Source organism: Streptomyces sp. NPDC029152 (assembly GCF_055564355.1).
The window spans coordinates 224,809-329,887 of record NZ_JBVHWR010000001.1; the positions used below are offsets into that span (position 1 = coordinate 224,809).

Here is a 105,079-nt window from a genome sequence, read left to right on the forward strand (position 1 = left end):
CAGCGCGTACGCGGCGCGCAGCGGAGCCGCCGCGCGCCGGTAGAGGCCGTCGGCGCCGTGCCGGTCGTCGAGCACCCGGATCCGGCGGACGGCCTCTTCGAGGGCTCCCGCGTCGCTCGTCCCGGCCCGGCGCGCGGCGCGCGGCGTCGCCTCGGCATCGGCGGCGAACCCCAGGGGGCCCAGCGAGACGGCGGCCACGGTGACGCCGCTCGTCATGAATGCGCGACGCAGCACGTCGCTCTCCTTGTTGTTGTCGTGCGTGTCGTACGGGCTGTGCGTGTCATACGGTTCGCCCGCCTCACCTGACTCACTCGTGGCGCTCGGTGACCGGCCGAGGTGCGCCGGGGGCGCGTCCTCGTCCGTGCGCGCCCGGCGCCCGCGTACGGACGAGCGGGGCGCGAACCCCAGATCGGTGAGCGCGCGGCCGGGGAACATGTGCAGGAACACCCGCTCGTACGCGTAGTTGGGGCAGCGGATCTCGCCCGCCTCCACGCGGCCGATGTAGCGCGCGTCACAGCTGACCCGCTCGCCGATCTCGCGCGCGGCACGGCGTACCGCCGCGGCGAACTCGGCCGGCGAGCGCTGTCCGCGCAGGCGCCGGAAGGCGAGGTTCGGCCGCGGCGGCCGATCGGGCTGGGCGGAGGTCACCGTTGACGACGCCATGGCCGGGTCCTCTCGTGCGAACCGTCGAACCACGCCGGAAGAGGTGCGTGTTGTCGGGATTCTCCCCGTTGTCACCCCGTTTCCGGCGAGCAAGAACGTACCTGCTGTGACGGAGTCACCACGCGCTGTTCACCCACAAACCGGATATCTCACCCGGGATCTGCCATGAAGTGCCATCCTTTGCGGCGGACTTGTGCCGTAGCCGTTGCCGGCCTGCCGCGTTGGACCCTGTGGTCCGGGAGGCCCCCGACCCCCGGCCGACTCGTCCAAGGAGGAGTTCCGTGGTGGAGGCCGGGATGGAGACCAGCCGGAGCAGCGACCTCGCAGGCGTCCGCGGCGCGGGCGACGACGGTGGCTGCGACGTCGTCACCGTGCCGACGCGGCAGGGCCTGGAGGCCGTCGACATTCTCAGGCGGGGAGCCGGCGAGGCGGTGGGCCGTGTGCTCCACGACCACGGCTGCGACACCCTCGGCTTCCTGGTGCCCCCGGGCACGGCGGCCGCCTGGGACGTGCCGGGCAGCACCTGCACGGAGACGGCCGGCCGGGGGGCGAGGCTCGCCCCGGCCCCCGAGCCCCCGGTGGAGGGCGTCGACTGGCTGCTGCCGCCCGGCGACGCGGACCTCGCGACCGACCCCGCCGTCCTGCGGGCCGCGCTGGGAGAGGCGGCCCGGCTGATCGAGGCCGCGGACAGCTGCCGCTGAGCGCCGGGTGCCGCACGCACCCCGGTGCCCGGGCCGGCGTCCCGCCCGCCCGGCCGGACGCGTCGGCGGCGGGAGCGTTCGATAATGGCCCGATGGGAAAGTCCAGGAGCGCCCGCCGCGGGCGCGCTGCCGTGGAAGCCGTCGTCGAGGACGTCGACGGCGGGGTCGCCGAGCTGGTACCCGACCGCGAACGGGCGCGGGCCTGGACGCTGCTGATCGACGGCGCCCCGCAGTCGCACGTCGACCTGGACGACCCGGCGTACCTGTCGTTCGAGTACCAGCGCCGCATCGGGCACGTCGTCGACCTGGCCGCCCCGCCCAGGAAACCCGTCCACGCCGTGCACCTCGGCGGCGGCGCCCTCACCCTCGCCCGCTACGTCGCCGCCACCCGCCCCCGCTCCACCCAGCAGGTCGTCGAGCGGGACGCGGCCCTGGTCCGGCTCGTCCGGCGCGAACTGCCCCTGGACCCCGGCGCCCGGATCCGGGTCCGGACCGCCGACGCCCGCGCCGGACTCGCCAAGGTGCCCGACGGCTGGGCCGACCTGGTCATCGCGGACGTGTTCGGCGGGGCCCGCACCCCGGCACACCTGACGTCCACCGAGTTCCTCGACGAGGTGCGGCGCGCGCTCGCACCCGGCGGGGTCTACGTGGCCAACCTCGCCGACGGCCCGCCGCTCGCCCACCTGCGCGGCCAGATCGCCACCGCCGCCGACCGCTTCCCCGAACTCGCCCTGATCGCCGACCCCGCCGTGCTGCGCGGCAGACGCTTCGGCAACGCCGTCCTCGCCGCCGGTGACCGCCCGCTGCCGATCGCCGAGCTCACCCGCCGCGCCGCCTCCGACCCGCACTCCGCGCGCGTGGAGCACGGCAAGGCCCTGACCGACTTCACCGGAGGCGCCCAGCCCGTGACGGACGCGGCGGCGGTCGCCTCGCCGGCACCGCCGGCCTCGGTCTTCCGGTGATCCGGCAGCCGGCTCAGTAACTGCCGGTCTCCACCCGCGGCGGGCCGTCGTGCCAGGTGCAGAACACCGACACCCGGTCCGCGCCGGAGGTGAACTCCACCCGGATCCACGTCTGCGTCTTCCACACCTGCATGGACCAGCCCGCACCCGGGGTCGCCGACACCAGCGACGCGGACGACGGCCCGAGGTCGAACACCGCGCGTCCCCCTTCGGTCTCGTAGCTCCGGACCCGGCCGGAGGCGGTGGGGGAGGGGGCCGAGGGGGCGGGGGCGGTGGCCGGCGCGGTCCGCGAGGGCGCCGGACCCGGCTCGCGGGGCGTCCGGCTCGGCGTCGCCGACGGGCCGCCGGACCGGTTCGCCGACGGAGTGCCCGACGGTGAGGGGCGCCTGGTGGACGATGCCGGCGGTCCAAAGCCGCGTGCGTCCCGCACGGCCGCGTCGGCCGCCGTGACGGGCAGGGCGCGGGGCGCGTCGTAGGCCGTGCCCGCCATCACCGTGTGCACGCCCCACCACGTCAGCGTGACCGCCGCGCCGGTGGCGAGCAGCCAGGCCAGTACGTGTACGAGTCCTCTGCGCATCGCGGCCATCCTGCCTCACGCGTCACACGCGTGTCGCCCGGACGGGACGGCCCCAGGGGTCGTCCACCACCGCGCCCGGAGCCCGGCCGGAGTTGTCCACAGGCCCGCACCGGGCTCGTCCGCATGGCGTACGGTGCCGTCCATGGCACGTGTGCTCGTGGTCGAGGACGACCAGTTCGTACGCTCGGCGCTCATCCGGCACCTGACCGACGCCTCGCACCTCGTGCGCAGCGTCGGTACGGCGCTGGAGGCGCTGCGCGAGGTCGCCCATTTCCGTTTCGACGTGGTGATCCTCGACCTCGGCCTGCCCGACCTCGACGGCTCCGAGGCGCTGAAGATGCTGCGCGGCATCACCGACGTGCCCGTCATCGTCGCCACCGCCCGGGACGACGAGGCGGAGATCGTCCGCCTGCTGAACGCGGGCGCGGACGACTACCTCACCAAGCCCTTCTCGGTCGAGCACCTGTCGGCCCGCATGGCGGCCGTCCTGCGCCGCGCCCGCACCGGCGGCGGGGAGGTGCCGCCGTCCACCGTCCTGCGCGTCGGCGGCCTGTCCGTCGACCCCCTGCGCCGCCAGGCCGAACTGGACGGCGTACGGCTGGACCTGACACGGCGTGAGTTCGACCTGCTCGCCTTCCTCGCCGGCCGCCCCGGAGTGGTCGTCCCCCGCAAGGAGCTGCTCGCAGAGGTCTGGCAGCAGTCCTACGGCGACGACCAGACCATCGACGTCCACCTGTCCTGGCTGCGCCGGAAGCTGGGCGAGACCGCGGCCCGGCCCCGCTACCTGCACACCCTGCGCGGTGTCGGCGTGAAGCTGGAGCCGCCGGTCGCGGAGCCCTCCGCGGCGGAGCCGCCGCGGTGAGGTGGGCCCTGGTCAAGGTGGCGCTGGCGGTCACCGCCATGGTCGTGGTCGCCTTCGCCGTCCCCCTCGGACTCGTCGTCCGGGAGATGGCCCGGGACCGCGCCTTCTCGAACGCCGAGCGGCAGGCGGCCGCCGTCGCCCCCGCGCTGTCCATCACCACCGACCGGGACCAGCTGGAGCGCGTCGTGGCCTCCGCGGGCTCGGACGCCGGGATGTCCGTGCACGTACCGGCGTCCGCCGGCAAGGACGGCGGCGACACCCGCATCGGCCGGCAGCGCGCCGCCGACGCGGACGTCGCCGCCGTCCGCGCGATGGGGCGCGCCTCCACCGCGGAGGTGCCCGGCGGCTCGGCGCTGCTCCAGCCGGTCGCGCTCAGCTCCGGCGAGATCGCCGTCGTCGAGGTGTACGTCCCCGAGTCCGAGGTCACCAACGGCGTCGGCACGGCCTGGGCGGTGCTCGCCGGGGTCGGCGCCGCGCTGGTCGTCGGCTCGGTCGCGGTCGCCGACCGCCTCGGCGTGCGCATGGTGGGGCCCGCGCGGAAGCTGGTGGAGGGGGCGCACGAGCTGGGGGAGGGCAGGCTGGGCGTCCGCGTGCCCGAGGAGGGGCCGACCGAACTGCGGCTCGCGGCGGTCGCGTTCAATTCCATGGCCGACCAGGTCGTCCAACTCCTCGCCAACGAACGCGAACTGGCCGCCGACCTGTCCCACCGGCTGCGCACCCCGCTGACCGTGCTGCGGCTCAACGCGGCCTCGCTCGGCGACGGACCGGCCGCCGAGCAGACCCGGGCCGCGGTCGAGCAGCTGGAGCGCGAGGTCGACACCATCATCCGCACCGCCCGCGACGCCAAGCCGCAGACCGCCGCGGCCGGCCCCGGCGCCGGGTGCGACGCGGCCGAGGTGGTCCGCGAGCGGATGGGCTTCTGGTCCGCGCTCGCCGAGGACGAGGGACGCAGGTGGCGGGTGGCCGGCGCCGACCGGCCGGTGCGCGCACCCGTGGCCCGCGCCGACCTGGCCGCGGCCCTCGACGCACTGCTCGGCAACGTCTTCCGGCACACCGCCGAGGGCACCGCCTTCGCGGTCGACCTGCACGACGGCGAGGACGCGGTGATCGTGCTCGTGTCGGACGCGGGCCCCGGCATACCCGACCCCGAGGCGGCGATGGCCCGCGGCCGGGGCTCGGGCGCCGACGGGTCGACCGGGCTCGGCCTGGACATCGTGCGCCGGCTCGCCGAGTCGACGGGCGGGGACGTCCGGATCGGCTCGTCCGTGCTCGGCGGGACCGAGGTGCGGATCTGGATCCAGCTCGACGGGCGCACGGCACCGGTGCGGCGCGGACACCGGGGGGCCGTGCGGCGCCGCAGGCCCCGGCCGGCCCGCACCTCCGATCGCTCCCGGTCCCTTCCCTGAACGGCCCCTGAGATCGCCGGCCCCCGTCCGGCTCGGGCGCTTCGCCCGGTTCCCGCCCGCCGGCGGGCCGACGCCACGTACGGCCCGGTCCTCCAGAGGCGCCGGCCTTCCCGGAGGCCTTCGCCGCCCACGGGTGACCGCGCCGCCCGCACCGCAGCGGGGCGCGGCATCCCCCCGCAGGAATGCCGCGCCCCGTCACCGCTTCCCCCGGAGGAAGGTCTACTCGGCCGGATCCACCGGCGGGAGGGCCCCCGTGCGGGCCGCCCGTCCGTACCACAGGGCGCTCGACTTGGGCGTGCGCTCCAGGGAGGCGTAGTCGACGTGGACCGCGCCGAACCGCTTCTCGTAGCCGTAGGCCCACTCGAAGTTGTCCATCAGGGACCACAGGTAGTAGCCGCGCACGTCCGCGCCGTCGACGATGGCCCGGCGGACCGCCCTGAGGTGGCCGTCCAGGTAGGCGACCCGCTCCGGGTCGTGGACCGTGCCGTCCGCGCCGGGCTTGTCGTCGTAGGCGGCGCCGTTCTCGCTGATGTACAGCGGCAGACCGGAAGTCTCCCGGTGGTAACGCATGATCAGCTCGTGCAGGCCGGTCGGGTCGACGCTCCAGCCCATCGCCGTGCGCTCGCCCGGCGGCTGGTGGAACGCCACGTCGTCCGCGGCCGGCCACGGCGAGTGGTCGCTCTCGCCGTGACCGTCGGCACGCGGGGCGCGCGAGTCCGCGTCGGCCGCCGACACCACGGTGGGCGTGTAGTAGTTGAGGCAGATCGCGTCCAGCGGCTGGCGGATCAGGCCCAGGTCGCCGTCCTGGACGTGCGACCAGTCGGTGACCGGAGCCGTCGCCTCCAGGAGCGTCCCCGGGTAGGCGCCGTGCAGGATCGGCCCGTGGAAGATCCCGCCGGACAGGTCGTCGATCTTCCGTGCCGCCGCCAGGTCCTCCGGCCGCTGCGACAGCGGCCGGACGACCGAGGTGTTGAGGCTGATCGCCACCGAGTTGCCGGCCGGCATCACCGAACGCAGCGCCACCGTACCCAGGCCGTGCGCCAGGTTCAGGTGGTGGGCGGCGCGCAGCGCGGCCGCCGGGTCGGTACGGCCGGGCGCGTGCACCCCGGAGGCGTACCCCAGGAAGGCCGCGCACCACGGCTCGTTGAGCGTGATCCACTGCTCCACGCGGTCGCCGAGCGCCTCGCCGACGATCTGCGCGTACTCGGAGAACCGGTACGCCGTGTCCCGCGCCGGCCAGCCGCCCGCGTCCTCCAGCTCCTGCGGCAGGTCCCAGTGGTAGAGCGTGACGGCCGGCTTGATGCCGGCGGCCAGCAGCTCGTCGACCAGGCGGCGGTAGAAGTCCAGACCGCGCTGGACGGCGGGGCCGCGGCCGGTCGGCTGCACCCGGGACCAGGAGACGGAGAAGCGGTAGGCGCTCAGACCGAGGTCCTTCATCAGCGCCACGTCGTCGCGGTAGCGGTGGTAGTGGTCGACGGCGATGTCACCCGTGTCGCCACCGGCCGTCTTCCCCGGCGTGTGGCTGAAGGTGTCCCAGATCGAGGGGGTGCGGCCGTCCTCCCGCACCGCGCCCTCGATCTGGTACGCCGAGGTCGCGGCGCCCCAGAGGAAGGCGGGAGGAAAGGAGACGGATGTCGCTTCTGGCATGGATTCGCTCCCACGGTGTCGGGGCCCTCATTATGCATGGGAGCGCTCCCACCGCAAAAGCCCCGGCCCCGGGCCGCTTCGGCCGGACCCGTTGCGGCCCCTCCGGTCCGCCCTCGGCGTCCTGGCCGCGCCCCCGGCCGCGACCGGCCCCGGCACGGGCCGCGTCCGGGCCGCGCTCAGGCCGACTCCCGCACCACCAGTCGCGTCGGCAGGACCACTCCGCGGTGTCCGGCGCCGCGGTCGGCGATCTCGTCCAGCAGCAGCCTCGCCATGGTGCGGCCCATCTCCTCCAGCGGCTGCCGGACGCTGGTCAGCGGCGGATCGACGTGCCGGGCCACGATGGAGTCGTCGAAGCCGATGACGGCCACGTCACCGGGCACCCGCCGGCCCGCGGCGCGCAGCTCCAGCACGGCGCCGGAGGCCATCACGTCCGAGGCGGCGAAGACCGCGTCCAGGTCGGGGCGGCGGCGCAGCAGCTCCCGCATGGCCGCGCGCCCGCCCTCCTCGGTGAAGTCCCCGTTGGCGACCAGGTCTTCGGCGACGGCGGCACCGGCGTCCCGCAGCGCCTCCCGGTACCCGTCGAGGCGTTCGCGCGCCGCCTCCATGTCGAGCGGTCCGGTGATGGTGCCGACGGCCCGGCGGCCGTCGGCCAGCAGGTGCCGGACCGCGGCCTCGGCGCCGCCGCGGTTGTCCGCGCGCACGTGCCCCAGTGGCTCCCCGGCGCCGCGCCGGCCGGCCAGCACGGTCGGGATGGCGAGCGCCTCCAGTTGGTCGGGCAGCGTGTCGTCGCTGTGCACCGCCACCATCAGCACCCCGTCCACGCGCTGTCCGGACAGGTACGGGGCGAGCCGCGCGTACTCCTTCTCGTCGTGGACCATGACCAGCAGCATGCGCATCCCGGCGTCCGCGAGACCGGCGGACACGCCCCGGATGATCCCCGAGAAGTACGGCTCGGAGAACAGACGGGTCTGCGCGTCGGGGACCACCAGCGCCACCGAGTCCGTGCGCCGGGTGACCAGGGAGCGGGCGGCCGGGTCGGGGACGTAGCCGAGCTCGGCGATGGCCCGCTCCACGGCCGCGCGGGAACGGTCGCTGACCTTGGGCGAGCCGTTGATGACCCGGGAGACCGTGCCGCGGCCGACACCGGCGCGCGCGGCCACCGCGTTCAGGGTCGGGCGCCGGACGTCCGCGGCGGTGGGCGGCTGTTCGGCAGGGCTCATCGTTCACCTTCCGGCGTTCGGTGGGGGGACCGGCTTCATTCTGGCCCAGAAAGCGCGGCCCCCGTCCGCGCGGATCCCTCCCGCGCCCCGGTCGTCCGCCAACTAGCCGGTGACCTGCGGGAATTCGGAACCGCCGGACCGGTGACCCGGCGGAACGCGGCTCACGGCGCGACACATTCCCGTGACGTGCTGAACACGCTTACGCAACAACGCCGTTTTCAAGTCTTGACACCCGCCCCCGCCACCAACCAGTCTTCGGGGCAAGCCGCGTGGGAGCGGTCCCACGGAGTTCCGGGGCCGTCTTCCGTACGGAACGAAGCACCATCGGCCCTTCCCTCCACCTCGCATGGCACACCGTTGACCAGCATCTTCGCACCGCGCGCCGCGTTGCTCTGGGCTGGCCGCTGCTCGAACCGAGAGGGCAGGTCCGGACCGTCGAACCCGACGGTCTGATTCCTGAGGTCCCCGTTCCCACTGGAACAAGGAGTAGTGGAATGCGCATCACCCGAACCGGCGGCGTCCGTGGCCGCAGAGCAGCGGCCCTGACCACGTCGGTCCTGACGGCCTCGGCCCTGCTGCTGACCGCCTGCAGCAGCGACAGTGACTCGGACGCTTCGGAATCCGACGGGAAGATCGTCCTCAAGGTGGCCGACTTCGGGCAGTTCGGCTACAAGGAGGCCGGCCTGTTCGAGAAGTACCAGCAGCTTCACCCGAACATCGAGGTGAAGGAGGAGACCACCGCCAACGAGCAGGACTACTACCCGAAGCTCCTTCAGCAGCTGAACTCGGGCAGCGGTCTGGGCGACGTCGTCGGCGTCGAGGTCGCACGCATCAAGGAGGTCGTGGACACCCAGGCGGACAAGTTCACCGACCTCAAGGGCAGCATCGACACCAGCCAGTGGGTCGACTGGAAGGCCAAGCAGGCCACCACCAAGGACGGCAAGGTCATCGGCGCCGGCACCGACATCGGCCCGATCTCCCTCTGCTACCGCAGGGACCTGTTCGAGAAGGCGGGCCTGCCGACCGACCGCGAGAAGGTCGCCGAGGCGATAGCGGGCGGCTGGGAGGACTACATCGAGCTCGGTGAGCAGTACAAGGAGAAGGCGCCCAAGGGCACCTACTTCATGGACTCCGCCAGCGCCATGTTCAACGGTGTCGTCAGCTCCTCCGAGAGCCAGTACTACGACGCCGACGGCAAGGCGATCTACAAGGACAGCCCGTCGGTGCAGAAGGGCTGGGACCTCGCCGCCCAGGCCGCGGACAAGAAGCTGAGCCAGGGCGTGCCGCAGTTCCAGGACCCCTGGAAGTCGGCGCTGCGCAACGGCAGCGTGGCCACCGTCGTGTGCCCGGCCTGGATGGCGCTGCAGATCCAGAACTACTCCGGCAACGACTACGCGGGCAAGTGGGACATCTCGCGCGCGCCCGGTTCGACCGCGGCCAACTGGGGCGGCTCCTTCCTGACCGTGCCCAAGAGCGGCAAGCACGTCAAGGAGGCCACCGAGCTCGTCAAGTGGCTGACCGCGCCGGAGCAGCAGGCCGCCGTGTTCAAGGCCGCCGGTCTCTTCCCGTCCAACCAGGGCGCCTATGACCTCCCCGATGTGAAGAACGGCAAGCTCGAGTACTTCAACAACGCCCCCGTCGGCCAGATCTACGCCGAGGAGGCCAAGTCCATCCCGGTGGCCGTGCTCGGCCCGAAGGACGGCGTCATCAAGGACTCGATCTCCACGCAGATCAACAACATGGAGCAGCGGGGGACCAAGCCCGACAAGGCCTGGGACGCGGCGACCGAGGCGATCGACAAGGCCATCGGCTGACCCGCGCACGGTGCGGGCGGTCCAACCAGCCGCCCCGCACCGTCCGTACCGTGCGCACCGGGGACCGTGAAGTCGACGGCCCCCGCCCGCAGCAGACCCGGCCGTCCGCGTCGGGTCTGCTGCGCGGCGTCGGGTCCGCGCCCGCGCCGCGACCGCTCCACCCGGCTCGCGGGGCGGGCGCGCCCCTCCGCCCGAACGGCCTGCGGGTCCTCCCGGGCCGGCCCGGGAGGGCGCGGCGGGCCGCGGTCCGGCCGGACGGGGCCGGGAGCGGAGGAGGACCCGGGACGCCGGTGCCGACCCAGGCGTCCCGACCCGCCTCCCCGCCCCCGACGACCCGCCCCGACCACTCGTCCTGACCACTCGTCCTGACGACCCGCCCCGACCACCCGGCCGCCGTACCCACCGCAGACCGTCGCACGGGCCGCCCGGCAGCGTGCCGCACCGCGCGGGCGGGACCCGGCGGAACGGGCGCCGGCCCGTCCACCCGCCTCCCGCCCCTACCCGGCCCGAACCTCCGGGCCCGACCTGCCAGGCCCGACCTCCCAGGGAAGGATTCCCTCCGTGGCAACGACAACCCCCACACGGGGTGCCAAGTCTCCGCACACCGGCGGCTCCGGCTCCGCGTCCACAGAACGCAGCGCGTGGCGTTCGCGACTGTGGCGCCTCGACGACAAGGTGTCGCCGTACGCGTACATCGCCCCCTTCTTCCTCGTCTTCGGTGCCTTCGGGCTCTACCCGCTGCTCTACACCGGCTGGATCGCCCTGCACCGGGTGGAGATGACGAGCCTCGACCAGTCGGAGTGGGTCGGCTTCGAGAACTTCACCAAGATCCTCCAGGACTCCGAGTTCTGGACGGCCGTCTCCAACACCTTCGTCATCGGCGTCATCTCCACCGTCCCGCAGCTGCTGGTCGCCCTGGGCCTGGCCCACCTGCTCAACTACAAGCTGCGCGCCAGCACCTTCTGGCGCACGATCATCCTCACCCCGTACGCCACCTCCGTCGCGACCGCCGCCCTCGTCTTCGCCCTGGTGTTCCGGGCCGACGGTGGACTCCTCAACTGGGTGCTGGGCTTCTTCGGCGCCGACAACATCGACTGGGGCAACGGCCACTGGACGTCGAAGATCGCCATCTCGATCATCGTGATCTGGCGCTGGACCGGCTACAACGCCCTGATCTACCTGGCGGCCATGCAGGCCGTGCCGACCGACCTGTACGAGGCGGCCTCGATCGACGGCGCCTCGCGCTGGCAGCAGTTCCGCAAGGTGACCATTCCCTCGCTGCGGCCGACGATCCTGTTCACCATCGTCATCTCGACGATCGGCTCCATGCAGCTGTTCGGTGAGCCGCTGCTGCTGCAGGGCGGCACGCTCGGCTCCGTCGGCGGCAGCGAGCACCAGTACGAGACGCTCAGCATCTACCTCTTCAACTACGGATGGAAGCTCCAGCACCTCGGCCCGGCCGCCGCCGTGGCCTGGGCCATGCTCGTCCTGCTGCTGCTCATCGCCCTGATCAACTGGATCGTCAGCCGGTTCGTGCGCAAGAGCGCGGCCTGACGGGAGCGACAACGATGACCACGACAAGTACTCCCTACAAGACCGCCTCGGGCCCGGTCCACGCGGCTCCGTCCCCCGCCTCCGGCGGCAAGGGCCGCCGCCTCAGGATCGGCGCCGGCCAGCAGCTCAAGGGCGGCCCCTTCACCTACCTCGCGCTGATCGTCGTCGGCCTGGGATCCGTCTTCCCGCTGTACTGGACGCTGGTGGCGGCCTCGCACGACCAGCAGAGGGTCCTCGACGACCCGCCGCCGTTCATCCCGGGCGGCAGGCTGTTCAGCAACCTCGAAGCGGCCTGGGAACAGGCCAACCTCGGCAAGGCCATCGTCAACAGCGTCATCGTGGCCGGCTCCATCACCGTGGCCACGCTGTTCTTCTGCACCCTGGCCGGCTACGCCTTCGCCAAGATGCGCTTCCGCGGCCGGAACGTGCTGATGACCGCGGTCATCGCCACGCTCACCATCCCGCCGCAGCTCAGCGTCGTCCCGCTGTTCATGATGATGTCGGACATCGGCTGGGGCGGACAGCTGGAGTCGGTGATCTTCCCGACCCTGGTCGGCGCCTTCGGCGTCTTCTTCATGCGCCAGTACCTCATCGAGGCCCTGCCGTACGAGCTCATCGAGGCGGCCAAGGTGGACGGGGCGAACAACCTCCGCATCGTGTGGAGCGTCGTCCTGCCCGCCGCCCGGCCCGCGATGATGGTGCTCGGCATGCTCACCTTCGTCCAGGCCTGGAACGACTTCTTCTGGCCGTTCCTCGCCCTGAACCAGGAGAACCCCACCATCCAGGTCGCGCTCGGCCAGCTCAGCGCCTCCTACACCCCCGACCAGAGCATCGTCATGGCCGGAGCGCTGATCAGCACCCTGCCGCTGCTCGTGGTCTTCGTCGTCTTCGGCAAGCAGATCGTCGGCGGCATCATGGCGGGCGCCGTCAAGGGCTGACCGGGGCGCCCCGCTCCTGCCCGCCGGCGGGGTCCGGCCCGCACCCGGGCCCCGCCACCCCGCGCCCCACCCCGCCTTCCCGCACCGCCGGGCCCCACCGTCCGGCCCCTCCTCACGCCATTTGGGAGCGTCCTCACCATGACCGCCGTACGACCCGAGACCCCCGCCCGGCCGGCCGCCGGCACCTCCTTCCCGACGGACTTCGTCTGGGGCGCCGCCACCGCCGCCTACCAGGTCGAGGGCGCCGCCGCCGAGGACGGCCGCACGCCCTCCATCTGGGACACCTTCAGCCACACCCCCGGCAAGGTCCGCAACGGCGACACCGGGGACATCGCCGCCGACCACTACCACCGCTACCGCGACGACGTGGCGCTGATGAAGGACCTCGGCCTGAAGGCGTACCGCTTCTCCGTCTCCTGGTCCCGGGTCCAGCCCACCGGCCGCGGCCCCGCCGTCGAACGCGGCCTGGACTTCTACCGCCGCCTCACCGACGAGCTCCTCGAGGCAGGCATCACCCCCGTCGCCACCCTCTACCACTGGGACCTGCCCCAGGAGCTGGAGGACGCCGGCGGCTGGCCGCACCGCGACACCGCCGACCGCTTCGCCGAGTACGCCGCCATCACGGCCCGCGCCCTCGGCGACCGCGTCGGCGTGTGGACCACGCTCAACGAGCCCTGGTGCAGCGCCTTCCTCGGCTACGGCTCCGGCGTGCACGCCCCCGGCCGCACCGACCCGGCCGCGACCCTGCGCGCCGCCCACCACCTCAACCTGGCCCACGGCAAGGCGATCGGCGTCCTGCGCGCGGCCCTGCCGGCCACCGCCCGGACCTCCATCACCCTCAACCTGCACCAGGTGCGCCCCCTCACCGACGCCCCCGGGGACGCCGAGGCGGCCCGCCGCATCGACGCGGTCGGCAACCGGATCTTCACCGGCCCCCTCCTCGACGGCGCCTACCCCGAGGACCTGATCGCCGACACCGCGCACCTCGTCGACTGGGACGACCTGGTGAAGGACGGCGACCTGGCGGAGATCTCCCGCCCGATCGACGTGCTCGGCGTCAACTACTACTCGCCGACCGTGGTCTCCCTGCCCGCCGACGGCACGGCCACCACGAAGAACGACGGCCACGGCGCCAGCGACCACTCGCCGTGGACCGGCTCCGAGGACGTCGCCTTCCACCTCGCCAACGACGACCTCACCGCGATGAACTGGGCCATCGACGCGGACGGCCTGCACACCCTCCTCACGGACCTGTCGAAGTCCCACCCCGGCCTGCCGCTGATGGTCACCGAGAACGGCGCCGCCTTCGACGACTACGTCTCCCCCGAGGGCCGGGTGAACGACCCGCAGCGCATCGCCTACCTCCGGTCCCACCTGGACGCCGTCAGCCGGGCCGTCGCCGACGGCGCGGACGTCCGCGGCTACTTCCTGTGGTCCCTGCTGGACAACTTCGAGTGGTCCTACGGCTACTCGAAGCGCTTCGGCGCCGTCTACGTCGACTACGCCACCCAGCGCCGCATCCCCAAGGCGAGCGCCCACTGGTACGCCGACGTGATCCGGCGCAACGCGCTGCCCGCCGCCGGCTGAGCCGTCACCGCGCGTGCGCCGCGAGGGCGCGACCGGTCGCCGGTCGCGCCCTCGCGGTTCTCCGCGGCGCGGAAGGGGGAATTCCGCCGTCCGCGAGGCACGATGGGGGACGGAGAGGCACGGGCCGGGACTGTTAGATTCCTGGCCGGACAGCTGCGAGGGAAAGGCGACGACCATGGCGGTCAACGGTGGGCGGAGCCGGGGCGTCAGACGCCCGACCCTCGAGGAGGTGGCCGCCCGGGCCGGCGTCGGCCGCGGCACGGTCTCCCGGGTGATCAACGGCTCGCCCCGGGTCAGCGACGCGACCCGGGCGGCCGTCGAGGCGGCCGTCGCGGAACTCGGCTACGTCCCGAACACCGCCGCCCGCGCGCTCGCGGCCAACCGCACCGACGCGATCGCCCTGGTCGTCCCGGAGCCGGAGACCCGGTTCTTCGCCGAGCCCTACTTCTCGGACATGCTGCGCGGCGTGGGCGCGGAGATCACCGACACCGAGATGCAGCTGCTGCTGATCTTCGCGGGCAGCGACCGGGAGCGGCAGCGGCTCGCCCAGTACCTGGCCGCGCACCGGGTGGACGGCGTCCTGCTGGTCTCGGTGCACGCCGACGACCCGCTGCCGGACATGCTGACCCAGCTGGAGATCCCCGCGGTGATCAGTGGCCCGCGCTCCGCGGCGGAGACGCTGGCCTCGGTGGACTCCGACAACTACGGCGGCGCCCGCTCGGCCGTCCGGCACCTGATGTCCCGGGGCCGTGGCCGCATAGCCCACATCACCGGCCACCTCGACGTCTACGGCGCCCAGCGGCGCGTCGACGGCTACCGCGACGCCCTGCGCGACGGGGGGCTCGGCGCCGCCGACGAGCTGATCGAGCCGGGGGACTTCACCGAGGAGGGCGGCCGGCGCGCGATGACGGAGCTGCTGCGCCGCTGCCCGGACCTGGACGCCGTCTTCGCCGCCTCGGACGTCACCGCGGCCGGTGCCCGCCAGGCCCTGCGGGAGGCGGGCCGGCGCATCCCGGACGACGTGGCGCTGGTCGGTTACGACGACTCGGCCATCGCCCGCCACCTGGACCCGCCGCTGACCAGCGTCCGGCAGCCCATCGAGGAGATGGGCCGCGCGATGATCGACCTGCTGCTGACCGAGATCGCGGACCGCCGCCCGGCGGGGACGCGGGGACGGGAGCGGCACCAGGTGGTGCTGGCCACGGAGCTGGTGGAGCGCGCGTCGTCGTGAGCGGGGGCCGGGCGGGCCCGCCGGCGCGTCCCCGCCGCCCCACAACGCGATCAGCCGGTGACCTTCTTCCGAAGGTCACCGGCTGATCACACAGGGTGAGTGACGGGACTTGAACCCGCGGCATCCTGGACCACAACCAGGTGCTCTACCAGCTGAGCTACACCCACCATGGCCGGTAGTCGGAACCTCTTGCGGGGTTCCCCGACCGGCTGAGAAAAAGTGTACAGGGTCCGAAGGGGTGCTCGCGCACGCCTTTCGCGGCGCCCCCGGCGGTGTCCCCGGTGGCGTCCCTACGGGGCGGACACGACGTGCTTCGCGGCGATCGCCTTCGCGGTGTCGGAGTCGGGACCCGGCTGCGGCACGAAGACGGCCTCCCGGTAGTAGCGCAGCTCGGCGATGGACTCGCGGATGTCGGCGAGGGCGCGGTGGTTGCCGTTCTTCTCGGGACTGTTGAAGTACGCCCGCGGGTACCAGCGCCGGGCCAGCTCCTTGATCGAGGAGACGTCCACGATCCGGTAGTGGAGGTAGTCCTCCAGCGTCGGCATGTCCCGCAGCAGGAAGCCCCGGTCCGTGCCGACCGAGTTGCCGCACAGGGGGGCCTTGCCGGGTTCCTTCACGTGCTCCCGCACGTACGCCAGGACCTGCGCCTCGGCGTCCGCCAGCGTCGTGCCGCCGTCGAGCTCGGCGAGCAGGCCGGACGCGGTGTGCATCTGGCGCACCACCTCCGGCATCGTCTCCAGGGCCCGCTCCGGCGGACGGATGACGATGTCGACGCCCTCGCCGAGGATGTTCAGCTCGGAGTCGGTGACGAGGGCGGCCACCTCGATGAGCGCGTCGTCCGACAGCGAGAGGCCGGTCATCTCGCAGTCGATCCACACCATGCGATCGTTCATGTTGGACACCCTACGGCTGTCCCCGGCCCGCCGGACCCCCGGCGTCGGCGCGGGCCTCACGGGGGCCGCCGCCCCGGGCCCCGGCGGGGCGGGAGCGCCGGGCGGGAGGGTTTCCGTCCGGCGCCTCCACGGTCACATCACGGTGCGCTGCGCTGCCCCGGCAGGCCGGCCGCGGCGGCCGGGACCGGGGTGCGGCGGGTCTGGAACGGGACCTGGCCCTCCGTCGGCACGACGGCCGGCTGCTGGCCGCCCTCGTGCGGGACGGGTGGCCGGGACGCTCCCGTCGCACCGCCCTCCGCGTCCACCGGCCGGTCGCCCTGCGGGCGGCGGGCCCGGTAGGCGGCCCGGTAGGCGGCCGGGGACGAGCCGAGCTGGCGGCGGAAGTGGCCGCGCAGCGCCACCGGCGAACGGAAGCCGCAGCGGCCCGCGACCTCGTCCACCGAGTAGTCGGACGTCTCCAGCAGCCGCTGCGCCTGGAGCACCCGCTGGGTGATCAGCCACTGCAGCGGCGCGCTGCCGGTCAGTGAGCGGAAGCGCCGGTCGAAGGTGCGCCGGCTCATGTACGCGCGGGCCGCCAGCGTCTCCACGTCGAACTGCTCGTGGAGGTGCTCCAGCGCCCAGGCGACGACCTCGGCGAGCGGGTCGGCGCCGATCTCCTCCGGTAAAGACCTGTCCAGATAGCGCTCCTGGCCGCCGCTGCGGCGCGGGGGGACCACCAGGCGGCGGGCCAGCGCGCCGGCCGCCTCGCTGCCGTGGTCCGTGCGCACGATGTGCAGGCACAGGTCGATCCCCGCCGCGGTGCCCGCCGACGTCAGGACGTCGCCGTCGTCCACGAACAGCTCGCGCGGGTCGACGTGCACCGACGGGTAGCGCTTGGCCAGCGTCGGCGCGTACATCCAGTGGGTGGTGGCGGGGCGGCCGTCCAGCAGGCCCGCCGCCGCCAGGACGAAGGCGCCGGTGCACAGCCCGACGATGCGGGCGCCCTCCTCGTGGGCCCGGCGCAGGGCGTCGAGCGCCTCCTCCGGGGGCGGAGAGGTGATCGACCGCCAGGCCGGCACGACGACCGTGCCGGCGCGTGAGATCGCCTCCAGGCCGTGCGGCGCGGTGAGTTCGAGGCCGCCCGTGGTGCGCAGCGGGCCGTCCTCGCCGGCGCACACCAGCAGTCGGTAGCGCGGCACGCCGGCGTCCTGGCGGTCGATCCCGAACACCGACAGTGGTATGGAACTCTCGAAGATGGGGCCGCCGCTGAACAGCAGCACCGCGACGATCTCCTTGCGGCGTCGCCCGGAGAGCTTCCGGGCCGCGGCTTCCGGCGCGGCAGTGGAGTCGTGGCTCATCCCGCTAAGCCCCCCTCGGTGGTCGCGGCGCCCTCAACCTTTCGGGTCTGTCGCTCCAACACGTTTCCCCTCGGTCCTGCACGAGTCCCCCGCCGTAGACAGTCAAGATCGAATCTACTGCGTCCTGTCGTACCGAGATGGCTGGTTCGGCACTTGGGACATTGTCGACATGGCAACTTGGCGCGAAGCAGTCGATCACGAAGCGTTGCACTCCGGGGCGCCCCAGGGAAGTGCGCCTTGTGGCAGTGGCCAATCCCCGTAGGGTGCGCGGGACCTCCGAGACCCTGTCCGTGCAGGTGGAACGGGGGTTGGGGGGTGGTTCGGGCCAGGGGGGAACCCCCTGTGGAAGTTGGCTGAAAAGAAGCGGAGTCGTGCGCGGAAACCGGTCAACCGACCGGTGTGTGCTCCCCGGCCCGGTCCCCGCCCCCGCGCCCGCCTCGGCACCCGCTCCGGCGGCGGCCCGTGCCGCGCTCCGGCCGGCGCGGTGGCGGGCGGCGGGCGCCGGCCGGGGCGGCCGGTCCCGCGGCGGTGCCGGAGAGGCAGGTGCCGTACCTGAGGAGCGCGACCGGGACGAGGACGCGGCCGGACGCCGCCCGGCGGACCGGTCCGGCGACACCGTCCCGCGGGGGCGCCGCCGGTCCGGGGGTGCCGGACGGCGTCCGGCGGGACGGTGCGGTGCGGACACGGGCGCTCCCCGGGACCGGCTCGCGGTGGTCAACGCCTGACCCGCCCCTCGGTCACGACGGGCGCGACCGGGGAACGGGCAGTTGAATCCCGTGCAAACCGCCTGTACAGCGCAGCAACCATTGCGTTACGGGCGCCCCCTCGGGCATGCTCCGGGGAACCCGCGGCGGACGTGCGCGGGATCTGGGCGAAGGAGGCGTGCCGCCGTACCCTTGGGGGTATGGGGTTGGGAAGACCATTCCCGGACACAGCACCGCTCCTCCGCACCCTGTTGCCCCCCATAGAGGATACAAACGCCGAGACAGCCATGGCCGGTCACGAATTCTTCGAACCCGCGGACCGCAAGCGGCCCGTCGCCGAACCGACGGCGGCCGAGCCCCTGGCGGCGGAAGAGCCACGCCAGTCGTGCGACCCAGCCTTCAAGCACGGGGTCGTCGTGGGCTTCGACGGCTCCACCTCCAGCGAGCGCGCTCTCGCGTACGCCATCGGCATGGCGCGGCGGCACGGCGCCGGCCTGGTCATCGTGCACGTCGCCAACCGGCTGCCGACCACGGTGTGGGCGGGCTGCGAACCCCCCGTCTTCGTCGACGTGCCGGACCACCGCACCGAGGTGCTGGGCCTGGAGCTGGCGTGTGCGGACTACCTGACCGAGGTGCCCTGGATCCTGGTCGAGCGCGGCGGCGACATCTGCCACGAACTCGAGGAGGTGGGCCGGGAGTACGAGGCGGACGCGATCGTCGTCGGCTCCAGCCACGGCCTCGTGGGCCGGCTCTTCGGCTCCGTCGCGGGACGCCTCGCCAAGCGGGCGCAGCGGCCCGTGGTGGTCATTCCCTAACGGCCCTACGGCCCGGCCGCCCGTGACCGGCCTCCGCCGCCCATGACCGGCCCGGTTGCGCCGGACGGCCCCGCACGCGCGCGTGCGGGGCCGTCCGGCGTTCTGCCGGTGTGCTACTCCACCGTGACCGACTTGGCGAGGTTGCGCGGCTTGTCGATGTCCCGGCCCAGGGCCAGGGCCGTGTGGTAGGCGAGGAGCTGGAGCGGGATGCCCATGAGGATCGGGTCGAGCTCGTCCTCGTTCTTCGGGACGACGATCGTGTGGTCGGCCTTCTCCTGCTCCTGGTGGGCGACGGCGAGGATCTGGCCGCTGCGGGCCTTGATCTCCTCCATGGCCGCGCGGTTCTTCTCCAGCAGGTCGTCGTCCGGCACGATCGCGACCGTCGGCAGCGCCGGTTCGATCAGGGCGAGCGGGCCGTGCTTCAGCTCGGAGGCCGGGTAGGCCTCGGCGTGGATGTAGGAGACCTCCTTGAGCTTCAGGGAGGCCTCGCGGGCGACCGGGTAGCCCCTCACGCGGCCGATGAAGAGCATCGAGCGGGCGTCGGCGTACTGCGCGGCCAGCTTCTTGATGTCCTCCTCCTGCTCCAGCATCTCGGAGATCTGCGCGGGCAGCTTGCGCAGGCCCTCGATGATCCGCTTGCCGTCGCGCACGGACAGGTCGCGGGTGCGGCCCAGGTGCAGGGCGAGCAGTGCGAAGGCGACGCAGGTGTTGGTGAAGCACTTGGTGGAGACGACGCAGACCTCGGGGCCGGCGTGCACGTACATGCCGCCGTCGGCCTCGCGGGCGATCGCCGAGCCGACGACGTTGACGACGCCGAGGACGCGGGCGCCCTTGCGCTTGAGCTCCTGCACGGCGGCCAGCACGTCGTACGTCTCACCGGACTGGGAGACGGCGATGTAGAGGGTGTCGGGGTCCACGACCGCGTTGCGGTAGCGGAACTCGGAGGCCGGCTCGGCGTCCGCGGGGATGCGGGCCAGCTCCTCGATCATCTGGGCGCCGATCTGGCCCGCGTGGTACGAGGTGCCGCAACCGAGGATCTTGACGCGGCGCACGGCGCGCGCGTCGCGGGCGTCCAGGTTGAGGCCGCCGAGGTGCACGGTGGAGAAGCGGTCGTCGATCCGGCCGCGCAGCACACGGTCCACGGCCTCGGCCTGCTCGTGGATCTCCTTGTGCATGTAGGTGTCGTGGCCGCCCATGTCGTAGGAGGCGGCCTCCCACTCCACGGTGGTCGGCTCGGACGTGGTCCGGGTGCCCTCGGTGGTGTAGGTGCGGAAGTCGTCGGCCTTGAGGGTGGCCATCTCGCCGTCGTCGAGGGTGACTATCTGCCGGGTGTGGGTGACCAGCGCGGCGATGTCGGAGGCGACGAACATCTCCTTCTCGCCGATGCCGAGGACGACCGGGGAGCCGTTGCGGGCGACGACGATGCGCTCGGGGAAGTCGGCGTGCATCACGGCGATGCCGTAGGTGCCCTCGATGACGCGGAGGGTCTCGCGGACCTTGTCCTCCAGCTTCTCCGCCTCGGAACGGGCGATGAGGTGGACGAGGACCTCGGTGTCGGTCTCGGAGAGGAACTCGACGCCGTCCGCCTCCAGCTTGCGGCGCAGGTCGGCGGCGTTGTCGATGATGCCGTTGTGCACCACGGCGACCTTGTTGTCGGCCGACATGTGCGGGTGGGCGTTCACGTCGGAGGGGGCGCCGTGGGTGGCCCAGCGGGTGTGGGCGATGCCCGTGGTGCCCTTGAAGCGCGCCGGGACCTTGGCCTCCAGGTCGCGGACCCGGCCCTTGGCCTTGACCATCTTCAGGCCGGCCGTCTTCGGGGACGTGACGACGATGCCCGCCGAGTCGTAGCCGCGGTACTCCAGGCGCTGGAGGCCCTCGAGCAGCAGGGGCGCGACGTCACGCTTGCCGATGTATCCGACGATTCCGCACATATACCGTATTCCTCGCAGGTCTCGTGTCCGACGGCCGGTCAGCCGTAGACGATGCGGCGCAGCTGGCGGAGCGTCAGCTCCGGCGGTGCCACCGCGCGGTACTTCAGTTCCGCCGCGATCCGCTCGAAGATCGTCGCGTTCACCAGGCCCTGGGTCTGGAGCTCGCGGTGGCGGCGACGGACGTACTCCTCGGTCGTCTCGTCGAAGTAGGCGAGCACGTCCTGGACCACGCGCAGCGCCTCGCCCCGGCTGAGGGGGGTGGACCGCGTCAGATGATCAACGAGTTCGTCGTGCACCCGGTAGATCCTGGGGTACGACCGATGGTTTCGCAAGAATCTTGCCCGATTTCGGGCAGGCACCTTACATTCGCCGGAGAACCGCCTGCTTGGCGAGGGTGAACTCCTCGTCCGTCAGCACCCCGGAGCGGTGCAGCTCGCCCAGCTCCCGCAGACGCCGCAGCAGGGCGTCGTGGTCGTCCTCGGGGGCGGGCGCGGGAGCGGGGACCGCGGTGCGCTCGGCCGGGCGCGCGTCCTGCGGGGAGGGCGCTTCGGCCGGGTGCGGCAGCCGGGCCTGGACGGCGGCGGCCACCAGGGCCATCAGCGGGTCCTTCCTGAGCCCCCACAACTCGACCGCGTTCGGGTCGTGCTTGGGCGGCACCTTGGCCGGCGTGCCCCGCACGGTGAAGCGGAGGTGGCCGTTCTCCAGGCCCGCCGACGGCTGCCACTCCACGGCGGTGATGTCCGCCAGCGGGAGGACGCGCGGCCCGCCGGCGGACTTGGAGTCCTCCGCCTGCCACTTCCACTCCAGCCGCACCCGCTCGCCGTCGAAGCTCGCCGTGCCGTCCCCGGCGGACACCGAGAGGGGGACGGAGGGCCCCGCCAGCAGGTAGGAGTCCACCGGGCCGGACGGAACCCGCTCCAGCAGCAGGGCGTTGCGCACCTCGTCCACCAGGTACTCGGCGACGCCGTACCGGTCGGGGTCCACGATCAGCTGGTAGGGGTCGTGCGGCTCGGTCAGCCGGCCGCCGGTCGCGTGCAGCAACGGGTCGGCACCGTCCCGCAGCCGCAGCCTGAGCCGCCCGGCCTTCTTGCCCTGCTCGAACGATATGCCCGCCAACGCGCCCAACGGGACGGTCAGTTCACCCAGCTCCCTGCGGAGCGGACTGACGTTCTTGTCCCGCCCCGGGGTCAGCCGCAGGCAGTCGCCGTCGAAGACCCACGTTCCGTCCTTCTGGATGATTTCCGCCATGCGGGAATTGTTCCATCGCACCGGGCACCCCCGGGGAGCAGGCCCGAAACGCCCGACGGGCACCCCGGAGGACCGTCTCCGAGGTGCCCGCCCGTTTGCGGGGGACCGTCACAGTCCCGCGATGGGGTTCTTCAGGGTCCCGACCAGTTGCAGCGCGCCGGACGGGTCCGCCAGGTCCACCATCTGCCGGTTGTCGCGCAACTGGAGCCGGTTGAGGCAGGACAGCGCGAACTCGGGCGCGAACATGTCGTACCGGGCGAACTTGTCGGCCAGCTCCGGCACCGACTCCTGGTACTCGCGGGTGACCTCCGCGACCGTCCGCCAGAAGCCGTCCTCCTCGAGGATCCCCTCCTCGGCGAGGTTCGCGGAGAGGAAGCGGAAGAAGCAGTCGAAGACGTCCGTGAAGATCGACAGCAGCTTCATGTCCTCGGGGACCTCCACGGCGATGCGCGAGACCTCCGGCGGCAGCACGGCGTCGGGATCCATCACCGCGATCTCCTCGGCGATGTCCTTGTAGACCGCCCGCCGCACCACCCCGTCCTTCAGGACCAGGATCACGTTCTCGCCGTGCGGCATGTAGACCAGGTCGTAGGCGTAGAAGCTGTGCAGCAGCGGGACGAAGTAGGCCCGCAGGTAGTGCCGCAGCCACTCGGTGGGCGGCAGGCCCGACCGCTCGATCAGCGCGCCCGCGAAGGAGGCGCCCTCGTGGTCGACGTGGACGAGGGAGGCCATGGTGGCGAGCGTCTCGCCGTCCCGGAGCGACGGCACCGGGCTCTCCCGCCACAGCGCCGCCAGCATCTTGCGGTACGGCGAGTAGCGGTCGGTGGCCCGCTCGTACTCCAGGTGCCGGTAGCCGACGGCCGCCCGCTCCCGGATGACCGTCAGGCCCGTCGCCTTCAGCACCGGGTCGCTCTCGACGAGCCGCGCCAGCCAGTCGTTGATGGCCGGGGTGGCCTCCATGTACGCCGCCGACAGGCCGCGCATGAAGCCCATGTTGAGGACGGACAGGGCCGTCTTCACGTAGTGCTTCCCGGGGTGGGAGGTGTTGAAGAAGGTGCGGATGGACTGCTGGGCCAGGTACTCGTCGTCGCCCTCGCCCAGGCACACCAGGTGCTGCCGGGCGACCTCGGCGGCGAAGGTGACGGTGAGCTTGTTCCGCCACTGCCAGGGGTGGACCGGGATGAACAGGTAGTCGGCCGGGTCCAGGCCCCGCTCGCGCAGGACGCCGTGGAAGCGCTCGACGGTCGCCTCGCCCAGCTCGTCCCGCACGAACGACTCGTACTCGATGCCCACGCCGGCCGTGAACGCCGCCCGGGAACGGTGGGCGGCCAGCCACACCAGCCGGACCGGGTGCGCGGCCTCGGGCGCGTACGCCAGGTAGTCGTGGATGCCGAAGCCGAGCCGCCCGTTGTTGGCGACGAAGCATGGATGGCCCTCGGTCATGCCGGTCTCGACGGCCTGGAAACCGGCGCGGGCCAGCTCGGCGGAGGTGACCTGCGGCTTGGTGAGCTTGTAGCAGGTGCCGGAGAGCGTGGAGGAGATCTCCTCCAGGTAGACCGGCAGGATGTCGTCGCTCAGCCCCAGGGACTCCTTCAGCTCGATGAGGAGGTCCAGGGCGGCGAGCGGGAGCCGGGCACCCTCGCGGTGGCGGGTGATCGATTCGGCGTCCACCTGCCAGTGGTCCAGGGCGCGGACGGTGGCGGTGAAGCGGTAGCTGGTCAGGCCGTCGTCGCTGCGGACGACGTACTCCTCCCCGTCCCGCTCGGGCGTGAGCAGCCGCTCGTGCGCGAACTCGGCCAGCGCCTTGCGGACCAGGAGGCGGTTGGCCCGCTCCCAGCGTTCGGGGGAGAGGTGGGCCACGGCGTCGGCGAGGCTCATGCGGACACCGCCCTCTCGAACTGCTCGCGGGTGCAGAAGCTCAGCAGCGCCTTCTTCTCCGGCTTCCGGATCTCGCGCTCGGGCACGAACCCGACGGCCGCGTTCAGGGCGTGGACGGCCTTGTTGCCGACGTCCGGCTCGACGACGACGCGGGCGGTGGCCGGGTCGGCGAACAGCTCGGTCATCACGGCGGTGATCACGGCCCGGGTGAAGCCGTGCAGCGGCCGGTCGGTGGGGGCGACCAGGAAGTGCATGCCGACGTCGCCCGGCTCCGGCTCGTACAGGCCGACCAGCTCGCGGTGGGCCGGGTCGTACTTCTCCATCAGGAAGGCGGGGACGCCGTCGTGCAGGCCGAGGTAGGCGTGGTGGTGCTCGTCGGCGGCTATCTCCATGTAGGCGCGCTCGACGTCCACCAGCGTGGCGTCCTGCATCATCCAGAACGCCGACTTCGGGTGGGTGACCCAGCCGTGCAGCAGGACGGCGTCCTTCAGCGGGTCGAGAGGGCGGAGGGTGAGGTCGCCGATCCCGGCGGCGGTGGGGGTGCTCATACGGCGAACTCCTGGAACGCGATGGTCTTCTCGACCGGGTAGTACTCGGTGCCACCGAGCAGTTCTCGGATGATGTAGCTGTTGCGATAGGCACCCATGCCCAGATCGGGGCTGGTGATGCTGTGGGCGTGGACACCCGCGTTCTGCAGGAACACGCCCCGGCCGGTGACGTCGATCGCGTAGTTGCGGCCGAGGTCGAAGTTGCCCCGCGAGTCGTACCGCAGCCGGTCGCGGACGGGCTTGAGGAACTCCGGCTCGGCGTACTTGTAGCCGGTGGCCAGGATCAGGCCGTCCGAGCTGATCTCGAAGTCCTTGCCCTGCTCCTCCTGGCGGAAGCCGAGCGTGTACGTGCCGTCGGCGTACCGGGCGCTGGTCAGCGCCGAGTTGGTGAGCAGGCGGGTGGGGACGGGGCCGCCGAGCCTCTTCTGGTAGAGCAGGTCGAAGATCTCGTTGATCAGGTCGCCGTCGATGCCCTTGAACAGGCCCTTCTGCTCGGCGGTCAGGCGGTAGCGGGTGTCCTCCGGGAGGGCGTGGTAGTAGTCCACGTACTCCGGGGAGGTCATCTCCAGCGTGAGCTTGGTGTATTCGAGGGGGAAGAAGCGCGGGGAGCGGGTCACCCAGTTGAGCTGGTAGCCGTGGACGTCGATCTCGCCGAGCAGGTCGTAGTAGATCTCGGCGGCGGACTGGCCGCTGCCGACCAGCGTGATCGCCTTCTTCTTCTGGAGCTCCGCCTTGTGCTGCACGTAGCGGGAGTTGTGGATGGCGTCGCCGGCCAGGCCGCGGCAGGCGTCCGGGACGTGCGGCGGGGTGCCGGTGCCGAGGACGAGGCGGCGGGCGCGGTAGGTGTCGCCGGAGGTGGTGGCGACGACGTACAGCTCGTTTGCCTCGTCGTACGTGACCTCCGTGACCGTCGTGGAGAAGCGGACGCTGCTCAGCCTGTGCGCGGCCCAGCGGCAGTAGTCGTCGTACTCGACGCGCAGTGGGTAGAAGTTCTCGCGGATGTAGAACGAGTACAGCCGGCCCTTCTCCTTCAGGTAGTTGAGGAAGGAGTACGGGGACGTCGGGTCGGCGAGGGTGACCAGGTCCGACATGAACGGGGTCTGGAGGTGGGCGCCGTCCAGGAACATGCCGGAGTGCCACGTGAAGTCGGGCTTGGCCTCCAGGAACACGCCGTTCAGCTCGGCGATGGGCTCGGTGAGGCAGGCGAGGCCGAGGTTGAAGGGGCCGAGGCCTATCCCCACGAAGTCGTACGGGGCACTGGCTTCAGGAAGCGCGGTCAAGGGACTCTCCCAGGTACTGCTCGGCGTGGCCGGCGATCAGGTCGAGGACGGCGGCGATGTCGGCCGTGGTCGTCTCGGGGTTCAGCAGGGTGAACTTCAGGTAGTGGCGGCCGGACACCTTGGTGCCCGCGACCACCGCGTCGCCGGAGGCGAACAGGGCCTTGCGGGCGTACAGGTTGGCGCGGTCGGTCTCGGCGGGCTCGGTGACGGCGGCCGGGACGTAGCGGAAGACCAGCGTGGACAGGCTCGGTTCGACGACCACGTCGAAGCGCGGGTCGGCGGCGAGCAGCTTCCAGCCCTCGGCGGCGAGGTCGCACACCTCGTCGAAGAGCTCGCCGATGCCGTCGGCGCCCATCACGCGCAGCGTCATCCACAGCTTGAGGGCGTCGAAGCGGCGGGTGGTCTGGAGGGACTTGTCGACCTGGTTGGGGATGCGTTCGCGCACCATGCGGCGCGGGTTGAGGTACTCCGCGTGGTAGGTGGCGTGGCGCAGGGTGGCCGCGTCCCGGACCAGTAGGGCGGACGAACTCACCGGCTGGAAGAAGGACTTGTGGTAGTCGACGGTGACGGAGTCGGCCCGCTCGATGCCGGTCAGCCGGTCCCGGTACTTCAGGGAGGCGAGCAGTCCGCAGCCGTAGGCGGCGTCCACGTGCATCCACGCCCCGTACTGGGCGCAGAGCGCGGCGATCTCCGGCAGCGGGTCGATGGAGCCGAAGTCGGTGGTGCCGGCGGTGGCGACGACGGCCATGGGGACGAGGCCGTCGGCGGCGCAGCGCTCCAGTTCACGGGCGAGGGCGACGGTCTGCAGGCGCTTGTCGTGGTCGACGGGGACCGGGACGACGGCGTCGGGGCCGAGGCCGAGCAGTTTCGCCGACTTCTGGACGCTGAAGTGGCTGGCCTCGGAGGCGAAGACGCGCAGTTTCGCGAGCCCGGCCCCCTCTCCCCACCCGGGCTTGGCCTCCTCGCGGGCCAGCAGCAGCGCCTGGAGGTTGGACTGGGTGCCGCCGGAGGTGAACACGCCGTCCGCGGCGGGGCCGAGGCCGGCGCGGGCGGTGGTCCAGTCGATCAGCTTCCGCTCGATGAGGGTGCCGCCGGCCGACTGGTCCCAGGTGTCGAGGGAGGAGTTGACGGCGGTCAGGACCGCCTCGGCGAGCACGGCGGGGATGACGACCGGGCAGTTGAGGTGGGCGAGGTAGCGGGGGTGGTGGAAGTAGACGGCGTCGCGGAGGTAGACGTCCTCCAGTTCGTCGAGGGCCGCGGCCGTGTCGTGCAGCGGCCTGTCGAGGTCGATCCCGTCGATGCGGGGGGCGAGGGCGTCGACCGTGATGCCGGTGAACGGCCGTTCGGTGGCGGCGAGTTTGGCGGCCACCCGCTCGACTCCTTGGGTCACGGAGCGGCGGTACTGCTCCGCGGTGGTGTCGTTGAGCAGGTGCGAGCGCATGGGGGTCCTCCGGTGGGGACGGTCCGAGAGGGACGGGTGAGGGCGGGGCCCGGGCTTCGAACTTAGGTTAGCCTAACCTAATTTGCGCTGTCCGGGGGTGAGCCTGCCCGTGACGGTCGTCACGCGCGCCGCACCGGCCCGTCACGGACGGTGAGGCGGGGCGTGGTGGGGTGCCGGGCGTCAGCCCTGCTCGCGGAGCTGTTCCTCCGTCAGGCCCTGTCGCCAGTAGCCGACGAAGGTGACGCGGCGCCGGTCGACGCCGCGCTCGTGCACGAAGTGCCGGCGCAGCGCCTTGACGCGGCCGGACTCGCCGGCGATCCAGACGTACGGGTTCCGGGCGGACGGCAGCCGGGCCGCGCGGAGCGCGGTGAGGGCCAGGCCGGCCGGGTCCTCGGCCCCGTCCCGGACCAGCCAGGTGATCTCGGCGTCCGCCGCGGTCGCCGGCTCCCGCACGTCCGCGGCGTGCGGCACCTCCAGCCACACGCGGGCGCGGGTGCCGGCCGGCAGGGACTCCAGGACGGCCGAGACGGCGGGCAGGGCGGTCTCGTCGCCCCAGAGGACCACCAGGTCGGTGTCCTCGGGCGGACGGAAGCGGATCGCCCGGTTGTCGGCGACCGCCGGGCCCAGCAGCAGGACCCGGTCGCCGGCGGCGGCGCCGGCGGCCCAGCGGGAGGCGGGACCCGCCTGGACCGCGGCCTGTGGCCCGACGCCGTGCAGGACGAAGTCGATGTCGATCTCGTCGGTGTTCCCGAAGACGTCCCGGCGCAGGTCCCGCAGCGTGTACGAGCGCATCACCGCCCGTACGTCGTCCGGCAGTTCGCGCCACGCCTGCCACCAGCCTCCCCCACTCTCGGCTTCGCTCGAGCGGGGGGACCCCCATCCGAGCCCGCCGGGCACCGCCGGTTCCGTCTGGCCGGGACGCGGCAGGAACAGCGACAGGGACTGGTCGCGTCCGTCGGAGCGGAAGCCGGCGAGGTCGGGCCCGGTGAAGGTGACCCGGGTCAGAGACGGGCCGAGCCGCCTCGTCCGTGCGACCCGGAGGGAGAAGAAACGGAACGGGGCGGCTACGGCGGTCGTCACGGACGGCTCCTGCGAGTCGGGGCGGACGGGGTCAGCTGACCTTCTTCGCGTTCTCGATGGCCTCGGCGAGGTTGTCGAGCAGCGGCGTGCACTTGTCGTAGGACAGGATCGGCTCGGGGGAGCGGGCGATGACCTGGCCGGCCTTGACGGCGGGGAGCGCCTTCCAGGTGCCCTCGCTGATGTCGGCGGGCTGGATGGTCGAGGCGCGGTCGTCCATGATGATGACGTCGGCCGGGTACTTGTCGACGTTCTCCCAGCTCAGGGTTTCGAACCAGCCGCCGGTCGCCTTCTTGGCCTCCTCCGGGGGCTCCACGATGTTCACGCCGAGGGCCTTGAAGTACTCCAGGTCGATGGAGTAGTTCGAACCGGAGACGTAGAAGACGCTCGGCGCGGCGGAACCGGCCAGCACCTTGATCTCCGGCCGGGCCTTGGCGGCCTTGCGCAGCCGCTCGGCGGCGGTCTCGAACCTCTTCTTCGCCTCGACGACCTTCGCGGCCTTCATGTCGGCGCCCAGCGACCCGGCCAGCTCGGCCATGCGCTGCAGCGGCTTCGGCATCTGGCGGTCGTAGACGGAGATGGCCACGCTCGGGGCGAGCTTGGCGATCTTGTCCTTGGAGGCTTCGGGGACGTACCAGAGGGTGCCGGCGTCGTCGAACGTCGTGCTGATGAGCACCTCGGGCTGGAAGGCCGCGTACTGCTCGACGTTGAAGCTGTCGAACTTGTTGCCGAAGACCGTCAACTTGCTGACGTCCATGTCGCCGGCCTGGACGTCGGCCTTGCCGTCCTTGGTCGTGGTCGGGCCGAAGACGCCCTCGACCTCGACGCCGTAGTCGTGGAGGGCGGCGGCCACACCGGTGAACGCGGCGATCCTCGTGGGGACCTTGTCCAGCTTCACGGTGGTGCCGCGGTCGTCCTGGAACGTCCACGGGCCGGACCCGGCGGCGCCCGTCCGCTCGGCCGAGCCGCCGCTCTTCGCGTCGTCGTCCCCGCAGGCGGCGAGCACGGCACCGAGGCCGAGCACGCCGCCTGCGGCGAGAACGCCGCGTCGGGTGAGGTGGGTGGCTCTGGCATTGGACATGGGTACGCTGCTTTCGAACGGGGCGGACCGACCGCCGGACAACTCGAAGGTAGGTTAGCCTAACCTCAACGGATGTCCAGGCGTGGGCCCCTCGCGAACGAAACCCGTGAACCGCCCGCGCGTCCCACGACGACGCGATGCGGGGCCCGACCCCGTTGCGGGCAACGGACGGTGGGCCCCGCATCGCGCGGTCGCGCTCTCCGGTTCCGGCTAGGCGGCCGCCTTCTGCTTCCGGGCCAGCGCCTTGGCGGCACCGCGACGCTCGCCGGACAGCACGTCCACCGGGCCGCCGGCCCCCTTCCCCGGCTCCTGCTGCCAGCCGCGCAGCCTGCGGACCACCTCGGCCAACAGGGGGCTGTCCGGCTTCACGGCGAGGTAGAACAGCGACTCGTCGGGCTTCTTGTCGTCCCCGCCCCAGCGGACGACTCCTTCGAGTTCGGCGAGGATGTCGCGGATCACGAGCTCCTGCGGGGCGAAGAAGCCGCCCCTGACGCCGCTCGGGTAGTGGCCCGGCCGGATCTGCACCGCGGTCCCGGAGGCCTGGTTGGCCTCCGGCAGCCCGCGGCGCACCGTGCTCGGGCTGCGCCAGCCGACCACGTCTCCCCTGCGCAGTCCGTCCACTTCGTAGTGGAACCGGCGGACGACGTGGACCAGTACGGTCTCCGCGTCGCCGATCCGCACGGCCACCCCCTCGATGGGGGTGCCGGGCACCGGGCGCGTCCACACGGACCCGCCCGCGTCGGCGGCCAGCTCCATCTCCCAGCCGTTGGGGCCAGGCTTTCCGGAGCGGGTGCGCTCGCGGCGGGCCAGGGCGCGGCGGGCCGCTTCCCTGACGTGCTTCGGCTCGGCATACCGGTCCGCCGCGTGGGCGGGGGAGGCGAGGTACTCGGAGAAGGGCAGCGCTGCCGCTGCCGCGGCGCCCGCGATCACTGCGGTCCGGGCGAGGAAGGTACGGCGGGAGGTTGTCATGGACGCCTTGTCTCTCTCTTGAAGTCACGGGTGGCCCGGCGTTCGGATTCCAGCAGGCTGAAGCCGCCCGTCGCGACGGCGGTGAAGGCGAGAGCGCCCGCCGCGGGATTGAGGTAGCCGGGCACGCCCGTCGAATAGGTGGTGCCGCTCCTGACGTGGCAACCGAGACGGAGCGGGATGTAGGTGGGCCGGTAGGAGTCGATCTCCAGGACGTGCGCCGGGCCCACCGCCTCCTTGCACGCGAGGTCCCGCCGCGTCTCGTCCAGCGTCAGCAGGTGCACGGCGCCCCAGGCGTACAGGCAGGCCGCGCCGGCCGCCGCGAGCGCCGCGCACGACCGCAGCAGGACCAGCGGGCCCGCGCGTCCGGCACCGTGGCGGGCCGCCGTCGTGCAGCCGTAGACGGCCAGTACGGCGGCTGCCGCCAGGCCGGCGAGGAGGACCAGAAGGAGGACCAGGGGATCGTGCCCCGCGTACGAATCGGTTTCCACGGTGCTCCTAGTACATGCGGGAGAGCCCGTCGTACTTCTCGAAGAGCTGGTAGAGCGCCATGCGCTTGGTGGCGTGCGCCTCGGCCTCGTCGCCCCAGCCCTGGTAGCGGCGCAGGACCTCGAAGATCTCCTTCTGGGTGTAGTCCAGCCTCATGGTGCGCAGCACGGTCTCGCCGCTGGGCCCATTGTTGCCGCCGGGCTTGCCGCCCGCGTCCCACAGGTGGATGAGGGACACGGTCCTGACCGAGTAGGCGTTGTCCTGGTTGACCTTGTGCCACATCGTCCAGATGTCGGCGTCCTTGGCCGGGTCGAGGACGGTGCCGGTGGCCAGGCCCTTGCCGATGCAGTAGTTCCAGGCCCGGATGCCGACGTCGCCGCTGATCTGCGCGATGCCGGTGGAGGAGTCGCGGACGGGGGATATGCCGCTGCCCCCGACTCCGGTGTGGTAGTAGGTGACGGCGGCGTCCACGCCCAGGTCGACCACGTCGTAGTGGCGCATCTCCCAGTAGGCCGAGGTCTGGATCAGCGCCTTGCGCATATTGTAGGTCTTCGACAGGGACGTGATCAGGTCGTCGTGGGCCATGATCGTCTCGAGGCACTCGGTGTGCGTGAAGATGCGGCTGGAGTCCGAGTCCGGGAAGCCGATCGACTTCATGTACGTGCTGATGTCGGCGTGCATGGCCTGGTAGTAGGACGCGAAGTCGAACGCGACGTCGGGGGCGTCGTCCAGGCGCGAGGGATTGAAGGAGCCCTCGCCGGTGTCACGGCCCGAGGCGATGTTGTGGTCGATGTTGACGGCGCCGTCGCCCGAGCCGACGGTCCGGGTGACGACCTGGTCGTAGGCCCAGTTCGCCGGCAGCGGGTAGCCGTAGTTGCCGGAGAAGCCGCTGGACATGTCGGAGACGAAGCTCGCCGTGGCGTGTCCCGCCTCGGACACCCGGATGCACACGTTGCGCGGCCCGTAGACGCCGACCCGGTAGGGGTTGCCGGACAGCGCCATGGCGTCCTCGACACCCTTGAAGTAGGGCAGGATGCTGTCGGTCACCTCGTAGTCGTAGGCGTCGAAGTCGACCGCGAAGAAGATGCGGGCACCCGTCTTGAAGCCGTGGCGCTGGGCGGCGGCGACGGCGGCGAGGCCGTCCGCGTTCCCGGCGGGGTAGTTGAACCCGTCGGCGTCCCGGCCGTAGGTCTGCCAGATCGGGAAGCAGCGGAGCCCGTTGTCGGCGAGGGTCTGGAGCTCGCCGGGCTGGATCTCCTTCTCCAGGGGGGCGCCGCCCGTGGGGTTGATCAGGTAGCGGCCGACGTACTTGATGCCCTCGGCCCTGAGGGTCGCCGCGCGGGCCGGGGTGATCTTCGTGACGCCGTCGCAGGCCGTGCCCCTGCGGTTCTGGTCACCGTACGACACCAGGAGCGACGCCCAGGTGGGGTAGTCGCCCCTGCCGGTGACCGGGAGCTTCACGAACTCCTGGAACGCGGCGGTCTCGCTCGCGACCGTGCTGGTGAAGACGGAGGTGAACGGGGTCGCCGAACGCTGGTTGAGGATCAGCGCGGCGCTGTACAGCTGTGCCCAGGTGCCGGCGGATCCCTCGGAGAGCGTGTGCTCCGCCAGACCCGTCTTGGTCCCCGGACCGAAATTGCCGTTGGCGACGCCGTCGGCCATGCCGATCTCGTACTGGATGGCGTACAGCATGGACGAGGCCACGGTCCGGGAGTGGTGACCGTCGCACGGCACGATGAAGAAGTCCTGGCGGCCGATGTAACGGCCGTTCAGCCACTGCTGGATCTCGCGGATCTTCGAACTGCCGTTGTTCACCGTGACATAGGGGTCCATGTTGAGCAGCCCCTTGACCACCTTGGGGTAGAGGCTGCCGGAGTCCGGGAACGCCGCCGAGACGCCCATGTCGCTCATCATCCGGCTCACCGACGCGGCGACCCGGTCGTTGTACTTGCCGTCGATCTCGCCGCCGTCGTAACCCTTGCAGTAGAGGGCGGACTGGATGATCCGGGCGAAATTGGCGGACGGTACGGTGCTGTCGTTCAGTACCGGGTATTTCGACTGCAGGGCGCTCAGGGTGGTCGGACCGAAATTGTTGGACAGCGAGCTGATGCCCAGTTCGAGCTGGAGGGCGCGCGTGAGCGCGTACATCACGGTCCAGCTCGTCTGGCCATTCTCCTCCAATGGAGAAATGCCCAGCATGTTGGGGTAGGTCGTATTGATGAACCGCTGGGCACGGAGCACCATCTCGTCGGCCATGGACGGCTCTCTTTCACTGTGAGGAAGGTCGCGGCAAGCGCCGGTCAACAGGGCAACGTTAGAGATTCCGGTGCCGGGATGACAGGCGTCGTTTCCTGGTCAACCGGGCAAAGAGTGTGAATGGTGAGGCGTTATTACGCCACCCTCGCCACCTGCGACGGGACGGTGCGGACGGCATTGGCGCAATGACGCCACAAGCGTTGGAAGCGGCCGGGGCGCATGTCAGCATCGACGGCCGAGTGTGTCCTGCCGCCGCATCCGAGGATTTCGGTGCCGCCCAGTGACGCTGAAAGGAAAAGCCGTGCATACCCTTGCCAGGAGAATGTCGGCCTCGGCCTCGGCCGCGGCGGTCGCCGGACTCCTGCTGTTCGCTGCCGCGCCTTCGGCGGAAGCGAGTGACCAGACCGACTTCGACAACTACTGGTTGTCCTGCCAGTCGTACAACAATTTCAAGTTCCTGCTGTACTACAACTCCAACACCGCAGGCTCGTACGCTGACTTCGGTTACGCGGTCGGAAACTTCGACTCCGTTTACACCGGCCAGGGGTACAAGCCGATGAAGTTCTGCAAGTCCGGGGCCGCCGGATATCTCCAGAACGTCAAGAACAACGCCGCGTCCGCCCACAACCGGCACACGTCGTACGGGGCCTGCGTCTACTACAACAGCTGGTTCAACGGGGCCAAGGACGCCCTCCAGCCGGCGACCCCCACTCCGGTGAGCAGGAACCTGGTCAACACGTACAACCAGAACGCCTCGTTCCAGTGGTGCTGAAAGGAAACTCCATGAACGCGCTTGTCAAGACACTGTCGGCCTCGGTCTCGGCCGTGGCGGCCGCCGGCCTCATGATGGTCACGGCCTCCCCCGCACAGGCGTCGTCCGCCGACGACTCGAACGTGCTCCTGGCCTGCCAGTCCTACGACACCGGTTTCAAGTTCAAGCTGTACTACAACTCCAACACCGCGGGCGCCTACCGCGACTTCGGGTACGCGGTGGGCAACTTCGACTCCGTGCCGCTGGTCGCCTCGGATCCGGTCGCCCTCACGTTCTGCTCCGGCACCGGCGCCGGCGCCGGGCAGCGGGTCAAGAACAACGCCGCGTCCGCCCACAACCGGCACACGTCGTACGGGGCCTGCGTCTACTACAACAGCTGGTTCAACGGGGCCAAGGACGCCCTCCAGCCGGCGACCCCCACTCCGGTGAGCAGGAACCTGGTCAACACGTACAACCAGAACGCCTCGTTCCAGTGGTGCTGAGGAACGACCGGGCGAGGGGCGCGCTCCTGCGGGCGCGCCCCGTCCTGGCCCTCGCCGCGGTGATCGGCCTGACGCTGGCCGCGGCGGGGTGCGGACAGGGAACGCAGACGTCCCCGGCCGGAGCCGGTTCCGGGCAGGGCCGGTCGGCGGATCCGCGGAACCCGGCCACCTGGGTCCTCCCCCTGCAGGCCTACATGCCGGATCCGGAGCAGGAGGACCTGCTCTTCGCGGCGGTCGAGGACGCGAAGGCGGACTGCATGAAGAGGTACGGCTTCACCTACCGGCCGGCCGAACCGCTCCCGGACTTCGGCCCGGACACGCTGACCGACCTCCGCTACGGCATCCACGACCGGAAGGTCGCGGCGACGTACGGCTACAAGCCCGCGGGTGACATGAGCGCCTACCAGAAGGAGACCCGGCGCCTGATGGCCGCGAGCGAGCTGAGCCCGGCCGAGGAAGCCGTCATGACCGGCCGGAAGGACGGTGCAGCCGCCGGCGGGGCACCGGAGGACGGCTGTGCGGGCGAGGCCCACGGCAGGATCTACGGCACCGCCTCACCGGTCTCCACCCTCGCGATGGACCTGGCCAACCAGGCGTACGTGAGGGCTCAGCAGGCCGAGCCCGTGCGCGCCGTGTTCCGCTCCTGGTCACAGTGCATGGCGAAGCGCGGATACGCCTACGACAAGCCCTTGGACGCCCCCGACGATCCGGCCTTCGGCGCGCCGCGGGCCGGGGCGCGGGAGATCGCCACCGCACTGGCGGACCTGGACTGCCGGGCCGAGCACAAGGTGGCCGAGGTGTGGTTCGACGAGGAGTCCGCCCTGCAGCGGCAGGCGGCCGAGGAACACGTCCAGGAACTCAAGGAGGCCGGACGCGTGCTCGACGAAGCCCTGAAGACCGCGGCCCGCACCTCCGGGTCGGGTTCCTGAGGAACGGACGCCGGATGAGTGAGACGAGTGAGACGACCGGCCCGCAGGAGCTGCGGGATGTCGAACTGTCGGCGGGCGGAGGGCCCGCACGGGGCGGCCCGGCCGGACGCAGGGGGTGGCTGGTGGCCATGGCCGCGACGTCGGTGCTGTGCACGGCGGCGGGTCTCGTCGCCGCCCAGTTCATCCGCTCCCCGGCGCAGGTCGCGGCGGAGACCGCACCGCCCGAGGCCGATGTGCTCACCGCCGCGGTGGAGTACCGGGTGCTGAAGGAGTCCGTGGTGCTGCGCGGCACGGTACGGGCCGGCCAGACGATCGACGTGGCGCCGCGGGGCGCGGGCGAGGGGACCGGGGAGCCCGTGATCACCCGCCTGCCGGTCGAGGCGGGGGACCGGGTCGAGGCCGGGAAGGTGGTGCTGGAGGTGTCGGGCCGGCCCGTGTTCGCGCTCCCGGGCAACACCCCCATGTACCGGGACCTCAAGCCCGGTGCCGAGGGCCGGGACGTGGCCCAGCTGCAGGCCGCGCTGCGCGGCCTCGGCCACGGCACCGGCACCGACGCACGGGACGTCTTCGGCGCCGGCACCAAGGCGGCGCTGACCGAGTTCTACGCGTCCATCGGGTACGAGCCCCGGCAGGCCGAGGCCGACGGCGGGGAGCGGCTGAGGAAGGCGAGGGAAGCGGTACGGGCCGCCGAGCGGGCCCTGCAGGACGCCGGCCGGGCCGGCGCCGGTGGGCCGGCCGGCCGGGAGCAGGGCACGGACCCGGGCGTCGCGCGCCGGCGGGCCGGTGAGGACCTCGTCACCGCGAAGGACGAACTCGCCGACGCCGAGGCGGAGTCGGGGCCGATGCTTCCCGCGGACGAGGTGGTCTTCGTGCAGGGTCTGCCCGCCCTGGTGGGATCGGTCACCGGGAGTGTCGGCACGCGGGTCTCCGGCACCGTGCTGCAGCTCTCCGCCGGTGAGCCGGTGGTTCAGGGACACCTGCAGGAGTACCAGCGGCATCTGGTGAGGGTGGGGCAGAAGGTCCGGATCCTCTCCGAGCTGACCGGAAAGGAGACGGCGGCCGAGGTGGCCTCCGTCGCCGACGTCCCCGAGACCGGGAAGCAGGGGGAGGGGGAGGGCGCGGCCCCCGGTGACGGGCCCGTGGCCGGTTCCTACCGACTGGTGGTCGAGCCGGACGGGGGGCTCGGGGCCGGGTCGGCCGGGCAGGACGTCAGGCTGACCGTCGAGTCCGCCTCGACCCAGGGCAAGGCCCTGGTGGTCCCGCTCACGGCGGTGTCCGCGGGCGCCGACAGCAGGACGTCGGTGACGGTGCTGGAGACCGACGGCACCCGACGGCGGGTCGAGGTGCGCACCGGGACCCAGGGGGACGGCTTCGTCGAGGTCGTCCCGGCCGGCGGCCGGACCGGGCTGGAGCGGGGAGACCGGGTCGTCATCGGACTGCGCGGCAGCGGTGCGACCGGGACGGGGAGCAGCGACCCCGGCGGCACCCGGTGAGGCGGCTCGTGCCGCGGACGCGGTCCGCCGCCCGGGAGCGGACCGTCCCGGAGACCGTCCCGGAGACCGTCCCGGAGACCGCGTCGGTACTGGAGTTCCGGGGGGTCGCCCGGACCTACCAGGGCCCGCCGCCCGTGACGGCCCTGCGCCCCGCCGACCTGACGATCCGGCGGGGGGAGTTCGTCACCGTCGCGGGGCCGTCCGGCTCGGGCAAGTCGACGTTCCTCAACATCGCCGGGCTGCTCGACACCGCGACCGAGGGGCGGTACCTGCTCGACGGCGTCGACGTCGGCGGCCTCTCCGACGCGGAGCGGACCGCCGTACGGGGGCGCCGGATCGGCTTCGTCTTCCAGTCCTTCCACCTGATGCCGCACCGGACGGCACAGGAGAACGTGGAACTGGGCATGGTGTACGCGGGCGTGCCGCGCGGGGAACGCACCGAGAGGGCCCGTGCCGCGCTGCACGCCGTCGGTCTCGGCCACCGCCTCACCGCCCTGCCGAGCCGGCTCTCCGGCGGTGAACGGCAGAGGGTGGCGATCGCGCGGGCGCTGGCCGTCCGTCCGGCGCTGCTCCTGTGCGACGAACCGACGGGGAACCTCGACAGCGCGACGGCCGACGCGGTCCTCGCGCTGCTGGGCGATCTGAACGACCAGGGAATGACATTGGTGATCATCACTCACGACGCGGCCGTCGCGGCCCTCGGCTCGCGCCGCATCACCATCCGGGACGGCGTGCTGGACGAGCCGGCGCCCGCCGCGGCCCGGCAGGGGGCCCGATGACCGGGTTCGGGCCGGCGGGGCGCCGCGTCACCGGCGTCGCGCCTTCCACGCTGCGCGTGCGGGACCTGTGCGCCGAGGCGGCGGCGGGCATCCTGCAACGGCCGGCACGGTCCCTGCTGACCGCCGTCGGCACCGTGCTGGGAGTGGGGAGCTTCGTGGCGGTGCTCGGACTGACGGCCACCGCCTCCTCCCAGATCGACAACCGCTTCAACGAACTCAGCGCGACGGAGGTGACCGTCGAGGACAACGCCCGGCAGCAGGACGAGTTCGTGGACGTGGCGTTCCCCGGCGACGCGGACGCCCGTGTCGAGCGGCTCAACGGGGTGAGGCACGCCGGCGTGTACTTCACCGTCCGGTTGCCGGACGGCGTCGCGGTGACGGCCTCCCCGCAGGCGGCGTCCGCGGACTCCGCGTCCCGCGGCAAGGTCGTGGCCGCCTCTCCCGGCGTCCTGGAGGCGGCCGAGCCGACCCTGGTGCAGGGCAGGCTCTACGACGAGTTCGCCGAGCGGACCGCGGCGCCCGTGGCCGTCATCGGCGAGGGGGTGGCGGCACGGCTGGGCATCACCACCCTGGAGACCCTCCCCGCCGTCTTCATCGGCGGAGAGCCCTTCACCGTGGTGGGGATCGTCGGCGACGTGCGGCGCAAGGCGGACCTCCTGCTCTCCGTGGTCGTCCCCCGGACGGCCGCGGAACGCGTCTGGGGGACGGAGTCCGCGTCGGAGCCCAGGATGCTGGTCTCCACCCGGGTCGGCGCGGCCCAGCAGGTCGCGGGGGAGGCGGCCCTGGCGCTGCGCCCCGACCATCCCGAGTACTTCCGCGCGATCGCGCCGCCCGACCCCGAGCAGCTGCGGTCCTCGGTCGGTTCCGACCTCCAGCAGCTGTTCCTGCTGCTCGCCTCCGTCTGCCTGGTCATCGGCGCGGTGGGCATCGCCAACACCACACTGGTGGCCGTGCTGGAGCGCACCGGGGAGATCGGTCTGCGCCGGGCGCTCGGGGCGCGCGGCCGTCATGTCGCCGGGCAGTTCCTCGCCGAGTCGGGCGCGATCGGGACGCTGGGCGGGCTGATGGGGGCCGCGCTCGGCACGGTCACCGTGGTGGTCGTCGCCGTGTTCCGGGAGTGGACTCCCGTCATCCCCCCGGAGACCGTCACGGCGGCACCGCTCGTGGGTCTGGTCACCGGTCTGCTGGCCGGTCTCTACCCGTCGGTCAGGGCGGCGCGGATCGAACCGGTGGAGGCACTGCGACGCTGACGTGATGAAAACGTTCGCCTCCCGTGAGGTTTGGCGTATTCGCGCCAGCTTCGGCGAGGCCGGTGTGACCGCTTTGTGCGATGACGGCTCGTTCCTCCAGATGATCAAGAGCTTAGGGTGCCGTGAAAGCTGCCTAAGAGGTGACTCCGGTTCCGCTTCGTGGGGGGTATTGGTGACCAGAACGCTGACGCTGAGTCAGACGGAACGCGAGATCGTGCACCTGCTGTACCAGGGGCTCGGGGACGCGGCGATAGGCCGCCGGCTGGGGCTCGGCCACCGGACCGTGCAGCGGCGCGTGCAGCAGTTGATGAGACGCTGGGAGGTGCCGGGACGGGTCGCCCTGGGGGCCAGGGCGCAGGAACTGGGACTGTTCGACGTCCCGGGGGGCGGGGAGCGGCGCCTCGGCGCCAGGCCGTCGGTCGCGGCCTGAGCCGCCCGGCCGGATTCCGCCCCCGGCCGCGCCCCGGAGCGGCGGCCCCTCCGTGCGCGGACGTCCCGCACGCCGACCGGCCCCGCGCCGAAGGGCGCGGGGCCGGTGTCCGTGTCCGTCAGGGGCCGGGCGGCCGGTGCCTCAGCTCACGAGGCCCAGCTCCCGGGCGATCAGCATCCGCTGGACCTCGCTCGTGCCCTCGCCGATCTCCAGGATCTTGGAGTCGCGCCACATGCGGGCCACCGGGTACTCGTTCATGAAGCCGTAGCCGCCGTGGATCTGGGTGGCGTCCCGGGCGTTGTCCACCGCGACCGTGGACGAGTACAGCTTCGCCAGCGCCGCCTCCTTCTTGAACGGCTCGCCCGTCACCAGCCGGGAGGCCGCGTCCCGCCAGGCGAGGCGGGCCGTGTGGGCCTTCATCTCCATGTCGGCGATCTTGAACTGGATCGCCTGGTTCGCGCCGATCGGCTTGCCGAAGGCGTGCCGCTCCTTGGCGTACTTCACCGACTCGTCCACGCAGCCCTGCGCCAGCCCGGTGCCCAGCGCGGCGATGGCGATGCGGCCCTCGTCCAGGATGCGCAGGAACTGGGCGTAGCCGCGCCCCGGTTCGCCCAGCAGGTTCCCCGCCGGCACCCGGACGTCGGTGAAGGACAGCTCGCGGGTGTCGGAGGCGTTCCAGCCGACCTTCGAGTACGGGGCGGCCACCGTGAAGCCCGGGGTGCCGGACGGGACGATGATCGCGGAGATGAGCGGGCGGCCGTCGGGCTTGCGGCCCGTGACCGCCGTGACGGTCACCAGGCCCGTGATGTCCGTGCCCGAGTTGGTGATGAAGCACTTGGCGCCGTTGATCACCCACTCGTCCGTGGCCTCGTCCAGCCGCGCCGTCGTCCGCGTCGCGCCCGCGTCCGAGCCGCCGTCGGGTTCGGTCAGGCCGAAGGCGCCGAGGATCTCGCCCGAGCACAGCTTCGGAAGCCACCGGCGCTTCTGCTCCTCGGTGCCGAACAGGTGGATCGGCATCGCGCCCAGCGAGACACCGGCCTCCAGCGTGATGGCCACCGACGAGTCGACCCGGGCCAGTTCCTCCAGGGCGATGCCCAGGGCCAGGTAGTCGCCGCCCATGCCGCCGTACTCCTCCGGGAACGGCAGGCCGAACAGGCCCATGCGGCCCATCTCCCGGACGATCTCGTACGGGAACTCGTGCCGCTCGTAGAAGTCGCCGATCTTGGGCGCCACGACGTCGTGGGCGAACTCCTCGACCGTGCGGCGGAGTTCTTCCAGTTCGGGGGAGAGCTTGTGGTCCATGCTGTCACTGCTCCTGGTGGGAGAGGGCTCGTACGGTGCGGGACGGACTGGGCCGGCCCAGACGGGAGGCCATCCACGTGCTCGTGGCGACGAGACGGCCCAGGTCGACCCCGGTGTCGATGCCGAGGCCGCGCAGCATCCACACGAGGTCTTCGGTGGCGAGGTTGCCGGTGGCGGACTTGGCGTACGGGCAGCCGCCCAGCCCGCCGGCGGAGGCGTCGACGGTGGTGACGCCGAGCCGCAGCGCGGCCAGGGTGTTGGACAGGGCCTGGCCGTAGGTGTCGTGGAAGTGGACGCCGAGCGCCCCGACGGGGACGCCGGCCCCGGTGAGCGCGCGGAGCAGGGCCTCGACGTGACCCGGTGTCGCCACGCCGATCGTGTCGCCCAGGCTCAGCTCGTCGCAGCCCATGTCCAGCAGGGCCCGGCAGACCTTCACCACCTGGGGGACGGGCACGGCGCCCTCCCAGGGGTCGCCGAAGCACATCGACAGGTAGCCCCGGACGTGGACGTCCGCGTCCTTCGCCCGGCCCACCACCGGCTCGAACATTGCCAGCGCCTCGTCCACGGTGCGGTTGAGGTTGGCCTTCGCGAAGGACTCCGTGGCGCTGGCGAAGACCGCGACCCGCCGGGCGCCGAGCGCCAGCGCGCGGTCCAGGCCGCGCTCGTTCGGCACCAGGACCGGCAGGTCGACCGGCAGGCCGGCCACCGCCGGGAACAGCTGCTCGGCGTCGGCCAGCTGGGGCACCCACCTGGGGTGGACGAAACTGGTCGCCTCGATGGTGGTCAGACCCGCGTCGGCCAGGCGGCGGACGAACTCCGCCTTCACCTCCGTCGGGACGGTCCCCCGCTCGTTCTGCAGGCCGTCCCGGGCGCCGACCTCGTGGATCCGGACCCGTGGGGGCAGTCCCTCGGCGGGCACGGTCATGGGCAGGCCGAGTTCCGGGGTGCTCATGCCGTCTCCTCCTCCGCCGGGGCGATGACCGCCAGCACCTGGTCCATGGCGACCGTCGTGCCGGGGGACACGTCCAGCTCGGTGACGGTGCCGGCGTGCGGGGCGGAGACGACGTGCTCCATCTTCATCGCCTCCACCACCAGCAGGCTCTGCCCGGCCGCCACCTCGTCGCCGACGGCGACCTTCACCACCGTCACCGTGCCCGGCATGGGCGCGGTGAGCGAGTCGGCGCCCGCGTGGGCGGCGCGGGACAGCGAGGCGGCGACCGGATCGTGGTCGCGCACCTGCCAGGCGTCGCCGTCGCGGCCCAGCCAGGTGCCGTCCGGCAGCGCGGCGAAGGTGTGGCTGACGCCGTCGAGCCGGAACGCGTACCGGTGCCCGTCGTCCGACCGGGTGACCGCGGACGCGGACAGGGGCTCCTCCGCGCCCTCCGGCAGCAGCTCGGTCCCGCCGTCCGGGGTGGCGCGCACCCGCACGGTGACCGGGTCCCGGCCCGGCACCCGCAGGTGGTGCGCGGTCCAGGCCCGCTCCCCGCCCAGGCGCCAGCCGTCCCCGGCGCCGAACGGGTCCGACCAGCCGGTGGCGTCCGCGGCCGGCGTCAGCGCCGCCCGGCGCAGCAGTGCCGCCGCCGCGTAGACCTCCGCCGGCACCTCGTCCGGGACGAGCGTGTCCGCGTCCCGCTCCACCAGCCCGGTGTCCAGCTCGCCCGCCACCACCGCCGGGTGCGCGAGCAGCCGGCGCAGGAACCCGGCGTTGGTCTGCACGCCGAGCGTCACCGTGTCCGCGAGGGCCGCCCGCAGCCTGCGCAGCGCTGTGGCGCGGTCGGGACCGTACGCGATCACCTTGGACAGCATCGGGTCGTAGAGGCTGCCGACCTCGGTGCCCTCGCTGAGCCCGGAGTCGGTGCGCACGCCGTCGCCCTGCGGTTCGTGCAGCCGCAGCACCGTGCCGCCGGAGGGGAGGAAGCCGCGGGCCGGGTCCTCGGCGCAGAGGCGGGCCTCGACGGCGTGCCCGGTCAGCCGGACGTCCTCCTGCGCGAACCCGAGCCGCTCGCCCGCCGCGACCCGCAGCTGCCACTCCACCAGGTCCAGCCCCGTGACCAGTTCGGTCACCGGGTGCTCCACCTGGAGGCGGGTGTTCATCTCCATGAAGTAGTACTGCGACGGGTCGCCGCCCGGCACGATGAACTCCACCGTGCCCGCGCCCCGGTAGCCGCAGGAACGCGCCGCCTGCACGGCCGCCTCGCCCATCGCGGCCCGCGTGGCCTCGTCGAGCAGGACGCTCGGCGCCTCCTCGATGATCTTCTGGTGCCGGCGCTGGAGCGAGCACTCGCGCTCGCCCAGGTGCACGACGTTCCCGTGGCCGTCGGCCAGGACCTGGATCTCGATGTGCCGGGGCCGGTCGATCCACCGCTCCACCAGCAGGGTGTCGTCGCCGAAGGAGGCGCGGGCCTCGCGCCGGGCGGCGGCGATCTCGTCGGCGAGCAGAGCCTCGTCCCGCACCAGCCGCATGCCCTTGCCGCCACCGCCGGCCGACGGCTTCAGCAGCACCGGCGTCCCGATCCCGCGGGCCGCGTCGGCGAGCTGCGCGTCCGTCAGGCCGCTGCCGCTGGAGCCGGGCACCACCGGCACCCCGGCCGCCTTCACCGTCTCCTTGGCGCGGATCTTGTCGCCCATCAGGGCGATGGCGTCGGCGGACGGACCGATGAAGACCAGCCCCGCCTCCTCGCAGGCCCGCGCGAAGCCGGCGTTCTCCGCGAGGAAGCCGTACCCGGGGTGCACGGCCTGCGCCCCCGTGCGGGCCGCCGCGTCCAGCAGCCGCTCCACCGACAGATAGCTCTCCGCCGCCGGCGCCGGACCGATCCGCACCGCCGTGTCGGCCTCCCGCACGTGCCGGGCGTCCGCGTCGGCGTCGGAGAAGACCGCCACCGAGCGCACGCCCAGCGCGCGCAGCGTCCGGACGACCCGGACGGCGATCTCGCCCCGGTTGGCGACGAGCACGGTGTCGAACATGCGTGGAGCCTCGTGTGCGTTTCCCATGGGTCCCCTCCTCACATCCGGAAGACGCCGAACTGGGGCTCGCCCAGTGGCGCGTTGGCGCACGCGGTCAGGGCCAGACCCAGCACCCGCCGGGTGTCGGCGGGCTCGATGACCCCGTCGTCCCACAGGCGGGCGGTCGCGTAGTAGGCGTTCCCCTGCCGCTCGTACTGCGCGCGGATCGGCGCCTTGAAGGCCTCTTCCTCCTGGGCGGGCCATTCCTCCCCGCGCGCCTCCAGCTGGTCCCGCTTGACCGTGGCCAGCACGGAGGCGGCCTGCTCGCCGCCCATCACGGAGATCTTGGCGTTGGGCCACATCCACAGGAAGCGCGGCGAGTACGCCCGGCCGCACATCGAGTAGTTCCCCGCGCCGTACGACCCGCCGACCACGACCGTCAGCTTCGGCACGCGCGTGCACGCCACCGCCGTCACCATCTTGGCGCCGTGCTTGGCGATGCCGCCCGCCTCGTAGTCCCTGCCGACCATGAAGCCGGAGATGTTCTGCAGGAAGACCAGCGGGATGCCGCGCTGGTCGCACAGCTCGATGAAGTGGGCGCCCTTCTGGGCCGACTCGGCGAACAGGATGCCGTTGTTGGCGACGATCCCCACCGGGTGGCCGTGGATGCGGGCGAAGCCGGTGACGAGGGTCTGCCCGAACTCCGACTTGAACTCGGCGAACCGGGAGCCGTCCACCACGCGCGCGATGACCTCGCGGACGTCGTAGGGCGTGCGGGAGTCGACCGGCACCACGCCGTACAGACCCTGCGGGTCGGCCTTCGGCTCGACGGCGGGCCGCACCTCCCAGGGCGGCGTCCCGCGCGCGGGGAGGGTGGAGACGATGTTCCGCACGATGCGCAGCGCGTGCGCGTCGTCCTCGGCGAGGTGGTCGGTCACGCCCGAGACGCGGGAGTGGACCTCGCCGCCGCCCAGCTCCTCCGCCGTGACCACCTCGCCGGTGGCCGCCTTCACCAGCGGCGGGCCGCCCAGGAAGATCGTGCCCTGGTTGCGGACGATCACCGCCTCGTCGCTCATGGCCGGGACGTACGCCCCGCCCGCCGTGCAGGAGCCGAGCACGGCGGCGATCTGCGGGATGCCGGCGCCCGACATCCGGGCCTGGTTGTAGAAGATCCGCCCGAAGTGCTCGCGGTCGGGGAAGACCTCGTCCTGCATCGGCAGGAAGGCGCCCCCGGAGTCGACGAGGTACAGGCACGGCAGCCGGTTCTCCAGCGCCACCTCCTGCGCCCGCAGGTGCTTCTTCACGGTCATCGGGTAGTACGTGCCGCCCTTGACGGTGGCGTCGTTGGCGACGATCACGCACTCCCGGCCGCTGACCCGTCCGATCCCGGCGATGACGCCGGCCGCGGGGGCCTGGCCGTCGTACAGTCCGTCGGCCGCGAGCGGCGCCAGCTCCAGGAACGGAGAGCCCGCGTCCAGCAGCGTGTCCACGCGCTCGCGCGGCAGCAGCTTGCCGCGCGCGGTGTGCCGGGCCCTGGCCCGCTCCCCGCCGCCGAGCCGGGCCGCCGCCAGCTTGGCGCGCAGCTCCTGAACGAGGGCGCGGTGCGCCTCCTCGTTGGCCCGAAAGGCCTCCGACGCGGGATCGGCCGCGCTCGTCAGCTCCGGTGCCTCGTGCATCCTGCGGTCCCCTCACCCAGTGGTCGACCAGTTAATGAGCGTTAACGCATTTCCCTCAGGTTAACGACCGCTAACCTCCCTGTCTAGAATCGGTTCCATGGCCACCAGAACCGACGCCCCCACCCGCCGCGAGCAGATCCTCAAGGAGGCCGCCCGGCTCTTCGCCGAGCGCGGCTTCCACGGCGTCGGCGTCGACGAGATAGGCGCCGCGGTCGGGATCAGCGGCCCCGGCCTCTACCGGCACTTCCCCGGCAAGGACGCGATGCTCGCCGAGCTGCTGGTCGGGATCAGCGGGCAGCTGCTGACCGGGGCGAAGCGGCGGCTGGCGGAGGCCGAGGGGGTGGCCGGCCCCGGCGCGGGTCCCGAGGCGGTCCTCGACTCGCTCATCGAGGGTCACATCGACTTCGCGCTCGACGACCGCCCGCTCATCACCCTGCACGACCGCGAGCTGGACCGCCTCCGGGACGCCGACCGCAAGATGGTGCGGCAGCTGCAGCGGCAGTACGTGGAGCTGTGGGTCGGGGTGGTCCGCGAGGTGTACCCGGCCGTGGCCGAACCGAGCGCCCGCTCGGCGGTCCACTCGGTCTTCGGCCTCCTGAACTCCACCCCGCACCTGGGCCGGCCCGGATCGCTCCCGGGCCGCGCGGTGACGGCGGACCTCCTGCACCGGATGGCGCGGGGGGCGTTCGCGGCGGTGGGGGAGGCATAGGGGCATAGGGGGAGAGGTCCGCCCGCGCCCCGTCGGCGACGGGGCCGCCGCCCGCGTCGCCGACGGGGCGCCGCCCTGCCGCGGAGTGACGAGGGTTACCCGCGCCCCTCTCTGGACGCCCTCCCTACCCACCGGTACGGTGAAGTCTGAGCAAGCGCTTAGACACGTACCCTGGAGGTGGCGCCGTGCGCCGTACGGTGTTCAACGAGGACCACGAGGCGTTCCGGGAGACCCTCCGCGCCTTCATCGAGGCCGAGGTCGTCCCCGTCTACGACGAGTGGTTCGCCGCGGGCCAGGCGCCGCGCGAGTTCTACTACAAGCTCGGCGAGCTAGGCGTCTTCGGCATCAACGTGCCCGAGGAGTACGGCGGCGCGGGCCTGGACAGCCACAAGTTCGAGGCCGTCCTCTACGAGGAGACCGCCCGCGCGGGCGTCCAGTTCGGCGGCTCCGGCGTGCACGTGCTGCTCGCCCTGCCCTACATCAAGATGCTGGCCACCGACGAGCAGAAGAAGCGCTACCTGCCGAAGTTCGTCACCGGCGAGGAGATGTGGGCCATCGCGATGACCGAGCCGGGCACCGGCTCCGACCTCGCGGGCATGAAGACCACCGCCAAGCTCTCCGAGGACGGCACGCACTACGTCCTCAACGGCGCCAAGACCTTCATCACCGGCGGCGTCCACGCCGACAAGGTGATCGTCTGCGCCCGCACCTCGGCCCCGCGCGAGGACGACCGCCGCTTCGGCATCTCCCTGTTCGCCGTGGACACCAAGTCCGAGGGCTACTCGATCGGCCGCAAGCTCGACAAGCTGGGCCTGCGCACCTCCGACACCGCCGAGCTGGCGTTCGTCGACGTCAAGGTGCCCGTCGAGGACCTGCTCGGCGAGGAGAACAAGGGCTTCTCCTACCTCGGCCACAACCTGGCCTCCGAGCGCTGGGGCATCGCCTTCGGCGCCTACGCCCAGGCCAAGGCCGCCGTCCGCTTCGCCAAGCAGTACGTGCAGGACCGCACCGTCTTCGGCAAGCCGGTCGCCCACTTCCAGAACACCAAGTTCGAGCTGGCCGCCTGCCAGGCCGAGGTGGACGCCGCCGAGGCCGTCGCCGACCGCGCGACCGAGGCCCTGGACGCCGGTGAGCTCACCCCCGCCGAGGCCGCCTCCGCGAAGCTGTTCTGCACCGAGGTCGCCCACCGCGTCATCGACCGCTGCCTCCAGCTGCACGGCGGTTACGGCTACATGAACGAGTACCCGATCGCCCGCCTGTACGCGGACAACCGCGTCAACCGCATCTACGGCGGCACCAGCGAGATCATGAAGTCGATCATCGCGAAGAACATGGGCCTGTAACCACAGGACATGAGCGAAGCACTCCAGTCCCTCCTCGACCTGCTCGACCTCGAGCGGATCGAGGAGGACATCTACCGCGGCCGCTCCCGCTCCGCCGTCGTCCCCCGGGTCTTCGGCGGGCAGGTGGCCGCCCAGGCCCTGGTGGCCGCCGGGCGCACGGTCCCCGAGGACCGGTTCGCGCACTCCCTGCACGCGTACTTCCTGCGTCCCGGCGACCCCGGCGCGCCCATCGTCTACAACGTCGACCGCCTGCGCGATGGCCGCTCCTTCACCACCCGCCGGGTGGTCGCCGTCCAGCACGGCAAGCCGATCTTCGGCCTGTCGGCGTCCTTCCAGACGTACGAGGAGGGGCTGGACCACCAGGCCCCGATGCCGGCCGCCCCGGATCCGGCGGCCCTCCCCACCGGCGAGGAGCGGCTGCGGAGCTACCCGCACCTGCCCGCCGAGACCGTGGAGCGGTTCCTGGAGGCCCGGGCCGCCGTCGACCTGCGGTACGTGGACGACCCGCCGTTCGGGGACTTCGGCGCGCCGCGCGAGCCGCACTCCCAGGTGTGGTTCCGCACCAACGGCAAGCTCGGCGGCGATGTCGACGAACCGCTGCTCCACGTCGTCCTCGCCACCTACGTCTCCGACATGACCCTCCTCGACTCGGTGCTGCTCGCGCACGGCCGGGGCGGCTGGGCCGTCGGGGACGTCGTCGGGGCCTCGCTGGACCACGCCATGTGGTTCCACCGGCCCTTCCGCGCCGACGAATGGCTGCTGTACGACCAGCAGTCGCCGTCCGCGTCCGGCGGCCGGGGCCTCGGCCAGGCCCGCATCTACACGCAGGACGGGCGGCTGGCCGTCTCGGTGGTCCAGGAGGGTCTGGTCCGGGTCCCCTGGTGATTTTGTGCCCCATGGGCTCCTCGATGTGACGTGTGCCATAGGGGCGGCTAGGCTCTAAGAGTGAAAAGCCGCAGACACGGCTTATCCGGCTGATCCGGCTCGTGTGCCTCCGAGCCAGGGCCACGTGCCCGCCCGTGAACCGTTCCGGGCGACTCGGCGGCGTCGGAGGTCGGGTACGTGTCCACCAATGTGCGGTTACACCCCACGACCGTGCCGCGTCTTCCGCGCGGCGGCGGCCATCCGCTCCCGTCGTCGCTTCGCGACATGCGCGGGAGTCGGTGGAACGAAAGGGAAGATCTCATGCGAGCACAGCGCGCAAGGCGTCTCTTCGCGGTGTCGGCCGCCGGGCTGATGATGGCCGGTGGCATCGCGATAGGCACAGCGGGCACCGCGTCGGCGAACGACTCGTCGCACCACGACCGCCATGGCTCCTACAGCCGCTACTGCGACGATCACCACAACCGGTGGTGGAACGACGACTACTGCAACTGGGGCCGTTACGACCGCGGTCACGACCGTTACGACAACGGCCGTTACGACCACGGCCGGTTCGACAACGGTCGCTACGACCACGGCCGCTTCGACAATGGTCGCTTCGACAACGGCCGCGGCCACGACAACGGCCGCTTCGACAACGGCCACGGTGGCCACGACAACGGCCGCGGCGGCCACGACAACGGCCGCGGTGGCCACGACGGCGGGCGCGGCGGTCGCTGACCCGTCGGTGAAGTGAGACACGGTGTGCGGTTCCGTACCGACGGAGCCGCACACCGCGGTCCTCGGCCGCTCCCGGAAAGACCCCTTACGCGGGCCCCGCCTCCAGCCCCGCCTCCGTCAGCAGGTACGCCGTCATCGGGTCGTAGTGGCGCGGACTGACCACGTGGTCGTCCAGCGGCACCGCGACCTGGAGGGTGCCCTCGGACTCGGCGAGGAAGAGGGCGGGGTCGTTGCAGTCGGCGTACCCGACGGAGTCGACGCCGTACTGGCCGGCGGCGCCGGCCCAGCCGTGGTCGGCGACGACCAGGTCGGGCAGCGGGCGGCCCGCGCGCTCCAGGCCGGTCAGGACGGCCTTCATCGGTTCCCCGGAGTGCGTGTGCCACAGCGAGGCACCGTGCTCCAGCACCGCCACGTCCGCGAACTGCTGGACGTAGCCCTCCTCCGTCGTCAGCCCCTCCGGGATCACGACGACCTCGCAGCCGGCGGCGCGCAGCGCGGCGGCCGTGGCGCGGTGCACGTCGAGCAGGCCGCCCGGGTGGCCGGTGGCGAACAGCACCCGCTGCCCGCCGTCCGCGGCCTTGCGCAGCCGTCCGGCCATGCGCTCCAGCGCGGCCACGGTCAGCTCGGGGTCGATGGTGTCCTGGCCGTACCGGTACTCCGGGTCGTCGTTGACGCCGACCCGCTCCGCCATCACCGCGAGCACGTCCTGCTCGTCGGTCCAGCGGTCGCCCAGCTCCAGACCGAGCCAGTAGTTGCGGTCGCCGTTCGCCAGCTTCCGGTAGTGGGAGAGGTTGTTCTCGCGGGGCGTGGCGACGTCGCCCGCGATACGGGTTCTGACGAGGTGTTCGACGAGTTCGGCGCGGCTGGGTGTCCCGGGTATCGGCATGGCTCCATTGTGTAGCAGCCCCCTGTCCGCGTCTGCCGGGTGCCGCCCGCTGGGACGCGGGTCACCCGCCCCGCCGGATCACAGCCTGCGCAGGGCGAACCACAGCTCCATCCGTACGTCCGCGTCGTCGAGGTCGGCGTCCAGCAGGGCCGCGCAGCGGGCGATGCGCTGGCGGACGGTGTTGCGGTGCACGGACAGGGCGACGGCGGTGCGGTCCCAGCTGCCGTGCAGGGAGAGCCAGGCGCGCAGCGTCTCCGTCAGCGCCGGCACGGCCGCGACCGGCGCGAGGAGCGCGCGGGCGTGCGCCTCGGCCTCGGCGTCCGGGACCAGGTCGGCGAGGGCGGGCCGGGGGGCGTGCCGCACCAGCGGCACCCGGGTGGCCCGTGCCCGGGCCAGCGCACGCGCGGCCTGCGCGTCGGCCGTCGCCCACTCGGCCGGGGCGACGGCGGCGCTGACGCCCAGTGTCCAGCCCCGCTGCGGCCCCGGTCCGGCGCCGGCCGCCCCGTCCGGCCCGGCCGCCGGACCCGTGCCGCCCCGCGGCTCCGCCCCCTTCGGCCGGTCCGCCCCGCCCCGGCCCCCCGGGCCCGCCGGCACCAGGACCCGGACGACGTCACCGGCCGGGTCGACCAGCGGGGAGCCGAGGGACGCGCCCAGGGCGGAGGCCGCCACCGGGTCGGGAGGGCCGCAGTCCGGCCGGGCGTGCACGACGTGCCAGCGGGTGTCCCCGTCGCCGTCGAGAAGGGGTGCGACCTCCTCGGGGCGGGCGCCCAGCAGCAGCCGCACCAGGGCGGACGAGCGGGCCGCGCCCGTGCCGCTCTGGTGCTCCCCGGTGAGCAGGGAGAGCAGCACCGCGGCGACCGAGGCGATGGTGTGGTCCCCGGACTCCCGCTGCGGGGCCGCCACCCCGAGGACGAAGCCCCCGCCGGTGCCGAGGGCGTAGGCCGCCAGACGGGTGCCGGCGACCGTGTCGGTGGCGGTCGTGGAGGCCCGGCTGGTGACGAACCGGGCCAGCTTCACCAGGGCCTCGCGCACCTCGCCCGCCGGCTCCCGTCCCGCCGCCGCGATCTCGGCGCCCTCCGGTCCGTACAGCACCGCCCGGCCGTCGAGCCGCGTGGCCAGCCGGCGCAGCACCGACGGCACCGGGTCCGGCCGGGAGGCCGCGGCGGCCAGTTGCCGCTGTGCCTCGGACACCCGCCGCAGCTCGGCCAGCCGCGCCCGCGCCATCAGCTGCCACACGGCGCGGGCCACGGCGGAGAACGTCGTCCGCGGCGGCACCTCCACCAGCGGCAGCCCGTACGCCTCGCAGGCCGCCACCAGGGCCCGCGGCACCGTGTCGTGCACCGGCGCCACCCCGAAACCGAGGGCGGCGCCGCCCGCCGCCACGACCCGGGCGACGTAGGTGTCGAAGTGGCCCTCCGCCTCCGCCCCCGCGGGGACGTGCACGCCGGCCGTCAGCAGCAGCTCGCCGCCCAGCATGTACGGATAGGGGTCGGCCATCTCGGAGGCCTGTGCCCAGTGGACCGCCACCTCCGCCGCCGGGGGCCCGGCGATCTGGCGCAGGGCGAGATCCTCGCGGGACAGCAGGGCCGCGAGGGGCACGGGGGGCGTGGGAGGAGCGACCCTCTCCTGCATCATGGACGTTACCTCCACTCCGGCGGGTCCGAATGGATGGAACGTACACTTCGCAGGTGCTTTTCGGCCACCTAGTGTCAGTCCGGACCGGAATTCCCCCCGGTGTCGCACCGGCTGCCGCGGGTACGGGCGGATGTCCCCGCGAGGCGCCGGCCGGACAGTGTGTCCGGACACCTCCCCATCAGCACGACACGCCACCGACGAGTGCGCGAAGGAGGCCCTCCCATGGCCGTCGACTACACAGTGATCGTCGTCTATCTCGCCGGCATGCTCGCCATGGGCTGGTGGGGCATGCGCCGCGCCAAGTCCAAGAGCGAGTTCCTCGTCGCCGGCCGCCGTCTCGGCCCCGCGATGTACTCCGGCACCATGGCGGCGATCGTCCTCGGCGGCGCGTCCACCATCGGCGGCGTCGGCCTCGGCTACCAGTACGGGCTCTCCGGCGCCTGGATGGTCGTCACCATCGGCCTCGGCATCCTCGCCCTGTCGGTCTTCTTCTCCGCCCGCATCGCCCGCCTGAGGGTCTACACCGTCTCCGAGATGCTGGACCTGCGCTACGGCGGCCGGGCGGGCGTCATCTCCGGCGTCGTCATGTGGGCGTACACGCTGATGCTGGCGGTGACCTCCACCATCGCCTACGCCACGATCTTCGACGTCCTCTTCGACGTGAACCGCACCCTCGCGATCGTCCTGGGCGGCACGATCGTGGTCGCCTACTCCACCCTCGGCGGCATGTGGTCCATCACGCTCACCGACATGGTGCAGTTCGTGGTGAAGACCATCGGCGTGCTGCTCCTGCTGCTGCCCATCGCCGTCATCAGGGCCGGCGGCTTCGGCGAGATGAAGGCCGAGCTGCCGACCTCGTACTTCGACCCGCTGGGCATCGGCGGCGAGACGATCTTCACCTACGTCCTGATCTACACCTTCGGCATGCTCATCGGGCAGGACATCTGGCAGCGCGTCTTCACCGCGGGCAGCGACCGCACCGCCAAGTGGGGCGGCACCGTGGCCGGCACCTACTGCCTGGTCTACGCCGTCGCCGGCGCGGTCATCGGCACGGCCGCCAAGGTCCTCTACCCGAACCTGGCCAGCGCCGACGACGCCTTCGCCACCATCGTCAAGGACGAACTCCCCGTCGGGGTGCGCGGCCTGGTGCTGGCCGCCGCCCTGGCCGCGGTGATGTCCACCTCCTCCGGCGCCCTCATCGCCTGCGCCACCGTCGCCAACAACGACATCTGGTCCCGGCTGCGCGGTGCGACGCGCGGCACGGACGAGGAGCACGACGAGGTCAAGGGCAACCGCGCCTTCATCCTCGTCATGGGCATCGCCGTGATCTGCACCGCGATCGCCCTGAACGACGTCGTCGAGGCGCTCACCGTCGCCTACAACCTCCTCGTCGGCGGCCTCCTCGTGCCCATCCTCGGCGGGCTGCTGTGGAAGCGCGGCACCGCGCAGGGCGCCCTCGCCGCCGTCGCGGTCGGCGGTCTCGCGGTCGTCGGCCTCATGGCCGGCTACGGCATCCTCGCCAACGAGCCCGTCTACTACGGCCTGCTGGCCTCCCTGGCCGCCTACGTCGTCGTCTCCCTGGCGACCCGGCCCACCGACGCGGCCGTCCTGGCCGCCTGGCGCGAACGCCTCGCCGGCCGCGCCCCCGAATCCGCACCCGAACCGGTACCGGCCCACCAGTAGAGTCGTACCGAGCGGTACAGAGCAGTAAATACGCGAAGAAGCGTAAGAAGGAAGGCAATTCATGAGCAGCAACGAGACGCCCCGCGGCCCCGTCGACTCCTCCCGCGTCCCGCGGTACGCCGGGCCCGCGACCTTCGCCCGGCTGCCCCGCCTGGACGAGGTGGGCACCGCCGACGTCGCCGTGGTGGGCGTGCCGTTCGACTCGGGCGTCTCGTACCGCCCCGGCGCCCGGTTCGGCGGCAACGCCATCCGCGAGGCCTCCCGGCTGCTGCGCCCCTACAACCCGGCGCAGGACGCCTCCCCCTTCGCCCTCGCCCAGGTCGCCGACGGCGGCGACATAGCGGTGAACCCGTTCAACATCAACGAGGCCGTCGAGACGATCGAGGCCGCCGCCGACGACCTGCTCGGCACCGGCGCCCGCCTGATGACCCTGGGCGGCGACCACACCATCGCGCTGCCGCTGCTGCGCTCGGTGGCCAAGAAGCACGGCCCGGTCGCCCTGCTCCACTTCGACGCCCACCTGGACACCTGGGACACCTACTTCGGCGCCGAGTACACGCACGGCACGCCCTTCCGGCGCGCGGTCGAGGAGGGCATCCTCGACACGGAGGCGCTCTCCCACGTGGGCACCCGCGGCCCGCTGTACGGCAAGAAGGACCTGACCGACGACGAGAAGATGGGCTTCGGCATCGTCACCTCCGCCGACGTCTACCGCCGCGGCGCCGACGAGATCGCCGACCAGCTCCGGCAGCGCATCGGCGACCGCCCGCTGTACGTCTCCATCGACATCGACTGCCTGGACCCGGCCCACGCCCCCGGCACCGGCACCCCCGAGGCCGGCGGCATGACCTCCCGCGAGCTGCTGGAGATCCTGCGCGGCCTGGCCTCCTGCAACCTGGTGTCGGCCGACGTCGTCGAGGTGGCCCCGGCCTACGACCACGCGGAGATCACGTCGGTGGCCGCGTCCCACACCGCGTACGAACTGACCACGATCATGTCCCGCCAGATCGCCCAGGAGAAGGCGGCGAAGTGACCCACGACCACGACATGGTGCTCCGTCCGACCGCCGCCCAGACGGAGGCCGCGCTGAACCCTCCCCCCGGCCGCATCGGCGGAGACCTGGTCGTGGAGACCCTGGCCTCTCTGGGCGCGACCACCGTCTTCGGCCTGCCCGGCCAGCACGCCCTCGGCATGTTCGACGCGCTGCGCCGCTCGGACCTGCGCTACATCGGCCTGCGGGTGGAGAACAACGCCGGTTTCGCGGCGGACGCCTACGGCCGGATCACCGGTGAGGCCGCCCCGCTGCTGCTGTCGACCGGCCCGGGAGCCCTCACCTCCCTGGCCGCGCTCCAGGAGGCGCGGGCGGCCTCCGCCCCCGTCCTGACGATCGGCAGCCAGGTCCCCACGGCCGGGCTGGGCGGCGGCCGCCACGGCTACCTGCACGAGCTCCCGGACCAGGCGGCCTCGTTCCGGGGCGTGGTGAAGTCCGTCCACACGGTCCGCACCCAGTCCCAGATCCCGTCGGCGATCGCCGAGGCGTGGACGTCGGCGCTCACCGTCCCGCACGGACCGGTGTGGGTGGAGATCCCGCAGGACGTCCTGCTGGCCGGGACGTCGATCCCGCGGGTCACCGGCGGCGACACCTTCCCCGGTGAGCTGCCCCCGCGCCCCGAACTGACGGCGGTCGCCGCCGACCTGCTGACCCGCGCGGAGCGCCCCGCGATCATCGCCGGCGGGGGAGTGGTCCGCGCGGACGCCTCCGGCAAGCTGCGGCAGCTCGCGGAGCGGCTCCGGGCCCCGGTCGTGACGACCTTCGGCGGCAAGGGCGCCTTCCCGTGGACGCACCCGCTCTCCCTCCAGTCCTGGCTGGAGGACCGCCACACGACCGACTTCCTGGAGGACGCCGACGTCCTGCTGGTGGTCGGCTCGGGCCTCGGCGAACTCTCCTCGAACTACCACACGTTCGCACCGCGCGGCCGGGTGATCCAGATCGAGGCCGACCTCGGCAAGCTGGAGTCCAACCACCCGGCCCTGGGCATCCACGCCGACGCCCGCCTCGCCCTCCAGGCCCTGCTGGAGACGGTGGGGGAGCGGCACGATCCGACGGCGCCCGAGCGCGTGCGGGCCCTGCTGGACGAGGTCGGCGAACGCATCGCCTCCCAGGGCCTCACCCTGGAGCAGGACGTCCTGGCGGCCGTGCGCAGGGCCCTGCCGGCCGACGCCCCCTCCTTCTGGGACATGACCATCCTGGCCTACTGGGCCTGGTCGGCCTTCGACGCGAGGTCACCCAACACCATGCACTCGGCCCAGGGCGCCGGCGGCCTCGGCTACGCCTTCCCGGCGGCACTGGGAGCGGCGGCCGCCGACCCCACCCGCCCGGTGCTGGCGGTCTCGGGGGACGGCGGCGCCCTGTACTCCGTCGCCGAACTGGCCACGGCCCGCCAGTACGACATGAACGTCACGTGGCTGATCGTCGACGACGGCGGCTACGGCATCCTGCGCGAGTACATGACGGACGCCTTCGGACAGCCGACGGCGACGGAACTGACCCGCCCGGACTACGTGGCCCTGGCCGAGTCGTTCGGGGTGCCGGGGGTGCGCACGTCCCCCGAGGCGCTGGAGGCGGACCTCGCGAAGGCCCTGGCCGCCCCCGGCCCCTCGGTCGTCGTACTCCCCGCCGTCCTGCGGATGTTCGCGCCGACACACGGCGCGTGAACCCTGGTGCCGCGGGCGGCCTCGGGCCCTAGGATCAGAGGCCGGCCGCAGGGCTGCAGGGCCATAGGGGGGGACCGTGGATCCGGAGATCGTCGCACTGGCAGGGACGGCGGGCACGACCGTCGTCACGCTGATGGCCACCAACGCCTGGGAATCGGCGAGGGACGGCGTGGTCGCCCTGTGGCGCCGCTTCCAGCCCGCCAGAGCCGAGAACATCGGTGAGGAGCTGGAAGCCTGCCGGGAGGAGCTCCTCCTCGCGCGCCGGGCCGCGGACGCCGAATCCGAGGCCGAGCTGACCGCCGAATGGCAGGGCCGCGTACGACGGTTCCTTCTGACCCAGCCGGAGGCCGCCGACGCGCTGCGTCGCATCCTGGACGAGCTGAACCCTTCACCGCCGGAGGAACCGGGCACGGAGCGGGTCCGGCTGCAGGCCCGTGCCTCGGGCAGCGCCCGGATCTACCAGGCCGGGCGCGACCAGCACATCACCGAACGATGAGCGTGCCGGCGCCGATGGAGGGACGCGCCTCGGGCAGCGCCCGGATCTACCAGACCGGCGGCGACCAGTACATCGAGGAACACGTCCACCACCACGCCCCGGGTGCGGCCCCGCTGTTCGGGCATCCGTGGACGGGCCCGGCCGAGCCCCGGGGAGCCGCCCCCGACTCCGTCCGCATGCCCCTGGTCGGTCGCGCGCCCGGCATCCTGCGGGACCGCACCGACCTCATGCGGCGCCTGCGGGACGCGGTGGCCGGACCCGGCGGCGACATCCACGTCCTGCACGGCATGGGCGGCTGCGGCAAGACGGCCGTCGCTCACACCCTGTTCACCGAGGCCGTACGGGACCACGGCCGCGTCGGCCTGTGGATCAACGCCTCCGAACGGGTGTCCCTGCGCGCCGGCATGCTCGCCGCCGCCGGCGACCGCGGCGCCGCCGCCGGCGAGCTGGCCGCGGCGGCCGGCGGCCAACGAGCCGCGGCCGACCTGGTCTGGCACTACCTGGACCACTCGGCGCAGCCCTGGCTGCTGGTCCTCGACAACGCCGACGACCCCGGCATCCTGGAGGAAGGCGCCTGGCTGCGCCCGAGCCCCTCGGGGACGGTGCTGGTGACCACCCGCCACGCGACCTCCCCGTTGTGGCGCACCCCGGGGACGAGCAGCCACCGGCTCGGCGTACTTCCCCTGGAGGACGCGGCCCGGGTCCTGTGCGACCTGGCCCCGGACGCGGGTACGCCGGAGTCCGCGCGGCAGGTCGCCCGGCGCCTGGGCTGCCTGCCCCTGGCGCTGACGCTGGCCGGGACACACATGGCCCACCAGCTGCTGGAGTCGTGGTCCATGGACGAGTACGAACGGAAACTGGGCGAGGAGTCGACGGCCCTGGTCGACCGGGGCGCGTCGGCGACCGGGAGCGGACAGTCCCGACGCCTCGTGGGCCGCACGTGGCAGCTGTCGCTGGACAGCCTGGCGGAAGGCGGCCTGCCGGAGGCGACGACCCTGCTGCGGCTGCTGTCCTTCTGGGCGGCGGACCCCGTGCCACTGTCGCTGCTGACACCGGCGGCACAGGGCGGGACCGACCTCGGTCACCTCGATCCGCCGCTGACTCCCGCCCGGGTCGAACCGGCCCTGCGCGCCCTCCTCGACCACTCGCTGATCGACCTGGTCGAGACGGACGGGCACCGCTGTGTGAAAGCCCACGGGGTACTGCTGGACGCTGTCGCCGCGGGCGTGCCCGACGCGGAGCGCGAGCTCCTGGCGGAGTCGGCGGGCCTGCTGCTGCGGGCGGCACTGCCGCAGGAGGGCGCCGCGACGCCGCGGGCGCGTTCCCAGGTGCGGCTCCTGGCACCGCACGCGACCGGCCTGCTGCACCGGTCCCACCGCCACGGCCTGGTGACGGCGGAATCCGTACGGATCGCGGTGCGTGTCGCGCGGCTGGTGTACGAGGCAGGGGACTGGACCGCCGCGCTGGCCCTGGCCTCCACCGCCGCCGAGACGGCCGCGGAGCACCTGGGGGACGAGGCCCCGGCCGCCATCGAGGCCCGGTCGGGCCAGGGCCCCGTCCTGTTCCGGCTCGGCCGGTACGCCGAAGCCGCCCGTCTCCTGCGGCCGGTGCACCAGGACGCGCTGCGCACGCTCGGCCCCCATGACGCGCGCACCCTGGACGCGGCCTACGAACTGCAGCGGGTGCTGCACCGCCTGGGTGACCTGGCCGAGGCCCGTACGCTGCTGGAAGCGGTCCTGGAAGGCCGCCGCCACGTGCTCGGCGAGGACCACGTCGCCACCCTCAAGACGCGCTGCGAGATGCTGGAACTCCGTCTCTCCCAGCACGAGTCCGACCACTACACGGAGGCGGCCGGGGAACTGGTGGGGGACTGCGAACGCCGTCTCGGCCCCGACCACCTGGTGACCGTGTGGGCACGCGACGCACTGGCGCGGGGGCTCCTGCGCTCCGGCCGGGGCGCGGAGGCCGAGGACCTCTTCCGCCGGGTGCTCGCCGGACAGCGGGCCGGGTACGGGGACGGCCATCCGCTGGTCCTCGGGGTGCTCATCCAGCTCAGCCGGGCCCAGTACGCGCAGGGCAAGCGGGAGCAGGCCGCGGAGAGCGCGCGTGAGGTGGCCGAGCAGCGGGCCGGGATCCTGGGCGAGGAGCACCCCGAGACCGTCGCGGCCCGCGCCTGGTGCGCCGAGGTCCGGGCGGCGCCGCCCACGGGTGAGGCCGCCGGTCCTTGAAGCCGTCGGGGAACGGCGTCCGTACGATGCCGATCGTTCGATCGGCTGCGGAGGCGACCCGGTGAACGGCGTGCTCCCAGCGGCCGCCGGGCGCGTCTTCCGTGGAGGGAATGCGGCGGCCCGCCTCGATATGGGCGATGTGTGAACGCGTCATCACCGTCATGTCCGCGAGTTGCTGCTGCGTCAGTGGCTACGCCTTCCCGGCGGCGCTGGGAGCGGCGGCCGCCGACCCCACCCGCCCGGTGCTGGCGGTCTCGGGGGACGGCAGCGCCCTGTACTCCGTCGCCGAGCTGGCCATGGCCCGCCAGTACGGCCTGGACGTCACGTGGCTGATCGTCGACGACGGCGGCTACGGCATCCTGCGCGAGTACATGACCGACGCCTTCGGACAGCCGACGGCGACGGAACTGACCCGCCCGGACTACATGGCCCTGGCCGAGTCGTTCGGGGTACCGGGGGTGCGCACGTCCCCGGAGACCCTGGAGGCGGACCTGGCGCGGGCGCTGGCGTCACCGGGCCCGTCGGTGGTCGTCCTCCCGGCCGTGCTGCGGATGTTCGCGCCGACGCACCTGGGCTGAACCGCGGTGCGAGCAGGGCCACTCGAGGTGGGCAACGGCCTGTGACAGTTCCGGGACAGGGAATGCACGGTTCCAGGGCGGGCGGTTCATAGTCTTTTCACACCGTCAACCGGAAAGGTGCACATCCGTTGAGACTGACCGCCGCTTTCTCCGCCCTCGCCGACTCCTCCGAGTCCTCTCGCCGCCGTCGGGTGCTGCGTGGAGCCGTCGGGTCCTTCGCCGTGACCGGTGCGGTGTTCGCCTCCGCTGTGAGCGCCTCCGCCGACGACACTCCCGCGCTGTCGGCTTCCGCCTCCGCCTCCGCGTCCCCGTCGGCCCCCGCCTCCGCGTCCCCGTCGGCGACGGCGTCCGACCCGGCTTCCGTCACGCCCGCGCCCGCCGCGTCGGCGTCCGCCCCCGCCTCCACGCCGGCCCCCGCCTCCCCGAGCCCGTCGGCCCCGGACGATGACCATGGTTCCGGCGGACAGGGCCCGGTGACCTCCGACCGGTGTGTGGTGACGGTCGGGCAGAGCATCGGCGCGGGCACCACCGCGCTGATGACCATCAGCCCGAACGGACCGTCCGTCCAGTTCCAGGGAGCGGGCGAGGACAAGCCGATACCGGGTCTGTCGCTGACCCGCACCAATCCGAAGCTGCCGGCGAGCGCGGGCTTCCTCGCGGAGATCCTCCACCCGAACAGTGCCGCTCCGCAGCTGCGGACGAACATGGAGGGCGGCGGTCACCCGGCGTCGGTCCACTCGTTCCCCCGCTTGCCTGAGGGATGCAGTTTCCAGTACCCGACCGGTGACTCGGCCGGTTCCGGTGACTCCGGCGGGGCCGCCCAGACCTCCGTGATCCCGAAGGGCGGCGTCGCGGCCGGCTACGAGAGCCCGGACGGCGGCGAGTCCGTGCTCCTCGCGGTCGGAGGGGCGGCGGCCTTCGGCGCCACCGGCGTCGCCTTCGTGGCGCTGCGCCGGCGCGGTTCGGCCGTCACCCCTCGCTGAAGCCGCAAGCCCCCGCCCTGAGCCGGCCCCCACGCAGTGCACCGCCGGACCGGCCCAGGGCCTCCAGGAGACCGACCACCATGCGCCTGTCCGCCGACCGCCGACTGGCCGCGGCCCTGCTCGTCCTCCCCCTCGCCGTAGCGCTCGGCGGCTGCGGGGCGGACGGGCGGGCGGCTGCTCCGGCCCCGGCCATCTCCACGTCCGCCGCGGCACCCGCCGCTCTCCCCGCACTCGGCAAGACGCCGGCGGGAATGCCCGCTTCGGCGCCCGTCAGGGTCACCATCCCCTCCGCCGGGGTCGACGCCGCCCCCCTGCTCCGGCTCGGGCTGAACGCCGACGGCACCATCGAGGTCCCCTCCGTGGCCCAGGCCGACCGCATCGGCTGGTACGAGAAGGGGGTGACCCCGGGAGAAACCGGTCCCGCCGTCCTCGTCGGTCACTTCGACACGGTGAACGGCCCCGCGGTGATGAAGAACGTCGCCCGGATCAAACCGGGCGACCGTATCGACGTCACCCGCGAGGACGGCACCCGCGCACGTTTCGTCGTCACTGCGCTGGAGCAGGTCGACAAGCGTGCCTTTCCGACGCAGAAGGTCTACGGCAGAACCGATGGCCCCGAACTGCGGCTGATCACCTGCGGCGGCGAGATCACCGACGGCCACCGCCCGGACAACATCATCGTCTACGCCGGCTTCGTGGACTGACGGCCTACCAGATCGCCTCGACCCACTCCGGGTGGTCGACGAACGGGTTGCGGTTGTGCTGGTAGGTGTCGTAGATGACCTGGTTGCGGCGCTCCTCGAAGGCGTCCGGCGGGTCCTCGTCGTTCCACGCCTTCAGCACGGCGAGCTTGCCGATGTACGGGTTGCTGCCGTTGTTCACGCTGCCGTTGACCTCCAGGTCGGCCCAGCCGTCGTCGCCCTCGTAGCGGACCGCCATGTAGAAGATCATGCGGGCCACGTCGCCCTTGACGGCGTCGCGGGGCTCGAAGGAGTCGGAGTCGGTGAGGCTGCCGCCGCCGTTGCTCACGGCGCTGCCGCCCTCGTCGAAGTCCTTGTTGCCCCGGACGCCGTTGACCTGGACGTCCTCGGGGCGCAGGTGGTGCAGGTCGGTGCCGGGCCCGGTGGAGGTGCCGAAGTCGCCGTGCGACTTGGCCCAGACGTGCTCCCGGTTCCAGTCGCCGGTGTCCCCGCCGTTCAGCGACTTGGCTCGGGAGACGCCGGAGTAGAGCAGGACCACGTTGTTGCTGTTGGCCGGGTCCTGGTCGGTGACCTTGAGGGCGTTCCAGACGGCCGAGTAGGAGATCTTCGTCTGGCTGCTGATGATCGTGTGGAGGGAGGCCTTGAGGTCGGCCCCGGTCTTGCCGACCGCGTTCTTGTAGTACGTCGTGTCGTAGTCGTTCGTGGTGGCCGTGGCGGGGGCCGCGGCCAGGGACGGGGCGGCGAGGCCGGCGAGGACGGCGGCCGCGGCGAGCGCCACCGCCTTGCGGCGCCGGCCTGCGGACATGCGGATCGCGAGCATGTGGGGTGTCCGATCTACGCGGGGTCTACGCGGGTTGATGCCCGAGTGATACCGCAGAGAGTGACATGGACATGCGATCAGTGGCGTGAAGGGAAGGTGGCGATCGCGTGACGGACGCCCGTCCTCCTCGCCGGCCCCCACGCCGGCCGCCCGATTGTTGCGGCGGGATGAAATCCCCGCTCGCCCGTGTTGGTGCCTTGCGGTAGATCAGGTGAGCAGGACGACCGACCGGAGGACACCGCGTGGACGCGCAACGGGGATGGGCACGACGACTGGCGGGGTACGCCTGGCGGTACCCCAAGGACGTCGTCCTCGCCCTCGGGTCCTCCCTCGGCGGCATGGCCGTCATGGCCCTCGTCCCGCTGATCACCAAGGTGATCATCGACGACGTCATCGGCGACGGGACCAGGTCCATGGCCACCTGGGCCGGTCTCCTGATCGGCGCCGCGCTCGCCGTCTACGGCTTCACCTACGTCCGCCGCTACTACGGCGGCCGGCTCGCCCTCGACGTGCAGCACGACCTGCGCACGGACATGTACGGCACGATCACCCGGCTCGACGGGCGGCGCCAGGACGAGCTGTCCACCGGCCAGGTGGTCGGGCGGGCGACGAGCGACCTCCAGCTCATCCAGGGCCTGCTGTTCATGCTCCCGATGACCATCGGGAACATCCTGCTCTTCCTGATCTCCCTGGTGATCATGGCGTGGCTGTCGCCGCCGCTGACGCTCGTCGCCGTCGCCGTCGCCCCCGCCCTGTGGTTCATCGCCCGCCGCAGCCGCACCCGGCTGCACCCCGCCACGTGGTACGCCCAGGCCCAGGCCGCCGCCGTCGCGGGCGTGGTCGACGGCTCGGTGAGCGGCGTGCGCGTGGTGAAGGGCTTCGGGCAGGAGGAGCAGGAGACCGGCAAGCTCCGGGAGGTCGGCCGCCGGCTGTTCGCCGGGCGACTGCGGACGATCAGGCTGAACGCCACCTACACCCCCGCCCTCCAGGCCGTGCCGGCCCTCGGGCAGGTCGCCATGCTCGCCCTCGGCGGCTGGCTGGCCGTGCGCGGGCACATCACCCTCGGCACGTTCGTCGCCTTCTCCACCTACCTGGCCCAGCTCGTCGGCCCGGTCCGGATGCTCGCCATGGTCCTCACCGTCGGCCAGCAGGCCCGCGCCGGCACCGAACGCGTCCTGGAGCTGATCGACACCGAGCCGTCCCTGACCGACGGCACCAGGCAGCTCCCGCCCGACGCGCCCGCCACCGTCGAGTTCGACGACGTGTCGTTCGGCTACGACCCCGGCCGGCCCGTCCTCGACGGCCTCTCCTTCGAGATCCGGCCCGGCGAGACCCTCGCCGTCGTCGGCTCCTCCGGCTCCGGCAAGTCCACGGTCTCCCTGCTGCTGCCGCGCTTCTACGACGTGTCGCGCGGCGCCGTCCTCGTCGGCGGCCACGACGTGCGCGAGCTGACCCTCGACTCGCTGCGGGCGGCGATCGGGCTCGTGCCCGAGGACTCGTTCCTGTTCTCCGACACCGTGCGCGCCAACATCGCCTACGGCCGCCCCGACGCCACCGACGAGGAGATCGAGGCCGCCGCCCGGGCCGCGCAGGCCCACCGGTTCATCACCGAGCTGCCCGACGGCTACGACACCACCGTCGGCGAGCACGGCCTGACCCTCTCCGGCGGCCAGCGCCAGCGCGTCGCGCTCGCCCGCGCGATCCTCACCGACCCCCGGCTGCTGGTCCTGGACGACGCGACGTCCGCCGTGGACGCCCGCGTCGAGCACGAGATCCACGAGGCGCTGGCCCACGTCATGCGGGGCCGCACCACCCTGCTGATCGCCCACCGCCGCTCCACCCTGGGCCTCGCCGACCGCATCGCCGTCCTCGACCGCGGCCGCCTCGCCGACATCGGCACCCACGAGGAGCTCCAGGAACGCTCGGCGCTCTACCGCCGCCTGCTCACCGACCCCGACGAGCTCGGCGGCGTCTCGCCCGGCCACGCCCGCCCCGCCGAGGCGCGGGAGGACACCTCCGTCCGCGACGAGCTGGACGCCGAGTTCGACGCCGAGCGCGGGGTCACCCCGCGGCTGTGGACCGGCGACCGCGCGCCGAAGGACACCGCCCTCGCCGGCACCCCCGCCACGCCCGAGCTGCTCGCCCAGGTCGACGCCCTGCCCCCGGCCACCGACACCCCGGAGGTCGACGAGGCCCGCGCCGTGCTGCCGGAGGAGTCCTACGGCCTGCGACGCCTCCTGCGCGGCTTCGGGCGCCCGCTGCTCGTCAGCCTCGCCCTGGTCGCCGTCGACGCCGGCATGGGCCTGCTGCTGCCGGTCCTGATCCGGCACGGCATCGACGACGGCGTCACCCGGCTCGCCCTCGGCGCGGTCTGGGCGGCCTCGCTGCTGGGCCTGCTCGCCGTGCTCGCCCAGTGGGCGGCGCAGACCGGCGAGATCCGCATGACCGGCCGGACCGGCGAGCGGATCCTGTACTCCCTGCGCCTGAAGATCTTCGCCCAGCTCCAGCGGCTCGGCCTCGACTACTACGAGCGCGAGCTGACCGGCCGGATCATGACCCGGATGACCACGGACATCGACGCGCTGTCGACCTTCCTCCAGACGGGCCTGGTCACCGCCTTCGTCTCGGTCGTCACCTTCCTCGGCATCATGGTCGCCCTGCTGGTGATCGACGTGCAGCTCGCCCTGGTCGTCTTCGCGACCCTGCCGCCGCTGGTCGTCGCCACGTTCTTCTTCCGCCGGGCCAGCGTGAAGGCGTACGAGCTGGCCCGCGAGCGGGTGTCGGCGGTCAACGCCGACCTCCAGGAGTCGGTGGCCGGGCTGCGGATCGTGCAGGCGTTCCGGCGCGAGCGCGACGGCGGGCGGCGCTTCGCCGAGCGCAGCGACAGCTACCGCCGGGCCCGCATCCGGGGCCAGTGGCTGATCTCGGTCTACTTCCCGTTCGTGCAGCTGCTGTCCTCGGCGGCGGCCGCCGCCGTGCTGGTCGTCGGCGGCACCCGGATCGACGACGCCACCCTGACGACCGGCGCGCTGGTGGCCTACCTGCTCTACATCGACCTGTTCTTCGCGCCCGTCCAGCAGCTCTCCCAGGTCTTCGACGGCTACCAGCAGGCGACCGTCTCCCTCGGCCGGATCCAGGAGCTGCTGCGCGAGCCCACCTCGACCCGGGCCGCCGAGAAGCCGGCCGAGGTCACCTCCCTGCGCGGCGAGATCGCCTTCGAGAACGTGCACTTCCGGTACGGCGGCGAGGAGGAGGCCCTCACCGGCATCGACCTGCGCATCCCCGCCGGGCAGACCGTCGCGTTCGTCGGCGAGACCGGTGCGGGCAAGTCGACCCTGGTCAAGCTGGTCGCCCGGTTCTACGACCCGACGGAGGGACGGGTGACCGCCGACGGGCGGGACCTGCGCGACCTCGACCTCACCTCCTACCGGCACCGCCTCGGCGTCGTCCCGCAGGAGGCGTACCTCTTCCCCGGCACCGTCCGGGACGCCATCGCCTACGGGCGTCCGGAGGCCACCGACGCCGAGGTGGAGGCCGCGGCCCGCGCGGTCGGCGCCCACGAGATGATCGCCACGCTGGAGGGCGGCTACCTCCACGAGGTCGCCGAGCGGGGCCGCAACCTCTCCGCCGGGCAGCGCCAGCTCATCGCACTGGCCCGCGCCGAACTCGTCGACCCGGACGTCCTGCTCCTCGACGAGGCCACCGCGGCCCTGGACCTGGCCACGGAGGCCCAGGTCAACCAGGCCACCGACCGGCTGGCGGGCCGCCGCACGACCCTGGTCGTGGCCCACCGGCTGACCACGGCGGCCCGCGCGGACCGGGTCGTCGTCATGGACCACGGACGGGTCGTCGAGGACGGCACGCACGACGAACTGCTCGCGCTCGACGGGCGGTACGCCCGGCTGTGGCGGACGTTCACCGGGGCGGCCGAGCCGGAGGAGCCGGTCGGCGCCTCCCGCTGACGGCCCCGCACACTCGCGCAACCATTCGAACCGACTCACGCGTCCGTACATCCGTACGTCAGCGATCACCGTACGGAAGGGGCCGTCGTGGACAGGGGTGGTTCCGGAATGCGCCGGCGGCTGGCGGCCGGCGCGGCCGTGCTGACCGCGGCGGGACTCCTCGCGGTCGCGGCGCCCCACGAGGTGCAGGCGGCCGCCGCGCCGTGCGCGGGCCGCAAGGTCCGCACGCTGCCGTTCCCCACCGGGTTCGTGCTCGTCTACAAGCGCGGCGGCCGCGTCTGCGCCGTCACCGTCCCCAAGAGGACCGGCACCAAGCGGAAGATGTTCGTCAGCGTGCAGGCGCGCGGCGGCCGGCCGGTCGTCGACGAGGGGCGCTACGCCTACCGGGCCGGGCCGGTGACCGTGCCCGCCGGACGGCGGTGCGTGTGGGTGCGGGGCGGCGTGGACCGGGGCGCCGTCAGCTCCGGCTGGATCCTCTGCTGAGACGGCCCGCGCCGGCCATTTCCTCATCTCCCCTGGTGTACGGGTGTGTTGCTCCGATAGCTTCCGGCGCACATCTGTTTCACAGGGAGGGTGCATGCGCAAGGCGCTCAGATGGCTGCTGGCGCTCGTGGTGCTCGTGGGCACCGCCGGCACGGCGGGTGCGGCCACCGCCGCCGAGCCGAAGGCCGTCGACATCAAGGACCGGCTGCTGTCCATACCGGGCATGAGCCTGATCGAGGAGAAGCCGTACACCGGCTACCGCTTCTTCGTCCTGAACTACACGCAGCCGGTCGACCACCGGCACCCGTCCAAGGGCACGTTCCAGCAGCGGATCACCGTGCTGCACAAGGACGTGAGCCGCCCGACGGTGTTCTACACCGGCGGCTACAACGTCTCCACGAACCCGAGCCGCCGCGAGCCGACCCAGATCGTGGACGGCAACCAGGTCTCCATGGAGTACCGCTACTTCACCCCGTCCCGGCCCCAGCCGGCCGACTGGTCCAAGCTGGACATCTGGCAGGCGGCCAGCGACCAGCACCGCATCTTCCAGGCCCTCAAGCCGCTCTACTCCGAGAACTGGATCTCCACGGGCGGCTCCAAGGGCGGCATGACCGCCACCTACTACGAGCGCTTCTACCCGCGCGACATGGACGGCGTCGTGGCCTACGTCGCCCCCAACGACGTGGTGAACAAGGAGGACTCGGCCTACGACCGCTTCTTCGCGACCGTCGGCACCAAGGAGTGCCGCGACCGCCTGAACGGCGTGCAGCGCGAGGCGCTGGTGCGCCGCGCGCCGCTGGAGAAGAAGTACGCGGCGTACGCGGCCGAGAACGGCTACACCTTCGACACGATCGGCAGCCTGGACCGCGCCTACGAGGCCGTCGTCCTCGACTACGTGTGGGGCTTCTGGCAGTACAGCACCCTGAAGGACTGCGCGGACATCCCGGCCGACGCCCAGAACGCCACGGACGACGCGATCTGGGAGTCGGTGGACACGATCTCCGGCTTCTCCGCCTACACCGACCAGGGCCTGACCACGTACACGCCGTACTACTACCAGGCGGGCACGCAGCTCGGCGCGCCGACGATCCACTTCCCGCACATCGAGAAGAAGTACATCCGCTACGGCTACCAGCCGCCGCGCAACTTCGTGCCCCGCGACATCCCGATGACGTTCCAGCCGTGGGCGATGCGGGACGTCGACACCTGGGTGCGGCACCACGCCAACCAGATGCTGTTCGTGTACGGCGAGAACGACCCGTGGGGCGCCGAGCCGTTCCGCCTCGGCCACGGGGCGCGCGACTCCTACGTGTTCACCGCCCCCGGCATGAACCACGGCGCCAACGTCGCCGGCCTGGTGCCCGAGCAGAAGGCCCTGGCGACCGCCCGCATCCTCGAGTGGGCCGGCGTCGCCCCCGCCACCGTCCGGCAGGACCCGTCGGCGGCCAGGCCGCTGGCGGCGTTCGACGCCAGGCTGGACAAGCGGGACGTGCGGCACGAGTCCACGCTGCGCCCGTAGCACCGCGTCACGCCCCGGCCGCGTCCGGCCGCCGAGCGCGCAGGCGTTCACAGCGGCCGGGCGCAGCCCACCGGACGTTCGTCGTCCCCGAGGCGGACGAACAGGGCGGTCCCGGCGGGGCACCGGTCCCGGCGGGTGACCGCCTCGACCACCTCGTACCGGGGTTTCCGCTCGCCCTCGCCGTCGCACGCGGTCTCGCGGACCCTTCCGCTCCCGGCGTCGTGGACGCAGTCGCCGACGATGGTGCGCGGGCCGCCCCCGCCCCCCGGGTCACCGGGGTGCGGGGGCTGGAGCGAGCGCATGCAGGCGTAGCCCCGGGCCACGGCCCCGTCCCCGTCCTCGTCGGCGGAGGGCCGCTGCTCGCTGATGTGCAGGACGAAGTCGGTGGTCGCCGGGCAGGGCGGCCCGGGTCGTGCCGGGCCACGACCCGGGCCGCCGCCAGCTCGCTCGCGCACGGCACCTCGGTGAAGCTGACCGTCCCGAACGAACTGCACTCGTCGACCGCCAGGAACACCGCCCCGTACCCGGACGGCCGGACGACCGCCGCCGGCGTCCGCTCGCCGCCCCGCCCGGCCGCCCCCGCCCCGCCGGGCGAAGGGCTCTGACAGCCCGCCACCAGCCCGGCGCACAGCGCCGGGAGCGCGCACAGCACGCCCGTGAACCGTCTCCCACGCATCGCAGCCCCCCGGGTCCCCCGTCCAGCGTGACCCGTCGCGGCGGGCGCACGCCAGACGCGCGGGGTGCTTTGCGCACGGTGAGGGGCTGCGCTCCCGGCGCGTTGCGCAGGCCGCGCTACGCCCGGTACGACAGGCCGTGGCCGACCGGGTACAGCACCGTCGCCGGATCGTCCGCCCGCACCACCGGCACGGGCAGCTTCCCGCGCGGCCGCACCCGCCCGGCGACGACCCGGGCCGCCGCCCGCACCTCGACGTCCGTCCACGAGTAGGCGGCCAGGAAGGCGGGGACGCCGGGGAGCTGGGCCACGTCGTACGGGTTGCGGACGGCGACCGCCACCACCGGCTTCCCGGTCGCCAGCAGCCGGTTCACCAGCGTGCGCTGGCTGCTGCCCGCGGTGACGTTGTACGTGGCGACCACCACCGCGTCCACGTCCCCGGCGGCGGCGACCGCCCGGTCGATGACCGCGGCGGTGGGCGCGGTGCCCGTGGACAGGGCGGTGGCCGTGAAGCCCAGTTCGCCCAGTGCGCCCGCGAGCGTGCTCGTCGGCGGGCCCGTCGTGCCCGACGGGGAGGCGGGATCGGCGCCGACGACCAGCAGCCTCGGCGTCCGGCGCCGGGACAGCGGCAGCAGTCGCCCCTCGTTGACCAGCAGCGTCGTGCTCCGCTCGGCGATCCGGTCGGCGGCGGCCAGATGCCCCCGGGTGCCGACCGTGCGGTCGACGTCCCGGCTCGTGGTGTAGGCGTCCTCGAAGAGGCCCAGTCCGGCCTTCAGCCGCAGCACGCGCAGGATCGATTCGTCGAGCCGCGCCTCGGTCAGCTCGCCCTCGCGCACGGCCGTCAGGACGGCGTTCCACGCGAGGTCCAGGTTCGGCGGGTTGAGGAGCTGGTCGACGCCGGCCTTCAGGGCCAGCACCGGCACCCGGTCGTCGCCGTACTTCGTCCGTACGCCCTCCATGCCGAGGGAGTCGGTGACCACGACGCCGTCGTAGCCGAGTTCCTCGCGCAGGATGCCGGTGAGGATCGGGCGGGAGAGGGTGGCCGGGTCGCCGGAGTCGTCGAGCGCCGGGACCACGAGGTGGGCGGTCATGATCGAGTCGATGCCGGCCGCGATCGCCGCGCGGAACGGCGGCGCGTCCAGCTCCTCCCACTGGGCGCGGCTGTGCGTGATGACCGGGAGACCGGTGTGGCTGTCGGTGGCCGTGTCCCCGTGCCCGGGGAAGTGCTTGGCGCACGCGGCGACACCGGAGCGCTGGTACCCCGTCACCTCGGCGGCCACCAGCCCGGCCACCGCCGCGGGGTCGGCGCCGAAGGACCGCACGCCGATCACGGGGTTGGCCGGGTTCACGTTCACGTCGGCGACGGGGGAGTAGTCCTGCCGGATGCCCATGGCGCGCAGCTCGGCGCCCGAGACCTGCCCGAGGGTACGGGCGTCGGACCGCGAGCCGTTCGCGCCGACGGCCATCGCGCCGGGGAACAGGGTCGCCGGCTCGCCCACGCGGGCCACTGTCCCGTGCTCCTGGTCCGTGGAGATCAGCACCGGCAGCCCGCGCGGCAGCGACAGGGACGCCTTCTGGATGCCGTTGGACAGACCGGCGATCTGCTGCGGGTCGCGGGTGTTGTGCGCCCAGGCGAAGTAGATGATGCCGCCGACCCGGTACCTGGCCACCAGCTCGGCGGCCGTGCGGACGCCGATCTCCTTGAGGTTGGCGTCGATGTCGGCCTGGTCGGGCGCGGTGGCGGAGTGGCCGTAGACCCGCATCACGAAGAGCTGGCCGACCTTCTCCTCGAGCGTCATGCGGGAGACGAGGGCGCGGAGCCCGGCGTCGTCGGGCCGGTGCCGCCCGGCGTACGCGGTGCCGCCTGCCGCGAGCGCCGCGGTGACGCCCGCGGTGGCGGCGAGGACGGTACGTCTGGAGGGTCGTGCGGTGCTTCCCGGGCCGGCCGTGCTGCTGTGGTGCACGTGCGCTCCTTCCGGAGTGATCCGCTGCGGGATCGCTGGAGAGCTGCTGAAGGAAACTTCCAAGGAGCCACCAATATCCGGGAAGTTTCTGCCAGTCAAGGGAGCGCACAGGAGTCGTCCCGCGGGCCGGGCGGGGGAGGGGCCGGGGCCGCCACCGGCGCTCGGGAGGGGGGCGCGCCGATGGCGGCGTGCTGCCGGCCGCGGTGCGGAGGGGAGGGTGGTCAGCGATCGCAGCCAGCAGCGAGGCCGACACCGCACCGTGGTGACTCTTCCGGCAACGTGCGGGTTGGACGAGCGGGGCCCGGCCCCGGTTCCCGGCCCGGGCGCGGTTTCCGAAGTCGGTGCCGGTGGGGTCAGCGGGGCGCCCGTGCCGAGGACGGGCCGGTGTGCGCGGAGACGGCCGGCCAGTGCGCACGCAGGGCGCGCACGGTCTCCGCGATCGCCGGACGCCGGGCGGCCCCCGTGCGCCACAGCGCGTACAGCCGCCGTACGGGCATCGGGTCGAGCGCCACCTCCACCACCCCGGCGGGCAGCGGGCCGCGCCCCAGCCGGGGGATCACCGCGATGCCGAGGCCGGCGGCGACCAGGGCCACCAGCGTGGGGTTCTCGTCGGCCTGGTGGACGATGTCCGGCTCGTGCCCGGCCGTCCGCAGGGTCCGCACCAGCCAGTCGTGGCAGACCCGGCCGGGCGGCTGGCAGATCCAGCGCTGCCCGCCCAGATCCTCCCGCCGCACCCCTTCGCGCCCCGCGAAGGGGTGCCCTTCGGGGACGAGCAGGTCGCACAGGTCCTCGCCGATCGGGGCCTGTTCCACGCCGGCCGCGGCGGGCAGCGGCGCGATGTCCCAGTCGTGGGCGACGACGAGGTCGACGGCGCCCTTCGCCACCAGGTCCACGGACAGGTGCGGGTCGGCCTCGCTGAGCCGGGTGTCGAGCGCGGGGTGGCGCGCCGCCAGGTCGGCCAGCACGGGGGGCAGCAGCCCGCGCGCCGCCGACGGGAACGCGGCGACGGCCAGCCGTCCCGCCGGCACTCCGCGCCGCTCCTCCAGCTCGGTCTCGGCGCGCTCCACGAGGGCCATCAACTCGCGCGCGGCGGAGGCGAGTTGCCACGCCTCGTCGGTGAGCCGCACTCCGCGGCCCTCCCGTTCCAGGAGCACGGTCCTGGTCTCCCGTTCCAGCTTGGCGATCTGCTGGGAGACGGCGGACGGGGTGAAGCCGAGCGCGGCGGCGGCCGCCCCGACGGTGCCGTGCACGGAGACGGCGTGCAGGGCGCGCAGACGCTGCAGGTCGAGCATGGCGGCTCCCGGGGGACGAGGACTTAGCGTTGCTTCATCCAACCATGCAGCAATCATCGCTGGTGCTACATGGTCGGGCCGGGTGATCCTCGACGCATGCGACCTTCCCACCTCGCCCTCGGCGTGCTCGTCGCCGCCGTCTGGGGCGTCAACTTCACGGTCATCGAGATCGGCCTCGACCACTTCCCGCCCCTCCTCTTCTCCGCCCTGCGCTTCCTGGCGGCGGCCCTGCCCGCCGTCTTCCTCGTGGGCCGCCCGAAGGTGGCCTGGAAGTGGATCGTGGCGGTGGGCCTGGTGCTGGGGGTGGCCAAGTTCGGCCTGGTCTTCGTCGGCATGGACGCGGGCATGCCGGCCGGCCTGTCGTCGCTGGTGCTGCAGATCCAGGCGGTGTTCACGGCGGTGATCGCGGCGGCGGTACTGGGCGAACGCCCCACCGGCGTCCGGGTGCTGGGCATGCTGGTGGCCTGCGCCGGCATCGGCGTGGCGGCCGTCGACGAGGGCGCCTCCGGCCCGCTGGGCGCCTTCGCGATGGTGGTCGGCGCGGCGGCCGCCTGGGGCGTGTCCAACGTCCTGACCCGCAAGGCCTCCCCGCCCGACGCGCTGAACTTCATGGTGTGGGTGTCCACCGTCCCCGTCCTGCCGCTCCTCGCCCTGTCCCTGCTGACGGAGGGCTCCTCCCGGGACCTCGCGGCCCTGCGCGGCCTGGACTGGCAGGGCGCGGGCACGCTGCTGTTCGTCGCCTGGGTCTCGACGGTCTTCGGCTTCGGCGCCTGGGGCTGGCTGCTGCGCCGCCACCCCGCCTCGACGGTCGCGCCGTTCTCCCTCCTGGTCCCCGTCTTCGGGATGACGTCGGCGGCCCTGTTCCTGGGCGAGCCGGTGAGCCCGCTGCGGTGGTGCGCGGCGGCCCTGCTGGTGGGCGGGGTGGCGCTGACGTCGGTGACCCGCCCGCGCCGCGGGGAGAACCCGTTCGACGGCGACGGTCCCGGGCGGGAGGATCCGGCGGGTGACGTGCACGCCGGAGGCACCGGTCCTCGAAGGCACGCCGGTACGGCCGGCGCCGTCGGGTCCGCGGCACGCGGCTGACCTCGCCCTGGCGGCGGAGGAGGAACGCGGCACCTACGTGTTCACCCGGGTGCCCCGGACCGAAGGGATCGGCGCGTACCTCGACGTCCAGGCGGCCCGTGCGGCGACGGGACGGCCGGCGCCGTTCGCGCGGATCTCCCTCGCCACGGGGCGTGCGGCCGGCGCCACGGCGTACCGGGAGCCGCGGTCGTGGCCGGCCGGGGACCGGTTCGACGCCGTCGAGGCCGGATTCACGTGGCCGGCGCGCTCCGCCCATGGCCTCGGCGTCAACGCCGAGGCCGGACTGCTCCTGTTCCGGCACGCCGTCGAGGTCCGGGGCGTCTCGCGGGTCGGCCTGAAGACGGACGCCCGCAACAGCCGCTCCCGTGCGGCGATCGAGCCGGCGGGCGCCCGCTTCGAGGGCGTCCTGCGCCACTGGTCCCGCTCCCGGGTGCCGGGCGAGGAGGGACGGCTGCGCGACTGCGCGGTCCACTCGGTCACGGCGGGGGAGTGGCCCGGGTGCCGGGCGCGGCCGGAGAGCCGGGTCGCGGCCCACTCGCACCGGGAACGCCCCCGCGCATAATCACTCCGGAACGAGGAAGGACGGACAGGCGGACACCAATACAGAGTAATAGTCGGGATATTCCTTCACTCGTTTGCCGCGCATCCGGCTGAGACGGCCGACGTTAGTGAGGGCATGACCAAGGTAACTGGGGGGAAGTGTCTCCCTTGGGATTCCGAGCGGAAGAACGTGGTGGGGGACCAGGGCGGAGCACCCGCCGCCCTCAGGGAGACCGAGCCGATTCTGCGTGATTTCCTGAACGTCATGGGCGAGCTCCAGGAAGATCTCGCCGGGCGGTGGGCCGCGACGAAGGAACGGCCCGTCCTCTCGCGAGCCGAGTGACCGGACCGTGCACGACGAAGAACTGTACGGCGGACCGGATCCCTCCCTCTACGGCACACCCCGGTACGAAGCGGGCCACGGTCGTCACCGCGCGCCCGACGACGACCTCTCGATGCCCCTCCCCGACATGTCCTGGGACCCGGCCGAGGAACTGGCCTTCATGCTCCAGGACGCCCTGGAGGAGCAGCTCCCCGAGCCACCGTCCCCCCGGGACGAGGCGCCGGCCACGGGTCCGGCGCCGGGCGGCCCCCCGCAGGACCTCCAGGACATCACGGCCGAGCTGCCGCCGCTGAGGGCGTCCGCCCGCAGCCACCGCAAGGTGCGGGAACGACGCGGCCCGCGAGGACTCCAGGCGGTCAGCTACGTCATCGCCGCCGCCATCACCGTCATCACCTCCGCGGTCAGCCTCTTCGGCGGCATGGTCGCCTACGACCCCCTGCGCGTCGTCGCCCTGACCCGCCTGCAGACGGGCGCCGTGTCGTGGTGGCCCCTGCTCGTCTACGGTCCCTGGCTCGCGGCGTCGCTGTCCGTCCTGCGGGCGGCGCTGCACCGGCGCCGTGCCGTGCACTCCTGGTGCGTCGTCCTGGCGTTCTCGCTCATCGCGATGCTCCTGTGCGTGGCCGCCCAGACGCCCGGGTCCGTCATCGACGTCGCCGCCGCCGCGCTGCCCGGCCTGGCGTCCCTGACCTGCTTCCAGCAGCTCGTGCGCCAGATCACCCTGACCCGCCCGCCCCGGCGCACCGCGCCCCGGCACCGTCTGCGGCCCTCGTCCCGGGAAGGGGCCGGCGCGGAGCGGGTGCCCGGCCCGGCGCCGGCCCCGGGCCCCCGCTCCCCGGGCGCGCGGCGCGAGGGCGCCCGGCCCGCCGCCGGCCGACGGCCGTCGGAGCCCACGGCGAAGACGTACGTGATCAGCGACAACCGGCCGCTGCGGGACCGGGCCCGGCGCCCGCCCGGTCCCTTCCCGCAGCCCCGGCGCGCCGGCCGTCAGGCCGACTCGTTGAGCAGCCGGGCGAGGTGACGGCGGCCCTCGTCCAGCAGACCGGGCAGCGGGGCGGCCGCCTCGTACCACCGTTTCTCGTACTCCCAGCACAGCCAGCCGTCCCAGCCCCCGCGGGAGAGCACCTCCACGCACTCGGCCAGCGGCAGCACGCCCGCGCCGAGCGGCAGCGGCGTGGTGTCGTCGGGCGAGGCGACGTCCTTGACCTGGACGTAGCCGAGGTGCGGGGCGAGCGCCGCGAAGGTCTCCGCGGGCTGCTCGCCGCCCAGCCAGGTGTGCAGGACGTCCCACAGGGCGCCGGCCTGGCGGTGGCCGACCAGGCCGAGCACGCGCATCGCGTCGGCGCCGGTGGGATGCGAGTCGTGGGTCTCCAGCAGGATGCGCACACCCGCGTCGGTGGCGTACTCGGCGGCGGTGCCCAGACGCCGGGCTGCCGTCGCGTCGGCCTCCTCGGGGCTCTGGCCGCTACCGCCGCCGGGGAAGACGCGGACGTACGGGGCGCCCAGGTCGCGGGCCAGGCCGAGCAGGTCGCGGATCTCGGCGACGACGGCGTCGTCGTCACCGGGCGCGGCGACCCGCGCGTACCCCGCGACGCCGAGCACCTCGACGCCGGCCGCCTTGAACGCGGCGGCGGCGTCGGCCCGTTCGCCGGGGGAGAGGCCGGGGTGGACCGGCTCCTCGGGGTGGGCGCGCAGTTCGACGCCGTGGTATCCGTGGGCGGTGGCGAGCCGCAGCACGTCGGGCAGCGGCAGTCCGGGCAGACCGAGGGTGGAGAACGCCAGCTTCATGCCCGGGGACCCTACCCGCGATCGGCCCGCCGATTCCCGCGCCACGAAGATGTCGTGGCCGGAGCCGTCCCGGGGTGCCCGGGCGCGCCGTCCCCGGACGGCGCCGGCACGGACGCCGCGCACCGGCCGGGAAGCGGCACCGTCACTTCCGGGGAACCCCGGAGGACCCCCGCACCATCAACTCCCCCCGCACCGTGGCGATGTCCCCGGGCGGCGCCTCCTCGCGCCCCATCGCGATCCGCCCGGCCCGCGCCCCCGCCTCCGCCAGCGGCAGCCGGACCGTCGTCAGCGCGGGCACCGCGTCGATGCTGAACGGCAGGTCGTCGAAGCCGGCCACCGACACGTCCGCCGGGATCCGCAGCCCGGAGTCCCGCAGCGCCGCGCACGCCCCCAGCGCGACGGTGTCGTTCGCGGCGACGACCGCGGTCAGGGCCGGGTCCCTGCGCAGGAGTTCGAGCGTGGCCTCGTAGCCGGACCGCCGGTCGTAGCGGCCGTGGACCGTCCAGCGGGGGTCCTCCTCGACGCCGTGCGCGGCGAGCGCGGCCCGGTGTCCCTCCAGCCGGTGCCGGGTGGTGGTCCGCTCCTCGGGACCCGCGATGTAGCCGAGCCGCCGGTGACCGAGGCCGATCAGGTGCTCGGTCAGCTCCCGGCCGCCCCCGCGGTTGTCGAAGGTCAGCGCGATCGCCCCGGTCCCCGGTGCCGGGGGCCGCCCGCACAGCACCACCCGCGTCCCGGCCTCCGACAGCTTGCGCAGCTTCGACGCCACCGCCGCCTGGTGCGCCGCGTCCTCCATCGCCCCGCCGGTCAGCACGACGGCCGCCGCGCGCTGCCGCTGGAGCAGCGTGAGGTAGGTCAGCTCGCGCTCCGGGGCGCCGCCGGTGTTGCAGACCACGGCGAGTCTCTCGCCGCCTGCTCTGCCGCCCGGCCCCCCGATCTCGGACTGGATCGCACCGGCCATCACCCCGAAGAAGGGGTCGGCGATGTCGTTGACCAGGATTCCGACCAGGTCGGACGTCGCGGCGGCCAGCGCGCTCGCGGGGCCGTTGAGCACGTAGTCCAGCTCGTCGACCGCCTTGAGCACCCGCTCCCGGGTGGAGGCGGCCACGGGATAGTTCCCGTTCAGCACGCGCGAGACCGTCGCCGGGGAGACCTGGGCGCGGGCCGCCACGTCCGCCAGTGTCACCGTCATGTCCTCGTCCTCCGGTCGCGCTCTCGTCGTACGCCCTCGTACCCGGGCCCGGATCCGGCCAGGTCCCGTGCCGACCTTACGGCCACCGGCCGCCGCTGTTCGCCCCCTCGAACAACTCGCCCCCGGCCGCGGTCTTGTCCGGACCGCCGTCCACAGGCTAGCTTCATAGCGAATAGAAAGCGCTTGCTGTATCGCCTTGTCCCGATCCTCGGCGTACGCGGCGCGCGGACCGCGTACGAAGGGAACGACGTGACACGCAAGACGGTGCGTATCGCCATGAACGGTGTGACCGGACGCATGGGCTACCGGCAGCACCTCGTCCGCTCCATCCTGGCCATCCGCGAGCAGGGCGGTCTCGACCTCGGCGGCGGCACCGTGCTGTGGCCGGAGCCGGTCCTGGTCGGCCGCCGCGAGCACGCGCTCAGGGAGCTGGCCGAGCGGCACGGGCTGGAACACGTCTCGACGGACGTGGACGCGGTCCTCGCCGACGAGAGCGTCGAGATCTACTTCGACGCCCAGGTGACCTCGGCCCGCGAGGAGGCGATCAGGAAGGCGATCGCCGCGGGCAAGCACGTCTACACCGAGAAGCCGACCGCCACCGGCCTGGACGGCGCCCTGGAGCTGGCCCGCCTGGCGAACGGCGCCGGCATCAAGCACGGCGTCGTCCAGGACAAGCTGTTCCTCCCCGGCCTGCTCAAGCTCAAGCGCCTCATCGACGGCGGCTTCTTCGGCCGGATCCTGTCCGTGCGCGGCGAGTTCGGCTACTGGGTCTTCGAGGGCGACTGGCAGTCCGCCCAGCGCCCCTCGTGGAACTACCGCGCGGAGGACGGCGGCGGCATCGTCGTCGACATGTTCCCGCACTGGGAGTACGTGCTGCACGAGCTGTTCGGCCGGGTGACGTCCGTCCAGGCCCTCACCGCCACCCACGTCCCGCAGCGCTGGGACGAGGACGGCAAGCCCTACGACGCCACCGCCGACGACGCCGCGTACGGCGTCTTCGAGCTCGAGGGCGGCGTGATCGCGCAGATCAACTCCTCCTGGGCGGTCCGCGTCAACCGCGACGAGCTGGTGGAGTTCCAGGTCGACGGCACCGAGGGCTCCGCGGTCGCGGGGCTGCGCAACTGCCGCGTCCAGCACCGCTCGGCCACCCCGAAGCCGGTCTGGAACCCGGACATCCCCGCCACCGAGGTCTTCCGCGACCAGTGGCAGGAGGTCCCGGACAACGGCGAGTTCGACAACGGCTTCAAGGCCCAGTGGGAGCTGTTCCTGCGCCACGTCCACGCCGACGCCCCCTACCACTGGGACCTGCTGGCCGGCGCCCGCGGCGTCCAGCTCGCCGAACTGGGCCTGAGGTCCTCGGCCGAGGGCCGCCGCCTCGACGTACCGGAGATCTCCCTGTGACCCTCCACCTGCCCGACGCGAACGGCACCCTGCGTGCCTACGAGCCGCGCACCGAACCCCTGGCCGTATCTTCGGGAAGCGCTTTCACCTCCCGCACGGTCTTCTCCGCGGCGCACGTCGTCGCCGATCCGTACGCGGACACCACGCCCGACGGCCCCGCCGCCGTCGACTGGGACGCCACCCTCGCCTTCCGCCGCCACCTGTGGTCGCACGGGCTCGGCGTCGCCGAGGCCATGGACACCGCCCAGCGCGGCATGGGCCTGGACTGGGCCGGCGCGGCCGAGCTGATCCGCCGCTCGGCCGCCGAGGCGAAGGCGTGCGGCGGCCGCATCGCCTGCGGCGTGGGCACCGACCAGCTCGCCGCCGGCACCCTCGCCGAGGTCCGCGCGGCCTACGAGGAACAGCTGGCCGTCGTGGAGGAGTCGGGCGCCCAGGCCATCCTGATGGCCTCCCGCGCCCTCGCCGCCACGGCCCGGGGCCCCGAGGACTACCTGGAGGTCTACGGCCACCTGCTGCGCCAGGCCGCCGAGCCGGTGATCCTGCACTGGCTGGGCCCGATGTTCGACCCGGCGCTGGAGGGCTACTGGGGCTCGTCCGACCTGGACGCGGCGACGGACACCTTCCTGGAGGTCATCGCCGCCCACCCCGACAAGGTCGACGGCATCAAGGTCTCGCTGCTGGACGCCCGGCGCGAGGTCGACCTGCGCCGCCGCCTGCCGCAGGGCGTGCGCTGCTACACGGGTGACGACTTCAACTACCCCGAGCTGATCGCCGGCGACGACCAGGGCTTCAGCCACGCCCTGCTCGGCGTCTTCGACCCGCTGGGTCCGCTGGCGGCCGAGGCGGTCCGCGTCCTGGACACGGGGAACACGGAGGGTTTCCGCGCCCTCCTCGACCCCACGGTCCCCCTCTCCCGTCACCTCTTCCAGGCGCCCACCCGCTTCTACAAGACGGGCGTGGTCTTCCTGGCCTGGCTCGCGGGCCACCAGGACCACTTCACGATGGTCGGCGGCCTCCAGTCGGCCCGCTCCCTGCCGCACTTCGCCCGTGCCTACGAACTCGCCGACGGACTGGGCCTGTTCCCGGACCCGAAGCTGGCGGAGGAACGGATGAGGGCCCTGCTGAGCCTGTACGGGGTGAACCGATGACCGGTCCCGCGCCCGACCTGACCCGCTTCAGCATCAACCAGATGACGGTCAAGCAGCTGTCCCTGCCGGAACTGACCGCGGCCTGCCGCGACCTGGGCGTCGGCAACGTCGGCCTGTGGCGCGAGCCGGTCCGGGCCCACGGCGTCGAGGCGACGGCCAAGCTGGTCCGCGACGCGGGCCTGTCCGTCACCACCCTGTGCCGCGGCGGCTTCCTCACCGCCATCGACGCCGGCGAGCGCGCGAGGGCCCTCGACGACAACCGCCGCGCCGTCGACGAGGCGGCCGCCCTCGGCACCGACACGCTGGTCCTGGTCTCGGGCGGCCTCCCCGCCGGTGACAAGGACCTGCGCGCCGCCCGCGAGCGCATCGCGGACGCGCTGGCGGAGCTGGGACCGTACGCCGAACGGCACGGCGTACGCCTCGCCATCGAGCCGCTCCACCCCATGTTCGCCTCCGACCGCTGCGTGGTCTCCACCCTCACCCAGGCCCTGGACATCGCCGAACGCTTCCCGGCCCACCAGGTCGGCGTCACGGTCGACACGTACCACGTCTGGTGGGACGACCAGGCCCCCGCCCAGATCGCCCGGGCCGGCGCGGGCGGCCGCATCCACACCTTCCAGCTCGCCGACTGGACCACCCCCCTCCCCGAGGGCGTCCTCAACGGCCGCGGCCAGATCGGCGACGGCGCGATCGACATGCGGGAGTGGAAGGGGTACGTCGAGGCGGCCGGGTACACCGGCGCCATCGAGGTCGAACTCTTCAACGACGCCCTGTGGGCCCGCGACGGACGGGAGGTGCTGGCGGAGACGGCGGCGCGGTTCGCACGGCACGCGGCGTAGCCTTCCTGCTCCTGCTCCTGCTCCTGCTCCTGCTCCTGCCCCTTCCCTCCTCCCTCCGGCCGACGATTGTGGCAAGTTGCCAAAGGCGTACCCGTGGCGGCGCCCGAGGCCGTGCGGAGGGCGGGGGCGGCGGTAGCGTCCAGGTCGTCCTGGTGTTCGGACGCACCCAGAAGGAAACCCGATGAGCGAGCAGCACGTGCGGTCGGCCCCGGTGCGGGAATCCTCGTTGCCCTGGCGCTGCGGCGGCGGGGGTCCGGCCTGGGGCGCCTCGAACCCGTCCCTCCCGCGCCGCGGGCGGCCCGCGCCGCAGGACCGGCTCGCGGTGGGTGACCTGCTGGAGCGGGTGCGCGAGGACGGTGAGGAGGAAGCGCCACGGCTGCGCTTCCTTCCCGCCCTGGAGCGGCTCGTCTCGTCGCTCGACACCGAGGCCGGCCTGCACGCGCAGGGGCGTGCCGCCGTACGCCGCGAACTCGTGGAGGCCCTGGTCCGCCAACGGCAGCTGGTACGGCTGCTGCGGGACCGCCCGGCGATCGCCCTGACCGACATCAGGGCCCCGGTGTTCGTCACCGGTCTGCCGGGCAGCGGCGCGGCACTGCTCCACAACCTGTTGGCGGAGCACCCGGGCCTCGACGCTCCCGCCCTGTGGGAACTGGCGGACCCCGGTACCGAACTCGTCGGCATCCGGCAGCGGCGGGCCGCCATGCGGCGGGCCCGTACCGAGGCTGAGGAAGCGGCCCGGTCGACCCTGGGGCGAGGTACGGGGCAGCTGCTGCGGCACACCCGCCCCGGCGGTTGCCACCGCCTCCTCGCCAACGCGTTCCACAGCATGACGGCCACGCTCGCCTGGCGCGTGCCGGGTTACGGGGCCTGGCTCGAGGAGGCGGACCTCACCGAGGCCTACGCCTTCCACCGCGCCCAGCTGCAGGCGATCACCTGGCGGATCCCCGGCTCCCCCCTGGTGCTCCGCGACCCCTTCCACTCCCGCCATCTGCGCGCTCTGCTGCACGCGTACCCGGACGCCAGGATCGTCCACGTGCACCGCAGCCCCGCGGACGTCGTGAGCGCCTGTGCCGGGATCAGCGCCGCCCGGAGGCTGCGCACCGCACCGGTGGGCGACCCGGGCGCGGTGGGCACCGAGTGGACGGAGCGTGTGGAGCGGCACTTCGCGGCGTCGGAGCAGGCCAGGACGGCACTGCCCCGGGCCCGTCTCCTCGACGTCCGGCACGCGGAGCTGGTGGCCGATCCCGTCCGGCAGGTACGGCGCGTCCAGCGGTTCGCCGGCGTGACGCCCACCCCGCTGACCGACCGCGCCGCCGCCGAGCTGGCCGCGCGGTCGAGCAGGGCGGCGCGTGCCGCGCGCCCCTTCCGGCCCGAGGAGTTCGGCCTCTCCCGCCGCCGGCTCGACGGCCGCTTCGCCGTGTACCGGACGACGTACGGCGTCTGAACCCCCTGGGACCGGCCCCTTCCGGACCGGCCCCCGAGACCGGCCCCCTGGGACCGGCCTCCTGAGAACCCCTGAAGCGCATCACGATCCGGCCCCCGGGCCGAAGGGAGAAGCAGAGGTGCCGCCCATGACGACACAGGCCCTGGAGACGTCCGACGACGACGAAGGAGCGACGACGGTGACGACCGCCCCCGGCGACGACGGGCCGGAGCCGGACCCGCCGCCGCGCAGACTCGGTTTCGCCGTGGGCGTCGTGGCCCTCGGCGGGCTGCTGTTCGGCTTCGACACGGGAGTGATCTCCGGCGCCCTGCTCTTCCTGAAGACGGACTTCCACCTGTCCGCGCTCCAGGAAGGCACGGTGATCTCCTCCCTCCTGCTGGGCGCCGCGGCGGGTGCGTTCGGCAGCGGGCGGCCGGCCGACCGCTGGGGCAGGCGCCGGACCCTGATCGTCGTCGCGGCCACCTTCACCCTGGGCCTGGCCATGGCCACCCTGGCCGTCGGTTTCTGGACCATGATCGCGGCACGGGTGGTGCTCGGACTCGCGGTGGGTTCCGCGTCGACGGTCGTCCCGCTCTATCTGGCCGAGATCGCGCCGCCCCGGCTGCGCGGACGCCTCATCACCGTCAACCAGATCCTGCTGACCGCCGGAATCCTGGTCTCCTACCTCGTCAACCTGTGGTTCGCGGACGAAGCCGACTGGCGGGCCATGTTCGGGGTGGGCCTGGTGCCCTCGCTGCTGATGCTGGCCGGGTTGTTCCTCGTGCCCGAGAGCCCGGTGTGGCTGAGCGGCCGCGGGCAGGAGCGGGGACGGGAGCGGAAGGGCGCGGGCCGGGCCGGCCGGCGCGGCCGTCTCACCGACGCCACCGTGCGCCGGGCGCTGCTGATCGGGCTGACGCTGGGCGCCGTACAGCAGTTCGCCGGGATCAACACCATCATCTACTACGCCCCCAGCATCATGCGGCGCGCGGGACTGCCCGCGACCAACTCGATCCAGTACTCCGTCGTGATCGGCGTGGTCAACCTGCTGATGACGGTGGCCGCCGTCCCCCTCATCGACCGTGCGGGCCGGCGTCCGCTGCTCGTGCTGTCCCTGACCGGCATGGCGTCGGCCCTGGTTCCGCTGGGCTTCGCCCTGGACGGCGGGTTCGGCCCCGCCTCGCACGTCGTCGCCCTCGTCTGCATGGGCGTGTACGTCTCGTCCTTCGCCATCGGGCTCGGCCCGGTCTTCTGGATCCTGGCCGCGGAGGTCTTCCCGCCCTCCCTGCGGGCCTGGGGCGCCGCACTGTGCGCCCTGGTCAACTGGGCCGCCAACTTCCTCGTGGGCCAGCTCTTCCTGCCCGCGGCGGACCTGGTGGGGGAGTCGGTCGTCTTCTGGTTCTTCGCGGCGGTGGCGCTGGCCGCTCTGTGGTTCGTGCTGCGGTACGTCCCCGAGACGAAGAACCGGCCGTTCGCCGCGATCCAGGAGGAGCTCATGGCCCGCGCCGCCGCCGCGCCCGCCCGCGCCGCCGTCGCGGGCGCTCCCCCACGCACTTCCCCACGCGCTCACCCGCCGACTCCTACCTCCGTCTCCACGTCCGAATAAATGCTTGATCAAGCATTGTTGTCGCCTTCCTGAGGAGCTTCCATGACCACGCACGCCAGACCCGCCGAAGCGCCGGAGCTCGACGCGTCACCACCGGGGTTCTCGCGGCTGCCCTCGCTGACCGGCATGCGGTTCGTCGCCGCGATGATGGTCTTCCTGTTCCACTCCTCGCTGACCACCGAACCGCCGCTGAACCCCTTCAGCGGCACGGCCTCCGACCTCTACCACGCGGCCTTCACCAAGACCGGGTGGATGGGCGTCACCTTCTTCTTCCTGCTCAGCGGCTTCGTGCTCACCTACTCGGCGCGGCCGGACGACACCCGGCGCCGCTTCTGGCGCCGGCGGCTGGTCAAGCTCTACCCGAGCCACGTCGCCGGGTGGGCCGGTGCCATGGTGCTCTTCGCCGCGGCCACCGCCACGTGGCAGCAGTGGCTGCCCAACCTGCTCCTCCTGCAGACCTGGATACCCGACTACCACACCTACCTGAGCATCAACCCGCCCAGCTGGTCGCTCTCCTGCGAGGTCTTCTTCTACCTCTGCTTCCCCCTGCTGCACCACTGGATCAAGCGGATCCGGCCCGAGCGGCTGTGGGCGTGGGCGGGCGGTCTGGTCGTCGCGATCACCGCGGTCCCCGCGCTCGCCTACCTCCTGCTGCCCGACGGCACGATGTCCAACGGCTTCCCCGTCTCCGAGGTCCAGTACTGGGCCGTCTACATGCTGCCGCCGGTGCGCACCCTCGACTTCGCCCTGGGCATGATCATGGCGCGCATCGTGATGAGCGGCCGCTGGATCCGCCTCGGACTCCTGCCGGCCTGCGTCCTGGTGCTCGTGGGCTACGCCGTCGCCAACGCCGTGCCCTGGCTCTTCGGCCTCAACGCCGCGGCCCTCGTGCCGTTCGCGCTGCTCATCCCCGCCGCCGCCACCACCGACCTGCGCGGGGAGCGCTCGCCCTTCCGCGGCCGGGTCCTGATCTGGCTGGGCGAGGTGTCGTTCGCCTTCTACATCGTGCACAACGTCCTGATGGTGTGGGTGCGTTCGCTGATCGGCGAGAGCCGGCTCTACGGCGTGCCCGGGGGCGTCGGCGTCATCGCGCTCTACTTCGCGCTGTGCCTCGCCGTGGCCTGGCTGCTGCACAAGGGCGTCGAGATGCCGATGATGCGGAGGTTCAGCAAGCCCCGCGCGAGGGTCCGGTCCTGACGGTCCACGCGGTCGCCGGCCGGTGCGCGTCCCACGGGGGCGCGCACCGGCCGGTTCCCGTGCCGGGGGGTTGCTCTATGCTTGCAGAAGCAAGTTCATCGTTCGGCGGAGTCGTGCCGCGGCGGGCGCCGAGCACGGGACAAGGTGGTGCAGGGACATGGCGGTGAGCGGACGGGGACGGCTGGGCGGTCAGCAGGAGCTGTGGCGGCAGCTGCTGTTGCTCGTCAACGGCGTGGGGTCGACGCTCGACAAGAAGCTGCAGCGCCGGCACGGCATCACGTCGTCGGAGTTCACCACGCTGTCCATCCTCGCCGGCGGCGCCCTGCGGATGCAGGAGCTGGCCGACTCGGTGGGCCTGAGCCAGTCCACGATGAGCCGCCTGGTGACCCGCCTGGAGAGCGCGGGGCTCGCCGCGCGCACGGCGGGCGAGGAGGACCGGCGGGTGATGTTCGCCCACCTCACCGAGGACGGCAGGAAGCTGGTCTCCGGGGCCCAGGGCACGTTCACCAAGGAGCTGGACCTGGCCCTGGAGGCCGCGGCGTACGAGCCCGCGACGGCGTCCCTGGTGAACCGCCTGCGGCGCGACCCCATGGCCCGCTAGCCGGGCCGGTCACGACGAGGGCCCGGTGAGGGGGACGGAGCGGATCCGTCCCCCTCACCGGGCCCGTGCGCGCCGGGAGGCCTACGGGGTCATGCGGCACTCGCCTCGGCCGCGTCCTGGTGGATGAACCCGTTGATGATCTCGGCCAGTTCGTCCGGCTTCTCGAAGAGCGCGAAGTGGCCCGCCTCCATCTCCACGTACGTGCTGCCGGCGATCGAGGCGTGCAGCTCCCGCGAGTGCCGCACGGGCACCATGCGGTCGTGCTTGGCCCCGATGACCAGCGTCGGCGCCGTGATCTTCGGCAGCAGGCCGGTGATGTCGGTCGTCAGGTTGAGCGCGATCTGACGGCCGATGCCCGCCGGGATGCCACCCGAGACGAGCTCCTCGACGCCCTTGGTGCCCAGGACGTTCAGCTGCTCGTCGGTCCAGCCGTGCAGCTGCAGGAAGCGGCCGAAGGTCTCATGGTCGAGCTGGTCGAGGCGGTGCCACAGGTCGAAGAACAGCCGCTGGCGCTCGTCGAGCGAGGCCCACCCGGTCAGCAGGACCAGGCGGCGCACCAGCTCGGGACGGTCCGCGGCGATCTTGGCCGCGACGACCGCGCCGAGGGACCAGCCCACGAGGTCGACCGGCCCCTCGGCGGGGCTGTCCTCGACGGCCGCGACGACCTGCTCGGCGAGGAGGTCCAGGGTGAGCGGGGCGCCGGCGTCCTTGGTGGCACCGCTGCCGGAGTAGTTGGGGGTGATGACGGTACGGCGGTCGTCGAACTTCTTCAGCAGGTGCTCGTAGCCGGCCGCGTCACCGCCGGTCCCGTGGACCAGCGCGAGGCCGGTTCCGGTGCCGGTGACGAAGTACTCCACCACCGAGTCGGAGGTCGAGACTGTGGGCATGCCGTTCTCCTTTGTCACTGTGCGGATACTCAGGGGTCCGCCCGCGCGGCCCGGGCCGTGCGGGCGGGGGACGTGGCGCGGGAAGGGGGACCGCGCCACGTGGTCGGGGAGGGACCTCAGCGGCGGTCGGACCGCGGCTCGACGGACTGGGCGTGACGCAGCACGCCGCGCGGGTCCCAGGTGGCCTTCGCCCGCTGCAGGCGGGGGTAGTTGTCCTTGTAGTACAGCGTGTGCCAGGGGACGCCGGACTTGTTGTGGTCCGGGTCGCTCAGGTCGACGTCGGCGTAGTTGACGAAGCAGCCGTCGGTGACCCTGCCGGGCGCGGGCACGCCGCCGGTCGCGGCGTACACGTCGCGGTAGAACTCCCGTACCCACGCGATGTTCTCGTCGTCCCCGGACGCGTCCTGCCAGAAGGCCAGGTACTGCAGCTTCATCACCGAGTCCCGCTGGGGCACCGCCGTCGCGCCGGCGTCGACGGCGTTGACGCGCCCGCCGTAGGCGGCGATCAGGAGCAGGGCCGCCGGGTTGCTGTAGTCGGTGCGGGTCAGGTGCTTGTACATGGCGGTGAGCTGGTCGTCGGGGAAGGAGGCGCGCATGTACGCGGACTTGTCCTCGAAGCGCAGGGTCGGATCGCCTCCCGCGAAACCGGGCCACTTGGTGGCGTGCAGGAAGGGCAGCCGCTGGGTGACGGCCTGGGCGGTGACGGGGACGCCCTGGCCCACCGCGGCGACGAACGCCTCCAGGTCCTGCTCGGCGCCGGGCCTGGTGGCGTCGATCTGCGTCACCATGGTGATGGCGCCGCCCGAGCGGTGCGCGGCCTTCAGCTGGCTGAACAGGTCGAGGCAGGAGGAGTCCGGAGCGCCGTGGGCGGCGAACCAGTCGCCGTAGTTCTTCACCAGGCGCTTGAACCCGGCCTGCGTCATGCCCTCCCAGGACCAGGTCACGGTGGAGGTGAGGAGCTCGGCCGGCGGACGCGGCAGGAGCTTCGCCGGGTCCGTGCCGGTGGCGCCCGGGGTGCGCAGCAGGTACTTGGTGACGATGCCGAAGTTGCCGCCGCCGCCCCCGGTGTGGGCCCACCACAGGTCGCGCAGGTCCGGGTCGTCGCTGTCGCGGGTGGCGAGGACCTTGCGGACGGTGCCGTCCTTGCCGACCACGACCACCTCGACGCCGTACAGGTGGTCGACGGTGAGCCCGAACATGCGGGACAGCGCACCGTATCCGCCGCCGACGATGTGACCGCCGGCCGCCACCGAGGGGCAGGAGCCGCCGGGCAGGGTGACGCCCCAGCGCTTGAACAGCGCGCAGTACAGGTCCGAGAGCCAGGCGCCGGGCTCCACGACGAAGGCCCGTCTCGCGGCGTCGAACGAGATGTCCGCGAGCTCCGAGAGGTCGATGACGACCTTGACCTCGGGGTCGGTGGTGAAGCCCTCGTAGCAGTGGCCGCCGCTGCGCACGGCGACGCGCTTGCCCTCGCGGACCGCCTCGCGGACCGCGTCGACGACCTGGTCGGCCGTGTAGACGAGGCGCACGTAGTCGGGACGGCCGACCCAGCGCTGGTTGGTGCCGCGGACCAGCTCCGGGTAGCGGGTGTCCGCCGGGCGGACGGTGATGGCGTCGAGTTCCGCCGCCGTGGCCCCGTCGGCGGCCGCGGCAGGACGTGCGCGGCCGAAGGCCGGGACGACGTCGGCCGAGGCGACGGCCAGGGCGGTGCCGCCGGCCAGGGCGGACTGGCGCAGTATGCGGCGCCGGGTGGGCTCACTCATCGGTTGCGCTCCAGGGAGAGTCGGCCGCCGGTGTCCGAGCGGCGGTGGCGTCGGACGGAACGGGCTGCCGGGGGGTTTCGGAAGACTTGACGGTGTCCGCGGTGGCGGTGGCGGTGGCCGTGTCGGACGGCGCGAGGCCCTCCGCGCGCCGGTCCACGGACAGTTCGCGCACGGCCAGCAGCATCGCGGCCCACGAGAACAGCGCGGCGGCGGTGATCACGACGCGCAGGCCGAGACCGAGGCCGAGCAGCCGGCCGCCGAACCAGGCGCCGAAGGCGATGCCGAGGTTGAAGGCGCCGATGTTCACGGCGACGGCCAGCGTGGGCGCGCCGTCGCCCGCGGAGGTCAGGATGCGGGCCTGCAGGGCGGGCATGACCGCGAAGTAGGCGGCGCCGAACACCACGAGCAGGACGATGACCAGCCAGGGCACGCGGGCCCCGAGCGCCATCAGGACGAGGTCGGCGCCGAGCACGGCGAGCACGCCCACCAGGGACGGCATCAGCGCGCGGTCGGCGAGCCGGCCGCCGATCAGATTGCCGATCAGGGACCCGCCGCCGATCAGGAGCAGCAGCCAGCTCACGGTGGACGGGTCGAAGCCGCCGAGGTCGGTCAGGATCGGGGTCACGAAGGTGTACGCCGTGAACACCCCGGCCATGGCCAACGCGGTGATCAGGATGGCCAGCCGGACCCGGGGGCCGCGCAGGACCCGCAGTTCGGCGGCGGCCCCGCCCTCGGCCCTGGCGGCGTCGGCCGGCAGCAGGGAGGCGACCAGGAGCAGGGCCACCAGGCTCAGCCCGGCGATGCCCCAGAAGGCGGCCCGCCACCCGAGGTGCTGCTCGGTGAGCACGCCGAGGGGCACACCGAGCACGGTGGCGAGGTTCAGGCCGACGGCGACCTTCGAGACCGCGGACGCCTCCTTGCCCGGCGCGGCCATGCCGCTGGCCACCACGATGCACACCGCGAAGAGCGTGCAGTGGGTGAGGGCGGAGAGCACGCGGGCCGTCATGAGGACCCCGTAGCCCGGGGCCAGGGCCGCCAGGGCGTTGCTGACCACGAAGAGCGTCATCAGCCCGAGCAGCAGCGGCTTGCGGGGGACCCGGCTGCCCGCCAGGGTGACCACGGGGCCCGCGATCACCACGCCGAGAGCGTACGCGGTGACGAGCAGGCTCGCGTCGGCGAGCGAGACGTCCAGGTCGCCCGCGACGGCGGGCAGGATGCCGGCGACGACCAGCTCGGCGGTGCCGACGCCGAAGACACAGAGCATCAGGGAGAACAGGGGCAGCGGCATGGCTAGTCCAAGTCGTAGGCGGTCATGAGGGGGCCGTCCGTCGGGCGTGGCCCGTTCACTCCGCCGCGACCAGGAGCTTGCCGCGGCTTCCGCCCGCCGCCAGCCTGCGGTGCGCCTCGCCCACCTCGTCCAGGGAGAACACCCGGGCCGTCCGCAGGGTGAGCACCGACTCGCCGACCAGGCGGCCGAGCCGCGCCAGGCGGTCGCCGTCCTGCTCGACGAACGACATGCGCACGTCGATGCCGCGCTCGGCCACCGGGGGCGCGGTCGGCACGATCGACACGGCGCTGCCGCCGTCGCGCACGCCGTCGAGGGCGGCGGGCTGCCCGGCGGTCTCCAGGAGGTGGTCGGCGACGCCGTGCGGCACCGGGTGCTCGGCGGTGAACACCTCGTGGGCGCCCAGCGCGCGTGCCGCCTCCACGTCGGTGGGCCGGACCAGGGCGAGCACCTTCAGGCCCCGGTCCGCGGCCAGTTGAACGGCGAATCCGCCGACCGCGCCGACCGCGCCGGTGACCAGGAGGGTGCTGCCGGGCGCCGGCGCGAGGGCCTCCAGGGCCTGGTCGGCGGTGAGCCCCGCCAGCGGCAGGCCCGCCGCGTGGACCAGGTCGACGCCGCGGGGCGCCGGCGCGGCCAGGGCCGCGTCCAGGGCGACGTACTCGGCGTGGGTGCCGACGCCCGTGGCCATCTGGGCCGACATGGCGATGACCTGGTCGCCCACGGCGAACCGGGTCACTCCGTCACCGCACTCCACCACGGTGCCCGACAGGTCCCAGCCGAGCACCATCGGGAAGGGGTGGCTCACCCGGCTCGCGGCCTGGCCCGAGCGCACCTCGATGTCGACCGGGTTCACAGCCGAAGCGGCCGCGCGGACGAGGATCTGGCCGGGTCCCGGGACGGGGCGCGGGAGTTCGACGACGGTCAACTGCTCGGGACCGCCGTACCGGTGCAGAACGTTGGCACGCACGACGCAACTCCTTCTTCTGCCGCTTCTGCTTCGACCGCGAACGACCTCCTGGCCGTTGCTTGCGGAAGAAAATAGCATTCGTTATCTACCGATGGTCCGCCCCTGATGCAAGCCACTTGCTACTTGGCCAAGTCGGGATCCGGAAGACGCACTCTGGGAAGTGCATGCTTGACAATGCATATAAATGATCGCCACGCTCCTGGCAGATCCCCCCCCAAGTCCGCATCAACGAGAGGTGTTCCATGTCTGTGTCCAGCTCTGGGCTCGTGGGCCTGTCCGACGGCTCGGCGCGGGCTCTGTCCGGCCCCGGCCTGTACGCCTACAGCGAGCGCATCGACTCCTGGACGGTCCGCGCGTCCAAGCCGGTCAGTTACGAGGTCAGGGTCACGGACGGGCTCTTCGACCTCACGCGGACCGACCTGCTGGAACCGGCCGGCGCCCCCGGGCAGCGCGTCCGCAGATTCGTCGTGCTCGACGCCAACGTCGATCTGCTGCACGGCAACCGCATCCGCGCCTACTTCGACTACCACGACGTCGAGTACAGCCTGTGCGTCGTCCCGGCCAACGAGACCGTCAAGGACTTCGACGTCGTGGCCCGGATCGTCCGCGAGCTCGACGCCTTCGGGATCGACCGCAGGCGCGAGCCGGTCATCGTCATCGGCGGCGGCGTCCTCATGGACATCGTCGGCCTCGCCAGCAGCCTCTACCGGCGCGGCACCCCCTTCGTCCGGGTGCCCACCACGCTGATCGGCCTGGTCGACGCCGGGGTCGGCGCCAAGACGGGGGTCAACTTCAACGGGCACAAGAACCGTCTGGGCACGTACTTCCCGGCCGACCTCACCCTGCTCGACCGGTCCTTCCTCTCCACCCTCGACCGCCGCCACATCGGCAACGGGCTCGCCGAGATCCTCAAGATCGCGCTGATCAAGGACGTACGGCTCTTCGGGCTCCTGGAGGAACACGGTCCGATGCTCCTGGACGACAAGTTCCAGGGCGAGAGCGAGCAGGGCGACGAGGTGGCCCGCGAGGTGGTGCGCCGCGCCATCCACGGCATGCTCGAAGAGCTGCAGCCCAACCTGTGGGAGACCACGCTGGAGCGCTGCGTCGACTACGGCCACACCTTCAGCCCGACCGTGGAGATGCGGGCCCTGCCCGAGCTCCTGCACGGCGAGGCGGTCAGCGTCGACATGGCGCTGACCACCGTGATCGCCCACCACCGCGGTCTCGTCGACACCGTGGACCGCGACCGCGTCCTCGCCGTGATGCGCTCCCTCGAACTGCCCGCCTGGAACGACCTGCTGAACCAGTCCGAGCTGCTGACCGCCGCGCTGCGCGACACCGTCCGCCACCGCGACGGCCTCCAGCGCCTCCCGCTGCCCCGCGGCATCGGCGAGGCGGTCTTCGTCAACGACCTCACCGAGCGGGAACTGCTGGACGCCGTCGCCGACCTGGGGTCCCTCGCGCGGGAGCAGGAGGAGGACCGTGTCTGACCTCCTGTACGCGCCGGCCGGCACCCGCGACGCCGTCGTCGTCGGCGACATCACGGGCCCCGCCGAGATCCACGGAGTGCACGGCACCACCGGGATCACCTGGTGGAAGTGCCTGGCCTCGGGCGCCGACCTGCGCGGCGACTGGGAAGCCGTCGAATGGGCCTCCGTCCCGGCGGGCGGCGTCAGCGGCGAACACCGGCACACCCGCACCGAGGAGATCTACTTCATCCTCTCCGGCAGCGGCGAGATGTACCTGAACGGCGTCGGGCGCCCCGTCGGGCCGGGATCGCTGGTCCTCACCGGCCTCGGCACCGTCCACGGCCTGCGCAACACCGGCCCCGGTGATCTCGACTGGCTGGTGATCGAGATGCGTTCGCCCCGGTTCGCCGCCGCACTCGCCGCCGGCGGCACCGCGCCCGCCGCAGGACACCGCAGCCCCGCGAAGCCCCCGATCCCGCTGAAGGAGACCGCCGTGCGAGCCCGTATCCACGACCTGCGAGCCGAGCGCTCCGTCGACCCGTCCGGGGTCTTCACCGGACCCCTGCGCACCGTCGCCATCGAGACCGTCCCCGCCTCCGGTACGACCGGACTGGCCTCCGAGGGCTGCGAGCACATGGTGTTCGTGCTCTCCGGCACCGGCTGGGTCGACACCGGCGCGGGCACCGCGGAGCTGCGCCCGGGCACCGCCGTCACCCTGCCGCTCGGCACGCGGGCCCGGGTCGGCGCCGACCGCGGCGCGGAGCTGGAACTCTTCCACGCCGAACTCGCCGTCCCCGCGGGGAGGCCGGGCCGGTGATCGTCAACAACCAGGACCTGCCCGCCCGCTTCCTGCGGCCCGGCGCACCGGACACCACCTGGAGGTGCCTCGCCCGCCGCGGCATGCTGCACAGCGAGTGCGAGGCCTTCGAGCAGATACGGCTCGCTCCCGGCGCCGGCTGGACCCACGAACCCGACCACGGCACCGAGGTGGCCCTCTACGTCGTCGCCGGGCGGGGCGCGGCGGACGACGGGGCGGGGGAGCGCCCGCTGGACGCCGGGAGCGTCCTGCTCGTTCCGGCCCGCTCCGCGCTGCGGGTGACCGCGGGACCCGACGGCCTGAACCTCGCCGTCGTACGCGTCCTGCCCAGTGAGGTCACCGCCGAGTTGCCCGCCCGTGTGCCGGAGCTCCCGGCCCACGAGCAGACCGCGATCTTCCGCCCGGAATCCGACGGGCCCTGACCCAGGAGGGGATCCTTTGAGCGCACACCACGACAAGGTGCTGCCACCCACCGACGACCTGCTGTGCGGCCGCTGGCCGAACGGCTCCATGACCGCCGCGGCCGTCCTGGAGGCAGGCAAGGTCGGTCAGGTGGAACTGGAGATACCGGGGCCCGAACTGGGCTACGTACTCGTCGCGCCGACCACGGTCGGCATCTGCGGCACCGACCTGGAACTGCTGCACGGCACCGCTTCCTACGTCAAGGACGGCCGCGCCGTCATGCCGCACGTGTTCGGCCACGAGTGGGTCGGACGGGTCGTGGCCATCGCGGGCAACTGCCAGTACTCGCGGCAGCTGGAGATCGGTGACCGCGTCGTCGGCCAGACCATGCTCTCCTGCGGCGGCTGCCGGGCCTGCCAGCGCGGCCACCGCAACGAGTGCTCCCAGCTCAAGGAGGTGGGCCTGTACGGCCAGCAGGGCGCGGCCGCGGAGTTCATCCGGCTGCCCGCCCAGTCGCTGACCAAGGTCCCGCCGGGCGTGGACGACTTCGCCGCGGCCCTGGCCGAACCGGCCGTCACCGTCCTGGCCGCGCTCGACAAGGTCGGCGTCTTCCCCGGCGAACGCGTCCTGGTCCTGGGCACCGGCACCATGGGGCTGCTCGCCGTGCAGATGGCCCGCCGGGTCGCCGGCACGGTCGACGTGGTCGGCGTCGACGACGCCGGCATCGGCACCGCGCTGCGCATGGGCGCCGAGCACGCCTTCCTGCCGGGCGAGGCCAAGGACGGCCGCTACGACGTCGTCATCGAGGCGTCCGGCGCGGTGTCCGCCCTGCTGGAGGCCCTGCGCGTCGCCGACATCGGCGGCCGCATCGCCGCGGTCGGCGTACCGAACGCGACGCTGCCCTCGGTCGACGCGGCCGAGATGGTGCTGCGCGGCGTCACCATGGTCGGCGTACGGCACGGGCTCGACTACTACGAGCGCGCGCTGCGGCTCTTCGAGGAGGGCGTCCTGACCGCCAAGGGCATGATCGCGGACGTCTTCCCGCTGGCCGCCGCCGACCAGGCCTTCGAGCTCCTGGAGAAGGGCCGCAGGGCCGCGCCCAAGGTCGCCCTCTCGGTCACCTCGCGCCCCTGAGCCGGGGCGGTCCCCGGCCGGGGCGGCCCCGCCCCCACCCGCCCCCGCCTCCCGGCCCCGCGCGGCGCCGGGAGGCGGGGGCGAGGGCGGAGCCGGCTCGCCCCCCGCACCGACCACCATCCCCCGTACCTCTGCAGAAAGGTCCCTCCCATGTCCCGACCCATCGCCTTCGTCACGGGAGCCAGTTCGGGCATCGGCGCCGAGGTGGCCCGGGCCCTGGGCGCGGCCGGCCACGACGTCGTGGTCGGCTACGGCCGGCAGGCCGCGGCCGCGAAGGAGCTCGCCGACGCCATCGCCGTACGGCACGGGGTGCAGACCCGCACCCTCGGCCTCGACCTGTCCGACCCGGAGGCCGCGGGCGAGGCGCTACAGGAGGCGGCCGAGGCCGCCGGCGGCATCGACGTCCTGGTCAACAACGCCGGCGTCAACCGGCGCGCGTCCGTGACCGAGGAGACCCTCCAGGACTGGCAGCGCGTCCTCACGGTCAACCTGACCAGCCCCTTCCGCCTGTCCCAGGTCGCCGCGCGGCGGATGATCGCGCAGGGCAGGGGCGGCCGGATCATCAACATCACCAGCGTCCACGAGCACCTGCCGATCGGCGAGGGCAGCACCTACTGCGCCGCCAAGGGCGGACTCGGCGCGCTGACCAAGGCCATGGCCCTCGACCTCGCCCCGTACGGCATCACGGTCAACGCCGTCGCGCCCGGCGAGACCGCCACCCCCATGAACAACGTCCCCGCCGGCCTGGACGCCGCGCAGATCGCCCGCCCGGCGATCCCGGCCGGGCGTCCCGGCCGGCCGCAGGAGGTGGCCGCGCTCGTCGCGCACCTGGCCTCGCCCGAGGCCGCCTACACGACCGGCACGTCGGTCCTCATCGACGGCGGCATGGCACTGACCGCCGCCGTCGCCAACGCCGCCCACGCGGGCAGCGTCTGAGTCCCGCACCCCACCCACTCTCCTCTGGAGCACACCGTGTCAGCACCCCTGGCCACCGAGGCGCCCGGCGCCGCCGTCATCCCCACCCTGCGCAACGTGGACCACTACGCGTACACCGTGCCCGACCTGGACCGGGCGGTGGACCTCTTCACCCGCGTCCTCGGCGCCGAACTCCTCTACCGCCTCGGCCCGGTCGAGGACCCGGACGGCGACTGGATGACGCGCCAGCTCGGCGTCCACCCCCGGGCGAGCGCGCACATCGCGATGCTGCGGTTCGGCCCGGTGAGCAACCTGGAGCTGTTCCAGTACGACGCACCCGGGCAGCGCGTCCGGATGCCGGAGTTCACCGACGTCGGCGGCCACCACATCGGCATCCACGTCGGCGACCTGGAGCGGGCCCTGGGCCGGCTGCGCGAGGAGGAGGGCATACGCGTCCTCGGCGAGCCGCGCACCGAGACGGAGGGCCCCACGGCGGGCAACCGCTGGATCCACGTCCTGACCGACGGCGGCCTGCGCCTCGAACTGCGCGAGGTCGCGGCCGAGCTGCCGTACGAGAAGGAGACCGAGGCCCGCCTGTACCGGCCCGCCCCGGACTGGAGCGGCCCCGGCCTGCCCACCGCGCGCGGCGTGGACCACGTCGGCTACACGGTCGAGGACCTGGACGAGGCGGTCGCCTTCTTCACCGGGCCGATGGGCGGCGAACTCGTCCACCGCGCCGCACGGGACGTCGACCAGGCCCTCGCGGCACGCCAGTACGGCGTCGACCGCCCCTTCCGCATCGACACCGCCGTGATCCGGCTCGGTCCGGTCACCAACCTCGAACTGAGCAGCTGCGAGATCGAGGGGCAGCGGGTCGAGCGCCCGCGCAACAGCGATGTCGGCGGCCACCACCTGGCCTTCTTCGTCGACGACGTGGCACGCGCCGCGGCCTGGCTCGCGCAGGTGCCCGGCGCCGAGGTGCTCGGCGAACCCCAGCTCATCGAGGACGGCGGCCCGATCGACGGCGACCGCTGGGTCTACTTCCGCGGGGTCGGCGGCTTCCAGCTGGAGGTGCTCAACATGCCGCCCGGCATGCCGTACGAGAAGGAGACCGCGGCCCGCAGGTTCGGTCCCAGCCCGCGGTGGGGCGATCGCTGATGGCGCGCGGAGCCGTGCGCTGGCACGACGTCTACGTGGAGAGCGCCGCGGTGACACTGGGCACGCCCCAGAGCAGCCGGGAGGCGGTGGCCGCGGGCCTGCTCGACGCGGCGGAGGCCGAGACGAGCCGGCAGGTGTCGGTGTCGGTCAGCCGGGACCGCAGCGGGCCCGAACTCGCCGTGGACGCGGGCCGCAAGGCGCTCGCCGCGTGCGGGCGCGACCCGCTGGACGTAGGACTGCTCATCCACGCCGACTGCTGGTACCAGGGCCTGGAGTTCTGGAACACGGCCGCCTACGTCCAGCAGCAGGTGCTCGGCCACGGCGCCTGCGTGGCCTTCGAGCTGCGGCAGATGTCGAACGGCGGCGTGAGCGCCCTGGAGACGGCCGCGGCCCGGCTCACCGCCGTTCCCGACACCGGCGCGGCCCTGGTCACCACCGGTGACCGCTTCGCCGGGCCGGCCTTCCCGCGCTGGACGACCGACCGCGGCCTCGCCTTCGGCGACGCGGGTACGGCCGTGGTGCTGTCCCGGCGGCCCGGCGCGCTGCGCCTGGTGGCCACGGCCTCCTGGTCGCAGCCGCTGCTCGAAGGACTGCACCGGGGGGAGGAGCCCTTCGGCGACAGCGCGGGACAGGCCGGGCCGCTCGACCTGGTCGCGCGCAAGAAGGGCTTCCTGCGGCACCACGCCGTCGACGAGGTCACCGCCCGCAACGAGACCGGGATGCGCACCGCGGTGGAGAACTGCCTGGCGGCGGCCGACGCCGCGATGTCCGACATGGCGGTCGTCGTCGTGCCGTTCTTCGGCGCCAAACTGTCCCGGCTGCAGTGTCTGGAACCGCTGGGCATCCGGCCCGAGGACACGCTCCAGGAGTGGGGGCTGACGACCGGTCACCTCGGCGCGGGCGACCAGCCGGCCGGGCTGGCGAAGCTCCTGCAGCAGGACCGCCTCGCGCCGGGCGACCGGGTGCTGCTGGTGGGCGTCGGCGCGGGTTTCAGCTGGACCTGCGCCGTTCTCGAACGACTCTGACATCGCCGTCGGCGCAGGAGGGGAGGACATCCATGAAGAACGCGGTGAGGAAACTGTCCAGGGCGGGCGTCAGCGTGTGGGTGGACGCCGAGGGCGAGGTGGAGGTGCCCGCTTCGGACGAGGGGCGCACGCCGGGCACCGGCCGTCTGCTGCGGCTGCTCGACGAGAGCGGGGCGACCGGGGTGCGGCTGGGACCGGACGGTTCGCGGCGTCCCGGCGCGGTCCGGGAGCTGTGCGATCGGCTGGCGCCCGCGCACCGTGCGAGCGGGGGGCGCGACGGGCTCGTGTCCGTTCCGGTCGACGTGGGGGCGGACACGGACGTCCCGGCCCTGATCGCGCGGGCACGCGCGCTGCGTTCGGCCGTGGACCGGCCCAACCTGGTCGTGCGGCTGCCCCGAGCGCCCGGTCTGCCGGCGGCGGTCACGGGCTGCCTGGCCGAGGGCATCGGGGTGGAGGCGGCGGGCCTCCACTCCCCGCGGCAGTACGCGGACGTCGCCCACGCGGTGATGGACGGTCTCGAACAGTGCCTCGAGGCGGGGCCCGGCCGGGGGGAGGGCGTACCGGGCGGTCCCGTGTCGCTGCTCGCCTTCGGGGTGGCGGACGTGGACGAGCGGGTCGACTCCCGTCTCGACCTCATCGGCTCCGACGAGGCCAAGGCGCTGCGGGGCCGCGCCGGCCTGGCGGCGGCCCGGCTCGCCCACCAGACGCACGACATGACCTTCGGCTCGGCCCGCTGGGGAGCGCTCGCCGCCGCCGGCGTCCCGGAGCCCAGGCCGCTGTGGGTCACCGCCGCGCGTACCGCGTCCCGGTCGGCCTGCTACGCCGAGGAGCTGGTGACGCGGGGCACGGTCAGCGCGCTGCGGCCCCCGGCCCTGCGCCTGATGGGGGCGCGGGGCGTGTCCGGCGCGGACCTCGTGTGCCGTCACTACCCGGACGCGGCGAGGACGCGCGACTACCTGCGGTGGTTCGGCGTCTGCCTGGACGACGTGGCGGGCTGCCTCACGCGAGCGGCGCACACGAAGGAGGCGCGCACGCGGACGGCCCGGACCCAGACGGCACAGACGGCACAGACGGCGCAGGCGGTGCAGACGGTGCACACGAAGGCGGTACGCGTCCACCGCGACGCCTCGGCCGCGCGGACCGGACGCGACGGCGCCGCGCGCGGGCGGCCGGAGGTCGCCGCGTGACACGGCCCCGGGCCCGGGACGACGCGCAGCGGCGCGTCGTCCCGGGCCCGGGGCCCGGTGCACGGTCGACGGCGTCCGGCCTCAGGCCGACCGCAGCTCGGTGGACGGGGCCCGGTCCGCCGTGAGGCTGTGATAGGCGAAGGCCGCCGAGACCAGGGTCATGTGGTGGTGCCAGCCCGGGTAGGAGCGGCCCTCGAAGTCGTACAGACCGAAGTCCGCCGCCAGGCTGTCCAGTGTGTCCGCGGTGGCCGCCTGCGCACCGACCAGGCCGAGGAGTTCCTCGATGGGCCGGTGGATCGAGTTGGTGATCCACAGCTGTCCCGTCCGCGGCCCGCCGGGCCCCCGGCGCGGTTCGGCGAAGAGGCGGCACAGCTGCGGGTCCGCGCCCCGCTCCCCGGCCGGCCGCACCCACGCGCTGCCGGTCCGTCCGCCCCGGGCCGCCGTCCTGCCCCGCCCCCACAGCAGTCGCCCGGCGGGCAGTGCCGGAGCGGACCCGTTCCACCGCGGGCCGCCGGGCGGGCCGTCGGGCACGAGGGGCAGCGCCGCGGGCACGGCGACGACGAACTCCCTGCCGCGCGTGCTCAGTCCCCGCAGCAGCTCGTGCGAGTCGCCGTGCCCGGCCAGGTCCGCCACGATCGGAAGCGGACGGTGCGGACTGCGGGACACGAGGTCGTCGGCGAGGTCCAGCACACCGCCCGCCACCGAGCGCGCCGCCACCGTCTCCGGGATGCGGGCCCGGCGGCACAGGACCGGATCGTCCAGCCACGCGCCGGGCAGGTGCAGGAACCAGTCGACCGGGACCTGACCGACCCCGGTCGACAGGAACGCGCCGACGGCCAGCTGGCAGCTGACGGAGCGTCCGAGCTCCGGGACGAAACGCCGGTGCACCCCGCAGGACTTGGTGCCCCGCTTGGGCAGCACCACCGGCGCGATGGTCCAGGCGCGGGGCCGGGCGTACCTGTTCACCTGCGCGATCAGCTCTTCGCGTACGTCCGACCAGAGCCAGGGGCTGGCGTTGACGAACTGGTGCAGGGCCTGGGAGGCGGTGGGCGAGTCGGAGACGGAGGCCGCGAGGCGGCGCATCGTCTTCTTGCCCGGTGTGACCAGGAGCGCCCGCAGGTAGGCCTGGGCCCACCTGCGCTGGTCCGCCCGGGGCAACCGGCGGAACACCTCCTCGGCGAAGGCCGAGGGCGACGCCGACTTCCGAGCCCCCTGCTGTACCAACATGCCCGTTCCCTCCCTCGTACTGGCCCACTCAGGGGCGTTCCCCTCGTAAAGAATAGAGAATGCTCGCTATTTTTTCTCGTCAGGAAGCGCCCGGAGCGCTACTTCGAGAGGTTGCGCGTGCCGCGGAGGGGCGGCGGACGGGCCGAGGGGCGTCCGGGTGGCGCCGCGCGGGTCACGCCGGCGAGGGCTGGCTCCCGAAGCCGCTGAGGAGCAGCTCCCACAGGCGGCGCACCTGCTTCTCGGTGCTTCCGTCGCGCCACCCCGCCCGTACCGCGGCCTCCGCGCCGGTCACCAGGTAGAGGACCAGGAGCTCGAGGTCGGCCGGATCGCCGCACCCCTCGGCGTCGCAGGCGGCCTCGGCGGCCAGTTCCCGCACCTGCGGCAACCAGGCGGCGTGCCAGCTGTTCGCCCCGGTGTCCGCGCGCTCCTGCCCGAGGCGTGCGGCCGCCCGTACGACGACGTCCTCCTCCAGGAGGCGGGCCAGGGCCGCGGTCAGCTCGACCAGGGTCCCGACGCCTCGGACGGGGCGTGCCGTCACGGCGCGCAGCGCCTCGCGCGTGAGGTCCGCGCCACGGGTGTCCACGGCGGCGGCCAGGGTGGTCTTGGAGGGGAAGTGGAAGGTCAGCGCCCCCATGGTGACGCCCGCGGCGGAGCAGACGCGGGCCAGGGAAGTGCCCGCGTAGCCGTTGCGCGCGAACTCCGCGGCAGCCGCCGTGATCAGGGCACGGCGGGTCCTTGCCGCTCGTTCCTGACTCACCAGGGCTCCGGACGCAGGCAGCGGCGGATCGGGGCGAAGAGCGCGGGAAGCAGGCGCAGAGGGCTTCGGGCGGACGGTTGCACGTCTCCTCCGGGCGGTGGTGCGGCGGTAACCGGAAGTTAACCCGGTTTCGCGTCCGGGATGCCGCCGGTCGGCCATATCGCCTGCGGCTTTGGCAACTCGCCGCTCCGCTCCCGGTACCAGGCGCCGGCGCCGTCGAGCCGCGCCAGCGGCCCGGGGCCCTCGGGGCAGCCGGCCACCCGCCAGATCTCCTCGCTGCGGTACCAGTGATCGCGGGCCAGGAGGGAGAACTGCCGCTCGGACAGCCGCCCCGGTGTGCGGCGGAAGCGGTCCAGGCACTCCTGCCAGGTCCAGTCCTCCGTCACCGGGTCGAGCACTCCGAGGGCGGTCAGGCGGGACATCAGGTCCAGGTTCCGCACGGGAACGGGGTGACTGGCGTGGTACACCCCCGCCGGACCGGTCCCCCTCGCACACGCCAGGGCGGCGATCAGCCGTGCGAGATCCTCGACGTCCACCATGGACAGCAGGGCCCGTCCGCCGTCCCACCGGGCCGGGACGCGCGCCCTCAGCTCGGCCAGCGCCGGGACGACCCAGCGGTCCCCGCGCCCCAGGACGAGCCCCGGCCGCAGCACGGTCGCGCCCGCCCCCACGGCCGCCGCCTCGCCCTCGAGCCGCGTACGGCTGGCCGGAGAGGTGGGCGCGGGGTCGATCTCGCCGACGCCGGGGCCGCTGTGGGGGCCGGGGCCGTACACCGCGGCGGTGGACAGGTGCACGATCCGCCCGACGCCGGCGCGCCGCGCCTCCTCCATCAGGGCGCCGGTGCCGCGCACGTTGACCGCCGCGCAGGTGGCGTCGTCCCCGCTGACGAGCGAGGCGAGGTGGATCAGGACGTCCGCGTCCCGGCAGGTGCCCCGCAGGGAGGCGGGCGCCGTGAGGTCGGCGTTCTCCCAGACGAGCCCCGGCGGCGCGGGGCGGCCGGACACGCCGCGTGCGAGGGCGCGCACCTGTACGCCCCCCTCCGCCGGCCGCGTGGCGAGGAGTTCGCGGAGCACGGCCGAGCCGACGAAGCCGGTCGCGCCGGTGAGGACCACGCGCAGCGGGCTCATGCCCGCCCGTCCGATCCCCGGGAGGACCGCCGGGGGGAGAGGTCGAGGCGGGCGACCACCTCGGCGGGCGCGACGGCGGGCAGCAGGTAGCGCCACATGGTGGCGATCCGCTGCGGGAGGTCGGCCCGCTTGCAGGAGATCTGCGACATGATCTGCGTTCCCGTGTACGAACCGACCAGCTGCTGGGCGAACTCCGCCTCGCTCACGTCCGGCAGCAGCTCGCCCAACTCGCGTGCCCGGACGAGCTGCTTGCGGAAGTGCTCGGTCCACCAGTCGTAGATCGTGTAGTCCTGCAGGTCGGGCTCGTTCTGCTCGACCGCGAGCCGTACGCCCGCCCTCAGGAGGGTGTTGCGCTGCATCTCCAGGGCCAGGTACTGGGTCATGTCGACCAGTTGCTGCAGGCCGTCCCGCTCCTGCGGGAACCGCAGGTCGGCGGCCTGTTCGAGGATCACCGCACGGGCCAGACCCTCCTTCGACTTGAAGTGGAAGTACACCGCCCCCGCGGTCACCCCGGCGATGTCGAGGATCTTGTTGATGCTGGCCCCGGCGTAACCCGCCTCGTCGAACACCTCGGCAGCGGCGCGCAGCAGTACCTCACGCGTTCGTTGGGCCCGTTCCTGCATCTGGCGCGCCATGCTTCGTTCCCTGTTCTCTCGACACCGCTCGACAAACAAAAAGAATGACCTCTATGTTATGCCCAGGCGCCTCGCCACACCACCATGTGCCGCGGTCGCATCGCGTCACCGACCCTTGGGGGAGAGTCAGGCATGTCGTTGCACCTTGCTCAGGACCGGACCACGGGCGTTCCGCAGGCCTGGACACACAAGGCCAACCAGGACGAAGTGCTCCTGGAGCGGTGGGGGAAGACCGGTCCCGACGAGTTCACGGTCACCGCCCGCTGGCCGCGTTCGCACAGCTTCTACCTCACGCGCCACGGACTGCACGACCCGCTCCTGCTGAGCGAAACGATTCGGCAGACCCTGCCGCTCCTGTCCCACGGAGCCTACGGGGTACCGCTCGGTCACCAGCTCCTGTGGCGCGACTTCCACTGGAGCCTCGCGCCCGAGGCGCTCACCGCCGAAGAGGCCGACGCCGAGATCGAACTGCGCATCAGATGCACGGACGTCACCTACCGCAGGAACCGCGCGGCGGCCGTCACCATGCACGTCGAGGCCCTGCGTGACGGCGCCCGGCTGGCCGTCGCCCGTACCAGCTTCTCCATCCAGGAACGCTCCGTCTACGAGCGTCTGCGCGGCCGCTACGCCGACATCGCGCAGGCCAACGCCCGGTCGATCCCGTTGTCCCCGCCGGCCTCCGCGGCACCGGTGGGCCGTGAACGCTTCGACGACGTGGTGCTGTCCAACACCGACAGCGCGAACCGGTGGCAGCTGCGCGCCGACACGGCCCACCCGGTGCTCTTCGACCACCCCGTCGACCACGCCCCGGGCATGCTGCTGCTCGAAGCGGCGCGCCAGTGCGCCCAGGCCATGACCCACCCCCGGCCGAGCGTGGTGGCCGGCATGGACTCGGCCTTCGCCCGCTACGTCGAACTCGACAGCCCCTGCTGGCTCCTGGCCGAGCCCCTTCCCGACGACCTGGCCGGGCGCGCCCGGGTCCGCGTCGTCGCCGAGCAGAACGACGCCGTGGCCTACTCCTGCGTGGTGGTCCTCGCCGAGGTCCCCACGGCCTAGGACCGTCGCGCGGTGATCCGCCGGAGGGAACGGCCCGGCGGCAGGCGCGACACGCGGCGCGGGAGCGGTCGTCCGCACACCTCCCGCGGCGAGAGGCACGCGGTCCCCGTGCCGCACGGCGAACGGACCCCGCCGTGCGGCACGCCCGCCCGGACGCACACCGGGTGCCGGGAGTCCGCTTCCGGCACCCGGCCCCGGCTCGCCCGCACCGGCGGCTCCCGCCGCCCGCGCGCCGGCCGGCCAAAAGCCCCGGCCCCGTGGGTCAGGAGGCCGCCTGGACCGAGGTGCCGGGGACCGTGACGACGTCGAGGCGGTCCCGGCGGATGCGGTCCCGGCCCCACTCGCCGAGCGGCTGCAGCGCCTCGTTGAGCGCCGCGCCCGACTCGGTCAGCGAGTACTCCACCTTCGGCGGCACCTCGGCGTAGACCGTGCGGTGGACGAGACCGTCCTCTTCCATCTGGCGCAGGTGCTGCGTCAGCATCTTCTCGCTCACGCCCGGCAGCGACCGGCGCAGTTCGGCGAAGCGCCGGACGCCGTGGAGGTGCAGCTCCCAGAGGACGAGCCCCTTCCACTTGCCGCTGACGACATCGAGCGCGGCGTCGATGCCACAGAAGTACGGGCCGTTGCGGGGCGTGCGAGCCATGGCTCCTCCATGCTTACCAAGAGGTAAGTACCGCAGTAAATAGTGGGTACTTCCGCGACGATACAGCGGTTCGCAGGATGGTGGTCATGAGCGAAGCCACTGAGAATCCCGTCCAGTCGACCGATGTCACCATGCTCGGCCTCGGCGCGATGGGCAGCGCGCTGACGGCCGCGCTGCTCGGCGCCGACCGCACCGTGACCGTATGGAACCGCACCCCTTCCCGCGCCGCGGAACCGGTGTCCCGTGGCGCCCGTGCCGCCGGCTCGGTCCGCGAGGCCGTGACGGCGAGCCCGGTGGTCGTCGTCTGCCTGTTCACGTACGCATCGGTCCGGGAGACCCTCGACCCGGTCGTCGACGAGCTGCGCGGCCGTACCCTCGTCAACCTCACGACCACGACGCCGAACGAGTCCCGCGAACTCGCCTCCTGGGCGGCCGAGCACGGCGTCGTCCACCTCGACGGCGCCGTCATGGCCGTGCCCGCCATGATCGGAGCCCGCGAGGGCCAGATCTTCTACAGCGGCTCGCGGGCGGCGTACGACGGCCTCCTGCCGACCCTCGACCTCTGGGCCACGAGCGAGTTCCACGGCGAGGACGCCGGCCGGGCGTCCCTGGTGGACCTGGCGATGCTGTCGGGGATGTACCAGATGTTCGCGGGCTTCTTCCACGGCGCGGCGATGGTCGCCACCATGGGGATGAGCGCGGCCGACTTCGCCGCCCGGCAGACCCCGTTCCTGGCCGCCATGACCCAGGAGCTCGCCGGCTACGCCAAGGTCGTCGACGGCGGCGACTACACCGTCCCGGGACAGCAGAGCCTGGACTTCTCCGACCTGTCGCACCTCGTGCGGGCCAGCGAGGAGCAGGGGGTCGATCCCGCTCCCATCGCCGCCGTCCAGGCGCTGATCAGCCGGCAGATCGCCGCCGGGCACGGCTCGGAGGGACTGGCGAGGATCTACGAGAGCCTCCGCGCCGTCGACCGTGCCGCCGGATCCCACGAAGGAGCCGCCGCGTGAACGCCACGCCCGTCACGCTCATCGGTCTCGGCCCGATGGGCCGGGCCATGGTCCGGACGCTGCTCGCCGCCGGTCATCCGGTCACCGTCTGGAACCGCACCGCCGCCCGTGCCGAAGGCCTCGTGGCCGACGGCGCCACCCTGGCGGCGACGCCCGCCGACGCGGTCGCCGCGAGCGAGCTGGTGATCCTCAGCCTCACCGACTACGGGGCGATGTACGACGTCCTCCGGCCCGCGACCACGGAGCTGGCCGGCCGCACGGTCGTCAACCTGAGCTCGGACACCCCGGACCGCGCCCGCGAGGCCGCGGCCTGGGTGGCCGGGCACGGGGCGAGCTTCGTGACCGGCGGTGTGATGGTGCCCGCGCCGATGGTGGGCACCGAGGCGGCGTACGCCTACTACAGCGGACCGTCCGAGGCCTTCGAGGCGCACCGCCCGGTGCTGACGCGGGTCGGGGCGCCGCGCTACCTCGGTGCGGACCCCGGGCTGGCCCAGTTGATGTACCAGGCCCACCTCGACGTGTTCCTGACCACCCTCTCCGCGCTCATGCACGCCACCGCGCTGCTGGGGACGGCCGGGATCACCGCGACGGAGGCGGTGCCGGAACTGATGACGACGCTGACCGACATCCCGGCGATGCTCCGGGCCGGCGAGAACGTCGGCGAGCAGATCGACGCCGGCGAGCATCCGGGCCACCTGAGCACGGTGACCATGATGGGCGCGACGGCGGACCACATCGTCGACACCAGCACAGCCGTCGGCATCGACCTCGCGCTCCCGCGCGCCGTCCGGGAGCACTACCGCCGCGCTGCCGCCGACGGCCACGGGAAGGACAACTGGACCCGCATCATCGACGGCATCCGGGCCCCGGGAGCGGACGCGCGGGAGCGCCGCCCCTGACGCCCGGCCCCGCCCACCGGGCGCGGGGGGGGGGGGGGGGGGGGGGGGGGGGGGGGGGGGGGGGGGGGGGGGGGGGGGGGGGGGAGGAGAGGGGGGGGGGGGGGAGGGTGTGGGTGGGGGGGTTCGGTGG

General features: G+C 73.0%; 90 protein-coding genes, 1 tRNA gene and 3 pseudogenes (1 of these 94 cut by a window edge). 53 read left to right on the forward strand and 41 right to left on the reverse strand.

From position 1 onward, the window contains the following. Window positions 1-663, reverse strand: partial view of a hypothetical protein gene (locus ACZ4V6_RS00985; protein ID WP_467821633.1) — the start only. It extends 777 nt beyond the left edge of the window; only the first 663 of its 1,440 coding nucleotides appear in the window; it begins with the start codon at window positions 661-663; its stop codon lies beyond the left edge, outside the window. Between the two features lie 281 nt (window positions 664-944). Here ACZ4V6_RS00985 and ACZ4V6_RS00990 point away from each other — a divergent pair, with 281 nt between their 5' ends. Together ACZ4V6_RS00990 and ACZ4V6_RS00995 are read left to right on the forward strand one after the other, a co-directional pair. Beyond that, a complete protein-coding gene (locus tag ACZ4V6_RS00990) occupies window positions 945-1,364 on the forward strand; it encodes a hypothetical protein (protein WP_467821634.1) in 420 nt (139 codons plus the stop codon). Window positions 1,365-1,456: 92 nt separating this feature from the next. Continuing rightward, window positions 1,457-2,326: a spermidine synthase gene (locus ACZ4V6_RS00995; RefSeq protein ID WP_467821635.1), complete on the forward strand. Its 870-nt coding sequence runs from the start codon at window positions 1,457-1,459 to the stop codon at window positions 2,324-2,326. Between the two features lie 13 nt (window positions 2,327-2,339). On the opposite strand, the gene ACZ4V6_RS01000 is transcribed toward ACZ4V6_RS00995, so the two are convergent. Next, a complete protein-coding gene (locus ACZ4V6_RS01000) occupies window positions 2,340-2,903 on the reverse strand; it encodes a hypothetical protein (protein WP_467821636.1) in 564 nt (187 codons plus the stop codon). A gap of 142 nt (window positions 2,904-3,045) precedes the next feature. On the opposite strand from ACZ4V6_RS01000, the gene ACZ4V6_RS01005 reads away from it, so the two are divergent. Beyond that, window positions 3,046-3,765, forward strand: a complete 720-nt coding sequence (locus tag ACZ4V6_RS01005) for a response regulator transcription factor (protein ID WP_467821637.1) — start codon at window positions 3,046-3,048, stop codon at window positions 3,763-3,765. After that, entirely contained in the window at window positions 3,762-5,171 is a 1,410-nt protein-coding gene (locus ACZ4V6_RS01010) for a sensor histidine kinase (protein ID WP_467821638.1), read from the forward strand. The genes ACZ4V6_RS01005 and ACZ4V6_RS01010 overlap by 4 nt, the downstream gene beginning before the upstream one ends. A gap of 219 nt (window positions 5,172-5,390) precedes the next feature. On the opposite strand, the gene ACZ4V6_RS01015 is transcribed toward ACZ4V6_RS01010, so the two are convergent. Both ACZ4V6_RS01015 and ACZ4V6_RS01020 read right to left on the reverse strand, forming a co-directional pair. Further along, window positions 5,391-6,818, reverse strand: coding sequence for a GH1 family beta-glucosidase (locus ACZ4V6_RS01015; RefSeq protein WP_467821639.1), 1,428 nt, complete (start codon window positions 6,816-6,818; stop codon window positions 5,391-5,393). A 176-nt stretch (window positions 6,819-6,994) separates the two neighbouring features. Then, the gene (locus ACZ4V6_RS01020) at window positions 6,995-8,038 is read right to left on the reverse strand and encodes a LacI family DNA-binding transcriptional regulator (RefSeq protein ID WP_467821640.1); all 1,044 of its coding nucleotides are present in this window, start codon (window positions 8,036-8,038) and stop codon (window positions 6,995-6,997) included. 494 nt (window positions 8,039-8,532) lie between these two features. Here ACZ4V6_RS01020 and ACZ4V6_RS01025 point away from each other — a divergent pair, with 494 nt between their 5' ends. From ACZ4V6_RS01025 to ACZ4V6_RS01045, 5 genes are all read left to right on the forward strand, one after another. Further along, window positions 8,533-9,852: an ABC transporter substrate-binding protein gene (locus ACZ4V6_RS01025; RefSeq protein ID WP_467821641.1), complete on the forward strand. Its 1,320-nt coding sequence runs from the start codon at window positions 8,533-8,535 to the stop codon at window positions 9,850-9,852. 561 nt (window positions 9,853-10,413) lie between these two features. After that, window positions 10,414-11,406, forward strand: coding sequence for a carbohydrate ABC transporter permease (locus tag ACZ4V6_RS01030; protein ID WP_467821642.1), 993 nt, complete (start codon window positions 10,414-10,416; stop codon window positions 11,404-11,406). Between the two features lie 14 nt (window positions 11,407-11,420). Beyond that, entirely contained in the window at window positions 11,421-12,344 is a 924-nt protein-coding gene (locus tag ACZ4V6_RS01035; RefSeq protein ID WP_467821643.1) for a carbohydrate ABC transporter permease, read from the forward strand. A gap of 138 nt (window positions 12,345-12,482) precedes the next feature. Continuing rightward, window positions 12,483-13,931, forward strand: coding sequence for a GH1 family beta-glucosidase (locus tag ACZ4V6_RS01040; protein ID WP_467821644.1), 1,449 nt, complete (start codon window positions 12,483-12,485; stop codon window positions 13,929-13,931). Window positions 13,932-14,106: 175 nt separating this feature from the next. Next, the gene (locus ACZ4V6_RS01045) at window positions 14,107-15,162 is read left to right on the forward strand and encodes a LacI family DNA-binding transcriptional regulator (RefSeq protein ID WP_467821645.1); all 1,056 of its coding nucleotides are present in this window, start codon (window positions 14,107-14,109) and stop codon (window positions 15,160-15,162) included. Between the two features lie 94 nt (window positions 15,163-15,256). Here the strand turns inward: ACZ4V6_RS01045 and ACZ4V6_RS01050 are convergent. From ACZ4V6_RS01050 to ACZ4V6_RS01060, 3 genes are all read right to left on the reverse strand, one after another. Beyond that, a tRNA-His gene (locus ACZ4V6_RS01050) sits at window positions 15,257-15,329 on the reverse strand. Window positions 15,330-15,452: 123 nt separating this feature from the next. Next, window positions 15,453-16,055, reverse strand: a complete 603-nt coding sequence (gene orn, locus ACZ4V6_RS01055) for an oligoribonuclease (protein WP_467821646.1) — start codon at window positions 16,053-16,055, stop codon at window positions 15,453-15,455. A gap of 137 nt (window positions 16,056-16,192) precedes the next feature. Further along, window positions 16,193-17,392 carry a helix-turn-helix domain-containing protein gene (locus ACZ4V6_RS01060; RefSeq protein WP_467821647.1) on the reverse strand — a complete coding sequence of 400 codons (1,200 nt, stop codon included), beginning with the start codon at window positions 17,390-17,392 and terminating at the stop codon, window positions 16,193-16,195. 991 nt (window positions 17,393-18,383) lie between these two features. Between ACZ4V6_RS01060 and ACZ4V6_RS01065 the strand changes: the two genes are divergently transcribed. Continuing rightward, window positions 18,384-18,911 (forward strand): universal stress protein, encoded by a 528-nt coding sequence (locus ACZ4V6_RS01065; protein WP_467821648.1) that lies wholly within the window; start codon window positions 18,384-18,386, stop codon window positions 18,909-18,911. 113 nt (window positions 18,912-19,024) lie between these two features. Here ACZ4V6_RS01065 and glmS read toward each other — a convergent pair whose 3' ends face one another. The 12 genes from glmS to ACZ4V6_RS01125 form a co-directional block, all read right to left on the reverse strand. Next, window positions 19,025-20,842, reverse strand: coding sequence for a glutamine--fructose-6-phosphate transaminase (isomerizing) (gene glmS / locus ACZ4V6_RS01070; RefSeq protein ID WP_467821649.1), 1,818 nt, complete (start codon window positions 20,840-20,842; stop codon window positions 19,025-19,027). Window positions 20,843-20,880: 38 nt separating this feature from the next. After that, window positions 20,881-21,138, reverse strand: a complete 258-nt coding sequence (locus ACZ4V6_RS01075) for a hypothetical protein (RefSeq protein ID WP_077799873.1) — start codon at window positions 21,136-21,138, stop codon at window positions 20,881-20,883. A 64-nt stretch (window positions 21,139-21,202) separates the two neighbouring features. Continuing rightward, entirely contained in the window at window positions 21,203-22,090 is an 888-nt protein-coding gene (locus ACZ4V6_RS01080) for a DUF4429 domain-containing protein (RefSeq protein WP_467821650.1), read from the reverse strand. Between the two features lie 108 nt (window positions 22,091-22,198). Beyond that, a complete protein-coding gene (locus ACZ4V6_RS01085) occupies window positions 22,199-23,968 on the reverse strand; it encodes an IucA/IucC family protein (protein ID WP_467821651.1) in 1,770 nt (589 codons plus the stop codon). After that, window positions 23,965-24,516, reverse strand: coding sequence for a GNAT family N-acetyltransferase (locus ACZ4V6_RS01090; protein WP_467821652.1), 552 nt, complete (start codon window positions 24,514-24,516; stop codon window positions 23,965-23,967). The genes ACZ4V6_RS01085 and ACZ4V6_RS01090 overlap by 4 nt, the downstream gene beginning before the upstream one ends. Then, on the reverse strand, window positions 24,513-25,796 hold the full coding sequence (locus ACZ4V6_RS01095; protein WP_467821653.1) for a lysine N(6)-hydroxylase/L-ornithine N(5)-oxygenase family protein: 1,284 nt from the start codon (window positions 25,794-25,796) through the stop codon (window positions 24,513-24,515). The genes ACZ4V6_RS01090 and ACZ4V6_RS01095 overlap by 4 nt, the downstream gene beginning before the upstream one ends. Next, window positions 25,780-27,237, reverse strand: a complete 1,458-nt coding sequence (gene desA, locus ACZ4V6_RS01100) for a lysine decarboxylase DesA (protein ID WP_467821654.1) — start codon at window positions 27,235-27,237, stop codon at window positions 25,780-25,782. Before desA ends, ACZ4V6_RS01095 begins: the two co-directional genes overlap by 17 nt. 180 nt (window positions 27,238-27,417) lie before the next feature. Further along, the gene (locus ACZ4V6_RS01105) at window positions 27,418-28,317 is read right to left on the reverse strand and encodes a siderophore-interacting protein (protein ID WP_467821655.1); all 900 of its coding nucleotides are present in this window, start codon (window positions 28,315-28,317) and stop codon (window positions 27,418-27,420) included. A 31-nt stretch (window positions 28,318-28,348) separates the two neighbouring features. After that, entirely contained in the window at window positions 28,349-29,395 is a 1,047-nt protein-coding gene (locus ACZ4V6_RS01110) for an ABC transporter substrate-binding protein (protein ID WP_467821656.1), read from the reverse strand. 210 nt (window positions 29,396-29,605) lie between these two features. After that, a complete protein-coding gene (locus tag ACZ4V6_RS01115; protein WP_467821657.1) occupies window positions 29,606-30,364 on the reverse strand; it encodes a twin-arginine translocation signal domain-containing protein in 759 nt (252 codons plus the stop codon). Beyond that, window positions 30,361-30,852: a hypothetical protein gene (locus ACZ4V6_RS01120; protein WP_467821658.1), complete on the reverse strand. Its 492-nt coding sequence runs from the start codon at window positions 30,850-30,852 to the stop codon at window positions 30,361-30,363. The genes ACZ4V6_RS01115 and ACZ4V6_RS01120 overlap by 4 nt, the downstream gene beginning before the upstream one ends. A 7-nt stretch (window positions 30,853-30,859) precedes the next feature. Next, the gene (locus ACZ4V6_RS01125; protein WP_467821659.1) at window positions 30,860-33,106 is read right to left on the reverse strand and encodes a glycoside hydrolase domain-containing protein; all 2,247 of its coding nucleotides are present in this window, start codon (window positions 33,104-33,106) and stop codon (window positions 30,860-30,862) included. A gap of 301 nt (window positions 33,107-33,407) precedes the next feature. Here ACZ4V6_RS01125 and ACZ4V6_RS01130 point away from each other — a divergent pair, with 301 nt between their 5' ends. The 7 genes from ACZ4V6_RS01130 to ACZ4V6_RS01160 all read left to right on the forward strand — a co-directional run bounded on the left by ACZ4V6_RS01130 (window position 33,408) and on the right by ACZ4V6_RS01160 (window position 39,241). Further along, window positions 33,408-33,878 (forward strand): hypothetical protein, encoded by a 471-nt coding sequence (locus tag ACZ4V6_RS01130; RefSeq protein WP_467821660.1) that lies wholly within the window; start codon window positions 33,408-33,410, stop codon window positions 33,876-33,878. Window positions 33,879-33,889: 11 nt separating this feature from the next. Continuing rightward, window positions 33,890-34,360, forward strand: a complete 471-nt coding sequence (locus tag ACZ4V6_RS01135) for a hypothetical protein (protein WP_467821661.1) — start codon at window positions 33,890-33,892, stop codon at window positions 34,358-34,360. After that, window positions 34,354-35,289 (forward strand): hypothetical protein, encoded by a 936-nt coding sequence (locus tag ACZ4V6_RS01140; RefSeq protein ID WP_467821662.1) that lies wholly within the window; start codon window positions 34,354-34,356, stop codon window positions 35,287-35,289. The genes ACZ4V6_RS01135 and ACZ4V6_RS01140 overlap by 7 nt, the downstream gene beginning before the upstream one ends. 14 nt (window positions 35,290-35,303) lie before the next feature. Beyond that, window positions 35,304-36,782, forward strand: coding sequence for a permuted SH3 domain-containing protein (locus ACZ4V6_RS01145; RefSeq protein ID WP_467821663.1), 1,479 nt, complete (start codon window positions 35,304-35,306; stop codon window positions 36,780-36,782). A gap of 89 nt (window positions 36,783-36,871) precedes the next feature. Continuing rightward, window positions 36,872-37,561 (forward strand): ABC transporter ATP-binding protein, encoded by a 690-nt coding sequence (locus tag ACZ4V6_RS01150; protein ID WP_467822205.1) that lies wholly within the window; start codon window positions 36,872-36,874, stop codon window positions 37,559-37,561. Next, a complete protein-coding gene (locus tag ACZ4V6_RS01155; protein ID WP_467821664.1) occupies window positions 37,558-38,811 on the forward strand; it encodes an ABC transporter permease in 1,254 nt (417 codons plus the stop codon). The genes ACZ4V6_RS01150 and ACZ4V6_RS01155 overlap by 4 nt, the downstream gene beginning before the upstream one ends. A gap of 172 nt (window positions 38,812-38,983) precedes the next feature. After that, complete coding sequence (locus ACZ4V6_RS01160; RefSeq protein ID WP_467821665.1) at window positions 38,984-39,241, forward strand: response regulator transcription factor; 258 nt, start codon at window positions 38,984-38,986, stop codon at window positions 39,239-39,241. A 141-nt stretch (window positions 39,242-39,382) separates the two neighbouring features. Here the strand turns inward: ACZ4V6_RS01160 and ACZ4V6_RS01165 are convergent, their stop codons facing one another. Genes ACZ4V6_RS01165 through ACZ4V6_RS01180 form a run of 4 tightly spaced genes read right to left on the reverse strand, consistent with a single transcriptional unit; the run spans window position 39,383 to window position 45,162 of the window. Next, window positions 39,383-40,543: an acyl-CoA dehydrogenase family protein gene (locus ACZ4V6_RS01165; RefSeq protein WP_467821666.1), complete on the reverse strand. Its 1,161-nt coding sequence runs from the start codon at window positions 40,541-40,543 to the stop codon at window positions 39,383-39,385. A 4-nt stretch (window positions 40,544-40,547) separates the two neighbouring features. After that, window positions 40,548-41,495: a hydroxymethylglutaryl-CoA lyase gene (locus tag ACZ4V6_RS01170; protein ID WP_467821667.1), complete on the reverse strand. Its 948-nt coding sequence runs from the start codon at window positions 41,493-41,495 to the stop codon at window positions 40,548-40,550. Further along, on the reverse strand, window positions 41,492-43,507 hold the full coding sequence (locus tag ACZ4V6_RS01175) for an acetyl/propionyl/methylcrotonyl-CoA carboxylase subunit alpha (RefSeq protein WP_467822206.1): 2,016 nt from the start codon (window positions 43,505-43,507) through the stop codon (window positions 41,492-41,494). Before ACZ4V6_RS01175 ends, ACZ4V6_RS01170 begins: the two co-directional genes overlap by 4 nt. 38 nt (window positions 43,508-43,545) lie before the next feature. Then, a complete protein-coding gene (locus tag ACZ4V6_RS01180; protein ID WP_467821668.1) occupies window positions 43,546-45,162 on the reverse strand; it encodes a carboxyl transferase domain-containing protein in 1,617 nt (538 codons plus the stop codon). 97 nt (window positions 45,163-45,259) lie between these two features. On the opposite strand from ACZ4V6_RS01180, the gene ACZ4V6_RS01185 reads away from it, so the two are divergent. The 4 genes from ACZ4V6_RS01185 to ACZ4V6_RS01200 all read left to right on the forward strand — a co-directional run bounded on the left by ACZ4V6_RS01185 (window position 45,260) and on the right by ACZ4V6_RS01200 (window position 48,816). Further along, window positions 45,260-45,871 (forward strand): SACE_7040 family transcriptional regulator, encoded by a 612-nt coding sequence (locus tag ACZ4V6_RS01185; protein WP_467821669.1) that lies wholly within the window; start codon window positions 45,260-45,262, stop codon window positions 45,869-45,871. A gap of 185 nt (window positions 45,872-46,056) precedes the next feature. Continuing rightward, window positions 46,057-47,214, forward strand: coding sequence for an acyl-CoA dehydrogenase family protein (locus ACZ4V6_RS01190; RefSeq protein WP_467821670.1), 1,158 nt, complete (start codon window positions 46,057-46,059; stop codon window positions 47,212-47,214). 9 nt (window positions 47,215-47,223) lie between these two features. Beyond that, on the forward strand, window positions 47,224-48,099 hold the full coding sequence (locus tag ACZ4V6_RS01195) for an acyl-CoA thioesterase (protein WP_467821671.1): 876 nt from the start codon (window positions 47,224-47,226) through the stop codon (window positions 48,097-48,099). Between the two features lie 300 nt (window positions 48,100-48,399). Continuing rightward, window positions 48,400-48,816, forward strand: a complete 417-nt coding sequence (locus ACZ4V6_RS01200) for a hypothetical protein (protein ID WP_467821672.1) — start codon at window positions 48,400-48,402, stop codon at window positions 48,814-48,816. Window positions 48,817-48,901: 85 nt separating this feature from the next. Here the strand turns inward: ACZ4V6_RS01200 and ACZ4V6_RS01205 are convergent, their stop codons facing one another. After that, window positions 48,902-49,702, reverse strand: a complete 801-nt coding sequence (locus ACZ4V6_RS01205) for a phosphatase (RefSeq protein WP_467821673.1) — start codon at window positions 49,700-49,702, stop codon at window positions 48,902-48,904. A gap of 78 nt (window positions 49,703-49,780) precedes the next feature. After that, a complete protein-coding gene (locus ACZ4V6_RS01210; protein ID WP_467822208.1) occupies window positions 49,781-51,334 on the reverse strand; it encodes a PucR family transcriptional regulator ligand-binding domain-containing protein in 1,554 nt (517 codons plus the stop codon). 225 nt (window positions 51,335-51,559) lie between these two features. Here ACZ4V6_RS01210 and ACZ4V6_RS01215 point away from each other — a divergent pair, with 225 nt between their 5' ends. From ACZ4V6_RS01215 to ACZ4V6_RS01235, 5 genes are all read left to right on the forward strand, one after another. Next, the gene (locus tag ACZ4V6_RS01215) at window positions 51,560-53,020 is read left to right on the forward strand and encodes a sodium:solute symporter family protein (RefSeq protein WP_467821674.1); all 1,461 of its coding nucleotides are present in this window, start codon (window positions 51,560-51,562) and stop codon (window positions 53,018-53,020) included. A 61-nt stretch (window positions 53,021-53,081) separates the two neighbouring features. Continuing rightward, the gene (speB, locus tag ACZ4V6_RS01220; RefSeq protein WP_467821675.1) at window positions 53,082-54,053 is read left to right on the forward strand and encodes an agmatinase; all 972 of its coding nucleotides are present in this window, start codon (window positions 53,082-53,084) and stop codon (window positions 54,051-54,053) included. After that, window positions 54,050-55,735 carry a thiamine pyrophosphate-binding protein gene (locus tag ACZ4V6_RS01225; RefSeq protein ID WP_467821676.1) on the forward strand — a complete coding sequence of 562 codons (1,686 nt, stop codon included), beginning with the start codon at window positions 54,050-54,052 and terminating at the stop codon, window positions 55,733-55,735. Before speB ends, ACZ4V6_RS01225 begins: the two co-directional genes overlap by 4 nt. A gap of 76 nt (window positions 55,736-55,811) precedes the next feature. Continuing rightward, window positions 55,812-56,231: a hypothetical protein gene (locus tag ACZ4V6_RS01230; RefSeq protein ID WP_467821677.1), complete on the forward strand. Its 420-nt coding sequence runs from the start codon at window positions 55,812-55,814 to the stop codon at window positions 56,229-56,231. Then, on the forward strand, window positions 56,228-58,459 hold the full coding sequence (locus ACZ4V6_RS01235) for a tetratricopeptide repeat protein (RefSeq protein WP_467821678.1): 2,232 nt from the start codon (window positions 56,228-56,230) through the stop codon (window positions 58,457-58,459). The genes ACZ4V6_RS01230 and ACZ4V6_RS01235 overlap by 4 nt, the downstream gene beginning before the upstream one ends. 91 nt (window positions 58,460-58,550) lie before the next feature. Here the strand turns inward: ACZ4V6_RS01235 and ACZ4V6_RS01240 are convergent. Beyond that, window positions 58,551-58,622, reverse strand: a pseudogene (locus ACZ4V6_RS01240) (hypothetical protein); the annotation flags it as partial. Between the two features lie 25 nt (window positions 58,623-58,647). On the opposite strand from ACZ4V6_RS01240, the pseudogene ACZ4V6_RS01245 reads away from it, so the two are divergent. The 3 genes and pseudogenes from ACZ4V6_RS01245 to ACZ4V6_RS01255 form a co-directional block, all read left to right on the forward strand. Then, a pseudogene (locus ACZ4V6_RS01245) lies at window positions 58,648-59,037 on the forward strand (thiamine pyrophosphate-dependent enzyme); the annotation flags it as partial. A 128-nt stretch (window positions 59,038-59,165) separates the two neighbouring features. After that, window positions 59,166-60,020 (forward strand): hypothetical protein, encoded by an 855-nt coding sequence (locus ACZ4V6_RS01250; RefSeq protein WP_467821679.1) that lies wholly within the window; start codon window positions 59,166-59,168, stop codon window positions 60,018-60,020. A gap of 80 nt (window positions 60,021-60,100) precedes the next feature. Continuing rightward, window positions 60,101-60,724 (forward strand): class F sortase, encoded by a 624-nt coding sequence (locus tag ACZ4V6_RS01255; protein WP_467821680.1) that lies wholly within the window; start codon window positions 60,101-60,103, stop codon window positions 60,722-60,724. A gap of 4 nt (window positions 60,725-60,728) precedes the next feature. Here ACZ4V6_RS01255 and ACZ4V6_RS01260 read toward each other — a convergent pair whose 3' ends face one another. Then, window positions 60,729-61,526, reverse strand: coding sequence for an endonuclease I family protein (locus ACZ4V6_RS01260; RefSeq protein WP_467821681.1), 798 nt, complete (start codon window positions 61,524-61,526; stop codon window positions 60,729-60,731). 257 nt (window positions 61,527-61,783) lie between these two features. On the opposite strand from ACZ4V6_RS01260, the gene ACZ4V6_RS01265 reads away from it, so the two are divergent. The 3 genes from ACZ4V6_RS01265 to ACZ4V6_RS01275 all read left to right on the forward strand — a co-directional run bounded on the left by ACZ4V6_RS01265 (window position 61,784) and on the right by ACZ4V6_RS01275 (window position 67,505). After that, entirely contained in the window at window positions 61,784-65,503 is a 3,720-nt protein-coding gene (locus tag ACZ4V6_RS01265) for an ABC transporter ATP-binding protein (RefSeq protein WP_467821682.1), read from the forward strand. 108 nt (window positions 65,504-65,611) lie between these two features. Further along, on the forward strand, window positions 65,612-65,986 hold the full coding sequence (locus ACZ4V6_RS01270) for a hypothetical protein (protein WP_467822210.1): 375 nt from the start codon (window positions 65,612-65,614) through the stop codon (window positions 65,984-65,986). Window positions 65,987-66,080: 94 nt separating this feature from the next. After that, the gene (locus ACZ4V6_RS01275) at window positions 66,081-67,505 is read left to right on the forward strand and encodes a S28 family serine protease (RefSeq protein WP_467821683.1); all 1,425 of its coding nucleotides are present in this window, start codon (window positions 66,081-66,083) and stop codon (window positions 67,503-67,505) included. Window positions 67,506-67,552: 47 nt separating this feature from the next. Here the strand turns inward: ACZ4V6_RS01275 and ACZ4V6_RS01280 are convergent. The 3 genes and pseudogenes from ACZ4V6_RS01280 to ACZ4V6_RS01290 form a co-directional block, all read right to left on the reverse strand. Next, window positions 67,553-68,181: pseudogene (locus ACZ4V6_RS01280) on the reverse strand (hypothetical protein). Between the two features lie 116 nt (window positions 68,182-68,297). Beyond that, complete coding sequence (locus tag ACZ4V6_RS01285) at window positions 68,298-70,142, reverse strand: glycoside hydrolase family 3 protein (protein ID WP_467821684.1); 1,845 nt, start codon at window positions 70,140-70,142, stop codon at window positions 68,298-68,300. 353 nt (window positions 70,143-70,495) lie between these two features. Then, on the reverse strand, window positions 70,496-71,434 hold the full coding sequence (locus ACZ4V6_RS01290) for a LysR family transcriptional regulator (RefSeq protein ID WP_467821685.1): 939 nt from the start codon (window positions 71,432-71,434) through the stop codon (window positions 70,496-70,498). Window positions 71,435-71,530: 96 nt separating this feature from the next. On the opposite strand from ACZ4V6_RS01290, the gene ACZ4V6_RS01295 reads away from it, so the two are divergent. The 3 genes from ACZ4V6_RS01295 (at window position 71,531) to ACZ4V6_RS01305 (ending at window position 74,418) form a co-directional block, all read left to right on the forward strand. Further along, a complete protein-coding gene (locus ACZ4V6_RS01295) occupies window positions 71,531-72,517 on the forward strand; it encodes an EamA family transporter (RefSeq protein WP_467821686.1) in 987 nt (328 codons plus the stop codon). Further along, window positions 72,438-73,079 (forward strand): GNAT family N-acetyltransferase, encoded by a 642-nt coding sequence (locus ACZ4V6_RS01300; protein WP_467821687.1) that lies wholly within the window; start codon window positions 72,438-72,440, stop codon window positions 73,077-73,079. The genes ACZ4V6_RS01295 and ACZ4V6_RS01300 overlap by 80 nt, the downstream gene beginning before the upstream one ends. Window positions 73,080-73,407: 328 nt before the next feature. Continuing rightward, window positions 73,408-74,418 carry a DUF2637 domain-containing protein gene (locus ACZ4V6_RS01305; RefSeq protein ID WP_467821688.1) on the forward strand — a complete coding sequence of 337 codons (1,011 nt, stop codon included), beginning with the start codon at window positions 73,408-73,410 and terminating at the stop codon, window positions 74,416-74,418. Here ACZ4V6_RS01305 and ACZ4V6_RS01310 read toward each other — a convergent pair. Together ACZ4V6_RS01310 and ACZ4V6_RS01315 are read right to left on the reverse strand one after the other, a co-directional pair. Then, window positions 74,385-75,185: a sugar phosphate isomerase/epimerase family protein gene (locus ACZ4V6_RS01310; protein WP_467821689.1), complete on the reverse strand. Its 801-nt coding sequence runs from the start codon at window positions 75,183-75,185 to the stop codon at window positions 74,385-74,387. The two genes, ACZ4V6_RS01305 and ACZ4V6_RS01310, sit on opposite strands and share 34 nt — an antisense overlap. A 142-nt stretch (window positions 75,186-75,327) precedes the next feature. Further along, on the reverse strand, window positions 75,328-76,374 hold the full coding sequence (locus ACZ4V6_RS01315) for a LacI family DNA-binding transcriptional regulator (RefSeq protein ID WP_467821690.1): 1,047 nt from the start codon (window positions 76,372-76,374) through the stop codon (window positions 75,328-75,330). Between the two features lie 249 nt (window positions 76,375-76,623). Here ACZ4V6_RS01315 and ACZ4V6_RS01320 point away from each other — a divergent pair, with 249 nt between their 5' ends. From ACZ4V6_RS01320 to ACZ4V6_RS01350, 7 genes are all read left to right on the forward strand, one after another. Beyond that, entirely contained in the window at window positions 76,624-77,775 is a 1,152-nt protein-coding gene (locus ACZ4V6_RS01320) for a Gfo/Idh/MocA family protein (protein ID WP_467821691.1), read from the forward strand. Then, entirely contained in the window at window positions 77,772-78,923 is a 1,152-nt protein-coding gene (locus ACZ4V6_RS01325) for a dihydrodipicolinate synthase family protein (RefSeq protein WP_467821692.1), read from the forward strand. The genes ACZ4V6_RS01320 and ACZ4V6_RS01325 overlap by 4 nt, the downstream gene beginning before the upstream one ends. Then, a complete protein-coding gene (locus ACZ4V6_RS01330; RefSeq protein ID WP_467821693.1) occupies window positions 78,920-79,762 on the forward strand; it encodes a sugar phosphate isomerase/epimerase family protein in 843 nt (280 codons plus the stop codon). Before ACZ4V6_RS01325 ends, ACZ4V6_RS01330 begins: the two co-directional genes overlap by 4 nt. Before the next feature lie 181 nt (window positions 79,763-79,943). Next, window positions 79,944-81,206, forward strand: coding sequence for a sulfotransferase family protein (locus tag ACZ4V6_RS01335; protein WP_467821694.1), 1,263 nt, complete (start codon window positions 79,944-79,946; stop codon window positions 81,204-81,206). 127 nt (window positions 81,207-81,333) lie between these two features. Then, window positions 81,334-82,788 (forward strand): MFS transporter, encoded by a 1,455-nt coding sequence (locus ACZ4V6_RS01340; protein ID WP_467821695.1) that lies wholly within the window; start codon window positions 81,334-81,336, stop codon window positions 82,786-82,788. 42 nt (window positions 82,789-82,830) lie between these two features. Then, the gene (locus ACZ4V6_RS01345; protein ID WP_467821696.1) at window positions 82,831-83,985 is read left to right on the forward strand and encodes an acyltransferase family protein; all 1,155 of its coding nucleotides are present in this window, start codon (window positions 82,831-82,833) and stop codon (window positions 83,983-83,985) included. 157 nt (window positions 83,986-84,142) lie between these two features. After that, window positions 84,143-84,586, forward strand: a complete 444-nt coding sequence (locus tag ACZ4V6_RS01350) for a MarR family winged helix-turn-helix transcriptional regulator (protein WP_467821697.1) — start codon at window positions 84,143-84,145, stop codon at window positions 84,584-84,586. 89 nt (window positions 84,587-84,675) lie between these two features. Here the strand turns inward: ACZ4V6_RS01350 and ACZ4V6_RS01355 are convergent, their stop codons facing one another. The 4 genes from ACZ4V6_RS01355 to ACZ4V6_RS01370 all read right to left on the reverse strand — a co-directional run bounded on the left by ACZ4V6_RS01355 (window position 84,676) and on the right by ACZ4V6_RS01370 (window position 89,488). Continuing rightward, on the reverse strand, window positions 84,676-85,473 hold the full coding sequence (locus tag ACZ4V6_RS01355; protein ID WP_467821698.1) for an alpha/beta fold hydrolase: 798 nt from the start codon (window positions 85,471-85,473) through the stop codon (window positions 84,676-84,678). Window positions 85,474-85,589: 116 nt separating this feature from the next. Beyond that, window positions 85,590-87,236, reverse strand: a complete 1,647-nt coding sequence (locus tag ACZ4V6_RS01360; protein WP_467821699.1) for an FAD-binding oxidoreductase — start codon at window positions 87,234-87,236, stop codon at window positions 85,590-85,592. After that, window positions 87,229-88,524 (reverse strand): MFS transporter, encoded by a 1,296-nt coding sequence (locus ACZ4V6_RS01365; RefSeq protein WP_467821700.1) that lies wholly within the window; start codon window positions 88,522-88,524, stop codon window positions 87,229-87,231. The genes ACZ4V6_RS01360 and ACZ4V6_RS01365 overlap by 8 nt, the downstream gene beginning before the upstream one ends. Before the next feature lie 55 nt (window positions 88,525-88,579). Further along, window positions 88,580-89,488 carry an NADP-dependent oxidoreductase gene (locus tag ACZ4V6_RS01370; RefSeq protein ID WP_467821701.1) on the reverse strand — a complete coding sequence of 303 codons (909 nt, stop codon included), beginning with the start codon at window positions 89,486-89,488 and terminating at the stop codon, window positions 88,580-88,582. Between the two features lie 242 nt (window positions 89,489-89,730). Between ACZ4V6_RS01370 and ACZ4V6_RS01375 the strand changes: the two genes are divergently transcribed. The 8 genes from ACZ4V6_RS01375 to ACZ4V6_RS01410 all read left to right on the forward strand — a co-directional run bounded on the left by ACZ4V6_RS01375 (window position 89,731) and on the right by ACZ4V6_RS01410 (window position 97,595). Beyond that, complete coding sequence (locus tag ACZ4V6_RS01375; protein ID WP_467821702.1) at window positions 89,731-90,978, forward strand: sedoheptulose 7-phosphate cyclase; 1,248 nt, start codon at window positions 89,731-89,733, stop codon at window positions 90,976-90,978. Then, the gene (locus tag ACZ4V6_RS01380; RefSeq protein WP_467821703.1) at window positions 90,971-91,774 is read left to right on the forward strand and encodes a cupin domain-containing protein; all 804 of its coding nucleotides are present in this window, start codon (window positions 90,971-90,973) and stop codon (window positions 91,772-91,774) included. Before ACZ4V6_RS01375 ends, ACZ4V6_RS01380 begins: the two co-directional genes overlap by 8 nt. After that, window positions 91,771-92,196, forward strand: a complete 426-nt coding sequence (locus ACZ4V6_RS01385; protein ID WP_467821704.1) for a hypothetical protein — start codon at window positions 91,771-91,773, stop codon at window positions 92,194-92,196. Before ACZ4V6_RS01380 ends, ACZ4V6_RS01385 begins: the two co-directional genes overlap by 4 nt. Before the next feature lie 16 nt (window positions 92,197-92,212). Next, window positions 92,213-93,310: a zinc-dependent alcohol dehydrogenase gene (locus tag ACZ4V6_RS01390; RefSeq protein ID WP_467821705.1), complete on the forward strand. Its 1,098-nt coding sequence runs from the start codon at window positions 92,213-92,215 to the stop codon at window positions 93,308-93,310. Between the two features lie 150 nt (window positions 93,311-93,460). Beyond that, a complete protein-coding gene (locus ACZ4V6_RS01395) occupies window positions 93,461-94,246 on the forward strand; it encodes an SDR family oxidoreductase (RefSeq protein WP_467821706.1) in 786 nt (261 codons plus the stop codon). A gap of 36 nt (window positions 94,247-94,282) precedes the next feature. Further along, complete coding sequence (locus ACZ4V6_RS01400) at window positions 94,283-95,383, forward strand: VOC family protein (protein ID WP_467821707.1); 1,101 nt, start codon at window positions 94,283-94,285, stop codon at window positions 95,381-95,383. Further along, the gene (locus ACZ4V6_RS01405) at window positions 95,383-96,408 is read left to right on the forward strand and encodes a ketoacyl-ACP synthase III family protein (protein WP_467821708.1); all 1,026 of its coding nucleotides are present in this window, start codon (window positions 95,383-95,385) and stop codon (window positions 96,406-96,408) included. Before ACZ4V6_RS01400 ends, ACZ4V6_RS01405 begins: the two co-directional genes overlap by 1 nt. A 32-nt stretch (window positions 96,409-96,440) precedes the next feature. Further along, a complete protein-coding gene (locus tag ACZ4V6_RS01410) occupies window positions 96,441-97,595 on the forward strand; it encodes a transaldolase family protein (protein ID WP_467821709.1) in 1,155 nt (384 codons plus the stop codon). A gap of 81 nt (window positions 97,596-97,676) precedes the next feature. Here the strand turns inward: ACZ4V6_RS01410 and ACZ4V6_RS01415 are convergent, their stop codons facing one another. The 4 genes from ACZ4V6_RS01415 to ACZ4V6_RS01430 all read right to left on the reverse strand — a co-directional run bounded on the left by ACZ4V6_RS01415 (window position 97,677) and on the right by ACZ4V6_RS01430 (window position 101,341). After that, a complete protein-coding gene (locus ACZ4V6_RS01415) occupies window positions 97,677-98,822 on the reverse strand; it encodes an IS701 family transposase (protein WP_467821710.1) in 1,146 nt (381 codons plus the stop codon). Window positions 98,823-98,994: 172 nt separating this feature from the next. After that, entirely contained in the window at window positions 98,995-99,579 is a 585-nt protein-coding gene (locus ACZ4V6_RS01420) for a TetR family transcriptional regulator (protein WP_467821711.1), read from the reverse strand. Window positions 99,580-99,698: 119 nt separating this feature from the next. Further along, window positions 99,699-100,706: an NAD-dependent epimerase/dehydratase family protein gene (locus tag ACZ4V6_RS01425; protein ID WP_467821712.1), complete on the reverse strand. Its 1,008-nt coding sequence runs from the start codon at window positions 100,704-100,706 to the stop codon at window positions 99,699-99,701. After that, window positions 100,703-101,341 carry a ScbR family autoregulator-binding transcription factor gene (locus ACZ4V6_RS01430; protein WP_467821713.1) on the reverse strand — a complete coding sequence of 213 codons (639 nt, stop codon included), beginning with the start codon at window positions 101,339-101,341 and terminating at the stop codon, window positions 100,703-100,705. Before ACZ4V6_RS01430 ends, ACZ4V6_RS01425 begins: the two co-directional genes overlap by 4 nt. Window positions 101,342-101,473: 132 nt before the next feature. Between ACZ4V6_RS01430 and ACZ4V6_RS01435 the strand changes: the two genes are divergently transcribed. Beyond that, window positions 101,474-102,397 (forward strand): ScbA/BarX family gamma-butyrolactone biosynthesis protein, encoded by a 924-nt coding sequence (locus ACZ4V6_RS01435; RefSeq protein ID WP_467821714.1) that lies wholly within the window; start codon window positions 101,474-101,476, stop codon window positions 102,395-102,397. A gap of 262 nt (window positions 102,398-102,659) precedes the next feature. Here the strand turns inward: ACZ4V6_RS01435 and ACZ4V6_RS01440 are convergent, their stop codons facing one another. Further along, window positions 102,660-103,040, reverse strand: coding sequence for a winged helix-turn-helix transcriptional regulator (locus tag ACZ4V6_RS01440; RefSeq protein WP_467821715.1), 381 nt, complete (start codon window positions 103,038-103,040; stop codon window positions 102,660-102,662). Window positions 103,041-103,126: 86 nt separating this feature from the next. On the opposite strand from ACZ4V6_RS01440, the gene ACZ4V6_RS01445 reads away from it, so the two are divergent. After that, window positions 103,127-104,050, forward strand: a complete 924-nt coding sequence (locus tag ACZ4V6_RS01445) for an NAD(P)-dependent oxidoreductase (protein WP_467821716.1) — start codon at window positions 103,127-103,129, stop codon at window positions 104,048-104,050. A gap of 35 nt (window positions 104,051-104,085) precedes the next feature. Beyond that, the gene (locus ACZ4V6_RS01450; protein ID WP_467822211.1) at window positions 104,086-104,949 is read left to right on the forward strand and encodes an NAD(P)-dependent oxidoreductase; all 864 of its coding nucleotides are present in this window, start codon (window positions 104,086-104,088) and stop codon (window positions 104,947-104,949) included. The last annotated feature ends 130 nt before the right edge of the window (window positions 104,950-105,079 follow it).

Coding starts and splice junctions, on each gene's coding strand:
- ACZ4V6_RS01410 (WP_467821709.1), top strand. CDS start 96,441: ATGAAGAACGCGGTGAGGAAACTGTCCAGGGCGGGCGTCAGCGTGTGG.
- ACZ4V6_RS01355 (WP_467821698.1), bottom strand. CDS start 85,473: ATGCCCACAGTCTCGACCTCCGACTCGGTGGTGGAGTACTTCGTCACC.
- ACZ4V6_RS01290 (WP_467821685.1), bottom strand. CDS start 71,434: ATGCTCGACCTGCAGCGTCTGCGCGCCCTGCACGCCGTCTCCGTGCAC.
- ACZ4V6_RS01310 (WP_467821689.1), bottom strand. CDS start 75,185: ATGAAGCTGGCGTTCTCCACCCTCGGTCTGCCCGGACTGCCGCTGCCC.
- ACZ4V6_RS01015 (WP_467821639.1), bottom strand. CDS start 6,818: ATGCCAGAAGCGACATCCGTCTCCTTTCCTCCCGCCTTCCTCTGGGGC.
- ACZ4V6_RS01085 (WP_467821651.1), bottom strand. CDS start 23,968: ATGAGCCTCGCCGACGCCGTGGCCCACCTCTCCCCCGAACGCTGGGAG.
- ACZ4V6_RS01035 (WP_467821643.1), top strand. CDS start 11,421: ATGACCACGACAAGTACTCCCTACAAGACCGCCTCGGGCCCGGTCCAC.
- ACZ4V6_RS01210 (WP_467822208.1), bottom strand. CDS start 51,334: ATGCAGGAGAGGGTCGCTCCTCCCACGCCCCCCGTGCCCCTCGCGGCC.
- ACZ4V6_RS01200 (WP_467821672.1), top strand. CDS start 48,400: ATGCGAGCACAGCGCGCAAGGCGTCTCTTCGCGGTGTCGGCCGCCGGG.
- ACZ4V6_RS01205 (WP_467821673.1), bottom strand. CDS start 49,702: ATGCCGATACCCGGGACACCCAGCCGCGCCGAACTCGTCGAACACCTC.
- ACZ4V6_RS01315 (WP_467821690.1), bottom strand. CDS start 76,374: ATGACGGTGACACTGGCGGACGTGGCGGCCCGCGCCCAGGTCTCCCCG.
- ACZ4V6_RS01025 (WP_467821641.1), top strand. CDS start 8,533: ATGCGCATCACCCGAACCGGCGGCGTCCGTGGCCGCAGAGCAGCGGCC.
- ACZ4V6_RS01270 (WP_467822210.1), top strand. CDS start 65,612: ATGCGCCGGCGGCTGGCGGCCGGCGCGGCCGTGCTGACCGCGGCGGGA.
- ACZ4V6_RS01415 (WP_467821710.1), bottom strand. CDS start 98,822: ATGTTGGTACAGCAGGGGGCTCGGAAGTCGGCGTCGCCCTCGGCCTTC.
- ACZ4V6_RS01000 (WP_467821636.1), bottom strand. CDS start 2,903: ATGCGCAGAGGACTCGTACACGTACTGGCCTGGCTGCTCGCCACCGGC.
- ACZ4V6_RS01440 (WP_467821715.1), bottom strand. CDS start 103,040: ATGGCTCGCACGCCCCGCAACGGCCCGTACTTCTGTGGCATCGACGCC.
- ACZ4V6_RS01045 (WP_467821645.1), top strand. CDS start 14,107: ATGGCGGTCAACGGTGGGCGGAGCCGGGGCGTCAGACGCCCGACCCTC.
- ACZ4V6_RS01435 (WP_467821714.1), top strand. CDS start 101,474: ATGTCGTTGCACCTTGCTCAGGACCGGACCACGGGCGTTCCGCAGGCC.
- ACZ4V6_RS01065 (WP_467821648.1), top strand. CDS start 18,384: ATGGCCGGTCACGAATTCTTCGAACCCGCGGACCGCAAGCGGCCCGTC.
- ACZ4V6_RS01330 (WP_467821693.1), top strand. CDS start 78,920: ATGACCGGTCCCGCGCCCGACCTGACCCGCTTCAGCATCAACCAGATG.
- ACZ4V6_RS01450 (WP_467822211.1), top strand. CDS start 104,086: ATGGGCCGGGCCATGGTCCGGACGCTGCTCGCCGCCGGTCATCCGGTC.
- ACZ4V6_RS01110 (WP_467821656.1), bottom strand. CDS start 29,395: ATGTCCAATGCCAGAGCCACCCACCTCACCCGACGCGGCGTTCTCGCC.
- desA (WP_467821654.1), bottom strand. CDS start 27,237: ATGCGCTCGCACCTGCTCAACGACACCACCGCGGAGCAGTACCGCCGC.
- ACZ4V6_RS01340 (WP_467821695.1), top strand. CDS start 81,334: ATGACGACACAGGCCCTGGAGACGTCCGACGACGACGAAGGAGCGACG.
- ACZ4V6_RS01295 (WP_467821686.1), top strand. CDS start 71,531: ATGCGACCTTCCCACCTCGCCCTCGGCGTGCTCGTCGCCGCCGTCTGG.
- ACZ4V6_RS01425 (WP_467821712.1), bottom strand. CDS start 100,706: ATGAGCCCGCTGCGCGTGGTCCTCACCGGCGCGACCGGCTTCGTCGGC.
- ACZ4V6_RS01430 (WP_467821713.1), bottom strand. CDS start 101,341: ATGGCGCGCCAGATGCAGGAACGGGCCCAACGAACGCGTGAGGTACTG.
- ACZ4V6_RS01335 (WP_467821694.1), top strand. CDS start 79,944: ATGAGCGAGCAGCACGTGCGGTCGGCCCCGGTGCGGGAATCCTCGTTG.
- ACZ4V6_RS01375 (WP_467821702.1), top strand. CDS start 89,731: ATGTCTGTGTCCAGCTCTGGGCTCGTGGGCCTGTCCGACGGCTCGGCG.
- ACZ4V6_RS01195 (WP_467821671.1), top strand. CDS start 47,224: ATGAGCGAAGCACTCCAGTCCCTCCTCGACCTGCTCGACCTCGAGCGG.
- ACZ4V6_RS01145 (WP_467821663.1), top strand. CDS start 35,304: ATGAGTGAGACGAGTGAGACGACCGGCCCGCAGGAGCTGCGGGATGTC.
- ACZ4V6_RS01255 (WP_467821680.1), top strand. CDS start 60,101: ATGCGCCTGTCCGCCGACCGCCGACTGGCCGCGGCCCTGCTCGTCCTC.
- ACZ4V6_RS01345 (WP_467821696.1), top strand. CDS start 82,831: ATGACCACGCACGCCAGACCCGCCGAAGCGCCGGAGCTCGACGCGTCA.
- ACZ4V6_RS01405 (WP_467821708.1), top strand. CDS start 95,383: ATGGCGCGCGGAGCCGTGCGCTGGCACGACGTCTACGTGGAGAGCGCC.
- ACZ4V6_RS01020 (WP_467821640.1), bottom strand. CDS start 8,038: ATGAGCCCTGCCGAACAGCCGCCCACCGCCGCGGACGTCCGGCGCCCG.
- ACZ4V6_RS01360 (WP_467821699.1), bottom strand. CDS start 87,236: ATGAGTGAGCCCACCCGGCGCCGCATACTGCGCCAGTCCGCCCTGGCC.
- ACZ4V6_RS01155 (WP_467821664.1), top strand. CDS start 37,558: ATGACCGGGTTCGGGCCGGCGGGGCGCCGCGTCACCGGCGTCGCGCCT.
- orn (WP_467821646.1), bottom strand. CDS start 16,055: ATGAACGATCGCATGGTGTGGATCGACTGCGAGATGACCGGCCTCTCG.
- ACZ4V6_RS01260 (WP_467821681.1), bottom strand. CDS start 61,526: ATGTCCGCAGGCCGGCGCCGCAAGGCGGTGGCGCTCGCCGCGGCCGCC.
- ACZ4V6_RS01005 (WP_467821637.1), top strand. CDS start 3,046: ATGGCACGTGTGCTCGTGGTCGAGGACGACCAGTTCGTACGCTCGGCG.
- ACZ4V6_RS01040 (WP_467821644.1), top strand. CDS start 12,483: ATGACCGCCGTACGACCCGAGACCCCCGCCCGGCCGGCCGCCGGCACC.
- ACZ4V6_RS01165 (WP_467821666.1), bottom strand. CDS start 40,543: ATGGACCACAAGCTCTCCCCCGAACTGGAAGAACTCCGCCGCACGGTC.
- ACZ4V6_RS01060 (WP_467821647.1), bottom strand. CDS start 17,392: ATGAGCCACGACTCCACTGCCGCGCCGGAAGCCGCGGCCCGGAAGCTC.
- glmS (WP_467821649.1), bottom strand. CDS start 20,842: ATGTGCGGAATCGTCGGATACATCGGCAAGCGTGACGTCGCGCCCCTG.
- ACZ4V6_RS01235 (WP_467821678.1), top strand. CDS start 56,228: ATGAGCGTGCCGGCGCCGATGGAGGGACGCGCCTCGGGCAGCGCCCGG.
- ACZ4V6_RS01175 (WP_467822206.1), bottom strand. CDS start 43,507: ATGTTCGACACCGTGCTCGTCGCCAACCGGGGCGAGATCGCCGTCCGG.
- speB (WP_467821675.1), top strand. CDS start 53,082: ATGAGCAGCAACGAGACGCCCCGCGGCCCCGTCGACTCCTCCCGCGTC.
- ACZ4V6_RS01180 (WP_467821668.1), bottom strand. CDS start 45,162: ATGCACGAGGCACCGGAGCTGACGAGCGCGGCCGATCCCGCGTCGGAG.
- ACZ4V6_RS01365 (WP_467821700.1), bottom strand. CDS start 88,524: ATGCCGCTGCCCCTGTTCTCCCTGATGCTCTGTGTCTTCGGCGTCGGC.
- ACZ4V6_RS00995 (WP_467821635.1), top strand. CDS start 1,457: ATGGGAAAGTCCAGGAGCGCCCGCCGCGGGCGCGCTGCCGTGGAAGCC.
- ACZ4V6_RS01080 (WP_467821650.1), bottom strand. CDS start 22,090: ATGGCGGAAATCATCCAGAAGGACGGAACGTGGGTCTTCGACGGCGAC.
- ACZ4V6_RS01090 (WP_467821652.1), bottom strand. CDS start 24,516: ATGAGCACCCCCACCGCCGCCGGGATCGGCGACCTCACCCTCCGCCCT.
- ACZ4V6_RS01125 (WP_467821659.1), bottom strand. CDS start 33,106: ATGGCCGACGAGATGGTGCTCCGTGCCCAGCGGTTCATCAATACGACC.
- ACZ4V6_RS01395 (WP_467821706.1), top strand. CDS start 93,461: ATGTCCCGACCCATCGCCTTCGTCACGGGAGCCAGTTCGGGCATCGGC.
- ACZ4V6_RS01135 (WP_467821661.1), top strand. CDS start 33,890: ATGAACGCGCTTGTCAAGACACTGTCGGCCTCGGTCTCGGCCGTGGCG.
- ACZ4V6_RS01445 (WP_467821716.1), top strand. CDS start 103,127: ATGAGCGAAGCCACTGAGAATCCCGTCCAGTCGACCGATGTCACCATG.
- ACZ4V6_RS01215 (WP_467821674.1), top strand. CDS start 51,560: ATGGCCGTCGACTACACAGTGATCGTCGTCTATCTCGCCGGCATGCTC.
- ACZ4V6_RS01185 (WP_467821669.1), top strand. CDS start 45,260: ATGGCCACCAGAACCGACGCCCCCACCCGCCGCGAGCAGATCCTCAAG.
- ACZ4V6_RS01350 (WP_467821697.1), top strand. CDS start 84,143: ATGGCGGTGAGCGGACGGGGACGGCTGGGCGGTCAGCAGGAGCTGTGG.
- ACZ4V6_RS01275 (WP_467821683.1), top strand. CDS start 66,081: ATGCGCAAGGCGCTCAGATGGCTGCTGGCGCTCGTGGTGCTCGTGGGC.
- ACZ4V6_RS01115 (WP_467821657.1), bottom strand. CDS start 30,364: ATGACAACCTCCCGCCGTACCTTCCTCGCCCGGACCGCAGTGATCGCG.
- ACZ4V6_RS01170 (WP_467821667.1), bottom strand. CDS start 41,495: ATGAGCACCCCGGAACTCGGCCTGCCCATGACCGTGCCCGCCGAGGGA.